This window comes from Cohnella yongneupensis (genome assembly GCF_042655785.1).
Lineage (GTDB): Bacteria > Bacillota > Bacilli > Paenibacillales > Paenibacillaceae > Cohnella > Cohnella yongneupensis.
The window spans coordinates 1-115343 of the sequence record NZ_JBHSNC010000031.1 but is presented as its reverse complement, the minus strand read 5'-3'; the positions used below and the strand labels follow the sequence as shown (position 1 = coordinate 115343).

108 protein-coding genes and 1 pseudogene (1 of these 109 running past the window's edge) are annotated in these 115343 nt (G+C 53.7%); 27 read left to right on the top strand and 82 right to left on the bottom strand.

Going from position 1 to position 115343, the window contains the following annotated elements; translation table 11 throughout:
* The 5 genes from ACFPQ4_RS10710 to hemE all read right to left on the bottom strand — a co-directional run.
* A protein-coding gene (locus ACFPQ4_RS10710) for a molybdopterin molybdotransferase MoeA (RefSeq protein WP_378111841.1) crosses the window boundary here: on the bottom strand, window positions 1-923 show its 5' portion. The gene continues 340 nt to the left of window position 1, outside the view; only the first 923 of its 1263 coding nucleotides appear in the window; the start codon lies at window positions 921-923; its stop codon lies off the left edge, out of view.
* A 2-nt stretch (window positions 924-925) separates the two neighbouring features.
* Window positions 926-1534 carry a molybdenum cofactor guanylyltransferase gene (gene mobA, locus ACFPQ4_RS10705; RefSeq protein WP_378111840.1) on the bottom strand — a complete coding sequence of 203 codons (609 nt, stop codon included), beginning with the start codon at window positions 1532-1534 and terminating at the stop codon, window positions 926-928.
* Between the two features lie 157 nt (window positions 1535-1691).
* Window positions 1692-3143: a protoporphyrinogen oxidase gene (gene hemG, locus ACFPQ4_RS10700; RefSeq protein WP_378111839.1), complete on the bottom strand. Its 1452-nt coding sequence runs from the start codon at window positions 3141-3143 to the stop codon at window positions 1692-1694.
* Entirely contained in the window at window positions 3140-4078 is a 939-nt protein-coding gene (hemH, locus tag ACFPQ4_RS10695; protein WP_378111838.1) for a ferrochelatase, read from the bottom strand. The genes hemG and hemH overlap by 4 nt, the downstream gene beginning before the upstream one ends.
* Complete coding sequence (gene hemE / locus ACFPQ4_RS10690; protein WP_378111837.1) at window positions 4075-5130, bottom strand: uroporphyrinogen decarboxylase; 1056 nt, start codon at window positions 5128-5130, stop codon at window positions 4075-4077. Before hemE ends, hemH begins: the two co-directional genes overlap by 4 nt.
* A gap of 190 nt (window positions 5131-5320) precedes the next feature.
* Here hemE and ACFPQ4_RS10685 point away from each other — a divergent pair, with 190 nt between their 5' ends.
* Window positions 5321-6526 carry an MFS transporter gene (locus tag ACFPQ4_RS10685; protein WP_378111836.1) on the top strand — a complete coding sequence of 402 codons (1206 nt, stop codon included), beginning with the start codon at window positions 5321-5323 and terminating at the stop codon, window positions 6524-6526.
* A 68-nt stretch (window positions 6527-6594) separates the two neighbouring features.
* Here the strand turns inward: ACFPQ4_RS10685 and ACFPQ4_RS10680 are convergent, their stop codons facing one another.
* The 11 genes from ACFPQ4_RS10680 to ACFPQ4_RS10630 all read right to left on the bottom strand — a co-directional run bounded on the left by ACFPQ4_RS10680 (window position 6595) and on the right by ACFPQ4_RS10630 (window position 19672).
* Entirely contained in the window at window positions 6595-7551 is a 957-nt protein-coding gene (locus ACFPQ4_RS10680; RefSeq protein WP_378111835.1) for an ABC transporter ATP-binding protein, read from the bottom strand.
* Window positions 7548-8564 carry an ABC transporter ATP-binding protein gene (locus tag ACFPQ4_RS10675; protein WP_378111834.1) on the bottom strand — a complete coding sequence of 339 codons (1017 nt, stop codon included), beginning with the start codon at window positions 8562-8564 and terminating at the stop codon, window positions 7548-7550. Before ACFPQ4_RS10675 ends, ACFPQ4_RS10680 begins: the two co-directional genes overlap by 4 nt.
* A gap of 33 nt (window positions 8565-8597) precedes the next feature.
* Entirely contained in the window at window positions 8598-9533 is a 936-nt protein-coding gene (locus ACFPQ4_RS10670; RefSeq protein ID WP_378111833.1) for an ABC transporter permease, read from the bottom strand.
* A gap of 3 nt (window positions 9534-9536) precedes the next feature.
* The gene (locus ACFPQ4_RS10665; protein WP_378111832.1) at window positions 9537-10472 is read right to left on the bottom strand and encodes an ABC transporter permease; all 936 of its coding nucleotides are present in this window, start codon (window positions 10470-10472) and stop codon (window positions 9537-9539) included.
* Window positions 10473-10578: 106 nt separating this feature from the next.
* A complete protein-coding gene (locus ACFPQ4_RS10660) occupies window positions 10579-12270 on the bottom strand; it encodes a peptide ABC transporter substrate-binding protein (RefSeq protein ID WP_378111831.1) in 1692 nt (563 codons plus the stop codon).
* A gap of 588 nt (window positions 12271-12858) precedes the next feature.
* Window positions 12859-13815 (bottom strand): ABC transporter ATP-binding protein, encoded by a 957-nt coding sequence (locus ACFPQ4_RS10655; protein ID WP_378111830.1) that lies wholly within the window; start codon window positions 13813-13815, stop codon window positions 12859-12861.
* Complete coding sequence (locus ACFPQ4_RS10650; protein ID WP_378111829.1) at window positions 13808-14839, bottom strand: ABC transporter ATP-binding protein; 1032 nt, start codon at window positions 14837-14839, stop codon at window positions 13808-13810. Before ACFPQ4_RS10650 ends, ACFPQ4_RS10655 begins: the two co-directional genes overlap by 8 nt.
* 13 nt (window positions 14840-14852) lie before the next feature.
* On the bottom strand, window positions 14853-15761 hold the full coding sequence (locus tag ACFPQ4_RS10645) for an ABC transporter permease (protein WP_378111828.1): 909 nt from the start codon (window positions 15759-15761) through the stop codon (window positions 14853-14855).
* Between the two features lie 3 nt (window positions 15762-15764).
* Entirely contained in the window at window positions 15765-16694 is a 930-nt protein-coding gene (locus ACFPQ4_RS10640; RefSeq protein WP_378111827.1) for an ABC transporter permease, read from the bottom strand.
* A gap of 137 nt (window positions 16695-16831) precedes the next feature.
* Entirely contained in the window at window positions 16832-18535 is a 1704-nt protein-coding gene (locus ACFPQ4_RS10635) for a peptide ABC transporter substrate-binding protein (protein WP_378111825.1), read from the bottom strand.
* Between the two features lie 477 nt (window positions 18536-19012).
* Window positions 19013-19672, bottom strand: coding sequence for an O-methyltransferase (locus tag ACFPQ4_RS10630; RefSeq protein ID WP_378111824.1), 660 nt, complete (start codon window positions 19670-19672; stop codon window positions 19013-19015).
* A 119-nt stretch (window positions 19673-19791) separates the two neighbouring features.
* Between ACFPQ4_RS10630 and ACFPQ4_RS10625 the strand changes: the two genes are divergently transcribed.
* Complete coding sequence (locus ACFPQ4_RS10625) at window positions 19792-21771, top strand: LTA synthase family protein (RefSeq protein ID WP_378111823.1); 1980 nt, start codon at window positions 19792-19794, stop codon at window positions 21769-21771.
* Window positions 21772-21822: 51 nt separating this feature from the next.
* On the opposite strand, the gene ACFPQ4_RS10620 is transcribed toward ACFPQ4_RS10625, so the two are convergent.
* The 11 genes from ACFPQ4_RS10620 to ACFPQ4_RS10570 form a co-directional block, all read right to left on the bottom strand.
* Window positions 21823-22080 (bottom strand): YuzB family protein, encoded by a 258-nt coding sequence (locus tag ACFPQ4_RS10620; protein WP_378111822.1) that lies wholly within the window; start codon window positions 22078-22080, stop codon window positions 21823-21825.
* Window positions 22067-22369: an iron-sulfur cluster assembly accessory protein gene (locus tag ACFPQ4_RS10615; protein ID WP_378111820.1), complete on the bottom strand. Its 303-nt coding sequence runs from the start codon at window positions 22367-22369 to the stop codon at window positions 22067-22069. The genes ACFPQ4_RS10620 and ACFPQ4_RS10615 overlap by 14 nt, the downstream gene beginning before the upstream one ends.
* An 86-nt stretch (window positions 22370-22455) precedes the next feature.
* Window positions 22456-22698, bottom strand: a complete 243-nt coding sequence (locus ACFPQ4_RS10610; RefSeq protein ID WP_378111819.1) for a YkvA family protein — start codon at window positions 22696-22698, stop codon at window positions 22456-22458.
* Window positions 22699-22780: 82 nt separating this feature from the next.
* Window positions 22781-23677, bottom strand: a complete 897-nt coding sequence (locus tag ACFPQ4_RS10605) for a M14 family metallopeptidase (protein WP_378111818.1) — start codon at window positions 23675-23677, stop codon at window positions 22781-22783.
* Between the two features lie 131 nt (window positions 23678-23808).
* Window positions 23809-24621 (bottom strand): glutamate racemase, encoded by an 813-nt coding sequence (gene racE, locus ACFPQ4_RS10600; RefSeq protein ID WP_378111817.1) that lies wholly within the window; start codon window positions 24619-24621, stop codon window positions 23809-23811.
* 167 nt (window positions 24622-24788) lie between these two features.
* The gene (locus tag ACFPQ4_RS10595) at window positions 24789-25082 is read right to left on the bottom strand and encodes a YtxH domain-containing protein (protein WP_378111816.1); all 294 of its coding nucleotides are present in this window, start codon (window positions 25080-25082) and stop codon (window positions 24789-24791) included.
* A gap of 13 nt (window positions 25083-25095) precedes the next feature.
* Complete coding sequence (locus tag ACFPQ4_RS10590; protein ID WP_378111815.1) at window positions 25096-25584, bottom strand: DUF948 domain-containing protein; 489 nt, start codon at window positions 25582-25584, stop codon at window positions 25096-25098.
* 496 nt (window positions 25585-26080) lie between these two features.
* Complete coding sequence (locus ACFPQ4_RS10585) at window positions 26081-26722, bottom strand: helix-turn-helix transcriptional regulator (RefSeq protein WP_378111814.1); 642 nt, start codon at window positions 26720-26722, stop codon at window positions 26081-26083.
* Between the two features lie 121 nt (window positions 26723-26843).
* On the bottom strand, window positions 26844-27269 hold the full coding sequence (locus ACFPQ4_RS10580; RefSeq protein ID WP_378111813.1) for a DUF86 domain-containing protein: 426 nt from the start codon (window positions 27267-27269) through the stop codon (window positions 26844-26846).
* Window positions 27270-27286: 17 nt separating this feature from the next.
* Window positions 27287-27412 carry a hypothetical protein gene (locus ACFPQ4_RS10575; protein ID WP_378111811.1) on the bottom strand — a complete coding sequence of 42 codons (126 nt, stop codon included), beginning with the start codon at window positions 27410-27412 and terminating at the stop codon, window positions 27287-27289.
* 13 nt (window positions 27413-27425) lie between these two features.
* On the bottom strand, window positions 27426-27713 hold the full coding sequence (locus ACFPQ4_RS10570; RefSeq protein ID WP_378111810.1) for a Dabb family protein: 288 nt from the start codon (window positions 27711-27713) through the stop codon (window positions 27426-27428).
* Between the two features lie 111 nt (window positions 27714-27824).
* On the opposite strand from ACFPQ4_RS10570, the gene ACFPQ4_RS10565 reads away from it, so the two are divergent.
* Window positions 27825-28076 (top strand): hypothetical protein, encoded by a 252-nt coding sequence (locus ACFPQ4_RS10565; RefSeq protein ID WP_378111808.1) that lies wholly within the window; start codon window positions 27825-27827, stop codon window positions 28074-28076.
* Window positions 28077-28148: 72 nt separating this feature from the next.
* Here the strand turns inward: ACFPQ4_RS10565 and ACFPQ4_RS10560 are convergent, their stop codons facing one another.
* The 9 genes from ACFPQ4_RS10560 to ACFPQ4_RS10520 form a co-directional block, all read right to left on the bottom strand.
* A complete protein-coding gene (locus ACFPQ4_RS10560; protein WP_378111807.1) occupies window positions 28149-28523 on the bottom strand; it encodes a cupredoxin domain-containing protein in 375 nt (124 codons plus the stop codon).
* Between the two features lie 132 nt (window positions 28524-28655).
* Window positions 28656-30080: an NAD-dependent malic enzyme gene (locus ACFPQ4_RS10555; RefSeq protein WP_378111806.1), complete on the bottom strand. Its 1425-nt coding sequence runs from the start codon at window positions 30078-30080 to the stop codon at window positions 28656-28658.
* A gap of 100 nt (window positions 30081-30180) precedes the next feature.
* Window positions 30181-30564: a phage holin family protein gene (locus tag ACFPQ4_RS10550; RefSeq protein ID WP_378111855.1), complete on the bottom strand. Its 384-nt coding sequence runs from the start codon at window positions 30562-30564 to the stop codon at window positions 30181-30183.
* A 183-nt stretch (window positions 30565-30747) separates the two neighbouring features.
* Entirely contained in the window at window positions 30748-33498 is a 2751-nt protein-coding gene (locus ACFPQ4_RS10545; protein ID WP_378111805.1) for a discoidin domain-containing protein, read from the bottom strand.
* 121 nt (window positions 33499-33619) lie between these two features.
* The gene (locus ACFPQ4_RS10540) at window positions 33620-35071 is read right to left on the bottom strand and encodes an extracellular solute-binding protein (protein WP_378111803.1); all 1452 of its coding nucleotides are present in this window, start codon (window positions 35069-35071) and stop codon (window positions 33620-33622) included.
* Window positions 35072-35216: 145 nt separating this feature from the next.
* Window positions 35217-36095 carry a carbohydrate ABC transporter permease gene (locus ACFPQ4_RS10535; RefSeq protein WP_378111802.1) on the bottom strand — a complete coding sequence of 293 codons (879 nt, stop codon included), beginning with the start codon at window positions 36093-36095 and terminating at the stop codon, window positions 35217-35219.
* Window positions 36095-37012, bottom strand: a complete 918-nt coding sequence (locus ACFPQ4_RS10530) for a carbohydrate ABC transporter permease (RefSeq protein WP_378111801.1) — start codon at window positions 37010-37012, stop codon at window positions 36095-36097. The genes ACFPQ4_RS10535 and ACFPQ4_RS10530 overlap by 1 nt, the downstream gene beginning before the upstream one ends.
* Window positions 37013-37105: 93 nt before the next feature.
* Window positions 37106-38434, bottom strand: coding sequence for a response regulator (locus ACFPQ4_RS10525; protein WP_378111800.1), 1329 nt, complete (start codon window positions 38432-38434; stop codon window positions 37106-37108).
* 25 nt (window positions 38435-38459) lie between these two features.
* Window positions 38460-40274, bottom strand: a complete 1815-nt coding sequence (locus ACFPQ4_RS10520; protein ID WP_378111799.1) for a cache domain-containing sensor histidine kinase — start codon at window positions 40272-40274, stop codon at window positions 38460-38462.
* Between the two features lie 184 nt (window positions 40275-40458).
* Here ACFPQ4_RS10520 and ACFPQ4_RS10515 point away from each other — a divergent pair, with 184 nt between their 5' ends.
* Window positions 40459-42441, top strand: a complete 1983-nt coding sequence (locus tag ACFPQ4_RS10515) for a methyl-accepting chemotaxis protein (RefSeq protein ID WP_378111798.1) — start codon at window positions 40459-40461, stop codon at window positions 42439-42441.
* A 67-nt stretch (window positions 42442-42508) separates the two neighbouring features.
* Here ACFPQ4_RS10515 and pgmB read toward each other — a convergent pair whose 3' ends face one another.
* On the bottom strand, window positions 42509-43144 hold the full coding sequence (gene pgmB / locus ACFPQ4_RS10510; RefSeq protein WP_378111797.1) for a beta-phosphoglucomutase: 636 nt from the start codon (window positions 43142-43144) through the stop codon (window positions 42509-42511).
* Window positions 43137-45446, bottom strand: coding sequence for a glycosyl hydrolase family 65 domain-containing protein (locus ACFPQ4_RS10505; protein WP_378111854.1), 2310 nt, complete (start codon window positions 45444-45446; stop codon window positions 43137-43139). The genes pgmB and ACFPQ4_RS10505 overlap by 8 nt, the downstream gene beginning before the upstream one ends.
* A 179-nt stretch (window positions 45447-45625) precedes the next feature.
* On the opposite strand from ACFPQ4_RS10505, the gene ACFPQ4_RS10500 reads away from it, so the two are divergent.
* A complete protein-coding gene (locus tag ACFPQ4_RS10500; RefSeq protein WP_378111796.1) occupies window positions 45626-45964 on the top strand; it encodes a L,D-transpeptidase in 339 nt (112 codons plus the stop codon).
* 18 nt (window positions 45965-45982) lie between these two features.
* Here the strand turns inward: ACFPQ4_RS10500 and ACFPQ4_RS10495 are convergent, their stop codons facing one another.
* Both ACFPQ4_RS10495 and rarD read right to left on the bottom strand, forming a co-directional pair.
* Window positions 45983-47011, bottom strand: coding sequence for a hypothetical protein (locus tag ACFPQ4_RS10495; RefSeq protein ID WP_378111795.1), 1029 nt, complete (start codon window positions 47009-47011; stop codon window positions 45983-45985).
* 107 nt (window positions 47012-47118) lie between these two features.
* A complete protein-coding gene (gene rarD, locus ACFPQ4_RS10490) occupies window positions 47119-47997 on the bottom strand; it encodes an EamA family transporter RarD (RefSeq protein ID WP_378111794.1) in 879 nt (292 codons plus the stop codon).
* Window positions 47998-48206: 209 nt separating this feature from the next.
* On the opposite strand from rarD, the gene ACFPQ4_RS10485 reads away from it, so the two are divergent.
* Window positions 48207-48509 carry a ferritin-like domain-containing protein gene (locus ACFPQ4_RS10485; RefSeq protein ID WP_378111793.1) on the top strand — a complete coding sequence of 101 codons (303 nt, stop codon included), beginning with the start codon at window positions 48207-48209 and terminating at the stop codon, window positions 48507-48509.
* Between the two features lie 13 nt (window positions 48510-48522).
* Window positions 48523-48873 (top strand): spore coat protein, encoded by a 351-nt coding sequence (locus ACFPQ4_RS10480; RefSeq protein WP_378111792.1) that lies wholly within the window; start codon window positions 48523-48525, stop codon window positions 48871-48873.
* A gap of 80 nt (window positions 48874-48953) precedes the next feature.
* Here ACFPQ4_RS10480 and ACFPQ4_RS10475 read toward each other — a convergent pair whose 3' ends face one another.
* From ACFPQ4_RS10475 to ACFPQ4_RS10440, 8 genes are all read right to left on the bottom strand, one after another.
* Entirely contained in the window at window positions 48954-51521 is a 2568-nt protein-coding gene (locus tag ACFPQ4_RS10475; protein WP_378111791.1) for a carbohydrate-binding protein, read from the bottom strand.
* 109 nt (window positions 51522-51630) lie between these two features.
* Window positions 51631-54015, bottom strand: a complete 2385-nt coding sequence (locus ACFPQ4_RS10470; protein WP_378111790.1) for a glycoside hydrolase family 31 protein — start codon at window positions 54013-54015, stop codon at window positions 51631-51633.
* A 7-nt stretch (window positions 54016-54022) separates the two neighbouring features.
* Window positions 54023-54865 carry a carbohydrate ABC transporter permease gene (locus ACFPQ4_RS10465; protein ID WP_378111789.1) on the bottom strand — a complete coding sequence of 281 codons (843 nt, stop codon included), beginning with the start codon at window positions 54863-54865 and terminating at the stop codon, window positions 54023-54025.
* On the bottom strand, window positions 54862-55746 hold the full coding sequence (locus ACFPQ4_RS10460) for a carbohydrate ABC transporter permease (RefSeq protein ID WP_378111787.1): 885 nt from the start codon (window positions 55744-55746) through the stop codon (window positions 54862-54864). The genes ACFPQ4_RS10465 and ACFPQ4_RS10460 overlap by 4 nt, the downstream gene beginning before the upstream one ends.
* Window positions 55747-55816: 70 nt before the next feature.
* The gene (locus ACFPQ4_RS10455) at window positions 55817-57127 is read right to left on the bottom strand and encodes an ABC transporter substrate-binding protein (RefSeq protein ID WP_378111786.1); all 1311 of its coding nucleotides are present in this window, start codon (window positions 57125-57127) and stop codon (window positions 55817-55819) included.
* Window positions 57128-57280: 153 nt separating this feature from the next.
* The gene (locus ACFPQ4_RS10450; RefSeq protein WP_378111785.1) at window positions 57281-58831 is read right to left on the bottom strand and encodes a response regulator; all 1551 of its coding nucleotides are present in this window, start codon (window positions 58829-58831) and stop codon (window positions 57281-57283) included.
* Window positions 58828-60612 carry a cache domain-containing sensor histidine kinase gene (locus ACFPQ4_RS10445; protein WP_378111784.1) on the bottom strand — a complete coding sequence of 595 codons (1785 nt, stop codon included), beginning with the start codon at window positions 60610-60612 and terminating at the stop codon, window positions 58828-58830. Before ACFPQ4_RS10445 ends, ACFPQ4_RS10450 begins: the two co-directional genes overlap by 4 nt.
* Window positions 60613-60778: 166 nt before the next feature.
* The gene (locus tag ACFPQ4_RS10440) at window positions 60779-63685 is read right to left on the bottom strand and encodes a response regulator (RefSeq protein ID WP_378111783.1); all 2907 of its coding nucleotides are present in this window, start codon (window positions 63683-63685) and stop codon (window positions 60779-60781) included.
* 129 nt (window positions 63686-63814) lie between these two features.
* Here ACFPQ4_RS10440 and ACFPQ4_RS10435 point away from each other — a divergent pair, with 129 nt between their 5' ends.
* From ACFPQ4_RS10435 to ACFPQ4_RS10425, 3 genes are all read left to right on the top strand, one after another.
* Window positions 63815-63961 (top strand): hypothetical protein, encoded by a 147-nt coding sequence (locus ACFPQ4_RS10435; protein WP_378111782.1) that lies wholly within the window; start codon window positions 63815-63817, stop codon window positions 63959-63961.
* Between the two features lie 95 nt (window positions 63962-64056).
* A complete protein-coding gene (locus tag ACFPQ4_RS10430) occupies window positions 64057-64950 on the top strand; it encodes an ABC transporter ATP-binding protein (protein WP_465251453.1) in 894 nt (297 codons plus the stop codon).
* A complete protein-coding gene (locus tag ACFPQ4_RS10425; protein WP_378111781.1) occupies window positions 64947-65744 on the top strand; it encodes an ABC transporter permease in 798 nt (265 codons plus the stop codon). The genes ACFPQ4_RS10430 and ACFPQ4_RS10425 overlap by 4 nt, the downstream gene beginning before the upstream one ends.
* A 76-nt stretch (window positions 65745-65820) precedes the next feature.
* Here ACFPQ4_RS10425 and ACFPQ4_RS10420 read toward each other — a convergent pair whose 3' ends face one another.
* Window positions 65821-66621, bottom strand: a complete 801-nt coding sequence (locus tag ACFPQ4_RS10420; RefSeq protein WP_378111780.1) for a TetR/AcrR family transcriptional regulator — start codon at window positions 66619-66621, stop codon at window positions 65821-65823.
* A gap of 262 nt (window positions 66622-66883) precedes the next feature.
* Here ACFPQ4_RS10420 and ACFPQ4_RS10415 point away from each other — a divergent pair, with 262 nt between their 5' ends.
* On the top strand, window positions 66884-67867 hold the full coding sequence (locus ACFPQ4_RS10415; protein WP_378111779.1) for a glycoside hydrolase family 43 protein: 984 nt from the start codon (window positions 66884-66886) through the stop codon (window positions 67865-67867).
* Between the two features lie 241 nt (window positions 67868-68108).
* Here ACFPQ4_RS10415 and ACFPQ4_RS10410 read toward each other — a convergent pair whose 3' ends face one another.
* On the bottom strand, window positions 68109-68606 hold the full coding sequence (locus ACFPQ4_RS10410) for a hypothetical protein (RefSeq protein ID WP_378111777.1): 498 nt from the start codon (window positions 68604-68606) through the stop codon (window positions 68109-68111).
* A 139-nt stretch (window positions 68607-68745) separates the two neighbouring features.
* Here ACFPQ4_RS10410 and ACFPQ4_RS10405 point away from each other — a divergent pair, with 139 nt between their 5' ends.
* Entirely contained in the window at window positions 68746-69615 is an 870-nt protein-coding gene (locus ACFPQ4_RS10405) for a DMT family transporter (RefSeq protein WP_378111776.1), read from the top strand.
* Window positions 69616-69750: 135 nt separating this feature from the next.
* Window positions 69751-70140, top strand: a complete 390-nt coding sequence (locus tag ACFPQ4_RS10400) for a DUF559 domain-containing protein (protein ID WP_378111775.1) — start codon at window positions 69751-69753, stop codon at window positions 70138-70140.
* Between the two features lie 438 nt (window positions 70141-70578).
* On the opposite strand, the gene ACFPQ4_RS10395 is transcribed toward ACFPQ4_RS10400, so the two are convergent.
* Window positions 70579-71508 (bottom strand): NADP-dependent oxidoreductase, encoded by a 930-nt coding sequence (locus ACFPQ4_RS10395; protein WP_378111774.1) that lies wholly within the window; start codon window positions 71506-71508, stop codon window positions 70579-70581.
* A 193-nt stretch (window positions 71509-71701) separates the two neighbouring features.
* Between ACFPQ4_RS10395 and ACFPQ4_RS10390 the strand changes: the two genes are divergently transcribed.
* Window positions 71702-72115, top strand: coding sequence for a MarR family winged helix-turn-helix transcriptional regulator (locus tag ACFPQ4_RS10390; protein ID WP_378111773.1), 414 nt, complete (start codon window positions 71702-71704; stop codon window positions 72113-72115).
* Window positions 72116-72163: 48 nt separating this feature from the next.
* On the opposite strand, the gene ACFPQ4_RS10385 is transcribed toward ACFPQ4_RS10390, so the two are convergent.
* The 7 genes from ACFPQ4_RS10385 to ACFPQ4_RS10355 all read right to left on the bottom strand — a co-directional run bounded on the left by ACFPQ4_RS10385 (window position 72164) and on the right by ACFPQ4_RS10355 (window position 76643).
* Entirely contained in the window at window positions 72164-72568 is a 405-nt protein-coding gene (locus tag ACFPQ4_RS10385; protein ID WP_378111772.1) for a VOC family protein, read from the bottom strand.
* Between the two features lie 101 nt (window positions 72569-72669).
* Window positions 72670-73266, bottom strand: coding sequence for a Gmad2 immunoglobulin-like domain-containing protein (locus ACFPQ4_RS10380; RefSeq protein ID WP_378111771.1), 597 nt, complete (start codon window positions 73264-73266; stop codon window positions 72670-72672).
* A 114-nt stretch (window positions 73267-73380) separates the two neighbouring features.
* On the bottom strand, window positions 73381-73608 hold the full coding sequence (locus tag ACFPQ4_RS10375; RefSeq protein ID WP_378111770.1) for a cold-inducible protein YdjO-related protein: 228 nt from the start codon (window positions 73606-73608) through the stop codon (window positions 73381-73383).
* Window positions 73609-73662: 54 nt separating this feature from the next.
* Window positions 73663-74154, bottom strand: a complete 492-nt coding sequence (locus tag ACFPQ4_RS10370; RefSeq protein WP_378111769.1) for a hypothetical protein — start codon at window positions 74152-74154, stop codon at window positions 73663-73665.
* 176 nt (window positions 74155-74330) lie between these two features.
* Window positions 74331-74882 carry a response regulator gene (locus tag ACFPQ4_RS10365; RefSeq protein WP_378111852.1) on the bottom strand — a complete coding sequence of 184 codons (552 nt, stop codon included), beginning with the start codon at window positions 74880-74882 and terminating at the stop codon, window positions 74331-74333.
* Window positions 74883-74921: 39 nt separating this feature from the next.
* On the bottom strand, window positions 74922-75662 hold the full coding sequence (locus ACFPQ4_RS10360) for a hypothetical protein (RefSeq protein WP_378111768.1): 741 nt from the start codon (window positions 75660-75662) through the stop codon (window positions 74922-74924).
* Between the two features lie 45 nt (window positions 75663-75707).
* Window positions 75708-76643: an aldo/keto reductase gene (locus ACFPQ4_RS10355; protein WP_378111767.1), complete on the bottom strand. Its 936-nt coding sequence runs from the start codon at window positions 76641-76643 to the stop codon at window positions 75708-75710.
* A 109-nt stretch (window positions 76644-76752) separates the two neighbouring features.
* Here ACFPQ4_RS10355 and ACFPQ4_RS10350 point away from each other — a divergent pair, with 109 nt between their 5' ends.
* Window positions 76753-77364 (top strand): polysaccharide deacetylase family protein, encoded by a 612-nt coding sequence (locus tag ACFPQ4_RS10350; protein ID WP_378111766.1) that lies wholly within the window; start codon window positions 76753-76755, stop codon window positions 77362-77364.
* Between the two features lie 228 nt (window positions 77365-77592).
* Here the strand turns inward: ACFPQ4_RS10350 and ACFPQ4_RS10345 are convergent, their stop codons facing one another.
* From ACFPQ4_RS10345 to ACFPQ4_RS10320, 6 genes are all read right to left on the bottom strand, one after another.
* A complete protein-coding gene (locus ACFPQ4_RS10345) occupies window positions 77593-78792 on the bottom strand; it encodes an enolase C-terminal domain-like protein (protein WP_378111765.1) in 1200 nt (399 codons plus the stop codon).
* Window positions 78793-78817: 25 nt separating this feature from the next.
* Window positions 78818-79570: an SDR family NAD(P)-dependent oxidoreductase gene (locus tag ACFPQ4_RS10340; protein WP_378111764.1), complete on the bottom strand. Its 753-nt coding sequence runs from the start codon at window positions 79568-79570 to the stop codon at window positions 78818-78820.
* Between the two features lie 207 nt (window positions 79571-79777).
* On the bottom strand, window positions 79778-81880 hold the full coding sequence (locus ACFPQ4_RS10335; RefSeq protein ID WP_378111763.1) for a penicillin-binding transpeptidase domain-containing protein: 2103 nt from the start codon (window positions 81878-81880) through the stop codon (window positions 79778-79780).
* Between the two features lie 124 nt (window positions 81881-82004).
* On the bottom strand, window positions 82005-83984 hold the full coding sequence (locus ACFPQ4_RS10330) for a methyl-accepting chemotaxis protein (RefSeq protein ID WP_378111762.1): 1980 nt from the start codon (window positions 83982-83984) through the stop codon (window positions 82005-82007).
* Window positions 83985-84284: 300 nt separating this feature from the next.
* Window positions 84285-85121 carry a sugar phosphate isomerase/epimerase family protein gene (locus tag ACFPQ4_RS10325; RefSeq protein ID WP_378111761.1) on the bottom strand — a complete coding sequence of 279 codons (837 nt, stop codon included), beginning with the start codon at window positions 85119-85121 and terminating at the stop codon, window positions 84285-84287.
* Between the two features lie 84 nt (window positions 85122-85205).
* On the bottom strand, window positions 85206-85877 hold the full coding sequence (locus ACFPQ4_RS10320; protein WP_378111760.1) for an O-methyltransferase: 672 nt from the start codon (window positions 85875-85877) through the stop codon (window positions 85206-85208).
* 132 nt (window positions 85878-86009) lie between these two features.
* Between ACFPQ4_RS10320 and ACFPQ4_RS10315 the strand changes: the two genes are divergently transcribed.
* Window positions 86010-86906 (top strand): LysR family transcriptional regulator, encoded by an 897-nt coding sequence (locus ACFPQ4_RS10315; RefSeq protein WP_378111759.1) that lies wholly within the window; start codon window positions 86010-86012, stop codon window positions 86904-86906.
* A gap of 108 nt (window positions 86907-87014) precedes the next feature.
* On the opposite strand, the gene ACFPQ4_RS10310 is transcribed toward ACFPQ4_RS10315, so the two are convergent.
* The 11 genes and pseudogenes from ACFPQ4_RS10310 to ACFPQ4_RS10260 all read right to left on the bottom strand — a co-directional run bounded on the left by ACFPQ4_RS10310 (window position 87015) and on the right by ACFPQ4_RS10260 (window position 99086).
* Window positions 87015-88763 (bottom strand): SGNH/GDSL hydrolase family protein, encoded by a 1749-nt coding sequence (locus ACFPQ4_RS10310; protein WP_378111758.1) that lies wholly within the window; start codon window positions 88761-88763, stop codon window positions 87015-87017.
* A 191-nt stretch (window positions 88764-88954) separates the two neighbouring features.
* On the bottom strand, window positions 88955-89410 hold the full coding sequence (locus ACFPQ4_RS10305; protein ID WP_378111757.1) for a DinB family protein: 456 nt from the start codon (window positions 89408-89410) through the stop codon (window positions 88955-88957).
* An 89-nt stretch (window positions 89411-89499) separates the two neighbouring features.
* A pseudogene (locus ACFPQ4_RS10300) lies at window positions 89500-90054 on the bottom strand (ABC transporter permease); the annotation flags it as partial.
* A gap of 133 nt (window positions 90055-90187) precedes the next feature.
* Window positions 90188-91075, bottom strand: coding sequence for a fructose bisphosphate aldolase (locus ACFPQ4_RS10295; RefSeq protein WP_378111756.1), 888 nt, complete (start codon window positions 91073-91075; stop codon window positions 90188-90190).
* A gap of 132 nt (window positions 91076-91207) precedes the next feature.
* Complete coding sequence (locus ACFPQ4_RS10290) at window positions 91208-94831, bottom strand: glycosyl hydrolase family 18 protein (RefSeq protein ID WP_378111755.1); 3624 nt, start codon at window positions 94829-94831, stop codon at window positions 91208-91210.
* A gap of 447 nt (window positions 94832-95278) precedes the next feature.
* Window positions 95279-96001 carry a DUF4386 domain-containing protein gene (locus tag ACFPQ4_RS10285; protein ID WP_378111753.1) on the bottom strand — a complete coding sequence of 241 codons (723 nt, stop codon included), beginning with the start codon at window positions 95999-96001 and terminating at the stop codon, window positions 95279-95281.
* Entirely contained in the window at window positions 95998-96222 is a 225-nt protein-coding gene (locus ACFPQ4_RS10280) for a helix-turn-helix transcriptional regulator (RefSeq protein ID WP_378111752.1), read from the bottom strand. Before ACFPQ4_RS10280 ends, ACFPQ4_RS10285 begins: the two co-directional genes overlap by 4 nt.
* Before the next feature lie 7 nt (window positions 96223-96229).
* Window positions 96230-96682 carry a hypothetical protein gene (locus ACFPQ4_RS10275; RefSeq protein WP_378111751.1) on the bottom strand — a complete coding sequence of 151 codons (453 nt, stop codon included), beginning with the start codon at window positions 96680-96682 and terminating at the stop codon, window positions 96230-96232.
* Window positions 96683-97182: 500 nt separating this feature from the next.
* Entirely contained in the window at window positions 97183-97872 is a 690-nt protein-coding gene (locus ACFPQ4_RS10270; RefSeq protein ID WP_378111750.1) for a L,D-transpeptidase family protein, read from the bottom strand.
* 99 nt (window positions 97873-97971) lie between these two features.
* Window positions 97972-98340, bottom strand: coding sequence for a DoxX family protein (locus ACFPQ4_RS10265; RefSeq protein WP_378111749.1), 369 nt, complete (start codon window positions 98338-98340; stop codon window positions 97972-97974).
* Window positions 98341-98525: 185 nt separating this feature from the next.
* Window positions 98526-99086 (bottom strand): manganese efflux pump MntP, encoded by a 561-nt coding sequence (locus tag ACFPQ4_RS10260; RefSeq protein WP_378111748.1) that lies wholly within the window; start codon window positions 99084-99086, stop codon window positions 98526-98528.
* Between the two features lie 141 nt (window positions 99087-99227).
* Here ACFPQ4_RS10260 and ACFPQ4_RS10255 point away from each other — a divergent pair, with 141 nt between their 5' ends.
* From ACFPQ4_RS10255 to ACFPQ4_RS10225, 7 genes are all read left to right on the top strand, one after another.
* Window positions 99228-99689: a WGxxGxxG family protein gene (locus tag ACFPQ4_RS10255; protein WP_378111747.1), complete on the top strand. Its 462-nt coding sequence runs from the start codon at window positions 99228-99230 to the stop codon at window positions 99687-99689.
* A gap of 101 nt (window positions 99690-99790) precedes the next feature.
* Window positions 99791-99907, top strand: a complete 117-nt coding sequence (pqqA, locus tag ACFPQ4_RS10250) for a pyrroloquinoline quinone precursor peptide PqqA (RefSeq protein WP_378111746.1) — start codon at window positions 99791-99793, stop codon at window positions 99905-99907.
* A 49-nt stretch (window positions 99908-99956) separates the two neighbouring features.
* Complete coding sequence (gene pqqB / locus ACFPQ4_RS10245; protein WP_378111745.1) at window positions 99957-100877, top strand: pyrroloquinoline quinone biosynthesis protein PqqB; 921 nt, start codon at window positions 99957-99959, stop codon at window positions 100875-100877.
* Complete coding sequence (pqqC, locus tag ACFPQ4_RS10240; RefSeq protein WP_378111851.1) at window positions 100877-101590, top strand: pyrroloquinoline-quinone synthase PqqC; 714 nt, start codon at window positions 100877-100879, stop codon at window positions 101588-101590. The genes pqqB and pqqC overlap by 1 nt, the downstream gene beginning before the upstream one ends.
* Window positions 101587-101865, top strand: a complete 279-nt coding sequence (pqqD, locus tag ACFPQ4_RS10235) for a pyrroloquinoline quinone biosynthesis peptide chaperone PqqD (protein WP_378111744.1) — start codon at window positions 101587-101589, stop codon at window positions 101863-101865. The genes pqqC and pqqD overlap by 4 nt, the downstream gene beginning before the upstream one ends.
* A complete protein-coding gene (gene pqqE, locus ACFPQ4_RS10230) occupies window positions 101856-102938 on the top strand; it encodes a pyrroloquinoline quinone biosynthesis protein PqqE (RefSeq protein WP_378111743.1) in 1083 nt (360 codons plus the stop codon). The genes pqqD and pqqE overlap by 10 nt, the downstream gene beginning before the upstream one ends.
* Before the next feature lie 7 nt (window positions 102939-102945).
* Complete coding sequence (locus ACFPQ4_RS10225; protein ID WP_378111742.1) at window positions 102946-103884, top strand: dipeptidase; 939 nt, start codon at window positions 102946-102948, stop codon at window positions 103882-103884.
* 10 nt (window positions 103885-103894) lie between these two features.
* Here ACFPQ4_RS10225 and ACFPQ4_RS10220 read toward each other — a convergent pair whose 3' ends face one another.
* The 3 genes from ACFPQ4_RS10220 to ACFPQ4_RS10210 form a co-directional block, all read right to left on the bottom strand.
* Window positions 103895-105007 carry a carboxypeptidase-like regulatory domain-containing protein gene (locus ACFPQ4_RS10220; RefSeq protein ID WP_378111741.1) on the bottom strand — a complete coding sequence of 371 codons (1113 nt, stop codon included), beginning with the start codon at window positions 105005-105007 and terminating at the stop codon, window positions 103895-103897.
* 79 nt (window positions 105008-105086) lie between these two features.
* Window positions 105087-106823 carry a pyrroloquinoline quinone-dependent dehydrogenase gene (locus tag ACFPQ4_RS10215; RefSeq protein WP_378111740.1) on the bottom strand — a complete coding sequence of 579 codons (1737 nt, stop codon included), beginning with the start codon at window positions 106821-106823 and terminating at the stop codon, window positions 105087-105089.
* A 218-nt stretch (window positions 106824-107041) separates the two neighbouring features.
* Entirely contained in the window at window positions 107042-107290 is a 249-nt protein-coding gene (locus ACFPQ4_RS10210) for a hypothetical protein (protein WP_378111739.1), read from the bottom strand.
* A 148-nt stretch (window positions 107291-107438) separates the two neighbouring features.
* Here ACFPQ4_RS10210 and ACFPQ4_RS10205 point away from each other — a divergent pair, with 148 nt between their 5' ends.
* The 3 genes from ACFPQ4_RS10205 to ACFPQ4_RS10195 all read left to right on the top strand — a co-directional run bounded on the left by ACFPQ4_RS10205 (window position 107439) and on the right by ACFPQ4_RS10195 (window position 109642).
* Window positions 107439-107849 (top strand): cupredoxin domain-containing protein, encoded by a 411-nt coding sequence (locus ACFPQ4_RS10205; RefSeq protein WP_378111738.1) that lies wholly within the window; start codon window positions 107439-107441, stop codon window positions 107847-107849.
* A 483-nt stretch (window positions 107850-108332) separates the two neighbouring features.
* Window positions 108333-108845, top strand: a complete 513-nt coding sequence (locus ACFPQ4_RS10200; protein ID WP_378111737.1) for a tetratricopeptide repeat protein — start codon at window positions 108333-108335, stop codon at window positions 108843-108845.
* A 35-nt stretch (window positions 108846-108880) separates the two neighbouring features.
* The gene (locus ACFPQ4_RS10195) at window positions 108881-109642 is read left to right on the top strand and encodes a tetratricopeptide repeat protein (RefSeq protein ID WP_378111736.1); all 762 of its coding nucleotides are present in this window, start codon (window positions 108881-108883) and stop codon (window positions 109640-109642) included.
* A 56-nt stretch (window positions 109643-109698) separates the two neighbouring features.
* Here the strand turns inward: ACFPQ4_RS10195 and mtnK are convergent, their stop codons facing one another.
* The 4 genes from mtnK to ACFPQ4_RS10175 form a co-directional block, all read right to left on the bottom strand.
* Window positions 109699-110904, bottom strand: coding sequence for an S-methyl-5-thioribose kinase (mtnK, locus tag ACFPQ4_RS10190; protein ID WP_378111735.1), 1206 nt, complete (start codon window positions 110902-110904; stop codon window positions 109699-109701).
* A 222-nt stretch (window positions 110905-111126) separates the two neighbouring features.
* Window positions 111127-111429, bottom strand: coding sequence for a hypothetical protein (locus ACFPQ4_RS10185; protein ID WP_378111733.1), 303 nt, complete (start codon window positions 111427-111429; stop codon window positions 111127-111129).
* Between the two features lie 162 nt (window positions 111430-111591).
* A complete protein-coding gene (locus tag ACFPQ4_RS10180; RefSeq protein ID WP_378111732.1) occupies window positions 111592-112053 on the bottom strand; it encodes a chemotaxis protein CheX in 462 nt (153 codons plus the stop codon).
* A gap of 188 nt (window positions 112054-112241) precedes the next feature.
* Window positions 112242-113081 carry an AraC family transcriptional regulator gene (locus ACFPQ4_RS10175; RefSeq protein ID WP_378111731.1) on the bottom strand — a complete coding sequence of 280 codons (840 nt, stop codon included), beginning with the start codon at window positions 113079-113081 and terminating at the stop codon, window positions 112242-112244.
* Window positions 113082-113210: 129 nt separating this feature from the next.
* Between ACFPQ4_RS10175 and ACFPQ4_RS10170 the strand changes: the two genes are divergently transcribed.
* Complete coding sequence (locus ACFPQ4_RS10170) at window positions 113211-115268, top strand: beta-galactosidase (RefSeq protein ID WP_378111730.1); 2058 nt, start codon at window positions 113211-113213, stop codon at window positions 115266-115268.
* Window positions 115269-115343: the final 75 nt, after the last annotated feature.

Sequence of the window (115343 nt, the reverse complement as noted above, 5' to 3'; positions counted from 1 at the left end):
TCTTTCCGTAGCGCCGCCGTCGTCGGACTGCCGGGTCGCATCGCGATTTTATTGAAGAGCAGCCGAATATCGGGAGCGGCAAGCACATCGACCATGACATCGTAATCGCCGACCGACACGCCGCCCGTCGTCAACAGAAGGTCGCATCGCGAAAGCCCTTCTGTTACGAGAGCTCCAGCCCGATCGCGATCATCAGGTACTTGTCCGAGCAATATCGGCTCCGCGCCGGCTTCCCGAATCATCGCCGCCAGCATCGGCAAGTTGCTATTGCGGATTTTTGCCGGCGCGAGCGGCTCGCCTACCTCTAGCAACTCGTTCCCGGTTGATAAAATTCCGACGCGCGGACGACGGGCGACCGCAACGGTCGCATACCCGCAAGCCGCGAGCAACGCACTTTCGCCCGCTTGCACGAGCGCTCCGGCCGGAATTAACGTTGCGCCGTTTTGAATTTCGCAACCGATATCGGCGATATTCAATCCCGGCAACACCGGCTTCGATATTTGCACGAAGTGAGGTTCGTCTGCCTTGCCGACGTGTTTCGTCGCTTCAAGCATGACGACGGCATCCGCGCCCTCCGGCACCATACCGCCGGTCATGATTCTCGCCGCCTGGCCTGCGCCGATCGCGCGGGTCGGCTCCACGCCGCTCGGCAACGATTCGACCACTTCGAGCGTAATCGGTCGTTCCGCCGTAGCCGCACCTACATCTGCCGCACGAATCGCGTAACCGTCCATGCCGGACCTGCGGAAAGGCGGAAAAGGATGCGGAGCGACAAGAGGCTCCGCGAGCCTTCTTGCCCATGCCTCAAGCAAGGGAACTCGCTCGATTTCTAGCGGCCGCACGCATTCAAGGATTAGCCGTTGCGCTTCTTCCGGCAGAAGCGCATGCCGGCGAAATCGCTCGGGAAGGGGTTCATGCTGCATCGTTACTGCTCCTTCTCGTGGTTCAATCGTTCATATTGTTCAGGCGTATCTACATCGTTCGCAAAGCGCGCGGTAATGCCGCTCGCTTCGAACTCGTTCTCGTATACGTTAATCCACTTAATCTCATCTAACAGGGACAGCAATCTACGATTTCCCGACACAAGCAATCGACCCGCGATATCGCCGATTTCTTTGCGGTAGACCGCATGCAATGGCTGAGGCCGCTCTTCGATAATCGGAACCGCCGCTTGAAAGTCGCCTCCCAGCAAACTAGTCAGTAGCTTGTCCGCCGCTTTCGCGTCGATAAATGGCATATCGCAGCCTATGACCCACGCAAATGGCGAAGTCATCGCCTCAATTCCCGCGTGTAATCCGGCTAGCGGGCCTTCCCCGGCATACTTGTCCATGACGACGCGGACGTCTTCCGGCAATTTCAGTTCCACGGCTCGCTCATCGCTGCTAACGACGACAATGCGCTCATCCGTCCATCCGGAAGCTACCTGCAATTGGCGGTCGATGAATCGCTGGTCGCCAAGTATCAAGTTCGCTTTATTGACGTACCCCATTCGACGGCCTTGCCCGCCGGCGAGTATAATAGCCGCGATCGTCATTAGCTTGCCCCCTCGAAACCTAGTTTGCATGCCGCGCTGAACGCCTTTTCAACGATATCGCCGTCGCTCAGGGGCGAACGGTATATCGCCGAACAATCAAAAAACACGCTATGAGTCATTGTAGCGCCCATAGCGTATCCGTGACAATATGTCGATCTTACAATTGCTTCCACAACGATTCCGCGGCTAATTTGCCTTGCGCGACGCAATCCGGCAGCCCGACGCCGCCGAACGGTACCCCGCAAGCGATAACGCCCGGCAACGCCGCCGATAGTCCGGCCTGGAAAGCGGCGATCGCTTCCGTGTGGCCGACCGGATACTGCGGCATGGAGTCGCGAAGCCGCGTGATTTCCACGAACTCGGGCTCCGCCGCGACGCCCATTAACTCGCGCAAATCTAGACGCACCGCTTCCGTCATCGCCTCGTCCGACAAGGCCACGCCGGCTTCGTCTCCGGCGCGACCGACGTAACAGCGGATGAGCCGCTTGCCTTCCGGCGCGGTATGAAGCCATTTGGCAGACGTCCATGTGCTTGCGGTAATCGTGCGTCCTTCGCCGCGAGGAACAAGGAAGCCCGAACCGTCCAGCTCGCCATCGAAGCTCGCGGCATCATATCCGAGTACAACGTTAGCTACGGAAACATACCGTATCCGTTCCAAAGCGGATACGTCTGCATGCGGCGCAAGCAGCTCGGCCATCGCGACCGCAGGCAAAGCGATCAGCACTTGATCGGCGTCCAGCGCCGATCCGTCCGACAACAATAGCCGGTGACCTTCGGCCGACTTGTCCAGCGATTGCACGCGCGCGTCTAAGCGGATCTCGCAGCCGTACGCTTTTAACTTCTCTTCCAATGCTTCGATAACAGACGAAAGTCCGTTCTTGAAAGTAAGGAATACGGAGGCGGGCAATGGTGTCGATGCGATAGCCGCTTGCGCTTCCCTAGCCGCCGCGGCTTGCGCTTGCTGTTTCTCCCGCCCGTCGATTGTTCCCGCGATCAAGCTGCCGAAAACGCGCTCCATCTCCTTGAACTGAGGAAACGTCGCTTGCAAGCTTAACCCGTACAAATCGCCGGCATATATACCCGCCAGTAGTGGTTCGAATATGCGCGTCACCATCTCCGCGCCCATGTGCCGCTCCAGAAACGCGCCTACCGACTCGTCGCCCTTCGAAGTACCCGGCACGATCTCCCGATCTTCCAACGCGCGAAGCTTGCCTTCCTCCGATACGAGCCCGGTTCGCATGAACGCGTCGGTGTCCGTCGGCACGCCGAGCACTAACCCTTCCGGCATCGGATGCAGCTGCCCGTTCCGGGAAATATACGTTTTCTTCGCCCCCGGATTCGTACCGGTTAATTCCCCGGTCAAGCCGAGATCCTCGGCGAGACGGATCATCGGCAGCTTGCGGCCGAGAAACGAATCCGGCCCCCGTTCGATGACGAAGCCGTCGCGGCGCAGCGTATGGATCCGTCCTCCTAACCGCCTCGAGCCTTCCAGCACGGTTAGCTCTAGACGTTCGCCGCTCGCCGCGGCCTGCCTGGCCAAATAAAAAGCGGCGCTAAGGCCGGTGATTCCGCCGCCTAGCACCGCCACTTTGTGCGTGCGCCGGGTCACAGCGCACGCTCCGGAGCGGCAGCCAACACCGAGTCGGCCATCGCTCTCATATATTGCGGATCATCGTTCAGCATGCGAATGCGCGCTAGCTTAACGCCGCGTTCCGCAGCGAACTTAGCCGCTTCGATATCGATGTCGTACAGCACTTCCAGATGATCGGATACGAATCCGACAGGCGAGACGAGCATCGCCTTCACGCCCTCTTGGCTGAGTCGCTCGATCGTCTCCAAAATATCGGGGCCGAGCCACGGCTGTCCCGTCTGTCCCGCGCTCTGCCAAGTGAACTGCCACCGTTCCACGCCTGCGGCTTGAGCTACCGCGCGTGAAGTCGCCAGAAGCTGCTCCGGATACGGATCGTTCATCTCTAATATCTTCTCCGGCAAGCTGTGCGCGCTGAACAGCACCATCGCCTCGTCGCTCCCCAGTCGCTCCAAGCCTTCGGTTACCCGCTTGCTAAGCGCATCAATCAACTCCGGATGCAGATGATACTCCTCGATTGCAGCCAAAGCGATTCCATGCTTCGCTGCTTCGTCTTTGGCGCGCTTCATGTAGCCACCGACGCTCATGACCGAATATTGCGGCGTCAGCACGATGCCGACCGCTTCGGTAATGCCGCTAGCTGCCATCGCCGCTACGCCGTCCTCAATATATGGCGCCGCATGCTTCAACCCTTGATAGCAGACGAACTTGCCTTCGCCCGCAAGCTCGTCGAGCGTCCGTTGCAACGCGGCTACTTGGCGATTCGTATTTTCGCGCAGCGGGAAAACCCCGCCTACGATCGCCCGGTAACGGCTCGTCAAATCTTCTAATTGTCCCGCGGTAGGCGGATGCCCTCTGCGAATGTGCGTGTAGTACGCTTCTACTCCGCCCAAGCTCTCCGGCGTGCCGTACGACATGACCAATACGCCGATCGCCTTGCTTACGTTCGCGCTCATATCGACACCCCCGACCGAATTTGCTGTTCGCTGTACGCGTGAATGAACGTAGTCAGCTCGCGCAGCTTATCAAGAGACGCTTCCGGATACAAGCCATGGCCGAGGTTGAAAATATACCCGCGTTCTTTCATCCCCTCGTCCAGCAAACGACGAGCATGCTCGTGGATGACGGACGACGGAGCCTCGAGCACGTACGGATCAAGATTGCCTTGAACGGCAAACTTGCCGCCCAGTCTGCTTCTTCCTTCCGAGATCGGCACCCGCCAATCCAAGCCGATCACGTTAGCGCGCAAACCGGTCAAGTGCGGCAGCAATTCGCCCGAGCTTACGCCAGGGAAGTAAATTTTCGGAATGTCCAAGTCGGACAGCTGATCGAAAATGTTAGTAACGTGAGGAAGCACGAATTCCTTGAAGTCGTGAGGCGCAAGCGAGCCGACCCAGCTGTCGAACAGTTGAACCGCTTTGGCGCCGGATTTCACGTGCGCGCGCAAGTAAGTAGCCGCCATGTCGGACAGCTTGCCCATCAAACGATGCCATACGGCAGGCTCGCTGTACATTAACGACTTCGTGCGGCTGTACGACTTGGAAGGACGACCTTCCACGATATAGCTCGCGAGCGTAAACGGTGCGCCGCCGAACGTAATTAGCGGAACGTCCAGCTCGCGGTCCAAAATCTTGATCGTCTCCAGCACGTGGGACAAGTCGCCTTCCACGTCGATCGGCGTCAAGCGGTCGACGTCGGCGGCCGAACGCACCGGGTTATGGATGACGGGACCGATATCTTTGACGATATCGAAGTCGATGCCGATCGAAGCAACGGGATTCATAATATCGGAATAAAGGATGGCGGCGTCGACGCCCAGCTTATGAATCGGCATCATCGTGACTTCCGCAGCGAGTTCCGGCTGGCGGCAAATTTCGAGCAGCGAATATTTTTCTTTGATTTTACGGTAGTCGGGATCGTAGCGGCCCGCTTGTCGCATGTACCATACCGGTATGCGATCTACGGCTTCTCCCCTGCACGCCCGCAGGAATACGTCGTTGTAGCTCATCAGGACAACCTCGTTTTTTCGTGACATAGAATGGGTTTCTTTGCTTTCATTATGCCCTTTTTGACCCGCTGGAACAACCTCGCGAAGGGGCAGTAGTATGACAATAGTTTGACAAAGGCGTGAATATCGCGAGCGCCCTCCTGTGATATACTAGCAAGAACGCGAAAGTTCGTCTGTGAAGGAGATCATCATGCAGCGTTGGAAAATCAACTTGGCCGTCCTTATGTTCGGCAGCTTCTTGGTCATGGCAGGCATGACGATGATCATCCCGTTTCTCTCGCTTTATTTGAAGCAAGACCTCGGACTGACCGACGAGCACGAAATCGGCGTGTGGGCCGGACTTATATTCGCCGCGAACTTCGTCACCTCGTTTTTGTTCCAGCCGGTATGGGGCAAGCTGTCGGACCGCTACGGACGGAAAATGATGCTGCTGCGTTCCGGATTCGGCATGGCGGTCGTCATGGTGCTGATGGGATTCGCTGCGGCGCCTTGGCACCTGCTCGTGCTTCGGATGATGAACGGCATCATCGCTGGCTTCCAGCCCGCGGCCGTCTCTCTCGTCGCGGCGACGACGCCGAAGGAACGGTCCGGCTTCGCGATGGGTACGCTGCAATCCGGAGGCATCGCCGGTTCGATAATGGGTCCGTTCTTCGGCGGGTTGCTCGCAGACAGCATCGGATTCCGCCCGATCTTCTATATTACGGGAACGCTGCTCTTCCTGGCTTCGATCGTATCCTGGATTCTCGTGAAAGAAAACTTCGACAAGCAAGCAGCCGCCAACCGGCCGCAGGTCGGCGTTATCAAAGGCTTCCGCGAGCTAATGACCATTCGGCAAATGCCGGTGCTGCTGTCCGTGACATTCCTAATCCAGTTCGCGATGTTAAGTCCGATGGCGCTCATCCCTCTATATGTAGAGCGTCTGCACGGTACAACGGACAATCTAGCCTTCTACTCCGGCTTCGTAGGCTCGGTTACCGGACTATCCAATATGATTAGCTCGCCGATCTTAGGCCGGCTCAGCGACCGGATCGGCTCTAAGCGCATCTTGCTCGTCTCGCTCGTCGGCGCGGCGGTGATGCTCCTCCCGCAAGCTTTCGTCGGCTCGGTCGGCCAGTTGCTCGTCTGCCGGTTTCTGCAGGGCTGCTTCATGGGCGGTCTCATCCCGACCGTGAATTCGCTAATCCGCCAATGTACGCCGGACGGAAAGGAAAGCCGCTCCTTCAGCTTCAACAGCAGCGCGCTCGCGCTCGGCAACATGGTCGGACCGATCGTCGGCGGCGCGTTATCCGGGTTTATCGGAATCGAAGGGCTGTTCCTCGTATCGGCAGCGCTGCTCATGCTGACCAGCGTATGGGCATCGCGAGCGTTGCGGGCGGCAAGGCTTGCAGATCGATAGGCTACGCCAAGCATACAAAAAAGAACGGAGCAACTGATCATGCTCCGTTCTTTCTATCTATATGACGCTTATGCGTAATGGCAGGCCGCGATATGGCCCGGACGCGTCTCGCGAAGTACAGGCACTTCCGCCGCGCATCTTTCCGTCGCCGCGGGACACCGCGTGCGGAACGCGCAACCGCTCGGCGGGCTGACCGGGCTTGGCAGGTCGCCCTTCAGGACGATGCGCTCCTTGCCTTCTTCCACGTCCGGATCCGGTACCGGAATCGCCGATAAGAGCGCCTTTGTGTACGGATGCTGCGGATTCGCGTACAAGTCTTCGCTTTTCGCGAGCTCGACGATTTTGCCCAAGTACATGACAGCGACGCGGTCGCTCATGTACTTGATCATCGAAAGGTCGTGCGCGACGAACAAATAGGTTAGCCCCATTTTCTTCTGCAGGTCGATCAGCAGGTTGATAATTTGCGCCTGGATCGACACGTCGAGCGCCGAGATCGGCTCGTCGAGAATCATAAACTGAGGCTGAACCGCAAGCGCGCGGGTAATGCCGATCCGTTGACGTTGTCCGCCGGAAAATTCGTGCGGATAACGGGAAGCGTGCTCGCCGTTCAAGCCGACGATCTCGAGCAGCTCCTCGACGCGGCGTTTCCTTTCCGCTTTGCCGCTCGCGAGGCCGTGAATGTCGAGAGCTTCGCCGATGATGTCGAGAATCGTCATGCGCGGGTTCAAGGACGCGTAAGGGTCCTGGAACACCATTTGCATTTTGCTGCGGTAAGCTTTGAATTTGGATTTGGATACTTTCGTAATATCGGTGCCATCGATCGAAATGCGGCCCGCCGTAGGCTCGTATAGACGGATGATTGTACGTCCTGCGGTCGATTTGCCGCAGCCCGACTCGCCTACCAACCCGAGCGTCTCCCCTTTTTGGAGCGAGAAGCTAATATCGTTAACAGCCTTCAAAATTTGATTGCTACCAAGGTCGAAATGCTTTTTCAGCCCTTCGATTTCAATGAACGGTTTGCTCATACGCTCGCCTCCTTGCCGCCGAGCGCGCCCTGCTGTTTCGCGTAAGGATGCTGCAGCCAGCAACGAACGGCATGGGTGTCGCTGAGTACGGTCCGCTCCGGAATTTCCGTTTCGCATATGTGCATCGCTTCGTCGCACCGTTCGCAGAAGCCGCAACCTTGCGGAGGCTTAATCAGGTCCGGCGGCGTTCCGAAGATCGGAATCAGCGGTTCGTTCTTGTCTTGATCCAAACGTGGCAAAGACTTCAGCAAGCCCTTTGTGTAAGGATGCTTCGGATTGCGGAAAATTTCGCGCTTCGTGCCCGTTTCCACGATTTGACCAGCGTACATGACGATAACGCGATCGCAAATGTCTGCGACGATACCCAAATCGTGCGTGATCAAAATAATCGACGTATTCGTTTCCTTTTGAAGATCCTTCATCAACTGAAGAATTTGCGCTTGAATCGTAACGTCGAGTGCGGTCGTCGGTTCGTCTGCGATCAATAGTGCAGGGTTGCAAGCTAGCGCGATCGCGATCATTACGCGCTGCCGCATACCTCCTGAAAACTGGTGCGGATATTGGCCAATACGCGTCTCCGGGTTCGGAATGCCGACCATCTTAAGCAATTCGATCGCACGAGCTTTCGCCGCTTTGCTGCTAAGACGTTGATGCAAAACCAACCCTTCCATAATTTGCTTGCCGACAGTCATGGTCGGATTCAATGAAGTCATGGGATCTTGGAAAATCATACCAATTTTGTTGCCGCGGACTTTTTGCATCTCTTTTTCGGACAGCTTTAGCAAATCCTGTCCATCCAGCAGCACTTCTCCAGCTTTGATTTTACCCGGCGGAGTTTGGATCAATCGCATGATCGTTTGAGCCGTGACGCTCTTTCCGGAGCCGGATTCGCCAACTATCGCGACGGCTTCCCCTGCCTTCACGTCGAAGCTGACGTCTCTGATGGCTTGCACTTCGCCGCCATAGACGTGAAACGATACGCTTAAGTTTTTAACGTCAAGAATCTTTTTCATGAGGACCAAGACCTCCTTTCCGATAAAATCGAGTTATTTTTTCAATTTCGGATCGAATGCGTCGCGCAAACCGTCTCCGAATATGTTAAAGGCAAACATCGTTAAGCTTAAGAAGAAAGCAGGGAAAAAGAGACGCCATGGGAACAGTTCCATAGATTTAACACCATCGCTGATCATCGTTCCCCAGGAAGCGACGGGAGACTGTACGCCTAAGCCGAGGAAGCTGAGGAATGCCTCTGTGAAAATCGCGCTTGGCACTGTCAAAGTCAACGTAACAAGAATGGGACCCATCGCGTTCGGAATCAGATGACGGAAAATAATGCGCATGGAGCCCGCGCCGAGCGCTTTGGATGCAAGCGCATATTCTTGGTTTTTCAATTGCATGATTTGACCCCGTACGATCCAGGCCATGTTAATCCAACCCGTAATCGACATCGCAACGATAATCGTCGTCATACTCGGTTCCATAACGACGAGCAAAAGTATAACGACGAGCAAATACGGAATCGCGTACAAAATTTCGGCGAAACGGTTCATAACCTCGTCCACCTTGCCGCCGAAATAACCCATAATTCCGCCGTAAATGATTCCGATAAACAAATCAATCATCGCCGCGGCGAAACCTACGAACAGGGAAACTTGCGCACCCTTCCAAGTTCGTTCGAACATATCACGTCCCAAATCGTCCGTTCCGAACCAATGCTGCGCGCTAGGCGCCTTGTTCGTATTCATCAGATCGTTCGTAAAATGATCTTGCGGCGAAATAATCGGAGCGAAGATGGCGAAAAGCAACACGACACCCATCAAATAAAGACCAATCATCGCTAGCTTGTTACCGAGCAAGCGCATCCGGATATCTTGCCAGGCGGTCAGCCTCTTTCTTTCGATTCTTTCCGCGCTCGCTCCATCGCGATTAATCGGCGCAAACAGTTCGGGGCGAATAGTATCCCCTTTTTTCACGTTATTCAAGGTCTACTTCCCTACCTTTCCGCCGGATACTCTCATTCGCGGATCGACTAGAACATAGGCGATATCGGCGAGGAGACGGCATACCATCAGAATGACGGCATAGAAGATTGTAATTCCCATAATTAACGGGTAGTCGCGATCCGAGACACTTTGGACGAAAAACTTGCCTAGACCGGGAATTGCAAAAATTTTCTCGATAACAACGGAGCCGGTAATGACGTTAGCCGTAAGGAAACCGAGAAAGGTAACGACAGGTAACATCGAGTTGCGCAGAGCATGTCGCCAAATGATCAAATATCCAGCAAGGCCTTTAGACTTTGCCGTTTTGATAAAATCGGCATTCAATACTTCTATCATGGTCGATCTGATCAACCGAGCGATAAATGCGATTGGTGCGGCGGAAAGGGCTATGGTCGGTAGTACGTAGTCCATCGGACCATTCAATCCAGCCACCTCAAACGCTCTTATTTTCACAGCCAACAAATACTGCAGTACCGGAGCCATAACGATACTCGGAATGGCCAATCCAATGACTGCTATAATCATCGCAATGTTATCCATCAGCTTGCGGTGGTACATCGCTGCGATAATACCCAGTATGCAACCTACCACTACGGACGTAATAATTGAAGCAATCCCAAGTTTTAAGGAATATTTGAAAGAGTCAGAAATAATATTGTCAACTTCCTGGAATTTCTTCTTCATGGAAATACCAAGGTCGCCATGAACGAGATTTTTCAAATAAATGCCGTATTGCTCGATAAGAGGTTTATCCAATCCATAATACGCTTCTAAATTTTTCTGGACTTGTGCACTCGTTGCTTTCTCAGATTGCAGCGGGCTGCCCGGCACCGCATTCATCAGTACGAATGTTGCCGTTATCAAACAGAACAACGAAACGATCATAAACACGAATTTTTTTAATATATAGCGAATCACACATTCTCACCCGCCCCTTCTTCCTTTATAAGAAACTAAAAAGGGTATATATAGGGATACTATATATACCCTTCTAGTCGTAATTTCCCTACATGTTAGCTAACTATTATTTTTTGCTGCCGAATGCCCATTGCAAGTGACCGGCATAGTCGGATACGACGTTCTCGAAACCGTCTTTCTTCATCGTTACGGTCGTGTAGTAGTAGATCGGCAATACGGCCATGTCGTCAGACAGCGCGATTTTCTCTGCTTGCGCGATCAAATCGAGACGTGCTTTTTCGTCTGGCGCAGCCATGGAATCGTCAAGCAATTTGCCGACTTGCTCGTTGATGTATTTACCATCGTTGTTACCGGATTTCGGGTGAATCAGGTCATACGTGAAGTTGATCGCGTGGTTGAAGTCAGCTCCCCATCCAGCGCGAGCGATACCGAATTGGCCCGCTTTACGCGTTTCGAGGAATGTGCCCCATTCTTGGTTAGCCAGCTTCAAATCAACGTTAAGATTTTTACGCCACATGTCGACGAGCGCTTCCGCAATCGCTTTGTGACCTTCGTTCGTATTGTAAAGCAAAGTAGTTTCTGGGAAGCTGCTGAGTCCTTCTTCAGCAAGACCTTCAGCAAGCAGTTTCTTCGCTTCTTCTACGTTCTCGGAGGAGAACGAAGTGTCCGGATAAAGCTCGCGGTAGCTTTTGCCTTCCATACCTGCGATAGAAGGTGGCACGAGACCGAATGCAGGCGTTTGGTTCGCTTTCGTAACATTGTCGATGATCGATTGACGGTTGATCGACATCGAGAACGCTTTGCGGACTTTCGCGTTGCTGAAAGGCTTTTCCTGCGTATTGAACAGGTAGTAGTACGTCGAAGCGATCGTTTTGATTTCCGCTTTACCGTCTTTAACCAGTCCAGGAACTCGGTCGCTTGGTACGGAGCCCGCTTGAGCGCCAATCCAGTCGATTTTGTCCGTTTCGAATAGGCTGTATACAGTGGAATCTTCTTCGACGAGGGAGATCGTTACTTTGTCGAAGCCGACTTTAGCCGCATCATAGTAGTCTGGGTTTTTGCTCAAGACAAGCTTGTCGCCATGCGCCCATTCGTCCAATTTGAACGGCCCGTTCGTAACGAGCGTGGAAGCTTCCGCAGCCCAGTTCGGTTTGCCGTCTACAGCATTTTTGTCAACAGGCCAGTAGGAGTTATGTGAAATGATGCTTGGGAAGTACGGCGTTGCCGAGTTCAGCTTGACTTCAAGCGTATAGTCGTCAAGCGCTTTTACGCCAACTTGGCTTGCGTCTTTGATTTCGCCGGCGTTGAACTTTTCGGCGTTGACCAAATAGTAAAGCATATACGCGTAATCGGAAGCCGTTTCAGGTGTCAACGTGCGTATCCAGGAGTATTCGAAGTCATGAGCGGTTACAGGATCTCCGTTGCTCCATTTCGCACCTTCGCGCAATTTGAATGTGTACGTTTTACCGTCATCGGATACAGTCCAGTCCGAAGCCAGCGCTTTTTCAGGTTCGCCCGCTGCATTCAGACGAGTAAGTCCTTCAAACAATCCCGATCCAGCGATGAAAGATTGCGCATCAACCATCAAAGCAGGATCTAAGCTTGGAGGATCGCTTGCCAAAGTGAAACGAAATTCTGTCGGTTCTTTGTTTACAGGCGCCGACGCGGTTGCGCTCGGACTTGCGCCTGTATCAGGCGAAGCAGCGTTGTTGCCATTGTTGTTGCTGCTGCATGCAGCCAGCAACGAACCCGCCAGCGCAATTGCCATTGCCGACGAGAAAATCTTTTTGAACTTCATTTTGTAACCTCCCCAAAGTCTATTTAATTCTGTTTCGTTCGTTCCTCGTAAGTTGCCCCTTTTGAGACCATTCACTTTTCACTCAGGGAACGATAACGTTACCATATCTTACTATGCATTCTTCGATTCCCGCAATGATTGATATTAAAAATGTAATAAAATCTAACTCGTTAGGTTAGTAATAGTAACCAACTCATGACGGGTACCGCTTACATTTTGAATTATTTTATGAATATAATGAATAATAATTCATCCATTTTGATTTGTTTGTCAAACCCATAATTTTCTTTGTGAAAATTCGTTCAATTTCCAATAAAATTTTGGTGTGTTCTTCCTATTCTCAACCTTTTAATCGAAAGTTTTTGCACAATCCTAATTAAATTATGTAATTTGTAATGTATTGGATATACATACCTAAAAAAACCCTCTTAAATGACTGAATTAGTCATTGTTGTATGCTTTTTGCGCTAGTGTCATCTCCGGCTTCTCCCCAGCAGCCGTAGCAGCGGGCGGGTAATCAAAAAGAGCTGTATCGCTCGCAGGTCAATGACCCGCGGCGATACAGCCTTCTTTTCTTCTATTATAAGATTACAGCAAGTGGCAAGCTACATAATGATCCGGCTCGACTTCGCGGAATTCCGGCATTTGCTGCGCGCATACGTCCATCGCATGCGGGCAACGCGTGCGGAACGGACATCCGCTCGGCGGATTAAGCGGGCTCGGAATTTCGCCCTGAAGAATAATGCGCTCGCGCTGGCGTTGAACGCTTGGATCCGGAATCGGAATCGCGGACAGCAACGATTGCGTGTACGGATGAAGCGGTTTGGCGTTCAGCTTCTCCGAAGAAGCGACTTCGACGAGCTTGCCGAGGTACATAACGCCGATTCGGTCGGAGATATGCTTAACCATCGCAAGGTCATGTGCGATGAACAAGTACGTCAAGCCGCGCTCGCGTTGCAGCTTCTTGAACAAGTTGACGACCTGCGCTTGAACGGATACGTCCAGCGCGGAGATCGGCTCGTCCGCGATAATGAATTGAGGCTCGATCGCAAGGGCGCGGGCGATGCCGATCCGCTGGCGCTGACCTCCGGAGAACTCGTGCGGGAACCGCTCTGCGTGCTCTTCGCGCAAGCCTACGTCGCGAAGCAACTGGTTCACGCGCGCTTTGCGTTCTTTGCCGTCATACAAGCCGTGGATTTCCATGCCTTCGGCGATGATTTTGCCGACCGTCATACGCGGATTGAGCGAGGCGTACGGATCTTGGAACACCATCTGCATGTCGCGGTTGAACTTCATGCGCTTATCGCCCTTCATCTTCTGCACGTTCTCGCCGTTGAAGAGGATTTCGCCACCCGTCGCTTCGTACAGACGAATGATCGTCCGGCCGGTCGTCGACTTGCCGCAACCAGATTCGCCGACGAGACCGAACGTCTCGCCGCGTTTGATCGCGAAGTTAAGGCCGTCGACTGCTTTAAGCACGCGGTTGTTGCTTAAGTTGAAGTGCTTCTGCAAGTTTCTGACTTCAAGAATATTCTGTTCAGCCATGAGCTCCCCTCCCAATGCCGACAGGCATCTCAACCTTCGGCGCGTCCTGATGGTTGAGCCAGCAAGCCGCAGTATGATCGCCGTGAATGACGAAATGATCCGGATCGATCTCTTGGCAAACCTTCATTGCATAAGGGCAACGTGCAGCGAACGCACAGCCTACCGGCGGCGCGTACAAGTCCGGCGGCGTACCCGGAATCGACTCGAGCTCGACGTTCTTGTCGCTGTCCAGACGAGGGACCGAACGAAGCAATCCCCATGTATACGGATGTCTAGGTTCATAGAAGATCTCGTCCAGCGTGCCTCTCTCAACGACTTTGCCCGCATACATGACGATGACTTTGTGCGCCATCTCGGCAACGACGCCGAGGTCATGCGTGATCAGGATAATAGCCGTATCCGTCTTTTGTTGAATATCGCGCATCAAATCGATGATCTGCGCTTGGATCGTTACGTCAAGCGCCGTCGTCGGCTCATCCGCGATGAGCAGCTTAGGACCGCAAGCAAGCGAAAGTGCGATCATAACCCGCTGGCGCATACCGCCGGAAAGCTCATGTGGATATTGCTGCAGCCGTTCCTTGGCGTTCGACATGCCGACGAGCGTTAACAGCTCTTCGGCACGCGCCATCGCTACCGATTTCTTGACTTTTTGATGCTTCAAAATACCTTCGGTAATTTGCGCTCCAATCGTCATCGTCGGGTTCAGGGACGTCATCGGATCTTGGAAAATCATACCGATTTCGTTACCCCGAATGTGCTGCATTTGCGATTCGGACATCTTCGCGATTTCATGTTCGCCGTCGAACACGATCGAAGAGCCTTCTTTGATAACGCTTGGCGGAGACGGAACAAGGCGCATTAGCGTCTGAGCCGTTACGGACTTGCCGCAGCCGGACTCGCCGACGATCGCCAGCACTTCTCCTTTATCTACCGTGAAGGAGACGCCGCGCACCGCTTGTACCTCGCCGGCGTACATTTTAAAGGACACACGCAAATTTTTGACTTCGAGCAAAGGTTTCGCCATCGGGGACCCCTCCTTATTTTCTCATTTTCGGATCCAGCGCGTCGCGCAGACCGTCGCCTACGACGTTAAAGCTGAGCAAAATCAAGCTGAATACGATCGTCGGATAAATCAGCAAGTACGGATAGTTGCGCATGTTATGCGCGCCTTCGTTGATCAAGCTACCCAAGGACGCCATTGGCGGCCGAATACCTACGCCGATGAAACTTAGGAACGATTCGAAGAAAATCGCCGTCGGCACGATAAACGTGATTTGTACGATCACGAGGCCGATTACGTTCGGAATCAAATGCTTCATAATGATACGCCAAGGCTTAGCGCCGAGCGTACGAGCAGCCAGAACGAATTCCTGCTCCTTAACGAGCAGCAGTTGTCCCCGTACGAGCCGCGCCATCCCGACCCATCCGGTCAACGCGTACGCGATGATGATGGAACTGATACCCGGTCCGAGGAACACGATCAAAATGATCGCGAGCAACAACAGCGGAATCGAGTAGATAACCTCGATGATTCTTTGCATAACCGTATCGACTTTACCGCCGAAGTACGCGGAAATACCGCCGTACAAAACGCCGATAACAAGATCGAGCACAGCCGCTATAAGACCGATAAACAATGAAATCCGCGTGCCGAGCCAGATCCGATACCATTGGTCGCGGCCGAAGTCGTCCGTTCCGAACAAATGAGCCCCGGACGGTTTTTGGTCGATGGCCTCGAGATTGATTTCGTAAATGGTATGCTTGCTCACCCATGGAGCGATAATCGCAAGCAAAATTATACCGATGAGGATGAACAAACCGCCCATCGCCATTTTATTAGTTCTCAAACGCCGCCAAGCGTCCTGCCAATAAGTAAGGGAAGGACGAACGATGGCATCGGCGTTTGTCGTTTTCAGAGCCGGTTGAAACTGTTCTTTCGAAATCATGGTTTACCCCCTCCCCGACATGCGAATTCGTGGATCGATGAAGCCGTAAGCAATATCGGTTAGGAACATAACGACGATCAGAATGGCCGCGTAGAAAATCGTAAGACCCGTAATCATAGTGTAATCCAACGTCGTGATGGAGCTTACGAACTGATAACCGAGACCAGGAATAACAAACACGCTCTCAACGACGAGCGTTCCCGTAATTACGTTTACCGCGATCGGTCCCAGAATGGTCACGACAGGTAAAATCGCATTACGAAGCATGTGGCCGACAACGACCGTACTGGTTGCTAAGCCCTTGGATTTAGCGGTTTTGATATAGTCCAGGCTAGACACTTCGAGCATCGATGCTCTCATCATCCGAGCCAGTATGGCGATGGTACCGAAAGCAAGCGCGATCGCGGGTAAAATGCGGTTTTCAGGACCTTCCCATAAACCCGGTGGCAGAATGCCCCACTTGTTACCGACGTACAAAGACAACAGCGGTGCGATAACGAACGAAGGAACGGAAATGCCGACTAAAGCCAAGAACATGGCGGAATAGTCTTGCCATTTGTTGTGCTTAAGCGCAGCGACGATCCCGAACAGCAGTCCGAAGATAACCGCGATGACGAGCGATTCGATACCAAGCTCCAAGGAAGCCGGGAACGATTGTTTAATGACGCTCGAGACGGTACGCGTAGGGAATTGGTAAGATACGCCCAAGTCGCCTTGCGCGACGTTACCTAGGTATTTCAAATATTGTTGCCACTCCGGTTTATCCAGACCATACTGCGCCTTTAAAATCGCCAGATTCTCCGGAGGCATTTTCGCTGCCGCTTCACCAAAAGGATTTCCGGGCAGCAATTTCATGAGAAAGAAAGTGGCCGTGATGATCACCCACAGGGTAACGATCATGTAGATAAACCGGCGCAGCACGTATTTCAGCACGGGGGATCCTCCTTTCAGGGATGAATTATTTTCCTATACGCGCAATCGACATGAAAGAAGCCGTTGGGTAACGGCCTCTTTCATGGATTGTCGATTTACTGTAACCGATTTAAGCGAGTTAATCGTTCGCTGAATTCTTATTGAATGGAAGTCCATTTCAACTCAAAGTCAGGACCGTACGTTGGCAAGAGCAACCCTTGAACTTTAGGGTTAATCAAGAACGGAGATTGACGGAAGTACAGCGGGAAGATCGCAGCTTCGTCCATCAAGATTTTCTCGGCTTGTTTCAATTCGTCAGCGCGTTTAGCGTTGTCGGTTTCTTTTTGAGCTGCTTTTACGAGCTCGTCGTATTTAGCGTTGGACCAATCTTGCGTGTTGAACGGTCCGCCGGTCAGGAACATGTCGAGCCAAGTCATTGGATCGTCATAGTCAGCGCCCCACAGCGTGGAAACGATTTGGTAGTCTTTTTTCAGCTCTTTGTCCAGACGCGTTGCGTGCGGTTGAGGAGCAGCCACGACTTCGATGCCGAGGTTAGCTTTCCATTGGATAACAAGGTTTTCGAGCAATTTCTTGCCTTTTTCCGTGTCATCGCCGAGGATTTCAAGCTTAGGCAATGCCGTCAAGCCTTCTTCAGCCAAACCTTGAGCGAGCAATTCCTTAGCTTTAGCTACGTCGTACGCAGCTTCGAGGTCGCCTGCGCCAGCACGGAATTCCGCGCCGTTGCCGTCGCTGTTACCGTTAGGTACAAAGCCGGTCGAAGCAACCGAAGGGTTTTTCAATACGAGTTTCGGAATCAAAGTACGATCGATCGCCATGCTAAGCGCTTGACGGATCTTCACGTTTTTGAATGCCGGAACTTTAACTTGTTGGAAGTTCAGGTAGCCCGTTACGAGCTCTTTCTTCGAAACAAGGTCAGCCTTGCCTTCGTATTTCGCCATGTCGTCGCCGCTGATGTCTGCATAATCCGTTTTGCCGGACTCGTACAGGTTAAGACCCGTTGCTTGGTCTTTAACGATGTTCAACGTAACTTTGTCGAGTTTTACGTTAGCCGCATCCCAGTAGTTAGGGTTTTTCTCGAGAACGAGTTGTTGCTCGTGATCCCATTTCGTCAAGACGAATGGACCTGCGCCGAGTACTTTGTCTGCGTCCGCGCCGCTCTTCTCGCCTTGAGCGGTTACGAATTTCTCGTTTTGCGGGTAGTAGTTCAAGAAAGCGAGCTGAGCCGTGAAGTAAGCGCGCGGCTGATCCAGCGTGATTTCAAGCGTTTTGTCGTCGAGCGCTTTAACGCCAAGAGCGTCTTTAGCAGCTTTCAGTTCTTCAGGAGTTTTAGCGTCTTGGACAGCTTGTCCGCCTTTAACCCAAGTCAGGATGAAAGCGTAAGAAGCTTTTGTAGCCGGGTCAAGCGTTCTTTGGTAGGAGTATACGAAGTCTTTAGCAGTCAACGGCTCGCCGTTAGCCCATTTCAGACCGTCGCGCAGCTTGATCGTGTAAGTCAAGCCGTCCGCGGAAATTTGAGGCATCTCTGCAGCAAGTCCCGGTTGCGGTTGCATGTCTTTGTCAAGACGGTACAAGCCTTCGCTGATCGCGCCGAGGATCGTGAACGATGCGGCGCTTTCCGCGATCGATACGTCCAAAGCTGGAGGATCGGCACGGTAGTTCATTACGAGTTCTTGTTTGCTGTTGCTTCCGCCGTTAGAAGCGCTAGCTGTTGGGCTTGCACTTGCACCTGGAGTTGCAGCGGCGTTGTTCCCATTGTTAGTATTGTTGTTGCCGCAAGCGGCTAACAACGTACCAGCCAGGGTGATTGCCATTGCCGAAGATAATACCTTCTTCAACTTCATTTTGTAGCCTCCCCAATATTCTTTGTATGTTCTCTTGTATTTCGTCCCCGTTAAGTTGTCCTTTTTGGAGGCCGTTCACTCCGAGAACGATAACATCACACATCTTACACTGCATCGTTCGAATTTCGCAATGAAAGATATTGCCAATGTAATGTAATATTACATTTAAAGTTATCTAATATGTCTCGTTAGTGACAGGTGACGCTTTCGTTTTGAATGATTTCATGAATGTAGTGAATAAAATTCATTCATTTTGATTCGTATGTTCAACCCATAATTTTTTAGTTGAAATTATGTTCATTTTTACATGAAATTTTGGCATACGTTTCCTATTACCCCCCATTTATCGGAAAACTCTTTGCAAAATCCTAATTAAATTGGATTTTTGTCTATGTATAGGATATACATACCTAAAAAAACCTCCAAAATGACTAAATTAGTCATTGTTGGAGGCTCTTTACGCCCTTTACGTTATGTTTACTTTTGGATAACAGACAGGTCGATCACGCGCGCAAGCGCCAAGCCGTCGTAGGACGGAAGATGAACGCCCTGCAAATTCGGGTCGTTCGCGATCCTTTTATTGAATGCTCGAACGGCTTGCACGGACGGTCCTTGCTTCGCCGGATCGACCGTTCTTCCCCTTAATAACGTATTATCCGCCGCGATAATCGCGCCTGCATTAGCTAGACCGATACAAGCGTCCAGATAATACGGATAGTTGTCTTTGTCCGCATCGATGAAAAAAAAGTCGAACCGCGCGCCTTCATCGGCAAGCTGCGCCAAACTCTCTTTTGCGTCGCCGACGATATACTCCGTACGTTCGCCGTAGCCCGCTTCCGTCACGTTCTTGTGCGCGAACGCGGCATAATCCGCACGCAATTCCAACGAGGTAAGCCGTCCGCTTGCAGGAAGGCCTCTCGCCAAGCAAATGCCGCTATACCCCCCTAACGCGCCGATCTCGAGCACGCGCTTCGCCCCCGACATTGCGACAAGCATCGTCAGCAACCGACCATACCCCGGAGCGACCGAAATTTGCGGCATTCCCGCCGCGGCAATCGCTTCCTTTACTCGCGTTAGCTGTTCATCCGGCGGAAACAAGCCGTCGAAATAATCGTCCGCCGTCTGTAACTGTCCCATCGACTACACCTCCATGATTTAACTATTGTAACGCAGCGTGCAAATGAATTGAAATAACCCCATAAAGAGAGCTATACTAAAACTTATTTCATGATTGTAGAACGAGAGGAAGACGTATCATGGGGGAGCGGTTGAAAGCTACCGCGAAAAAAGTCTGGCCGTTGCTGCTTAACGGACTAACGAGCTGGCCTTATTGGGGATTTATGCTCTTCGTATTATCGATCGTGTACAAGCTTGAATGGTTGGATCACCAGTTCAACGTCGGCGCCATGAACGATTGGAAATGGAAAGTAAACTACGGCGCGGCCATATTGGCAGCCTTCTGGACTTTATTGCTTGGACGTCGCGCGCGTTGGATCACTCTCGTCGTCCTCGACCTGGTCTTATCCGCGCTTCTATTCTCTGATTTGATCTATTTCCGTTACTTCAAAGATTTCATCTCGATTCCCGTGCTGTTCCAAGCCGGCCAAGTCGGAGAGCTTACGGACAGCATTTGGGGCGCGATTACGTTGAAAGACTTCATCTTGTTCGCCGATCTTCCTATCGGACTGGCCGGCATCGGATGGATCGTGTGGCGCCGCTCTCGCGACAAAAAACAGCGTGCCAAGGCATACGTTCCTTCCATTAAACGCCGCTTGTTGCTACGTCTTATTCCGGGAACGATCGCCTTTACGCTTGGGTGGTCGTTGATCTACTATCCCGTCGAGACGCAAAAGGACGGATGGGCGCGCGGACTGTTCGCCGGAGCTTGGTGGAACGTCCCGATCTATAATGTAACCGGCTTGCTCGGGTTCCATGGCTACGACGTCTATCGTTACGCGAAGGAAAACTGGTTCAGCGACAAACTTTCCAAGCAAGAGGAGCAGCAAGCGAGCGAATGGTTCGATGCCCGCAGAAAGCTGCAGCAACAGATGGAATCCGAGCTGATGTTCGGCGAGTATAAAGGTAAGAACGTGCTCGTCGTGCAGATGGAGGCGTTCCAGCAATTCGTAATCGGCCAATCGATCGGCGGAGAAGAAATTACGCCAAACTTGAATAAGCTAATCGGCCAGAGCCTTTACTTCCCTAACTTCTATCATCAGACCGGGCAAGGACATACGTCTGACGCGGACTTCTCGACGAGCTGCTCGATGCATCCGTTGCCGACCGGTTCCGTATTCATTCGGTTCTCCAACAACGAATTCGACTGCGCGCCTTCGATATTGAAGACGCAAGGCTACGATACGACGGTGCACCACGCCTACGACGGCAGCTTCTGGAACCGCAATAATATGTACAACGATATGGAATACGACCAGTTTTACAATTTGAAAAATTACAAGTTCGATGACCCTCTCGGTTGGTCGATCAGCGACAAATCGTTTTTCCGCCAGACGGTTGACCAACTGAAAACGCGCGACTCATCGCCGTTCTACGCGATGGCGATCACGCTTTCCAGCCATCATCCGTTCGACTTGCCGTTATCGACGCAAGAGCTTAACGTTGCTCCGTTCACCGGCACCATATTCGGCGACTATATACAGGCGACGCACTACGTCGACTCGGCCGTCGGCGATCTTATCGAGGATCTGAAGGCAGCCGGACTATACGACAATACGATACTCGTCTTCTACGGCGATCATGACAACTACATTTACGATACGAGCGTCTACGATAAGTTTTACGGACGCCCACTGACGGAGATGGAGAAGGATGCGATCTTGAGGAAAGTCCCTTACATCATCCATCTTCCGAACGACGAGCATGCCGGCGTCATCGACAAAGCCGTCGGGCAAATCGATACGTTACCGACGATCATGCACCTTCTCGGCATCCCCGCGACGGATAACGATTATTTGATGGGCATCAGCGCGTTATCGGAAGCGCCGAAGTCGGTCGTCTTCCGCAACGGCGGCTTCACCGACGGCATGCACTACTTCGTTCCGAGCTCGGATGGCGTTGCCGAACACGGCGCTTGCTACTCGCTCCCTTCGGGCGAAGCAGAACCGGACGTCGCCGCCTGCAAAATGGGCGCGGATGCCGCCAAAAACGATCTGCTCGTCTCCGACCGTGTCGTCGAGCATGATTTGATCGCCAAATTCCGCAAAGCAAAAGAATAGATTGCACGAATTCGAACAAAAGGCTGCCCGATGATGGGCAGCCTCTTTGTTTCATTTTAAGTATTTGCGCGCTTTCTCGATCGCTTCATCCTCGGTAGGCGCGGTAACGTACCGCCCGTTAATGAAAATAAAAGCATAGCGGGAGCAAGGTCCGCAATAAGACTTGCAAGCGACTTTGACGTCCGCCTCCGGATCGAGCTTCTTCAGCTTCGGCAACATCGTCTTAACGCGCGTATGAATACACTTGTCGCAAATGCGAATGTCGTTCGCCGATGCCGAACCCGGCGTTACGTTATCAGTGCTCTCCATGATTGCCTTTGCTAGGATTCGTGATGACAAACCCTTCCTTAGGGAAATACAAATAATCGATTTTCACGCCGTCGAGCAGCTCTTCGCCCTTGGTCAGTAGAACATCGATGCCTTTGTCCGTCGAGACGAGCTCTTCCTTATCCGTCGGCTTGCCAAGATCCATGCCGTAGTGCGCATGGTCTCCGTGACTATGCGTGATGAAAACGCGCAGCTTTTGGTCGGCGTTCTCCGGTTTGTCCAATTCGCGGCGCAGCACGTTGGCGGCATTGCGCGTAATTTTGCAATTCATTCGTCTACCACTCCCGTCTATATCCTCTCTAATATTGTAATGAAACGCTATGGCGCATGCAACATTCGTTTTCCGGCCGTGCCGGTTCATCGCAGCGTTCCATGCCTTTTCTCCATGCGGCCGACGAACCAATTAGCCGCCAGCGCGGTGATCGTCAAGTCGTCGATAGGAAAAAAGGGCAGCAAGTCCGGGAGCACCCAATAGAGCACGACAAGCACGATGAAAAGCAGCTTGTCCCTCGCCGGCACCTGCTTAGAGCGAAATACGCGCCAAAAGCGGACGGGAAGCCGACGCAAACGGTAGAGCCATAGCATTCGCGACCGAAGCATGACGCGCCGCCTTTCGTTCGCTTCGGAAGCGAAGCAAGATTAGGATTGTCATTACAGTATGCCCCGCTTCGTCACTACCTTCTCAACTAGGCGACAGATCCAGCGCCTCGGCCAGCAGCTTCATCACATCGTCGTACGTTTCCTCCATGCCTTCCAACGGAAGAGGATTGTGGCCCCATCCTGCCTCGACCGTGAAGCCTGGGCGACGGAACTTATCGATGAACCAGTCTTTATAACCCGCATCGCTTCCTTCCAGCCATACCGATCGGTATCCAGAAGCTAACGCCAGCCGCTTGGCCCATTCCGCCGATTCGCTAGGCTCATGTCCGCGATAATTCCAATAGATTTCTTCGCCCTGCGTATGAACGGCCAACACCGCATGCAGGTCGGAACGTTCCGTCCATTCGGCCAACGCGATCGCCTCCGGTTCGGTGAGCGGCCCGCTGCCGCCGTAATCGCGCGGCCCCGGCCGTTCTACGCCACGCCTGCCTCGTTCCTCTTCCCAGCAAGCTGGAAACTGGTCGTTGAGGTCCACGCCGCGAATATTCGCCTTCCAGCGATGAAACAGATTGGAGCCTCGGTTCCAAACCATTAGCTCCTTATAATAAGGGTGCTTGGGCGTCACGCCTTGCTGTACGAGCTCTACGCCGTCGGGATTGACCATCGGAACGATCCATAAAGTCGTTCGGTTGTACAAGTCCCTCGCTTGTTTGCCGCCTATTTGCGTTCTGCCGCGGCAAGCTTTCGCATAATCGTCCGCAAATCTCATAAGCAACAGAGAAGTGATCCATTCATTCGCATGGCATGCGCCGTTGAAATGCCAGTTGAACGAGCCGGCGCCGATTCTGATCGCATGGATCGGCTTGCCTAGCACGCTTCGGCCGATCGGACTCGCCGTAACGAAGGGATAACTTCTCGTGAGCTTGCGCACGTCAGCGGCTAACTGAGCGGGGCTGTACTCGAACTTCTGTCGGCTCATATCGTCTCCTCCTTCTTATCGTCGCGACTGTAATTCATGTATGACGAACGGAGCGCTCATATGACCGCAAATAGGAAAAACCATGAATGCCGCAATACGCGGCGATCCATGGTCAAGCGCGTGCCTAACGTTCAAATTTGAATATGGGGGACTTGCCACACGACAGGCGTCAAACGAATCGAATCGCCAAGCCAATCCCGGGCGATATACTGGAACTTCTCCGGATCGCCGCTGCAAAAAAAATGATGCACCGGAGTCGCACATGCATCTGCCAGCTCGTTGCGCGCTCTCAATATGCTTACGATCTCCCTAGCTGTCTCTTCCGCCGAATGAACGAGGGCGACCTCGTTACCCATCGCTTCCGAGATCGGAGCCGCCAAGAACGGATAATGCGTGCAACCGAGAATAAGACAATCGATATCGCTGCTTCGCATCGGCTGCAGTGCCTCCGCAACGGCTCGGTACGCTTCGCGGGAACGGAATATTCCGTTTTCCACTAGCGGAACGAAGGAAGGACATGCCAAGCTGACGACTTGGGCGCGAGGAGAAAGTTGCTTGAGCGCTAGCTCGTAAGCGCCGCTCTTGATCGTGCCCTCCGTGCCAATGACGCCGATTCGATCGACGTTCGTAAGATTGATCGCCGCGCGGGCGCCTGGTTCGATAACGCCGACGACGGGCAAGCTGACGCGGCATCGGATATCCTCGAGCGCAACCGCCGTCGCCGTATTGCACGCTATGACGATCATTTTCGGATCGAATTGGACGAGATAATCTACGATCTCGCGGGTGAACGCGATCACTTCTTCTGCCAGCCTAGGCCCGTATGGCGTACGCGCTGTGTCGCCAAAGTAACAGATTTTTTCCCGGGGGAGCTGTCTCATCAGTTCCTTGACAACGGTCAATCCACCTACGCCGGAGTCTAGAACCGCAATCGCTCGCTGCACGAGAACACCGCTTTCTTCTTCGATGATGAGGTCAATTCAAGATACTCTATGACCGACTTCTGCAAAAGGTACCTCCGGTTCGGCACATCGGGACAAGATGGGGCGCATAGCCAAAGAACCGCCAAGCGGGAGCAGGCGGTTCTTGCTATCGTGACCTCATGTAAAAGTTACTGCTTAACAGAATCCTCTGTTTCGTATACCGGCTCGACTTCAGCTTCTAAGGCAGCCTCGCCGTTCAATTTACGGCGGGAAACGAGGCTAGTCGCGCGTTTAGCGAAAGTTTGCACCGCGGAACCGGCTTGGCGGCTAAGATCGGCCGTTTTGCCTCCTACTTTAACGGCAGTATCGCTAATGTCCTTGCGCAGCTCGCGACCGGATTTCGGCGCCAGCAACAGCGCGGATACGGCTCCCGTAATCGCTCCAGTCAACGCACCCCAGAAAAACGCTTTTTTGTTAGACATCTCATTCACTCTCCTATGCTTGATCCGCACTCGTTCCCGGGTACCGCGAGCCTTCCGCGTCGTCGGCTTCGCAAGACCGGTTTCTCCAAGCTCTCCAGATCTGCTTGAGAACGCTTTGCCAATCCGCCCGAGCGTCCTGCGCGCCGTCGTCATCCGCCGCGGGCTCATTCGCCCTCCGGAAGATCAATCGGTCTCTCCAGAACGCCGATACTTGCGATGCGGCTTCCCCTGCCGCTTGCGCGGCATCGCCTAGCGCTCGCGCCCCCTCCGCGAACGCAGCGATGCTTTCGAACGCTTGCCGGCTACTGCGGGTTATCGCCGTCGCTTCCTCTGCGAGCAGCCTCGCCTGCCTGAGCGAGATTTCCGTCTCGCTGCCGACTCGCGCCAGCGTGCGTTCGGCTCTTCCGAGCGTCCGAACGACTCGGATGACACCGAATATGGCGGCGACCGCGATGGCTAATACGGACAACGCGATTGCATAAGCGGTAATCTCCCATGCCATGCGAATCCCTCCTCGATTCGGCCTGCTCGCGGCCGGCTTGCGGTACCCGGGCGAATGCCCATGCGGTTAAGATAGTATAAGAAGCATGGGCTTGGCTTGACACTGCGGACAGGAAGAAAATCGAAACCTCCGGTTGCGGCGGATTCGCGCGATGAGGCGCTGTACCCTCGCGGGGCAACGCTACAGCTGCGGATTCGCGCGATGAGGCGCTGTTACCTCGCGGGGCAACGCTACAGCCGCGGATTCGCGCGATGAGGCGCTGTTACCTCGCAGGACAACGCTACAGCGGCGGATTCGCGCGAAGAGGCGCTGTTACCTCGCGGGGCAACGCTACAGCCGCGGATTCGCGCGATTAGGCGCTGTTACCTCACAGGACAACGCTACAGCCGCGGATTCGCGTGATTAGGCGCTGTAACCTCGCAGGGCAACGCTACAGCGGCGGATTAGCGTGAACGCAAAAAAACCGCCAGCGACAAGTCGCGGGCGGTTCCATTACCTATAATCGAGGCTTGATCGCGTACGTGCAGCGACCGCCGCCATCGGCCAAACATTCGGTTCGCTCTACGTCGGCCTCGAGCAACTGCGCGAATAACTGTTGCTCGCAATGACACGCTTGACGAAATTGGTTCGCGATATGCGCGATCGGACAATTGTACTCGTGAAGCGCGAATCCGCCGTTCTCTTCCGCCCGTTCCCACGTCGCCATGTAGCCTCCGCCGTTCTGGATGAGCGCCAGCTCGCGCACCCGATCCTCCAGCGGTCTATGCCGCATCCGCTCCTCGTACCGTTGCGCCAGCTTATCTCGCCTGCCCTGAAACATCCGGTCGATAACCGCCGTCCCTTCCGCTTGCTCCTCTAACTCGGCAAGCAGATCGAGCGTTAGCTGCGAGTAGTTTTTCGGAAAATAATCGTCCGCTTGCGCCGTTAACGCATAGCGATAGAGCGGTCTCCCCATCGCTTGGCGAACGGTTGTAACGCCGACGATCCCATCCTTCTCCATCGCATGCAGATGACGTCTTACCGCCATCTCCGTAATCGACAGCGCGATGGACAACTCGCTGACGGTGCACTTGCCTCCCGTTTTCAGCAGATGGAGCAATCGGCGTCTCGTCGAGCTTTCTTCCTTGGGCTGCACCATGCCATTCCACCTCGTCCATCGCGCCATCCTCGTACAGTCGGCCATCGGCGCGGTTCGTATGGCTTAATTGTAACGGAATCGGCATCGGACGTAAATCGCCACGTATTGGCATCAGCCTAGCTTACCCGCGAAGCTCCTTCTCCAAATAAGCCTCGACTTGCTCGGCGAAATCGCGAAGCAATGCAGGAAGCTCCGGCGTCAAAGGATGGAGCTCGCGACGCGGCCATTGCACGAAGTCCTGCACGAGCGCCTTGCGAAGCAATACAAGCTCCCGCAATCGCGCGGCGATCCGTTGTTCGATGACGTTCTCTTCCGCGATTATATCGACGATATCCTCGTAGCTGCTGGCATCGCGCATGATGAAACCGTCGATTAGCGCATGTCCGATATCCGTCACGATTTCCGCGCCCAGATGAAGAGCGCGCTCTTGCACGAATCCTTCGGTCAACTTACCGCTCCACGACCGGATAGTCTCGTTCAATACGTCGGCAATCTCCGGAATGCAAGCGAGACGTTCTTGAATCAATGTTTCGTTCACGTTGTACATGGGCGAACAAGCCCCTTTCATTTCCGCTTGCGCTTTGCGCGGCGTTTCAACCAAATAACCATAACGACGGAACTGATAATGATGACGAGCAAGTACGTCATCATCTCGAATACGTCGCCCATATTTTGCGGATCCTTCTCCACGTCTTTCTTCCTCTCAGCTCTCGTAGTCGACGCTGACCGACGATTCGCGGACGGACAGCATGTGCTCGATGACGAGCTTGTGTACAGGGTGAACTTGATAGGCCTGTAGCGCGTCCATCGAGTCGAACTTCGTATAGAGCGCGATATCGTACGACCGCTCGGAATGAAGCACGTCCGTCCCGACTTCGAGATGGCGGAGGACGTCGATTTTGCCTTCCATGTCGCGAAGCACGGCCGCCGTGCGGGCAATGCTCTCCGGGCTGCGATCCTTAAGCTTGAACAGAACGATGTGCGTAATCATAATAACGGTTCATCCTCTCGGTTATCGGATTGCCTTGCCGCGCCGCCGCGCGCATGAGATCGAGGAACGCCGCGCATACTACGGGCACTATGAGGCGGAAGGGAGTAAAGCATGCGTTATCCCATTACCTTGGCGTGTACGTTAATCGGCGTTGCGCTATGCCTGTTCAACGTCAGCGGCTACGATCCTCACAACTTGTTCCTCTTCATGTTCAGCGTCCCGGCTTGGCTAGTGGAGCTGTTCGTGGACATCCATCAAGTCAACGTATGGTTTATGTACTTACTTACCGTGCTTAGCTGGATGCTGATCGGCTATCTAGGCGATCTAGGCGTCGCCCGCATTCGTACGTGGCGCCATCTTTAATCGACACTCTATACGCAACATCGTCCACATGGTAAAAAAGGAGCCGATCGGCTCCTTTGTTGTTTATATCTCTTACTCGACGATAATCTTCGAAACCATCGTGCCGTGACCTTGACCGCACATGATTTCGCAATGGATCTCGTATTCCCCAGGCGTATCGAACGTGATGTCTGCCTCCGGGTTGTCTTTGGAGAAGTCGACATTGTTGATTTTCACGCCGTGGTTGCCGAGCTTGTTCGAGAATTTGACCTTATAGAGCGTTCCCGCTTTAACGTGATATTCCGCCTTGTCGAACTGGAAGTTGCTCGCGGTAATCTTAAGAAGCTCTTGTCCTTCCGCAAGACCGGCCGTCTCGCTCTTCGGCTTCTCCGGCATTCCGGTCGCCATCAAGTATACGCCCATTGCGCATGCGATCACAACTAACGTGGACATCAGCCATTTGTGCATTGTATGCTCCCCTGCTTCCTACAATTGTCTACCTCATATAATACCTAAAATCCGCATTTGAACTCAAGTGCTTCTAAAGCGGTTACGGACAACTTTATTAAACTTATGACAAAATGATGAACTCTTGCGCGTTCAATCGCGGAACCTGAAATCCCCCGGCACTTTGCGCGCGGTTCCGGTGCGGATCGCCTCCTGGATAACCGCTTTGCGCACGGCCGGAACGACCTTGTCATTGAATACGCTCGGAATAATATAGAACTCGTTCAGCTCCTGCTCCGACACGATGGACGCGATCGCCCGCGCAGCCGCCAGCTTCATGTCTTCGTTGATCGTATGGGCTCTCGCATCGAGCGCACCGCGGAAAATACCGGGGAACACAAGCACGTTGTTAAGTTGATTCGGATAGTCGGATCGGCCGGTCGCAAAGACGCGAACGTGTGGCATGGCGTCTTCCGGCGAAATTTCCGGCTCGGGATTCGCCATGGCGAATACGATCGGATCGGCATTCATCTGCATAATGTCGTCTACGGACAGCACTTTAGGCCTGGAAAGCCCGATGAAAACGTCCGCTCCCTTGATGACGTCCGACAGTCTGCCGGTTTCGTTATTCGGATTCGTACGCTTCGCGTATTCGTTCCACACTTCGTTCGCATAGTTTTCGCCGCGGTGGATGGCACCATCCTTATCGACGCCGATTAAATTCGTCACCCCTGCGTTTAGCAGCATGCGAGAGCAAGCAATACCCGCGGCGCCGATGCCGCAGACAACGACTTTAATCCGGTCGATCGGCTTATCTACGATTTTGAGCGCGTTGAACAAGCCGGCCAGCAGCACGACGGCCGTCCCGTGCTGGTCGTCATGAAACACGGGGATGTCGAGCATTTCCTTCAAGCGGTTCTCGATCTCGAAGCAACGGGGCGAGGAAATGTCCTCCAAATTAATGCCGCCGAACGTTGGCGCGAGCGCCTTGACGATCGCGATGATTTCCTCCGTATCCTTCGTGTCGAGACAGATCGGAAAGGCGTCCACGCCCGCCAATTCCTTGAACAGCATTGCCTTTCCTTCCATAACCGGCATCGCGGCGTGCGGACCGATATCGCCTAGTCCCAACACCGCAGTGCCGTCCGAGACGACGGCTACCGTGTTCCGCCGAATCGTGAGCGAGAACGCCTTGGAGACGTCGTCGCGGATTGCGAGGCATACGTTCGCTACGCCCGGCGTATAGACGCGCGACAGATCGTCCCGGTTTTTGATCGGAACTTTGGAGTGGACTTGGATTTTGCCCCCGAGATGGAGCAGAAACGTACGGTCCGATACGTTGATGAGCGTAATGCCCTTCAACTTGCTAACCGCTTCAGCCAACCGTTCCACGATCGAGGGCTCTTGCACGCTTACCGTTAAATCCCGCGTTTCGAGCCGTTTGCCTGGCCCGATGACGTCGATCGCCACGATGTCCCCGCCGTGGCTTCCGATGACCGACACGAGCTCCCCGAACGTTACCGCTTGCTTGTCCATTTCTACGCGTATAATGACGCTTGTACCGCCTTCTAGGCGCATGCCTAACCCTCCACCTTTCCTTGCTATGTATCAGCTTATCCATTGCGCAAGCATCACAACCCCGACCGAGTAGCCCAATCGGGGGTGCTGCTTGCCGTCGTTATTTTTGGTCGGATGAATTGGTGTCGTCGTTCTTCGTGCTCGCTGTTCGATTCCGCAACGCTTTAACGATATCGAGCAACTGCGGCGGCAGGGGAAGCCCCATGCGACCGAAATTCTCGATAACCGATAACAGCTCGTTCACGATATAAAAAGCGATAGCCCCGCCCATCGCGATATCGTATCCCAAGAGCAGATCGATCCGGTGGGAGAGTATAATTACGAGCAGCATGAATCCTTTTTTCAGCAGCCCCCAGAAGCCGACTCTGCTGTCTAGTCCGCTCCCGTCGCGAACCGCCGCGGTTATGCCGGTAATATAGTCTATTGCCATAACGACCAATAAGAACGTCAACGGCTCCGACCACGTCCCGAACGCAAACGAGATTATCGAACCTATCGCAATACTAATAGAAGCTAAATAGAAGTTTATCGCGTCCCACCTCCTTTCTCCCTATATCCTATGTAAGGAGGACAAGTCGTGACTGTGCTAGATTCGCCTTATAGTCAACAAGAAAGGCCCCTGCCGATTGGCAAGGACCTTCTCTAAACGACTGTAACGGAAATTCCGCTATTCGTACACCTCTAACTCGGATACTTGAGCGGCAGGCCAAGCCGTATTCGACTTGATCGTGACGCGCACGTAGCGTTCGTTCGCGGCCGTGCCGAGCGGTATTTCGACTACGTTGTCTTTCTTAGGATCGAACGTATAAGCTTTCGACGGAAGCAAAGTCGTGAAATTGTTCCCGTCCGCGCTGCCGAGTACCTCGATCTCCTGATCGCGCGCTTCCCATGCGTCTTGAGGAGGGAGTCGCAGCTTAAGCTTCGTAATCTTCTTATCTTCCCCAAGATCCAGCGTGAGCGATTGCGGGAACTTCTTCGCCGTGCTTTCCCAATACGTGAACGGATCTCCGTCGACCGTAAGCTTGGAATCGAACGCTTCGGCGGTCAAGGAAGTAGCCGTCGTCGTGGCGCCGACCGCGATGTTCACCTCGAGCTTCACTTTCTGGAACGTTTCCGTCACTGCGCTTGCAGCTGTGGCGCTAGTTAACTCTACGTAGGCGACCTTCTGGTCTTTGATCGTCGCGACGTAATCGAAGACGGCGTAATCACCTTCTTCTTTCACCGCGAGATCGGCGATCTTCGTTCCGTTCGCCAAGTAAGCCGATGCGGCAACGTGCGGCCACTTGTCTCCCTTCTTGATCTTAAGCGTAGTATCGGAGCCTATCGGTTGATAGACGCGAATGGAACCTTCGCCGCGAACCTCTACCAGATCGTGATCGCCTTTATCCAGATCAAAACCATTATAGCGCGTGTAGTTGCCCGCTCTAACGGTGCCGTCCGTCGACAAGATATCGAAGCCGCCAGGGGACAGCGTCACGTCTTGATCAAGCACGTAAGCTTGCTTCGTATCCCAGTTAGCCGTTACTTTGCGCGTACCGAAATCCGTTCTCGTCACGGTAGGCGTAACTTGCTCGAACCCTTGCACGAGCGCGTCGGCATAACCGGATAGCACGTATTTCTGGAAGACGCCGATCGCGTCTACCCATGGGCTGCTCACGCCGTTGTAGAAATCGGCGCTAAGGTTATAGCCCATAGCCACGTTCCAACGAAGCATATCCTGATCGTCGGTCATCGTCTCTCCGGCTAAGTTGTGCTGATAGAACATGACTTTATCCCGCATGAGCATGCCCGACAGCGGATAATATTCGGTGTAGGAAGCGGTGTTCTTCCGGTACCCGAGCAAATCCCACAAATACGTCGCGCCCATGAAGCCGACCGAATCGTCCGCCAGCACGTCGGTTCCGTCTTCCATGTACATATGGATATTCAAGCCGTTGAAGTAATCGCGTACGCCTTGGAAGTAGGCCGTGGACGGGTCGGTTCCCACAGGCTTGTTCGCGTTGTACACGTACGGCGAGTTCCTAATGCCCCACTGGTCTTCGAACACGCCGTCGAAGCCTGCTACGTCGATCAGCTTCGCATGCTCCTCCGTCGTCCGCTTCACGAAGAACGGATCACCCGGATTGACGACATACCCTTCGTGCATGCCGTACGATTCGGATTGAATCGTATTGTTCTCCTTCTGCACGACAAGACTGTCTAGCGTCGTGCCCGACGGTAAGTTCGCGAGCGTCGGAGAGCTTTTGCCCCACCATGACATGTTCGTGTACGGGACGATCTTATTGCCTTTGTCCTTAGCGTGCTTGACGAACTGCTGGAACGTCGCGTCCGTCCCCCACTTCGGATCCGGAGGGATGAAGTCCGGGTAGTTCTCGTCATGGCCGCCGGTCTGGAAGCCGACGAGGTGGATAATGCCGTTGTAATTCATTTTGTCGATGAAATTAGATGTCAAGTTGCTCCAATTGGCATCCTTGATCGCCGAGATATCCGTCTTGTAAAGCGGCAATTGATAATAAGCTTCGGCGTCTTTGCCGAGCTTGTCGTCCAGGGAACGATACTTGTCGATGCCGTTAAGGTGACGGTAGCTTACCATCGAATTCGAGTAATCTCCGCCTACCTCGAGAACGACGGTCGGGCTCTTCCATTCCTTTTTCGGATCGATCCAAGTGCGATAGTTGTGCACGAACGACGTTTTGCCGGGAGCGTTAATCTGGTTTTTGTAACCGATCTCGGTCATAACCGTCGTTTCGCCGCCTACATCGTAAATGGCTAAGTTGCCGGTATTGGTGCGCATCGCCAAATATGAAGCGAACATGACGCCCGGATATTGGTCGGAGAACGAGTTGCTTTCTTTGAAGAACGTGTCTTTCAGCTTAGCGCCCGGCAACATCGGGAGAATCGCGTCCTTCACGCCTGAACCTTCGATTTTGAGCTCGTACGGGAACCGGAAAGACTTGATCGTCTGCTCCGAGCCGTTAACGAGCGCCGCCGACATATAAATGCGATGATCGTCGCCGAATGTAGTCGTAATGTCGACTTTAACCAATCCGCCGTAATGGAACGTCAGCTCGCTCTTCTTTTTGTTCCATTCATAAGTGAAATCGGTCGTCTTTGCGCTATTGACCGAAGTATCGTCTTTCATGATCGCCCACCAGAGCGCGCCTTCGCGGTTGCCTAGCGTCAGGTCTCCCGTCGACTTCTTGTCCTTTAAGTAAGAAACGCCGCCGTGACTTGCATCGAATGCGATCTCGTAATCGGCATTGCTAAGGACAAGCAATCCCTCTTGCTTTGTCAACTTTGCGCTGGCTTTCCCACCGCCGAATAGATCAGCGAATAGAAGCAACACGCCGACGGTCACGACGATCACCACGCTAGCGCTAATCCATAACCATTTGTTATGCAGCATACGCTTGTACACATGCTCACCGCCTTTACATTATGCTTACTTAGCTGCGAAGCCCTTGTAAGACGAGGAAGAGGGTTGCCCCCTGTAGATGTCAGCATCTACGAGTGGGCAACCCTCCCTCATCCGTTCTCTATTAAAGCTTGATCGAATCGTAGAATTTCGATTGAACCGTGGCAGCTGCAGCATCCAGCTGGGCTTTCAGGTCTACGCCTTTTTTGGAGAATACTTCTTGGATGACGTTCGTCATAGCAGCGTAGTAGTCTTGCGTGTTGTACTGCGCTTCAGGTCTTGCGTCAAGCATATCGAGAACTTCTTGTTTGTACTGGTATACGTTGTCGTATTTGTCGTATACGGCTTTAACTTTTTGGCCGTATTCGGAAGCCATATCGAAGTATTCGATGACTGGCGGGATGTAGAATTTGTTCTCGCCTTTACGAGCCTGGATGTTCGCGTCAAGCGATGCAAGGCCTTTGTCGGAGAAGTAGTCGAATACTGCGTATTGGAACGCGATTTGTTGCTCGTCTTTCGAAGCGTTCGGGTTGATGACGAGGAAGTCGCCGCCGAGAACGCCCGTATGTTTGCCGCCGGCTTGCGCTGCAGGCATCGGGTACACTTCGAGGTCGCCAGGTTGCATGCCGCCTTGGTTCAAGCCTTGGTCAACCGGGCCGTCAGGACCAGCGATAACCATTGCCGTTCTGCCTTGAGCGAATGCGCCTACAGCATCGCCCCAGCCTAGAGCGAAGTCTTGCGGGATCGCGTTAGCTTCCCATTTCAGCTTGTTGTAGAAGTCGAGCGCTTTGAGACCGGCTTCGGAGTTGAACGCTGCCGTTACTTTGCCGTCGACCGTTTGGATTTCGCCGCCTGCTTCGAACAGGAAGTTGGTCCAGTTCCAGCCTGCTTCGTTGCCTTTACCCATCGGAGCGATACCGGAAATACCGGCGCCTGCATCCGTAGCTGCTTTAGCGGTGTTCAGCATGTCGTCCCAAGTCCAGTCGAACGAAGGAGGCGTAATGCCTTTGTCTTTCAACATTTTCGTGTTAACGACCGTGCCTACTACATAACCGCGTTGCGGGATACCGAACACTTTGTCGTTGAGGATGAATTGGCTCGCAAGAAGTTTGTTGAATTGATCCTTCTTGTCGTAGGCGTTCCACAGATCCGTGATGTCGGCAGCCCAACCTTTTTCAGCTAGGAACTTGCCTTCCGTCGCGTAAGTGTTGAACAGCGTCGGCGCTTCGTTCGCACCCATCTTGATACCGATTTCTTGCGGGTTGTATTGCCAGTCGCTCTTAACGATTTCAACGTTAGGGTACACTTGGTTGAAGCGAGCGATCTTGTCGTCTTCGAGCTTACGATCTTCTACGCGGTCCGGCGTAGGATAGTAGATGCTGATCGTGACTTTCTTCTGCGTAATGTCTTCGGATGGAGCCGCGCTGCTCGCAGCCGGCGTGTCCGACGCGGCAGGCGTCGTTGCCGCTGGAGCATTGCTGGACGCTGCGTTGTTATTATTGTTGTTGCTTCCGCATGCAGCCAGTACCAAGCTTGAGGCCATGAGCACTGAGATGACACTCGTAATCTTACGCATTGTAAATCCCCTTTTCGTTTAAGATTTAGCTTACACGCTCATCATAATGGAGGCGCATTCATTAGGGCGATGTGTATTCCTATTTCGATTGTGTGCAGTTTTACGCTCTGTCGAATTCCATCATTAAATTACACCTGTACCTAAATTAGCCTTTAACGCCACCCAAATACAAACCTCTTAGGATGAATCTTTGGAAGAATAGGAACAAAATTACTGGCGGGAACATGACCATCGTCAAGATCGCGAACTTAATATTCAAGTCTAGTCTTCTAGCATCGATAACGAATGTCTTGATCGCCGCCGACAACGGTTTGTGATCTTGGCTGAGTATAAAGTTCGGCCAGAACCAGTCGTTCCATGCCGTAGCGAACACGAAGATCGATAGCGTGGCGAAGATCGGAATCGAGAGCGGGAACGCGATCTGGAAAAAGCTTCGCAGCTCAGATGCCCCGTCAATCCGTGCGGATTCGAACGTCTCGATGTTAATACCGTCCATGAACGTCTTGAGCAAGAGCAAGAAGAAAGCATTTGCGCCCGCAGGCAGCCAGATAGCCGCGAACGAACCCATAAGACCAAGATCCTTCAAGTTGACGAAGTTCGGGATGATGTAAGTTGTGGCCGGCACGAACAACGTCAGCAAGAAGAAGTAGTAGATAACGGATTGGAACGGGAACTTCATCCGCGATAACGCATAAGCGGCGAACCCAAGTACGATGATCGTAACGAGCATGTTGCCGCCGAAGATGAGCAACGTGTTCTTAAGGTACTTTGGCAGGTCGATATACTCCCATGCCTTCTTGTAATTCTCGAAGTGCCATCCATCCCTCGGCAGGAACGTCGGCGGGAATGTATTGACTTCCTTGTTCAGCTTCAAGCCGTTGAACAGTGATATTGCGAGCGGATAGACCATGCAGCACATCATGACGAGGATGATCAAGTTCATGAAATAATAACCTAGCTTGGTCGAAAGTTTCTTGTGATCGTATACGGATAAGATGCCGCGCTCGAATGCTTTCGCCTTCATTACTTGATCCCTCCCCTGTTGTTGATGCGATATTGGATGATGGCGAGGATGCTAAGCGCGAAGAACATGAGAACGCCCATTGCGGAAGCGACGCCGTAGTCTTGGCGAACGAACGCGTATTTGACGATCAGCAAGGCGTATGTCAACGTCGCATTGTTCGGTCCGCCGTCCAGCATCGCGTATTGCGTCTGGAAGCCTTGCGACGTTGCGATCAATTGCAGCATAAGCAGCAGCAAAATCTGATTCTTGATCGCGGGCAGCGTGATATGCCGAATGCGTTGCCAAATACCTGCGCCGTCGATCTCAGCTGCTTCGTACCAATCTCGCGGAATACTTAGCACGGCTGCCAAGTAGATCAACATCGCGGAGCCGAAGCTCTGCCAAGTTTCCATGATGACGATCGAAGCCATCGACCATGATTTGTCCGTCATGAACAAGACGTGGTCGAAGCCTAGCTTGCCGAGCGCCGCGTTGATCGGACCAACCGGATCGTACAACCATCGCCAAACGCCGTATAAGACAACGAACGGAACGACGTAAGGCAAATACGCGGCAACGCGCGCAAAGCCTTGGAATTTGCGCATCTCGGAGATCATGATGGCGAACAGGAGCGGCACCCAGAAACCGATGATAATACCGAGCCCCATATATTGTAGTGTGTTTTTCACCGAGGTCATGACGTCGGGATCTTTGAAGATCGTCCGATAATTATCGAACCCGACGTAAGAATCGCCTTTTACAAAATCGATTTTGTAAAAGCTGTCCACGACCCCTTTGCCGATAGGCAACCAAAGGAATAACGCGAACGTGATGATCGCTGGCAGCACGAAGAGATAGCCCCAGATGTGCCGTCTAAACTTCCGCTGCGGTTGCCTATGCAGTTGCAACTGGATTGGAACGGCCGTTGTTTGCTCCATTAGATGTCCCTCATTCCTTTTTCTATCTGACATAATTGTAGAAAAAGAGGCCGCTCCTGAACATGTGCAGTTCTATTCGGATGATAGGCGATCTTACTTCTTCATTTCGCTAGGGCTGATGCCGAAGTATTTCTTGAATATTTTGCTGAAATGCTCCGGCGATTCGTACCCTACCCGCTCCGCGATCTCGTACCGCCGCAAATCCGAGTTTTGAATGAGCCTCTTGCTCTCTTCCATCCGCAATTTAATTACGTATTCCCATAAATTAAAGCCCGTGTTTTTCTTGAATAGATAGCTAAGATAGTTGGGGCTGACGTGGTTTTTTTGCGCCACTTCGTTCAGTGTCAGTCCTTTTTGCGCATAGTTCTGATGAATATATTCGCTCGCGCGCTCGACGATCAAGTTGTTCTGCGCGGCCATCTCTTCATCGGTCGGTTCTTCTTCCGACAGCACGCCCCACTTGAAGTCCCCGTAATAAAACACATGATGGTCCTTATGCTCGCGATGCCATAGCATCGCCTTGTTCGCTTGCTTGCTCAGCTCGCCTAGGAAGGCATGTCCTTTAAGAATATGGCTGATGCCTACGACGCATTGGAATCCTAGGAACTTGTGGATATTGAAATGCAGGCTCCTGCCGATCATTTCGAGCTGGTTGATTTTGTCGACGCTCGAGTCGCCATACCGGGTCTCGTCCCATTGAATGACGATGCTGACTTCCTGCTCCGTGGAATAGAACGCTTGATGGTCCCATTCGCGGTCGAGCAGCTCGTTCGCGATGTTAAGCACCGCGTATTGGAGCAGTATGCCGTCCTTGTCCGTAACGTGTCGTCCTCCCGATGCGAGATCGAGGCGGATCTTAACGATGGCATAGTAAGGACCGGCGAACGAGACGTTGTGCAGCAAGGACAATTCGGACACGATGGATTCCCGATTTTCCGTATTCTCGGCCAGCAACCGATTCATTAGTTCGGTTCGTTTCTGATTCGGCACCGCCATATGGAAATGTTCCTGCAGATCGGACATCAATTGATCTTGATCGCGGACCGGCCTGTCCATATGGAGCAACACGTGTCTGACAGAGCCGAGAAATTGTTCGCTGTTGAGCGGCTTGATGAGGTAGTCTTTGGCGCCTAGACGGATGGCAAGCTGCGCATATTGGAACGTCTCGTGGGCGGAAATGATAATGACCTGCACCCAAGGCTTAATGATTTTCGCTTGCTGCATCAATTCGATTCCGCTCATCGACCCCATCTGGATGTCCGTAACGAGCAAGTCGATATTTTCCATGCGCAAATAATCCAATGCTTCGTATCCGTTGTGCGCGGTATAAATATGTTCGATATTCAATCCGGAGGCATTAAGCAAGCTGGCTAAACCTCGGCAAATGAGCGGTTCGTCGTCGACGATTAGAATGTTGTACATGTATGTTAGCCTCCTTGGACGCGATCTATTGTTTGTCTGGCTCTACTTCCGCGAATAAGGGCAAGAGCACGATAACCCGCGTACCTTCTTGTTCCCTCGGCTCGTAAGTCAAGCCGTACGGAGCCCCGAAATGAAGCCGGATGCGTTGCTGCACGTTGCGAACGCCGTAACCGGTAGTAGAGTCGGCATCGTGGAGCACCCGGTTAATCGCCTCGTAATCTACTTCCTTATAGCCGTTATCCTCTACCGTAAGCTCGATCGAATCTTCTAGCTTCTTGGCTGATACGATAATCTCTCCGTCTTCGCCCATGTTCATGACGCCGTGAATGATCGCGTTCTCGATGAGCGGCTGAAGCGTTATTTTCGGAATTTCGTACGACAATACTTCATCATCGATGTTCCACTCGACTCGGAAACCGTACTCGTAGCGTTTTTGCTGCAAACTAACATAAGCGCTCGCGTGTTCAAGCTCTTCCTTGATCGTAATCAATTCGCGCCCCCTGCTTAAGCTGATCCTCATCAGCTTGGACAGTTCCTTGATCATCTCCGCCGAGCCGGTATTTCCTTCGAGCGAGCTCTTCCAATAGATGCTCTCCAGCGTATTGTACAGAAGGTGCGGATTAATTTGCTGGTATAGCAATTGCAGCTGGGATTCTTTTTGCTTGATCTCCATCAAAAATTGGTCGTGAATCATGTCGTTAAGCCTACGGGTCATGTTATGGACGGAATAGATGAGCACGCCAACTTCGTCATTCCGCTCTCCGAGCGGCGCCTTAGGTAACGCTCGGCCCGGCTCGTAGGAACGCGCGAACGTCGCCAGCTTCTGCAGCGGATTCATGAGCGATCGCCAGAAGTACATCATGACGACGAGCGCGAACAGCGAATAGACGATGGAGATAAGCTGGATGACCCGCTTCAGTTCGTCCTGTTGCTTCAGCATCGATTTTGCGGGGATTTTATAAATTAATTTCTGTTGCAGCGCGTACTTCGAATGAATGACGTAAATATACCCGTCCGATATGATGCTCGTCGTTCTCTCGAAGCCCGGTTCCGCGCTGATCTCGTCAGGTAGCGAGATCGTTCTGCCCATCATGCCGTTCGTGGACGACAGGACCATGTTGTTCCAATCGGTCAGCATCATCTCGCCGCCTTCCGGAAGCGACACCGTGCTGAACGATTCCTCGATCTTCTTCTCCATCTTCGTGGCGACGAGTATGCCGATGACGCTGTTGCCTTGCGAGATGTTGTTGACTACCCGCATATAGGCAAGCGTCTCTTGGTCCGATTTGGGACCGAGATTATTGATATAAGTAAGCACGCCTTTGCCCTTCTGTTGAAGCGCCAGATCCATCCAAGGCTGCTTAGTGCTGTCATTATAGTAAAATACGTTCGCTTCGGACACTTGCCGATCGATGTTAGGGATTTCGGGAGAGAAGTCGATTCTTTTCTTCGGGTCATAGACGAACAATAAATAGTAGACCGCTTCGCCGCCGAAAATTCCCATCGAGTTATTGCGAAGCAGCAGCGTCATGTCCGCGTCTTTGCGAACGAGCTTGACCCGTTCCTCTTGGTCACCGACGATCATTTTTTGCGTGACCGGGTTCTGGATAATCGTGGACATGATCCGATTGATCGTATCCATGTCCCGGTTAATCAGGAAGTGGTTCTGCTTGTTCAGTTCCTCATAGGCGCTAGTGACTTGGGACGTCAAGATCCGCTCGGCATTCATGTTCGCGTACCAGTTCAAGATGAATACGGGACTGACCAAGATCAGGAACAGCAAAATGAGCTGCTGTCTGACGTTCATCTTCGTCAAGGGATTACGGATGGAAGATTTCATTAGGTGCCCCCAGTCGAATGATCTCTGATTCTAGTATCTATGGAATCGATACGATTGTGGAGCTTTCGAGCGCATTCGCGTACAAGCGCACACAACTTACGTAGAACGACACATTATCTCAAAATGATAAGCGATTACAATGAGAAATAGTAGACTGTACATACATACAAGGGGAGTGTTCCGCATGACCATGTTACGTTCGGTTGGAACAAAGCTTTTCATTCTGTTCTTTGTTTCTACATTCGTATCCGTACTCCTCGTAGGCATGATCTCTTACAACAAGTCCCAGTCGATCATCGCGAGTAAAATGGAAGCGGTTTCTCAGCAAACCGTAAAAGAAGCAACCGAGAAAATCAGCCTGATGCTCAAGCAATTCGAAGACATGTCGCTTCAATTTTCAACGAGTAGAGACCTGAATGACAGCGTATCCGCCATCTTCGATCCGAACGCGGATCCGGCGGGCAAAGTTCGCGGCAAATCGGATATTCAGGATACGCTTAACCAGTTGGCTCGAACGAACTCGTTCATAAAGTCGATTACGCTGCTCGATACGGTCAACGAGAACGAGACGATAAACTCGCTGTCCACCGGTCTCATTCAAATCGACCGCAAGGCCGAGTGGTTCGCGCAGACCAAGGAACTGAAAGGCAAAGCATTATGGCTCCCGACCAAAGATAACGGCTATACGGGAATGGCCAAAGGCAATCTGTTCGCGCTCGCCCGTATGATCGGCAAATCGATGATCGTATTCGAGATCGACGCGACGCTGCTCTCTCAGACGCTGGACGCGATTCATTTTAGCGACAGCTCCAAAATGCTTCTGACCGACGCGCAAGGAAACGTGCTGCTCTCATCGGTCGCCGAGGATATTGGACAAGCATTCGCCGCCGACCGCTTGAAGAAAGATAATCTCGTCGTCTCCGAGCCGCTTCAACGCACGTCTTGGACGTTGACCGGAGTCGCTCCCCTAAGCGAGCTTGTCGCCGATACGAAAGTGATACGAAATCTAACCATAGTCATGTGTGTTATTGCCGCCGCAGTCGCAATCGGTGTAGGTTACTTAATCATTCTGCACGTAGGCAAGCCTCTCCTGCATATCCGCGGCATGTTGAACGAAGCCACGCGCGGGAATCTGAACGTAAGAACTAAACTCAAGCGGCGCGACGAGATCGGCGAAGTGTCGGATAGCTTTAATCAGATGATGGAGCAGATGACGCGGTTGATCGATCAAACTCGCCAATCGGCTCACCAAGTACTCCAAACGTCTTCCGTGTTGCTTGGCGTTTCCCAGCATACGGCGTCCGCAGCAGGGGAAATTTCCATCGCTACGACGGAAATCGCCAACGGCTCGACGCAATTGGCCGCCGAGGCCGAAACCGTCTATCATATCGTCGACTCCATGAACGGAGATTTGAAAAGCGTCATACAAGCGACGAATCGGATCAATGAATCGTCTCTCGAGGTGAAGGCGGCTTCCGCGGAAGGCAAGCAGTTCATGCAGGACATCGTCGTTGGCACGATCGAATCGGAAAAATCGATCGATCTGCTCGTCAAACGCGTCGGTCAGCTCGAAGTAAGCACGGATGCGATGCAGCGAATTCTCGGCATACTGAATAAGATCACGAAGGATTCCAAAATTTTGTCGTTGAACGCGGGCATCGAAGCCGCCCGTTCCGGTCAAGCGAGCGGCGGCTTCAAGGTCATCGCCTCCGAGATGGGACATCTATCCGATCAGACGAACGAGTCGATCTCGACCGTCCACCAAATGACCGACGTCATTCAAGAAGAAATCGTTCAAACGGTTAAGGCGCTTAAGACGGCGCTGCCGCTGTTGCAATCCCAGATCGAATCGGTCAAAACCGCCAACGCGCTCTTCGCCTCCGTCTACGAGAAATCCGAAGCGTTCACGGAGCAAGTCGCGCTGATCAAGCAAGACGTCGGAACGCTCGGGGCGAAGCAGCAACAGCTGAACTCTTCCATCTCCAGCGTGAGCAGCTTCTCGGAGGAAGCGTCCGCGACGTCCGAGGAAGTCGCCGCGCTAAGCACCGGACAGATGCACTCCAGCCAAGAGGTCGTCGGCATCGCCAAAGAGCTCGAAAGCTTGTCGGGGGCGTTACAGCAGACGCTGATGGGATTCAGTTCGGGGAAAGAGAACGAGTCGAAATAAGAAGCAAACAATAAAAAGGGGCTGTGCGATTGTCATCTCTCGATGACGCTCGTACAGCCCCTTCTCTTTAAGACACTAGCTCGTGCAGTCCCGCTACGATCTCATCCGCATCGCCAAGCACGTCGGTGGAGCCGATGCCGATAACGTAGATGCCGGCTGCCTTCGCCGCTTCTACGCCGGCTGCCGCATCCTCGAACACCGCGCAATCCTCCGGCGACAAATCGAGCGACTCGCATGCGACGAGGAACACCTCGGGATCCGGCTTCGCCTTGGACACCTTCGTGCCGTCGATGATAGCGTCGAACAACTCGCTTAAGCCTACGCGCTCCAGAATGAACACCGCGTTTTTGCTCGCGGAGCCGAGCGCGATCCGTACGCCCTTGTCTCTCAGAGTGAGGATATATTCCTTGGCACCCGGTAAAATCTCCGACTCGTCCATTCGCCGAATATACTCGAGATAAAGCTCGTTTTTCCGCGTGGCCATCTCTTCCTTCTCCTCGTCGGACAACGTCAGCCCGCCGATCTCGAGAATGATGTCTAGCGACCGCATTCGGCTTACGCCCTTCAACCGCTCGTTATCGTGCTCGGTGAACGGAATGCCCCGCTGATCGGCGAGCCATTTCCACGCCAAATAATGATATTTGGCCGTATCGACGATGACGCCGTCCAGGTCGAAGATCGCCCCTTTGATCCGATTAAGCATGAAGCGCACCTCTCTTTGCACTATCGTAAATCCACGAATGACTGGCGCCCGGCGCAAGCGAGACCGACTCGCTCCCCGATTGGAACGATTGCGCCGTCTTGTTGCCGCCGTCCGCGCTGACGACGATCTCCGACTTCGACACCGCAATGCGATAACGTTCGCCTTGATACACGATGCCGAATTGGATCGATTTCCACTGATCCGGCAGCGCAGGCTGCAATCGAATAACGCCTTCGCCCGCATCGATGCCCGCAAAGCCTAGAATCGCCGCCATCCACGCCCCGCCGTTAGCCGCAGGATGCGTGCCGCCGATGTACAGCGTGCCTACGTACTGCTTCGAATCTCCCGTCAAATCGATCGTCGCCGTCCGGAGGAAATAACGGTACGCCCAATCCGGATTGCCGATGTCGGAAGCGACGAGCGCATAGATGCAAGCGCTAAGGCTCGATCCATGCTCCGTCCGGGGCTCGTAATACTCCCAGTTGGCGCGCTTCACCTTCTGTGAATATTGCTGCTTGAACAGGTGCAGCATGAGCACGACGTCAGCTTGCTTCAGTATCCGGGTCGTCGTCGCAATGCCGCTGCCTCCGCCCAAATACTCGTTTTTGTTCAGCATTCGACTTTTCAGTTGTTTAAGCTCTACATCCTCCAACTGCCCGTAGCCGTCGAACTGCTCGATTACCGAAGTTACCGGATCGGGCTGAGGCATGTACAGTTGCAGGAGCATATGCCTCAGATTACCGGCATCTTGGCCGTAATCGAGCTTCGCGATCAACGCTTCCCGGAATGCCGGATGGCGCTCCTCGAGCAACGCAAGCGTCTGCAGCGCGATATCGAGCGTCTTGTTTACTAAAGCGTTCGTGAACGCATTGTTATTGACGCGCTCATGGTATTCGTCGGGTCCCGTGACGTCGAGCACTTCGAAGCGCTGCTTGTCATGCTTGTAATAGGCGTATGAATAGAAGAAACGCGCGCATTCCAGTATGACTTCGGCTCCGCCTTCGAGCAGGACGCTCTCGTCGCCGGTGAACGCGTAATATTGCCAAATCCCGAACGCGGCGTCCGCGCTAATGTGAACTTGCTTGTCTCGGAAATAAGTGCGCATTGGACGATTCGTGAACACGTCCGTAATGTTGAACAACGTGCAAGCATCGTCGCCGGTGTCTTGGCTTTCCCAAGCGTAGAACGCGCCCCGGTAACCGTACTCGGCCGCTTTGCGTCTCGCGCCGTCTAGCGTATGCACGCGGTACATAACGAGATTTCGCGCGACTTCCGGCTGGGTGTAGAGGAAGAACGGAAGCATGAACATTTCCGTATCCCAGAACACGGCGCCTTTGTACACCTGACCGGACAATCCCCTCGCGGGAATCGATACGCGCTCCGACTGCGTTGGCGCGATTATGTGCAACTGATAGAGGCTATAACGAAGCGCGAATTGCGCTTCATCGTCGCCTTCGATGAGCACGTCGGACGCTTCCCACTTGCGCGCCCAGTGCACGAGGTGCTCTTGTAGGTGCGTCTCGTAAGTAAGCTGAAGCGCCGCTTTGGCAATCGACAACGCCGTTGCCGACGACGATTGGCCTTCCGTCTCTCCGTAGCAGATCAATACGTATTTCACGAATCCATAGGTGACGCCCGGCTCGCAGCGAAGCTTGAACTGCCTAATCGCAGAGCCTGGTTGCCTGCTCTCCTCCGGTCTCGAAAGTCCGCCGATCCAAGTGACGCTCTCGGCGACCGTAACTTCCACGCGCAGCTCGTGCGTCGTAGCCGTCAATCCGACGATCCCGTCCTCCGACCATACGGACTTGTTTTCCAAATGCGGTCCGTTAATGTCCCATACGTCGCCGTCGATGCCGGTATCCAAGACGATCTCGCAAGCTTGCGCGACGCTGAACTCGTATTTCATCGCTATCAAATTCAATTGCTCCATGCTTACGAATCGTTCCGAGCTGATCTCGATCCGATTGCCGCCGGACGTTCTGAATACCGTGTTCCGGTGAAAGCTCGCTTGGGCGATATCCAGCGCTTGCGCATGCCGATCGAACTCCGTATCTAGCACGCTAAGCGGCTGCCCGTCGCAAGTCAGGCGGGTATACACCCCGTTAGGAGCATTGATAGGCTCGCGCCACTGTTCACCTACCTTGTCGTATAGACCCGCAAGCGTGCTCGCGGTTAACTGATCCTTCGTAAACTCCTCCAACGTGCCTCTGTAGCCGATCGCTCCGTTGCCGATCATGAATTTGTTGCCGTTCATCGCGATTTTCTCCCGATCGAACGACTGCTCTTCGACTTTCCAGCTCAGGTGGGTCCCCCCGCTTTCTCTCCGTAATATAGCTTCATTATGAAGAACAACGCCTTCCCGCCCAATGCGCGATATTACCGAAATAAGGTCAGATTCCATTGTTTTGCGGGGCATTCATGGAGACTACGGGCGGAACTCGATCTAGCTGAATACGCTGATGGCAAAAGGAGAGTGAGCATATGCCGAACTATCGGATAATCGTCGATCTTTCGGATCGGCACTTGTATTTGCTCGATGGCGATACGGTCGTGCGCGCCTTTCCGATCGGTATAGGCAAAATGCTGACGAAAACGCCTACGGGGGAATATACGATCATAAACAAACAAGCCCAACCAGGCGGCCCTTACGGGGCTTTCTGGATGGGCTTATCTAGACCTCACTACGGCATTCACGGCACGGACGACCCCGCCTCGATCGGCAGGGAAGTCAGCCATGGCTGTATCCGAATGTATAACGAGGATGTATTGCAGCTCGCGGCGCTCGTGCCAATTCGTACTAGAGTGACTATTCGCTTGTGACGCGGAACCGACCTACTCCTATTTAATCCAATGCTTGTATACGAATAAGCCAACTAGCGCGACAGCAGCCGTTATTAGCAACGAAGACGTCAATTTTCTCCAATGCTTAGTCATGAACCTCGTTACAGCACCGGAATGTTCCAATCTGATCTCTTGAATAAGCGCGTTGAACTCCGGATTGTTCGAGGTCAGCAAAATTTTACGGATTTTTGTGTCGCTGAGCGTTCCTCTGCCTTCGAATTCGAAATAATAGATGATCGCTTGCTGGAAGCTCGGAGTCAGCTGAATCGGATTCGTCGCTTTCCATGCCATGAATTCATAGGTAACGTTGTTCTGATGGCCGAAATCGTATACGTACGACAGCATTTCCGAGTATTCGAAATCTCCGTATCCAAGCTTGGTTTGTTTGGAGCTTAGCCGGATATAGAAAGCATAGACGACTCTTCTGAACTGCGAGTATTCGATTTGGTCCCACAGCAACCTGCGCAGCAACTGCTGCGTGAGATCGAACTGAGGAACTTGCATCCTGTCCATCTTGGCGAAAATATCTTTCTCGTTATGTATGCGACTATCCATGATCAGGCAAAGCGCTTCTACAACCTGCCACTTCTCGCGCTCTTGCGCCGTCAAAGCGATAGACAAACGAGTGACAGGCTCCACGACGACGCGTCTCAAGCTTTCGATTTCCGAAGCCGTGACGTGTTTAAGCTGTAGATTGCCCAGGATACCTTGGACGATAATCGTTTCTATCCGGCTTTCTATACTCGCAAAGCTTGGACTTGTCTCCGCCAAGCTCCTGACCTTCATATGCAAAAATTTGCCGCTATGGATCTGATCCCGCTCTTCGTCTAACAGCGTTCTTGTTTTGTAAAGGAACTGATTCAACCTTTCGTTATCGAGCTCCGAACCCGACATCTCCAGATGCCAATTGTCCAATTCCTCGATGAGAGCTTTAAGCATATCGACTTCTTCCAGCCGTTGGCGCCAAACACCCGACTTGTCGGAATCATCCGAGGCTTGCTGTTGCGTGCGGTATGCGCCGCTCATTCCTAGTTCTCCCTTCCCGCCTACTATCATCGCGCGACTATTAATATAGTTAATAATACCTTCATAATGAAGAAAATTCCATAGCGACTGTACCCATCACTTTATGTTCACGCCGTCCGTAATGTTCTCGCGGATTGGATGGAAGCGATGGCGTAGACGATCAAAGCCGTCCAGATGAGCGAGAAGCTGATCAGCAGCACCGGCGTAATCGTCTCTTTGAAGACGAACACGCTTAGCCCGAGCGTAAGCGTAGGTCCGATATACTGAATGAACCCGAGCATCGAGAGCGGAAGACGGGAAGCCGCGTTAGCGAACAACAACAGCGGAATGGCGGTTGCCGCCCCGGAACAGAATAGCGCGATAAAGGTACCCGTCGGCAACGACCACGCTTGCGCTTCGTGCGAAGCGCCGATCGAGATCCAGTAAATCAGAGCGACGGGCACGACGATGGCGGTCTCGACCATCAGGCCGTCCGTCGCGTCGATGCGCATGCGTTTCTTCACTAATCCGTACAGACCGAAGCTGATCGCGAGCGAAAGCGAGATCCAAGGGAAGCTGCCGTAATCGATCGCCACGAGCAACACGCCGGAGCCGGCAAGCGCGATCGCCAGCCACTGGCCGGTCGTCGGCTTTTCGCGCAAAAACACGATCGCGAGCACGACGTTGATGAGAGGGGTCAAGTAATAGCCGAGACTCGTCTCGATGACGTGACCGTTATTGACCGCCCATATGAATATTAACCAGTTAGAAGTAATAAGCAAACTGCTGGCCGTTAACTTAAGCAGCGAAGACCGATTGCCTAGCAGGGCGCGTATGTTTTTCCCTCTGCGTTGAATCGCGATGAGCGCAATGACGAAGAAGAACGACCATACGATCCGGTGGGACAAAATTTCTCCGGCCGATATTTGGTCGAACCATCTCCAATACGCCGGAAGCAAACCCCAAATCGTATAGGCCATAACCGCGAATATAAGTCCTTTTTTCATGCTGTCGACACTTCCCGTCCTGCCCTAAAGCGATATGAAGGGAATTATACCACCTCGGGTCACCTACACCTATGAAAAATGTTAAGGAAAATCGAACCTTCCCGGTAATCGCCCGCATTCGCATCCGCAACCAAGACCCGATCGGATAACTTAGCCTGAATTGGTAAATTCTAATTCCGCCAACCATACCGATCAAAGGAGGCTTCTCCATGTCACCGAACACGAATGCTACGGCCGGACAAGCCGGCGTGCCGATCCCTTTTCCGCCTAGGGTGATCACGACCAAAGATTTGTCCTACTTGAAGGACGCCCTGTCTTGGGAGCTTAACGCCTTCAAAAAAATGCATTTTTTCGCCGGACAAGCGACCGATCCGCAAATCAAACAAGCGCTCGATAGCGCGGGGCAAATGCATCAAGCCCATTACGAGCAGTTGCTCAAGCACCTTCAGGTAGACAATAACGCCGCAATGGCCGGCTTGCCGAAGCAACAAGGGCAATCCTTATCGCATTAAGGAGGTAGAACCTATGCAAAGCCAAAATCAGAACCAAATTGCCAATCCACAGTCGGGACAATTGCCGACGGTCAAGGGACCGCAGATCAACGATCGCGATCTGATCAACGATGCGCTCAGCACGAGCAAATATTTGACCGACAGCTTCAACATCGCGGTCAAAGAAGCAAGCCATAACGAGCTGCACGACGATTTCAACCGGATTTTGAACGAGACGCATAAGAGCGCGCGGGAGCTGTACAATCTCATGTTCCAAAAAGGCTGGTACAAGATCGAAGCCGAGGAGCAGCAAAAGCTTCAGCAAGCTTATCAGCAGTTCAGCGGTTACTCGTCGCAATACCCTTATCCGGCCGGGGCGCAATGAAACCGATGAAAGTGCAGTCGAATGAGAAAAACACTGACGGATTTTCCGCCAGTGTTTTTTGTTGCGCGAATGCGCCGTATTCAGGGGCCGGTTAGCGTTATTTTATCAAGGTTGACGAGTCCGTTATCGCCCGCATCGAACTTGTAGGCGATCGTATTGTTGCCGGATTGCAGGCTAAGCGTCTCCGTCTTCAAGCCCCACGTATCCCAATTCGCCGTAGACGCGAGCGTCGTCTGCTTGATTTTGGTTCCGTTTACGTAGATGCTCAGTGTTCGCGCCGTGCCCGAGCCGTTGGCGTAGCGCAATTCCACGGCGTAATTGCCTTGGGCCGACGCATTCACGGCGAACTGAGTGGACGCGCCCTGCGGCTCGTAACCGGCAACGAAGCCGGTCCCCGTGTATCCGCTATGATCGTTCATCGCTTTCGCGCCTCCGGATAGCGTCGCGGTCTCCGCCTGATAGACGAACGTCGGCGGCGCCGTGCTTGCCGCGTAGTCGACCCAGTTCACGTTGAAACCGCCGGTAACGACGTACAACCTAAGAATTTGATTGCCTGCAGGCAGGCTGATCGTCGCGTTCACGGTCGTCCATGTCTGCCAGCCGCCCGTATTCGGGACGGTGATCGTCGCCAGCGCGGATCCCGTGCTGTCGCGAAGCTGCAATTGTCCGCCGCTGTTCGGGCTAGCGACGCGGAACGAGGCGGTGTAAGCGCCCGTTGCCTGCACGTTGACACCGTAATCCATCCAATCGTTCGCGTCGATCCAACCGACGTTCATTCCGCCGCCGGTATCCGAGGTCGTCTCCGTCTGGATACCGAACATGCCGCTATAGCTCTCGGCCTCGATCTTGCCCGGAATGGCCGAGCTCGTAGGCGTCTGAGGCGCGTAAAGCGTAATTTTGTCCAAGTTGACGGGGCCGCTGTCGCCCGATTCGAACTTATAGGCGATCGTGTTGCCGCCGGACTGCAGGCTGAGCGTCTCCGTCTTCGTTCCCCACGTATCCCAGTTCGCGGTAGCCGGAACACTCGTCTGCTTGATTTTGACTCCGTTCACGTAGACGCTTAGCGCCTTGGCCGCTCCCGAGCCGTTCGCGTAACGAAGCTCTACGCCATAATTGCCGCCGCTGGCCGCGCTAACCGCGAATTGCGTGGACGGTCCTTGGAACTCGTAACCCGCGACGAAGCCCGTTCCCGTATAACCGGTATGATCCGTCATCACTTTCGCGCCGCCGGACAACGTAGCGTTCTCCGCTTCGTAGACGCTGCTCGTCGGTTGCTGCGAGCCGTCCGACGGCGTAATGGCGATCGAATAGGCGTCGAGCGAATAGTTCCATGGGATCGTCACCTTGATCGCGTTGTTCACGACCGTCGCGTCGAACGTTTGCGTGACGGTCGGCGCGGACACCGGATCGAGGTTGTTGATCCAAGTAACGACGACGTGCGCTTTTCCGTTGCTTCCTATAAGGTAAGAAGCCGTATCGAACCGATTAACGTTCACGTCGATATCGCCGGTCACGCCGCCTTTATTGCCTAGTAATATAAGCGCCGAATGCTTCGTCGCGTCTTTACTCGCGACGCCGTCGATATTGGCGGACGGCGTCGTGGCGACGAGCGATCCCGACATGTCGGCATAACTCTTGTACGTCCACCATTGCCCCTTCTTCTGCCCGTTCGTCGTCAGGATATCGTCCAGCATCCCTTGATCGCAGCAGTGATCCCAGATCGCGTGGTTGGCGCCAAGCACGCCGGACTTCTCCAGACGGGCTATATACCAAGCCGTGTAGCCGGCGTTCTGTTCCGCCGACCAGATATACTCTCCGATCGTCATGCCGGATATCGACGTGATGTTCCTGGCGGCCAGTAGCCCTTGCGCCGTCTGAACGTCCGCGACCGGATCGGCGCTAAAGTGCCAATCCAAAATGTCCGGAAGCACGTTGTTCGTCTTGGCGTAATCGAGCCAATTGCCAAGCTGCGTCGCGTTAAAGCCGCCGTAACCCGGTCCGACGATGACCGCGTTCGGATCGAGCGAACGGATCGTCTGCACGCTGCGCTTCCACATCTCGGAATATTGCGCGTCCGAGCGAGGCCAGAAATAGTCGCCGTCCGGCTCGTTCCAAATATCGTATCTAGCGTTCGTCATGTTGTTCGCTTTTTTGTCGTTCACGAGCTGCGTCAAGAAGTTCGTCCACGAAGTCCAGCTGCCGTTGTCCCCCGGAAAAATCGGCTGATTGTTGTCCGGAATCGTTCTGCCGTCGGAGCCCCATACGTCGCTGACGAGAATCTGATATTTGGCCCCGATCGCATTCGCCCGATTGTACTGGGCAAGCACCGAATTGAAGCGCGGCAAGTAACCGTTATAACCGCCGACCGCCCAAGCGCCTCCGCTTAGACCGGCGCCTCCCCCGCGAAACAGCTTCGGCTTAATGTCCGTGAGCAAGGCTCCCGCGGGAGCGGTTCCGTTCTCGCTCAAGCCATAAAGAAAACCGGTAGCCCGATTGGTAGGAGCGCCTAGCGTCTGGCTTAGATCAACGGTTACGCTCTGGACGGCCGCATACGTGGTGCTCGGCATGACGACCGCGGGAAGAGCTGTTCCTACCGCGCACAACAATGACAAACCTAATGTGAGAGCTAATCTGGATGCTTTGATCATTACTTCTTCAACTCCCTCGAATAAAGTAATTGCTCTAAGCATGCTACACGCCATGCCATGGCCGATCCAGCGTAGATCACCCCCACATTATTGAAGCTTCAGGCGCGAATCAATGGCGCGGCATGGCGGCCGGCAGCACGGACCAACCGCTCTTCGCCGCGACGACGCGCCGGCCGTTCGCGGTCACGCTGGCTATCCGGTCTCCCGCTAACCTGATGTCGTACAAGGTACGATCGACAGGATCGAATACCTGGCTGGCATCCTCGACCTCTTTCGGATCCGCATGCCCGTTCGCGGTTGCGGGATTCCCGGATGCCGCCCCGAACCGAACAAACCGGATTTGCGACCAATCCAAGTGTGCGGTCGAGCGTGCCGCCTCCATGTGCGGAATGACCGCGCCACCCCGAACGAGGATGACGATCGGCAGCTCGTCCGCCGCGATCCGGTGCCAACGTCCGCCGGCATAGCCGATGCCAGTCTGGTAGTCGATCCATTCGCCCGGCGGCAAGTAGACGTTGCGCGCATCCGTCTCCTGCATGAACGGTGCGACCAGCAGCTCGTCGCCGAACATATATTGGTCCTCGACGAGCCAACTGCCGGGATCTTCGGGATATTCGAAGAAGAGCGCGCGAAGCATCGGGTAGCCCCGTTCGGAGCTAAGCATCGCTTGCGTATAGATGTAAGGCATCAGCTCGTATTTCAATGAGGCTACCTTGCGGAACAAGTCCATGAACGACTCGCCGTATGTCCAAGGCTCGGTCGGAGGCGCGCCATGGCAGCGACTGTGCGAAGTCAATAGCCCGAACGGCAACCAGCGGCGATATAACGGTTCCGGGTTGCTGTTCACGAACCCGCCGATGTCGTGGCTCCAGAACGAGAAGCCGCTCAATCCTAGCGATAAACCCGCCCTAAGCGATGCGGCCATCGCGCCGTCCGTATTCTCGGCGTCCCCGCCCCAATGGATCGGGTAGCGTTGGCTTCCCGCCCATGCGCTGCGCGCCCAGATGATCGACTCTCCGCTAACCGCTTCGGTCGCTTCCATCGCTGCGCGGTTATATCTGAGCGGGTACAAGTTATGCTCATGGAAACCGCTTTTCCCCGAAGCGTACCATCCGTTAACCGGCGCGGCTTCGCCGAAGTCGACCTTGATCGCGCCTACGCCCAAGCTCAGCAATTCGGCTAGCCGCTCCTTGTACCAATTCGCTGCCTCGGGATTGCTGAAGTCGAGAATGGCGTCGTCGGTCGGCAACGCGCCGTCAGCCGTCCGCACGGCGTAACCGCGTTCTACGATTTCCTTATATAACGAATTGTTCGGCGTGAAGTATGGCAATTGCCAGAGCGATATTCTGTACCCTTGTTCGCGAAGATCTGCAATCATGCGCGCGGGGTCATCGAATCGTTCCTTCGAAAATTCGTAGTTGCAGCGCCAATCCGTCTCGAACCAACCGGTGTCCAAATGGATGACGTCGCAAGGAATGTTATGCTCCTGCAGCCGCGCCGCCACTTCGCGCACTTCCCCCTCCGAGCTGTAAGTGATGCGGCTCATCCATAGCCCGAACGACCAAAGCGGCGGCAGCGGGCTGCGCCCGGTCAACCGCGTGTATTCGGACAACGCTTCCTTCGGCGTACCGAGGAAGACGAACAGATCGAGCGACTCCTCTCCGGTGAACAACGTCGCCGTATCATCGTAAGACGCCCCGAAGTCAAACGTTAGCGGCGCGGACGTATGCACGAACATGCCATAGCCTTCGCTGCTTAAGAAAAACGGGATCGGCTTGTACATTTTCCCCGTCTGCGCGCTAAGCGCGTCCGTCGCGAACAGGTTCAGCTTCTGTCCCCGCTTGTTCAGCCGCGTGAACGATTCCCCCGCGCCGAACAGCTTCTCGTCCGGTTGCAGCAGGAAACTCGCCGCGATGCGATTGTCCCTTGCCCTTGCACCCTGCTTGAACGAGAAAGGCTGACCGTTCGAATTGAGCAACGACCGGCTGTCGCCGAAGTGCCGCGTCTGCGTAACAATGCGACCGCTTGCATCGCGGAAGATCAGCTTCCACGGATCGAGTTGGACGGTAACGGAGCCTGCTGCGCTTCGGTATACGACCCCGTCATCCCGTCTCTCCGCCTCCCAATGCTCCGTCGTGCTCGCCGCATTTTCATCCACCATAATCGATGGTTTGATCGGTTGATTAGCTTTGTGCCTCGAATGCAATCTCACCCTTATCGTGCGATCCGTCAGGAACGACAGCTCGAACGCGGCTTCGGGCTTATCCGCGTATTCGTCGGGGAACTCCCATGACGGGGACTCCTCGAACGGAAAATCGATCTGGTTAAACGATAGTCTCGGTTTGCGCAAGTAGCGCCGCCATTGCAACGTGCCTTGGGCGTTCGCTTCATTGAAAGCGGTAAGACGCGACGCGAAGAAGTACGTATCGCCGGCGTTCTCGAAGCCTTCGCTCATGTCGATCGGTTGATTTAACCACGTTTCTTGTTGACCCATCCGTAACCTATCCTTTCACGGCGCCGTTCGTCAGTCCGCTGACGATATAACGCTGTACGAAAATGAATAGCAACGCCACCGGAAGCATGCTGACCGTGCCGAACGCCATCGTATTGTTCCATGAAGTGCTCTGGAAGCCGAGGAAATTGTAGATGCCGGCCGTAATCGGACGCATCGATTCTTTGCCGATGAACGTCATGCCGTAGATGAGGTCGCCCCATGCGAATAGGAACGAGAACACCATCGCGACGACGATGCCGGGAACCGCGATCGGAAGCATGATGCGGGTAAACGTGGAAAACGTGCCGCAGCCGTCGATTTTCGCCGACTCTTCCAGCTCCTTCGGCAGCGTGATGAAGTAAGTCCGCAGGATGACGACGGAGAACGGAATGCCTGCCGTCGCGTTGGCAAGAATCGTGCTCCAGTAATTCGGACCGATGAGTCCGAGGTGCTTGAATAGAATGAATAGCGGCGTCAGCAACAGCGATGCCGGGAGCATCTGCGTGACCAGAAACATCAGGACGATGACATGCCTGCCCGCGAAGCGGAACCGGGCTACCCCGTAAGCGGCCGGAATCGCTAGCACCGTCGAGATCGCGAGCGCGCCGAGAGCGATGTACAAGCTATTGCGGAAGCCCTCGAGAATGTCGAAGGACGAGCCCGATAACTGATCGGTGTACGACTCCAAGTGAATGACGCTCGGGAACCAAGTTTGCGGCGTCTGAAAAATTTCCGCCTCGGATTTAAAGGAAGTTACGATTAGCCAATAAAGCGGGAACAAGAACGCAGCCACGATTACAAGACTGACGAGGGGCAACGCCCAAGGCGCTTGCCGGCGCAATGTGCTCATGACCGTTCCTCCTTGCTAAGCAACCGCATATAGACAAGACCGACGACGAGCAGCACGACGAACATGACGTTGGCCGCGGCCGCGCCTTGACTGTACTTAAACAAGTCGAACGATAGCTTGTAGGCGTAAGTGGACATCATCTGCGTCGCGTTGACCGGACCTCCGTGCGTGACGATAAGCACGAGATCAAATACTTTGAACGTATAAATAAAGCCGAGTACGAGCAACGACATAATGGCGGGTTTCAAAAGCGGGAGCGTAATCCGGAAAAACCGCTGCGTCGCCCGAGCGCCGTCGATTGCCGCGCTCTCGTAAATATCTCTCGGAATAGTCGTCAGTGCCGTCGTCAGCAAAATCATGTTGAACGGGATGCCGACCCACGTATTGGCGAGCACGATCGTGAACATCGCGGTCCCCGAGTTGACCAGCCACTCGATCGGACTGTCGATAAAATGCAGCCGGAGCAGCGTGTCGTTAATGATGCCTCCCGAGCTGAACATGAACTTGAACATCATCGCCGTAATCGTCGCCGGCAGCAGCCAGCTGATCATGACGATACCCCGGAAGCGTCTCGCCATGCGGAATTTGAGGTTGAACAGCATCGCGAAAGCGAGCCCGATAACGAATTGAAGCGCAAGGCAGGCGACCGTGAATACGAGCGTATTGTAGAGCGCCGTCTTGATCGTCCCTTCGCGGAACAATTCTTTATAATTGTCCAAGCCGACGAAAGGCTGGCCGCCCTTGGACAAATTCATGACGTTAACGTCGAATAGACTTAATCGGATGTTGTCGACGATCGGATAGCCGACGAATAGAAGCATGAATGCGAGCGCCGGCAGCACGAACGCATACCCGGCCCATCGTTCCTTCACTTTAGTCATGATGCCACCACCTTAATAAAAATGGAGTACATGGAATCAACACATGTACTCCCTTCTTTGCCTCGATTATTTACTTGTTTGCCATGATCGCGTCGATCTTCGTTTGCGCTTCGGCGGCGGCTTGTTCAGGAGCCACGCCTAACGTCAACGACTTGCTGAGCGCTTCGGAAATCGCGTTCGAAATTTCCGGCCATTTCGGATGCGGACCGCGAGGCTGCGCGTTCGCCATGTTTTCCGCGAACACTTTAAGCTGCGGGTTGTTCGACCAATAAGCATCGCTAGCGACGTCTTTACGAGCCGGGAAGTAACCGAAATCTTGCGCGAATTTCTTGTTCACGTCCGGGGAGGCGACGTACTTGATGAATTCGACCGCTTCCTTCACGTTGTCGCCAGCGACGACGCCCAGGTTCTCGCCGCCGAGCACGGAAGCGAACTGTTTATCCTTAGGTACGAACGCCAGTCCGAACTTCAGGTCTGGTGCCGTTTTCGCGAGCTCAGGCAATTGCCATGGCCCATTGACCATCATCGCCAGCTTGCCTGCCGCGAATTGCTTCATCACGTCGGACTGCGTCCAGTTGATGACTTCCTTGCTCATGGAGCCGTCTTTGATCAGATCGGCCAAGATGCCGTAAGCTTTTGCTCCATCGCCAGCGACTTTATCGAAATTAGCACCGGTCGAGAGAAGCCAAGGCAAGAATTGGAACGTGCCTTCTTCGTTTTGCGGAGCGCTGATGCCGAGTCCCTTGACGCCGTCTTTGGTCAGCTTCTTCGCGACGTCGCGAAGCTCATCCCAAGTTTGCGGAGGCGTTACGCCTGCATCGGCAAGCATCTTCTCGTTGTAGTAGAGCGCAAGGTTGTTGCTGCCGAGCGGGATGCCGTATTGCTTGCCGTCGTAAGAAGCGGATTTCCACGGCCCTTCGAAAAATTGATCTTTGTCCGTCCAGTCCGCGATCTGATCCGTAATGTCCGCGAACAATCCCATCGCGGCGTAAGCGGCATGATCGGGGTTATCGATGATAACGATGTCCGGCAAGTCCGCGGCGGCCAAGCCTACCGACAAACGTTTTTTGAAGTCCGCGAACGGAATGTACACCGGCTCGACTTCGATATTCGGGTTTTTCGCGGTAAAGCCGTCCGTTAGGCCCTTGATGATGTCGAATTGCGATTTGCCCTCGAAGTAGAACCAGAGCGTCAGCTTCTTCTTCTCTTGCGCGGCATCGCCGCTCGCTGCCGTCGTCTCGCTCGGCGATGCGGCAGGCGATGCGACGCTGTCGCTTGCGTTGCTCGCTTTGTTGCCGTTATCGTTGTTCGACCCGCATCCGGCCAGCGCCAGCATCGCGACCAACAGGACTGCCAACACCCATAAACTCGTTCGTTTCACTGTGGTGCCCCCTTGAGGTTTGTTTAGTACGACTTCAGTTTATTGGAATGTAAGCGTTTCAGAAATTTGAAATAGCTAATAAAGGTGGACATATCTAAGCTTGGTTTGCGACGCGCGGACGATAAGCGTTATGCGGTGCCGCTAACGTCCTCGCTACCCTGTCACGTTCAGCTTCTGGTATTCGGCGGGCGTAAGCCCGGTCATCTCCTTGAATACGCGTGAGAAATATTTGGGATCGGGATAGCCGACCATTCGTGCGATCTCGAACATCCGCAGCTCGGGGTTGCGAAGCAGCGTCTTTGCTTTGCGGATGCGGTAATCTTTGACGTACGCCGAGAAATTGCTTTTCACTTCCTTGGTGAACAACCCGCTCAAATACTCTGGCGTAATGTGCAACAGCGACGCGATTTCCTCCAAAGTAATGCCGTCTTGGTACCTATCGTGGATAAGTCGTACCGTTTTTTGCACAATGAGGCTATAGGGCGCGGACAGGGACGCTTGTCCGATGTCGGCGATTTGATTCGAGATAACGGAGAACGCTTCGGCAAGCTCGGCGCGCGTCTGCGTCGCCATGATCGGATTCAGCCATACTTGCTGGTAGTGGAAAACCCACTCTTCGCCATACAGCTCCCCGATCGTCTGCAAGACGGACGTGACGAGCCGTACCGATACGTCGATCGTATGCCGAGGCTCGAACCGGCCCGTAAAGCAGGTTCGCAGCCAATCTTCGAATAACCGCTTCGCTTCCGCCGGCTTGCGTTCGGTAATCGCGATCTTCAGCTTGCTTTCCAGCGTATGCGGAAAAGGCAACGGCTCGCACGCATGGGCTTTGACCGCCGCTTCCGTCAGTACTAGCTTGGATCCGTCGATGACGATAAACCAGCTGCGCAACGCCCGAAGCGCGTCGAAGCCTTCCTTCAGTCCGGAAAGATCCGCGACGTCCGAGCAGCTGATGACCGCCTCGCGCCAGACGAATCTCGCCGCAGGAAGTAACTCTCGCTGCGCGTAACCCGCAAAATCCGCTCCCGAATCCGCCAGCTGCACGATCGCCACGAGCGTCTGCTCCTGCGGCACGGCGAAGACGACATATCGTCCGACGCGGCTTAGCCACTCCCCAAGGCGCTTTTGCATGACGGCGGCATTCGCCTCGTAGCCGTCGCCCAAATAAACGCACGCCAAATGCAGCGGAGCGGACTCAAACAAAGAAGCCGCCTGCTCCGCAAGCGTCGGCAACAGCGCGGGATCGATAGCGTCCTGCTGCGCTACGAGTCGCGATAGCAGGTGCTCCAGCCGCGCGGACGCGTCGCCTCCGGGAATGCCGGCGATCTGCTGCAAGGCCAGATCCTGCTTCGCCTTTTCTAATGTCGCCCTCAGGTCTCCCGCGGTGATCGGTTTCTCCAAAAACTCGAACACGCCTAGCTGCAACGCTTTTTTCGCGTATTCGTACTCCGAGAAGCCCGTCAGGATAACCGTCTTATGGCGGTGTCCTTTCGACTTCAGCGCTTCCAGCATTTCGATTCCGCTCAGCTGCGGCATCTTGATGTCCGCGAATACGAGATCCGGCCGCGTCCGCTCGATGAGCCGCATGCCGTCTTCCCCGTTGTCCGCCTCTCCGACGACTTCGTAAGATTCCGAAAGCTTGCGGATTAAGTTGATGATGCCGATTCTCGTGTTATCTTCGTCCTCGATGACGACGATTCTCATGATGCCAGCTCCCCTTCGCGAATCATTGGCACGATAATGCGTACGGTCGTTCCTTGTCCCGGCCGGCTATGAATATGGCATGAGGCGGCGTCCCCGTAATACATCCGAAGTCGGTCTATGACGTTGCGGATGCCGATGCCCGTACCGCCTCCGGCACCTCCGTCCGCGACGCTTCCGGCTTGTAGTCCGGCCAGCTTAGCCTCGTCCATGCCGTTGCCGTTGTCTTCGATCGTAATCTCGATCGCGCGTTCGTGCTCCGTCAGCATCCTTATGCCGATGTGCAGCCTGCCCCCTTGCTTCACGCCGGAGAAGCCGTGGATGATCGCGTTCTCGATGAACGGCTGCAAGATTAGCTTAGGCATAACGCAATCGAGCGCTTGTTCGTCCTTGTCCACCGTGCAGACGAACGAGGAACGGAACCGGTGCAATTGCAAGAACACGTACCGGTCCATCCACTCCAGCTCCTCCCGCACGCTCACCGGCTTGTTGCTGTCCTTGATGCTATATCTGAGAATTTGCGCAAGCCCTTTCAGCATTTCGCTGATCTGGTGCTCGTCTTTTTCGATCGCGAGCCAGTTGATGGAATCTAGCGAATTGTATAGAAAATGCGGATTGATCTGCGCTTCGAGCGCGCGGATTTCGGCTTCTTTGCGTTTCTCGCCCGTATCCTTAACTTCCGCCATCAGGTCGTTCACCGTAGTCATCATTTTATTGAAATTGAACGCGATCGCCGATATTTCGTCCTTGGACGCATGTTCGACTTGCACCGTCAGCGCGCCCTGGCTGGCGATTCGCATCGCCTTGACGACTTTGCGAATCGACGCGGACAGCTTGCCGGAGAAGTAATAGATTAAAATAGCCGCCAATACGAGCGCGGCGATTCCGACGATGATCGTGAGCCGGCGCATCGTGTACATTTCGCTGAACAGCTCGTTCTGATCGATCAAGTTATAGATCGTCATCCCGCTGCGCGGGTTCACGAACGTATTGCTGATCGTCGTTCCGGAGCGGATATCGGCGACGTTCTTGCCGATGCTGCTCTTGTCGGGAGATGAAATGATCAATCCGTTCGCGTCCGTAAGGAAGTTACGGTTATCGATTCGTGCCGCGATTCCGTCTTCGGGCTCGTTCAGATTGATTGCCTTCGCCAGCACCGACTCGTAGACGGTAATAACGACGACGCCGATTCCGTCCAGGCTGGCCGCGTTCAAGTCCGTCAGCTTTCTCGCCAAGTGGAAACCGTACTGTTCGCTCTCCCTGAGCGAGTCGATTTTCTCCGGGACGGTAATGATGCTTCCGGAAGGATGAGCGTCGGCCATCTTGTATAGCGGAAGACCGGTTAAATTCGGAGTACCCGACCAGAGATTGTCGTACGGCGACCCCGTCTGTTGATCGTAGCAGACGAGCGCGCCGCTCTTCGTGAAAATCGCGACGCTGCGGATCCCGTATTTGGCATAGGAGTAGGAGGATAACATATTGATCAGCTTTCGTTTGCTTAGCTCGACGTCTTCGCCCGGCACGTTAACTTCTTTCACTAGCCTGATCACGTCGTCGTTCGTAATGATTTGGAACAATAGATCGTCGTAGGCGAGCAGGGAAGTATCCAGGTTTTTGGACGTCTGAAGCAGATTGGCATGCACGAGCACGTCGATCTTGCGTTTCATCGCGTCCGAGGACACGTAATACGACACCATCTGCACGACAAGCACCGGCAACAGACTGACGAGCATGAACGATACGATAAGCTTATTGCGATAACTGAAGCGCCATTTTGCCCGCATCCGGCGTACCTCCCGTGCTGCGCGATTGCCCTCGTTGCCTTGATGGTGTCCCGCGCGCCTTTTTCTGTTCCTCATCGTAGAGGATAGCGACTGGAAATGTAAAGGCTTTAACGCAAAATAAAAAACAGCCTCCGAGTCACGATTAATGACTCGGAGGCTGCGCTTGCTAGCTAAGCCCGATCGGTTGTTCCGCGAAAGAACGGTGTTCCGATAGCGCCTCGTTCGTCGCGCGGATCGTCGCTTCGAGTTCATTGTCCGCTTGCGAGAGAAGCTCGCTAAGTCTCTCCGGAGTTCCGCACTGCGCGGCGGCTTGCACTTCCGCCATCGTCGCCGCCAAAGCAATCGCGCCGATATTGGAAGCTAAGCGTTTGAGCGAATGAGCGTGCAAGACCGCGCTATCGTAGTCTCCAGTGGCAATCGCTTCGCGAACGTTCGAGACATCTCGCGCGTGAACGTCCACGAACATTTTCAGGATCCGTACGTACAATTGCCCGTTGCCTCCCAACCGCTTCAACGCGCCTTCCCGATCCAGCCTCCCGCTACCCTGTTCGGGTTGAACGCTCAACGACCGGATTGCGGTCGTATCCGGCGTTGCCGTCTTCCGGACGAATCGTTGAAGCATATTGTACAACTCGATCGGATCGAAAGGCTTCGTAATATAGGCGTTCATTCCTACCGCGAGCACTTGCTCTTCAACGCCCTTCATCGCGTCCGCCGTCATCGCGATAATCGGTACTTCTTTCCCTTCTTCCAGCTGTCGTATGCACCTCGTCGCTTCGTATCCGTCCATGACCGGCATTTGCAAATCCATCAATATCGCGTCGTAACGCGATCGGCTCGCGAGCGAGACCGCCTCGCTCCCATCGCGCGCGACATCGACGCGGGCGACGACTTCCCTGAGCAGCTCTTGGGCGACGATCTGATTAATTTCGTTATCTTCGACAAGAAGCACTACGGCTTCCTTAAGCGCGGTATATTGCAGCGGGCGGTTCGCTGAATCGCTTGGCGCGCTCGGCTTGTACGCGGGTTGCAACGCGACCAGCTCGACGATTTCGTTATAGAGCTGCGATTGGCTGATCGGATACAGAACAGCCTTGGCGATATGGGGCGATTGCGTTGCCGCCTGCAATTCCGTCTCGTGATACGCGCTAATGACCATGACGATGGGCTGTCCGGGAGATTTGAACTTACCGATTTTGTGGGCGAATCGCAGGGGATCGTCGCCCTGCAGCTTCCAATCCAACAACACGATCACGTAAGGACCCGTTCGTTCCAGCATGTCCATGGCGTCGGCCGCATCGGCAGCGACGTTCACGCTGCACTTGAGTTGTTCCAGCTGCCGGCGGAGCACCCATTGCATTTCGAAATCCGCGCACACGAACAGCACGCGCACGACCCGCGTATCCTGCTCGTATTCATGCGAAGCTTCGGACTTGCCGACTGGCGTCATAGGTACCGAGATCGTAAAAGTGCTTCCTCTGCCCAATTCGCTTTCGACGCCGATCGTTCCGCCCATCATCTCGACGAATTTTTGGCTGATCACGAGTCCAAGTCCCGTTCCCCCGTATTTACGCGTCGTTGTCATATCCGCCTGCGTGAATTCATGGAATAACCGATCTATCTGATCCGCCGACATTCCGATCCCCGTATCGCGTATGGAGAATGTGATGCTCGCCTGCGATTGCCGTTGCGATTCAAGGCCGACGGAAATCGCCAATTCACCCTCGGAGGTGAACTTCACCGCGTTATTCATTACGTTAAGCAGCACTTGCTGTAACCGGATAGGGTCGCCTACGAGCATCTGCGGTACTTCGTGATGAATGGAGAAGCGGAATTTCAACCCCTTCTCGTAAGCCTTGAAGCTTACGAGATTCGATAGATTATGCAGCACTTCGTAAAGATCGAACTCAATTTGCTCCAGTTGAACTTTCCCCGCTTCGATCTTCGAGAAGTCGAGCACGTCGTTAACGATCGCCAGCAGGCTCTTTGCAGCCGTAATCGACTTATCCGCGTAGTCTCGTTGCCTTTCGTCCAAATTAGTATGTTGTAAAATATAGTTAAGCCCGATGATCGCGTTAATCGGAGTACGAATCTCATGGCTCATTTGAGCGAGAAACCGGCTCTTTGCCATATTCGACTCGTCGGCTTCCTTGCGCTTCTTGACATCGGAAATGTCTACTCCAGTACCGACGACGTCCGATACGGTTCCGTCTTGCAAGACGGGATGAAGCGTAACGAGAAGCGTCATGTCCAAAAGCTGCATTTCGTAGGAGAACTGTTCGCCTTGCCAGGCGCGCTCGTAATGCTCGGTGAGCAATTTCTTATAATTTTCGCTGAATAGAGTAACTTCCTCGAGAGACTTGCCGATGAAGTCGGAAGGCTCTGCGCCCATCCGCTTTAGAAATTGCCCTTCGATTAGCGTGTAATAAAATTTGCCCTGTCTCTTCTGAAAGCGGAACGTATATCCCGGTTGCATCCTCAGCAGGTAGATCATTTCTTGCTCTGCTTGATCGATCAACTTCTTGCTGTCATGGTTCTTGATCAGATAGTACAACAGCCCCGCGATAAGCACGGAGTAGCCTGCCTGATACATAATGTAGTTTTTTGCCAAGTCGATGGGGATTTGTCCGGCAAGCCACAAGCCGAAATAGTAGTAGTTCAAGAGGAATAGCGTGCCTGCGACCCACTTCGCCGAGAAACGCTTGATCCGCGAGAAAATAATTCCCGTACCCAGTGCCGCCGTAACGCCGATCGCCATCTGAACCGCGTCAAGAGAGCCTTCCTTAAACCACCGTGCGACATAGACGACGAATAGCTCGAATAGCGCTCCGACCGGTCCGCCAAAAAACGCGGCCAGTATCAAGGCGGGACCTCGCATATTTAGATGCGTATGAGCATTGACATTAATACTAAAGAATAACAAGATAACGCCCAGCATGCCGAACGTCGCGCCGGCACTCAGCCTGAACATAAGCGAGCGAGGAGATTGCTGATATTTCCTAATGAACCACGACGAGACGAGGAATAGGTACACGCTCAATATCGCGAAGTTGAGCATTAGTTCTTTGAGCAAGACCATCACCGCCTTCAGCAGCCTTTTCTTACTAATTTACAGCATAACGGGATAATCTGGATAGCACATTTTGTCGAAAACTAGTAAAAAAGAACGTAAAAAGAGGGTGCTGAGGATGCTTAATCGCCATTGCCGATCGCCAAGGAAGCCGCGAAGCTATGGCAGGAATCGGAGCCCGGCGCCGAATACGAGGTCGTCCTAGGCGCGGGTCGCTGCGCGAACGCGGACATGCCCGTTGCGTTCAACGACGTTGCGGCGAAATTCATCAGCCGATAAGCGCGTGCGGAAAATTTCCTCTCTATGGTAGTAGTCAAATAACTGTATATGATATATACTGTTTATATAATATACAATTAGGAGGACTACCGACTATGCTGAAAAACTTAGCGATCGAAACGGTTGGTTTACGCAAACGTTACGGCTCCAATACCGTGCTTGACGGCATCGATCTCGCCGTGCCGGCCGGCACCGTATTCGCGTTGCTTGGGCCGAACGGCGCCGGCAAGACGACGCTCATTCACATTCTCTCGACATTAACGGCCGCGGATGAGGGTACGGTTCAAGTAAATGGATATAATCTTGCTGCTGATCCGAACGGCGTCAGAAGCTCGATCAGCCTTACCGGTCAATTCGCTGCCGTGGACGGATCGCTTACGGGCAAAGAAAACTTGCGCATGCTTTGCAGGCTATGCGGGTTGACCGCAGCGCAATCGCGCGCCCGCGCGGACGAATTGCTGGCGGCATTCGACCTGACGGCCTCGGCGAACAAATACGTCAGGACGTATTCGGGGGGCATGCAGAGACGGCTGGATCTAGCCCTCAGCCTCGTCACGCCGCGGCCGGTGCTGTTCTTGGACGAACCGACGACGGGTCTCGACGCCGTGAGCAGACGCGCCCTTTGGTCGATTATCGAGCAGCTTCGCCTGCAAGGCATCACGATCTTATTAACGACGCAATACTTGGAGGAAGCGGATGAGCTCGCCGATCAGATCGCCGTACTGGCGGATGGCCGGATCGTTGCGACCGGCACGGCCGAAGCGCTTAAGTCTCGCGTCGGCGGCGAAGTTATCGAGCTTCGCGACGAGAGCGACGACGTTCTTCATGCAATCGCGACGGACGGGACGATCGTCGACGTCAACCGCGCTTTGCATGAGGCGTTGACGATGCGCGGCATGCCGGCTAACGCGAAAGTAAGCATTCGCAAGCCGAGCATGGAAGACGTATTCCTCGCGCTGACGAACAAAGCAACGGAGGTGGCTGTATGAACGCACCGTCGGCTACTTCGCAGCCCGTTCAAAAATTCGCGTCGTTCGGCGTCACCAACGCCGTCTTCATTGTCCGCAGCTTAAGGCTAAGCCTTCGCAATACGGAAGCGCTCATCATGGCGATCGTGCTTCCGGTCATGCTCATGCTTCTTTTCACCTACGTCATGGGCGGCGCGATCGACCCTAGCGGCAACTTTGTCGATTACGTCGTGCCGGGAATTATTCTGCTATGCGCGGGCTTCGGCTCCTCGAGCACCGCGGTCGACGTAGCGCAAGACATGTCGAACGGCATTATCGACCGGTTCCGTACGATGCCGATCAGCAGCATTAGCGTAGTGATGGGGCACGTTGTCGCCGGCGTAGCCCGTAACTTGCTGGCTACGGGCGTCGTCATTAGCGTCGCGTTTGCGGTCGGCTTCCGCCCCACGGCCTCCGCTTGGGAATGGCTTGGCGCGATCGGCGTCGTCGCGTTGTTCATCTTGGCGTTCACCTGGCTGTTCGCCGCGATCGGACTCGTGACTAGCAGCCCAGCCGCTGCTAGCGCCTACGGCTTCGCTCTGCTATTCCTTCCCTACTTGTCGAGCGCTTTCGTACCGACGTCCACGATGCCGAGCTGGCTGCAAGGGGTCGCGAACCATCAGCCGATTACGCCGATCATCGAGACGATAAGAGGACTGCTCACCGGAAACGCGCAACAGAACGCTTGGGTTGCCATAGGCTGGTGCTTGGCCATCCTATCCGTCGCCGTCGCATGGAGCCTGTTTGCCTTCCGCCGCAAAACCGGCCGCCGTTAATCGGCGAGTATGGCTATAAGCCCAAAAAAAGTCCGCGCATCGCTGCATACTCGCAGCCTGCGCGGACTTTTGCGTCTTAACCGATTTTGCCCTTGCTCTCCAAGTAGACGGCTATTCCGTCCAATATTCGCTCCAAGCCGAAGTCGAAATCGTTGCCGATCGGATTGTCTTGCTCGCGTTCTCCCGTATAGACGCCCGAAGCGATCACCGGATACAGATCCGGATAACGTTCCGGCGTGACAAGCTGCCTGAGCGCCGGACCGAAGCTCATTCCGCTGAAGCTTTCCGCCGATGCGCCGGCTTCAATCGCCCGCATCATATCCCGATGGATGATGCCGCAAGACCGCGCGTAGGAGCTGATCAGGAGCAGAAACGACATTTTCTCGAAGTCGTTAATCGGAAAATCCCGCATCGAGCGCATCACCCAATCGATATATCGAAGCGTGTTCGGCGCGATCGGAATGCCGCTAATCGGAATGTCGCCGTACCAGGGGTGCTGCTCGAACACTTCGATGCACGCCCGCACGTACCCTCGCATATCCTCGCGCCAATTTCCGTCGGTACGCTCCGGGGGAATATTCCTGTCGCATACCGCGTCTTGCATCAGAAGGAGAAGCTCTTCTTTGCTTGTCACGTATCTATATAGGGACATCGTCGTAAAGCCGAGCGAGCTTGCGACCCGGTTCATCGATACGGCGGCTAGCCCGTCCCGGTCCGCGAGCTCGATGGCTGCTTCAACAATCTTCGCGATGCTTAGCTCGCCCTTCGGTCCCCTCCGCGATTGCTTGACGATTCCCCAGCTCAGCTTCGCGCCGTTCGGCAAACGATTCAGCGCTTCTTCATCTAATAAGTTGTCGTCGTTATGCAAATCCGTCATAGCGTTCTCCCTCGAAGCCGGCATTCTTTCTCGCACGATTGCCGCAATAAGTGTATATGTAATAAACAGTATATCATAACGAACGGCGGGATAACCCGGCTAAGATTTGCGCATAAACGCCGTCTCGGTCGCGTTTGCAAAACATCTAAACATTATAGGTATTATTCCTAACTTTATTGGGGTTCCTTAAAGTAGCTTGTTTGATAAAATAGTGGGGCAATGCATGGCACTTCGTAAGGGCACTTACTAAGGAGGAATAAAGTTGGCAGACGCGACCAAACGCAACGAACCGATAGTTAAGCACATCTATACCGCGGATCCATCCGCTCACGTATTTGAAGGTAAAATTTATATTTACCCTTCCCACGACCTCGATCACGAGCAAGTTTCGAACGATAACGGCGACCAATACGATATGGAAGATTACCACGTCCTTTCCATGGAAGACGAAGGCGCGCCTTGCGTCGACCACGGCGAAGCGCTTCACTTGCGCGATATTCCTTGGGCGAGCCAGCAACTGTGGGCTCCGGACGCCGCTTACAAGAACAACACGTACTATTTGTTTTTCCCTGCCAGGGACAAAGACGGCATTTTCCGCATCGGCGTCGCCACTAGCGCTTCCCCTGCCGGACCGTTCGATCCGCAGCCTGATTACATTCCGGGCAGCTTCAGCATCGATCCGGCCGTGTTCGTCGACGACGACGGCAGATCGTACATGTACTTCGGCGGGCTGTGGGGCGGACAATTGGAAAAATGGCAAACCGGCACGTTCAATCCCGACGCTAAAGGACCTTCCGGCAACGAGCCGTCGTTAGGACCAAGAGTCGCCGAGTTGAACGACGATATGCTAACGTTCAAGGAAACTCCGTTCGAAATCTCTATCGTGGACGGCAACGGCGATCCGATTCCGGCAGGCGACGAAGAGCGCAGATACTTCGAAGGCCCTTGGGTTCACAAGTACAACGGCTATTACTATTTGTCGTACTCCACCGGTTCGACGCACAAGCTCGTGTACGCGATCAGCAAAAACCCGCAAGGCCCGTACGTATACCAAGGTACGATTTTGACCCCGGTCATCGGATGGACGACTCACCACTCTATCGTTCAATTCAAGGACAAGTGGTATTTGTTCTATCATGACAGCTCGTTATCCGGAGGCGCGGACAACAAGCGCTCCGTGAAATATACGGAGCTTAAGTATAACGAGGACGGCACCATTCAGACGATCGATCCTTACAACAACTAAAAATTTTGAAGCAAACAAGCCCCCGCCGCTAAACCGGCGGGGGCTTGTTTAATGGGCGAAACGTTATTAGCCGCTCCCTACTCGTCCAGCGCGTCCCAATCGACCTCAAGCGGCTTGATCTCTACTTTGTTAGCTTCCGATTAGAACGCCTTAGTCCATTCGGGCTGCGCCGGCAGCTTATCGGAAGGCTCTTTCATTTCCAAATAAGTGCCGTAATCCTCTTCGACTTTATGAAGACCGTTCAACTTTCCGCCAATAACGCGAATCCGAAGTCGAGCCAATAATAAATCGCGATTCGTTCCCCTTGATCGGCCATCCGCTCGATAAACATCAACTCGTCTCCGGGAATAGACAGCAAATTGCCGGCGTAGTTTTTGGCTTGCTCGTCGAAATGGGTCGTTTTGTTGACCGCGATTATGATTTCGTTCCGCCGATCCCCGTCAACGTCCGCGACTTCTATTTTCCACGGCTTCAAATCTTTAAAATCGTTCTCGTAAACTCGCTGCCGGCGTCCGTCTTGCTCTACCCGTTCTACGACTAACCGGTCTCCGTACGCATCCATTCCCTTCTCGTTCACCAACGCATAACGAAGACCGTCCGCTTCATATTCGTCGACGGTAACCGGTTCGTTCCGCGTTTGCGCAAAGAAGTCACCGTAACCGTACGCATATGCCGTAATCCCTATCGTTAGCCCGCCGTACAGCATGACTCGATTGAAGCGCCAGCTTATCTTGATCATCCCAACACCTTTTCCGCCGACCGAATTCACGTCTCTCAAATAAAAAAACCAGCGACATTACCGTCGTTGGTAAAGCGGCTTCATGGAGTATAATGAGTGCATGACATAATGACAGGCTATGACACCTAGGAGATCCTTCATGAACAAACCCGCAATCCTTCAACTGACGACGGCGATGGCGATTTTCGGCTCCGTCGGCTTTTTCTCGCAGCACTCCGGACTGCCGGCGATCGAGCTTGTCTTCGTCCGTTGCGTCTGCGCCGTACTATTCCTATTCTCCGCTTGGATCGTAACGGGGAGCTTCAAGAAAGAGCGATGGCGAGCCAAAGAGACGATGCTGATCGCGGCGTGCGGGGTTACGAACTTATTGAATTGGGTGTTTCTATTCCAATCGTTCAGAATGATTTCCGTGACGATCGCGATCTCGCTGTATCATCTTGCGCCTATCATCGTGTTGATCGCCGGCAGCTTTTTGTTTCGGGATAAATTAAGCTTCGCTTCGATCGCGGGCATTACGGGATGCTTCGTCGGAACGATACTCATTATGGGAACGGACGGGTTTCGCACGGCTTCGCCGGACTGGGAGGGCATGCTGTACGGCGTTATCGCCGCCTTCTTCTATGCCGCGACAATGCTGTTAGGCAAAAGCATCCGGCATGCTAGCGTATACGCGACGACGCTGTTGCAGATGGTGATCGGGGCTTTGCTGTTACTGCCTTTCGTTCATTTCGGGGCTTACGCAAGCTTGAACTCGGAACAATGGACATACGCCATCGTCACCGGCATTCTCCATACCGGAATCGTGTACCTGCTGTTCTTCCACAGCATTCGGCACTTGCCGTCGACCGCCGTCTCGCTGCTCGTGTTCGTAGATCCGGCGGTCGCCATCCTTCTCGATATCGTCGTTACGGGGTTCCTTCCGAACGGACTGCAGCTAGCGGGAATCGTATTGCTGTTCGGAAGCTTGTTCGCGGCTTTGGCTACTCCGGTGCTCAGGAAGAAGGGGTGACGGAGCGATAATTGATAGAACCATCTCGCCAGTCAGCGTTATTCGGGCTATAATAACGTCATCGAGACGAAGAACGTCCCGCTCCTGTTTCTTATGGGAGACGGGGCGTTCTATTTTTATGGGGGATTCGGAAAAATGTCATTCGATCAAGCGCACGAAGCATTCATTCAGTCTCATCTGAAGCAGCGTACGGGAGAACGGAGAGGTCGCTTGGAACGCGGACATAGGGATGCGGAGAAATTGTTTTGCGGTAACGTATGGTGGCCGCTGATCGGGCATTACGAAAACTTGCATCCGGAGTACGAAGTGCTCGATTGGCGCGGCTTATCTTATTTTTGCGATTTCGCTTGGCTGACGCCTTCTGTAAAACTGATCATCGAAATTAAGGGCTTCGGACCGCACGTGCGCGACATGGACAGGCAAAAGTATTGCAACGAATTGAACAGAGAAACTTTCTTGACCGCAATGGGATTCCAAGTTGTTTCGTTCGCGTACGATGATGTAGCCCATCGGCCGGAGCTCTGAACCACTTTGTTACGCATGGTGATCAGCCGATATCAGACGCAACTCGCGCATACCGGTCCTGTAACGATGTCGCTCACGGAAAAAGAACTCATTCGCCTTGCCTGCCAGCTAGCCCGACCTCTTCGTCCGATCGATGTAACCTCTCGATTACATGTCAATCATCGTACTGCCGTGCGGGCGCTGCAATCTCTTTGCGCGAAGGGATTATTATCACCGGTTACCGGATCCTCGGGCATAAATGTCGTGAGATACGAGCTCCAGCCCCCTGCCATTAAATACTTGTGAGCAAAAGCTTGCAAAAGTGCATTTATTTTCGCCGCTACCAAAAGCCTGTACTTTTGCATGCTTTGCACGGTTATGCGGTCAGACGATTGTCGCTCGGTGAACACGTTTGGCGATTACGTCTAGCGATTGTGGCTTGGCGATTACGAATCCGAGTTACAACTCGGAAACCTGAAGAACGATTCTCCCTCGGCCGTGCCCGCTCTCACTCAGTCGATGCGCCTGCTGGACTTCGCCGAGAGGAAACACGCGCTGAACGAACGGTTTGACATGGCCCTCGCCGATCAGCTTGGCGATGTCGGCCAAGTCTTGGCTGGTCGCGAGACCCGAAGGGTACACGCGAATGCCGAGCTCTAGTCCTTTGTCTATCGGTGGTTGTCCGGCGATGGTGATGAGGGCTCCGCCTCGTTTAATAACGGACCAAGATCGCTCCAACGTCTCGCCACCGATCGTGTCCAGCACGAAGTCGACGTCTGATGCCGCTTGCTCGAACGGCGTCCGCGTATAATCGATCGCCTCGTCCACGCCGATTGACCGAATGAAATCGAGGTTGCCGGGTCCGGACGTACCGATAACGCGAGCACCTTTCCATTTGGCGAATTGAACCGCGAATAAACCCACTCCCCCCGCCGCGCCATGAATGAGCACGCTATCGCCTGCCTTGACTCCCGCGTTCTCGATCGCCTTCCAAGCGGTCGTCGCGCCGCCGGACAACGACGCCGCTCCTTCAAAGCTAAGCGACGCAGGCTTAAGCGCGATGGATTCGACGGGAGCCGTCGTATATTCCGCATACGTTCCGCCCGCGCTTCTGCCGAAAACCTCTTGTCCTTTGCGGAAAGCGGTAACTCCGGGACCGGTCGCTTCTACGACACCGGCTAACGCGGTTCCCGGTATAACCGGGAATTGGACGGGAAAGCGGAACAACCCTTTGCGGATTTTCCAATCGACGGGCAACACGCCGGCGGCGACGATGCGGATGAGCACCTCTCCGTTTTGCGGAACCGGTCGCGGCATTTGAATCTCACGCATGACTTCCGGTCCGCCGAACTGATCGTATTGGATCGCTTGCATCAGTGGTACATCCATCTCTCTAACGCCTCCTTTTCATTCGGCTTCTTGTCGGTTAGAATAACTTGTAACCACTCATACTGAGTATACACAATAAATGTTCAGATAGTGAGTATACACAACATAATTTCGACCGTCAAGAAAGGACTCGACCCTCCTTATGAAAGATAATGTTTCTTCTCCCTCTTCGATTCCGATGACTGGACACGTCATGGAAAAACTATTTAGCACGTCCCATCGGCTGCACCTGCAATTCGAGACGCTTCTTGCCGCCTATGATTTGCCGGACTCCATTACAGGGCCCAGGTTGCGTTTCCTTGTGACCGTCGAAGCCGCAGGCCAAATCCGAATGGGCGATATGGCGGTCAAATGCGGCATCGCTCCGCGCACCGTCACGCAATTCGTCGACGCGCTCGAGCAAGCCGATCTGCTCGTACGGCTACCCGATCCGGACGACCGCCGAGCGACGCTGCTTGAGCTAACTGAAACCGCGAAGCCTTTGATCTCCAAAGCGAGAAAAGCGATGCAGGAGTCGGCGGAGAAGGTGCTTGCTCCGCTAACCCCGGAGAAGCTCACCGAGCTGTTCGAAATATTGAATAGGCTGACCGAGCCGCGCCAATCCTAGCCATCCGCAAACAAAAAACACGCCGAACCGGCGTATTTAGTTTTCTATTTAGGATGGGTGCGGAAGATTAAGCTGCCACGAAACGCCGAACTTATCGGCAATCCAACCGAATTTACGGCTGAAGCCATAATCGCCGAGCGCCATCATGACGCCTCCTCCTGCGGATAGCTGCTCGTAAAGACGCGTGAGCTCTTCCTCCGTTTCGCAATCGATGAACAAAGAGAACGAGGGAGTAAACGTAAACGCATGCTTGATGTTGCTGTCGATGCACATATACTCCTGCCCTTTTAAAGTGAAGGTCGCCCGCATAACGCTCCCTTCCGCGCCCGGTCCATTCGCCCCGTAACGAGTTATGCTCGTAATCTCCGAACCCTCGATCAAAGACGTGTACAGCTTCATCGCTTCTTCCGCGTTGTTTTCCTGGAACATAAGGAACGGCGTAACCTTGTGCATGGCGATTGCTCCTCTTCATTGATTTTCTTGAAAGCTTGTACCCTGATTATATACGAAAAGCAGCCTTGAAGGCTGCTTTTCCGACCTATAGCGGCCACAGTTTAAGGTGCGAACGTCTCCAGCGGCACGCTCAAAATGTTAATTTTGGTGCCGTCCTTCGCGCTGTATTCGAACAATTCGAGCATTAACGTGCCGTTGCTGGGGATATGCTTAGCTGGTATGACGATATTGAGCTGGAACGGCGACCAAGCTGGCGCGCCCTCGTCCAGCTGTACGTTCTGCTCCAGCAAATAGTTATGCCCATCCTCGACCGCGTAACTCATGACGGCTTCGAATACTCGGCCTTCGCCAGTTACGGTGTAATGACCGCCTTGCCCGCTTACTTTGATGTTGCGATAAGCATTGTTCTGAACCGACGAGCCGTCGCCGCGAATTTCCACCTTCTTGAGCGCCGCGCTCCACTCTACCGATGCCCCGAGCAAATCGCCGACTGCCCGAAGCGGAACATAGGTGCTTCCTTTGTAATTCAGAATAGGCAACTGCGCATTCGCATACTTCAAACCGTTCACTTCGATCGGATAATCCGCTTCCGTCAACGTATACGTCTTTTTCTTCACCGTCGCGGCCATCGTAGGCATGGCCAACATGAGCGCGCACCCCGCAAGCAGTCCGATCGTGAAACCTTTGATATTGTTCACGCTGCTTCACCTCTCCGGCATTAAGCCATAATGGGCTCACTAACATTGTATGCACTTGGGAAAATAACAAACCACGCCGGGACGGCGTGGTTTGGTTGTAGTTGGAGAGTGGCCTTACTGCAGCCATGTATCCGCGGCGTCCTTGTTTTTCTTCGCGGATTTGTGCTTCTTGATCAATTTCGGCAAGTGCTTGATCCCGCGAACCATGGCGCCTTTACACATCGGACATTCCGGAGTAGATGATTCCGCGAGCTCCTCCCGGATCCATACCTTGCACTCTTGATCTCGGCAGCGCCAGATCGGAACCGGCGTCATCTCGGGTTTGGCGACTTCCGACTGCATGCGTGATCCACCTCCGCTGAAGTAAGATTCCCGCATCAGGCCGCTTCCATTCGTTCACTGCTCGTCTTCCGTAAACCGGAAGTCTGATAAGCTGAACTTACCATCCATATACCTCACATTCGCGTACAGGTTTCCGAAAAACACCGGAGAGACGAAGTTAGCGCACGTGTATCCAACTCCGAAATTCGCTATCATTGTCCCGTTCTCCGTAGAAAACCTGACGATGTTACCTAATACCAAGTTTTCGTTGATCGACCCGAATTCGCTTAACGAATAATCAGGCAAGCTTACGGGGTAAACTTCCGAACCGACCGTTAGTTCGCCGCTCGCTTTATCGCCGTCGGGTATTACTTTAAACTGGACTGCCTGATCGACTTGGTCTAAATAATCGGTTTCTTTTAATTCATTATCTCGGTAAGGAGCCTCCTCCTTACCGATTTCAAGCATATGCAGCTGCTCGACGGAATATCCCGTACCCGAACCTACGTACAGGACGATCGATAATTCGTCTTTCCCGTCGCCATCGTAATCATGGACTTTCATCACTGGCGGGATTTGCCTCGGCGTCATATAGACCCAGTCGAAGGCTTGCACATTGTCAGAATAATAATCGCGATACGCCCGGCTTTCGATCTACTTGCACGAACCACGCTTGATCCCTCTCTCCGCTGCGTTCATAACTTATCATTTGACGATTGGAGTCGAGTAAAGTTGCAATCGCTCTAGAGCATCACGGTCATAATAATCCCATCGACATTGTTGCCCGAAATCTCGTAGCGATGATCCTTCGGCACCCGAATCGTCGTCTTACTGTTAATAGGAACATAAGCAATCTTGTAACGTTTGCCGTCCATCACGTAGCGAAAATGCCAAGGCTCGTACTGAATGCCCGTTATCGCGGTTTTGTCCTTCGGATAGCGCAAAATAAAGCCGTATTTCGAGGCGTGCTTTTTCAACCACTTTCCCTCGGGAGCCTTGGTCATGTAATCGTCGGCTCCGATAACGAGTCCCGTGATTTTATCGAGATCCGAAGCTTTGGCGCTTACGAAAATGATCGGCATCCGGTGCTGCTCCCGAATTTGTCGGGTCACTTCAAGGCCATCAAGCTTAGGCATCATAATGTCCAAAATAGCCAAATCGATCTGCTGGGTCTGAATGGCCCGGAGCGCCTCGGCCCCGTCTGCCGCAACAATCGGATAGTAACCTTCCTTCTCCAAGTGCATCGCTATCAGATCCGCGATTTCCGCTTCGTCGTCCGCGATCAAGATGTTCATACGTTTCATGCTAATCCAACTCCCGTAACCTGTTCGACTCTATTCGTCCGCAAGCAGCGACTTGATCTCTTCGTTCCCGACCGCCCCGAAATTAAACGCCAAAGACTTCCGCGCGAACACGAATCGGTATGAAGTCCCATCCGTCAAATGAATCCTGAAAAACTTCACGTCCTCGTTGCCGCCTAATGCAAGCGTGGCAGGGTCAACGTAATCGAGCATTAGCACCTGATTTACGAATGCCTCGGCTTTCGCAGGATCGACTTCCCGTATGAAGCTTCCATCCTCCGTGCTCTCTTCGGTGATGGAACCGACTTTGCCGGCGATATCGAGCACGTCTTGGACGTTCTTCGCGTTCGGATTGTCGTTCGATTGATAGATTCGCCCGCCCGCGATCAGTCGAAAATAGGGTTTGTATCCCTTCATCTCGTAGATGATCGTTCCGATCGGCAGGAAAGCGGCGTCTCCGTTCGCCGGCTGGTGCCCGGGACAAGCTTGAGTTTGCATCGTGAAGCCCACCTCGCCGACCGGAGCGCCGGTAAGCGCGTCTACATCGACTTTATCGCCGTCCATCGGTTCGCTATAGAACATGATGTCGTTGAATTTCAGAAAATCGATATAGTCGATTATGACGCCGGACATGCAATCGTACGATACTGTACTGCTTGCCGCGACCGTGGAAGCCGTGGGTCCCGCGGATGCCTGTTGTTCCTTGGCCCCGCACCCGACTAGAACTATCCCTATTATGGCCGCCATGCCGATTAGCCCGACCCGCTTATTCATGACAATCACCTCGTCTTGTTAGACGCGGCGCGGAACCGATTGGTTTCACCAACCGAGATTAAGATGCTTGATTTCGTTGTCCCACAGCTCCTGAAGCTTGCGCACGTGTTCTTCCGGCATCGGACGATCGCCTGCAGCGGCGTTCTCGATCAATTGAGCGGTGTTCCGAACGCCCGGAATGACCGTGGAAACTTCGGGATACGCCAAAATGAACCGCAGTGCGGCCATCGTCATCGTCGTCTCGGCGTCCGTGACGAACTTAATCCGCTCGACAAGCTCGCCGCGCTTGCGAATGACATCGGGGGACCAGCGTTTGCGCACGCCCTCGAACGTACTCTCCGCGTTATATTTGCCGGAGAGCCAGCCGGAATCGAGCGGGATTTTGACGATGAGGGCGATGTTCCGCTCGGCTGCGCGCTTGAAGGCGGTTGCCGTCTCTTGATAGAAGACGTTGAACATCGTTTCGATCGTTCCTACGTTCGTTTTCTCAATGAGCTCAAGCATTTCTTTGCTCGAGTCGACCGATGCCCCGTACGAAATGATTTTCCCCTCTTGCCTCAATGCCTCCAGCGCTTCGAAATGTCCATGCTTGCCGTCCAAATCGTCGAACGGAGGATTGTGCAGCAGAATGGAATCGAGATAGTCGGTGTTCAGTCGCTTTAAGCTCTGTTCCACAGACTCCCGGATTCGGTTCGCCGAATAATCCGTCTTGCCGTCCGCCCAATGTCCGAACTTCGTGTTGATGACCGCTTCGCTCCGTTTACCGGCGAGCGCTCTGCCTAGCAGCTCCTCGCTTTTTCCGCGTCCGTAGCCCGGTGCCGTATCGAAGAAGTTAACTCCTTTGTCCAACGCTTCGCGCACGAGGGTGATCGCCTCATCGTCCTTCATCCCTTCCCAATCGTACCCGTTGCCGAGCTGCCAAGCGCCGAATCCGATCTCGGATACCGTTTTGCCCGTATTGCCGAATTTTCTATGCTTCATTAAGCTCATCCTTTCAAATTTAGCGGGTTGATGCGGAGCTACTCGAAGTTTACTATAAGGATTAAGTTGTCCTTTTACAATTTACCGAGCCCCACGAAGGAGAATCCAAATGATCTTTAACGAAGTAATTACCGAACGGAAGCTCATTGCGTTCACGTTCGACGACGGCCCCCGTCCGGAGTGGACGCCCCTCTTCTTGGACGTATTCCGGAAGCACGATGCCAAGGCTACTTTCTTCGTTATGGGATCGCATATCGAGCAATATCCTGATATCGCGAAGCGCATTTACGAAGAAGGACATGAGCTCGGCAATCATACTTACTCTCATCCCAGCCTTCCCGAACTTGGGAAAGAACAACAAATCGAAGAACTGGAGCGTACGGACCGGCTCATCTCGGAAGTGACCGGAAGTCGTCCTAGCACGTTTCGACCTCCGTATTTGGCCGTCAATGACGATCTGTTAGAAGTATCCGCTCAATTCGGATATTCCGTCATTCATGCGGTGAATCTGGATTCGCGGGATTGGGATACGGTCGACGCCGACCATATCGTGACCACGTCGCGCGCGCATGTACATAACGGGAGCATCCTTATTTACCATGACGGATTCGGCGATCGATCCCAAACGCTCGCGGCCATATCGATTCTGGTTCCGGAATTGATAGCGGCAGGGTACGAGCTCGTGACGGTGAGCGAGTTGCTGGCTTCCGCCTCGCGATAAATTGTCGCATTCTCGATTCGCAACTCAAAAAGCAGTCCATTCGGACTGCTTTTTGCTTTTAGGCGCTTCCTCAATCTTTATTAGCTTGGATCATAAGAAGGTCGTACGTTGCGGCGACGCCGCCAGGCACGCCGAACTTCTCGTTATACGCGCGAAACATGTTGGAGAACAGGGTCCGCGAAGCGATGCCGCCCGAAGCCGTTGCTTCCGATGCATTGGCGCTTTACCCTAGGGTCTGCCCGGTCCACCGTCCGGCAACCGGACGAGCGTCCATTCCGGCAATTCGTTCTTGCACGGATACTTAGCCGCGAGCTTCTCGTCGATGTCGATGCCAAGACCGGGAGCCTCGTTTACATACGCATAACCGTTACGTACGGTAGGACAGCCCGGGAACACTTCTTGGATGCGATCGGAGAACGAATACCACTCCTGAATGCCGAAATTGACCGCGTTCAAATCCAAATGCAAGTTCGCCGCATGCCCGACGGGCGACACGTCGCCCGGTCCGTGCCAAGCCGTGCGTACATTAAAAGCTTCGCTGAGCACGGCGAGCTTCTTCGCCGGCGTGATGCCCCCAATGGCGCTAATATGAACGCGGATATAATCGATTAAGCCTCCCGCGATAAGCGGAACCCACTCGCGGGGATGAACGAACAGCTCGCCCATCGCGATCGGCGTCGCGCTCTGCATGCGCAGCATTTTAAAGCCGTCCAGCTGTTCGGGCGCCAGCGGATCTTCCAGGAAAAATAGCCGGTAGGGTTCTAGCTGCTTCGCAAGTCGAACCGCCTCGATCGTCGATAGCCGCTCGTGCACGTCGTGCATCAGCTCGACGCCGAAGCCGAACTTCTCGCGCATGCGCTCGAACAATTGCGGAACGCTGCGCGCATAGGCATCCGGATTAAAGTAGGCACCGGGAAGGGAGTTGTCGGGAGTCACGTAATCGTTACGACCGCCGTACCCGCCCCATTGGCAACGAATATGACGGACGCCTTGCTCCATGAACCGGGCGACGTTATCGACGATTTCTTCCAAGTCGCGTCCGTCCGCATGCCGATAGATCGCAACTCCTTCACGACACTTTCCGCCAAGCAACTGGTACAACGGTTGATTCATGATTTTCCCTTTAATATCCCATAACGCCATATCGACGCCGGACAACGCATTGTTCAATACCGGACCGTTGCGCCAATACGAACTTACCATAGCCGACTGCCAAATATCCTCGATGCGTTGCACGTCTTTGCCGATCAGGAAAGGCTTCAAATACTCGTCGATCGCCGTCGCAACCGCCAAATACCGTTGGGTAAACGTCGCGCACCCGAGTCCGTACAAACCGGGCTCTGACGTCTCGACCTTCACGACAACTAGATTGATGCCTTCCGGCGCCGTCAATATCGTCTTCACGTCGCGTATTACGATTGCACTCATCCGAACACTGCCCCTCGCATCTAATTTAAGTTTCCGGCGTACCGGGAAGAATGAGTCCGCCGTCGATCCGCAACTGGATGCCGGTCGTGTAGGAAGCTTGCTCGGACGCCAGCCATACGGCGGCTTGCCCGATATCCGCGGGCATCGCCATGCGACCTAGCGGGATTCTCGGTCCCAGCCGTTCTTGCACCGCGCGGTTCGCGCGCACGAGCGTTGCGCCGGGAGCAATGCAATTGACGCGGATACCGTGCGGCGCAAGATCTAGCGCAACGGATTCGCTCGCTCTTTTCAACCCTGCCTTTAATCCCCCGTATACGGCGTCCTTCGGATAGGCGCGTTCCGCGCGGGAGGATGTAATGTTAAGCAAGCTGCCGCGGATGCCTGTCCCGATCATCAGCCTCGCTACTTCACGCATGAGCAAGAGCGGCGCTCGAAAGTTAACCCGAAAGAGCTTATCCGTCTCCGGAACCGTCAGGTCGACCGTATCTTGGAAGATGCATATTCCCGCATTGTTGACTATCACGTCTATGTGCCCCATCCGCGCCCAAGCTTTGACGACGATGGGCACCGCCGCATCCGCTTCCGCCAAATCTGCGGACAGCACGAAACATTCGCGCCCCCACTCTTCGCGGATTTGGCGTGCGCACTCCTTGGCGTTGTCCTCATCGTTCCAATGGCAGATCGTCAAGTCGTATCCCGCTTCGGCGAACGCTAAAGCGATGCCTTTCCCGATCCCCCTGCTCGCGCCGGTCACGAGCGCCTTCTTCCGAATATCCACGCGATGCACCTCCGCCTAAAACTAAGAAAGCCTTCCTGAATCCGTTGCGTCAACCCGATGCATATACTCTGTCTCCATAATAAAACCAATTTTTGGCGATTAGAATGTGCGATCTTATTCATCAAGCAGTCGATTTCTCTGTATATCGCTCAAAATAAAAAAACACGCCGTTTCGGCGTGTCAGGGATACAGATTAGGGAGAACCGTTTATTCCGTCTTCATAGACCCTTCAAAAATCCGTTTGGCGATCGGCGCGACGTATGCGCTGCCCCCGCGCTCTCCGACGTCTTCGACCATGATGGAGAGCAGCAGCTTCGGATCGTTCGCATCAAACCCGACGAACCAGCCGTTCTCCAGTCCGACGGCGTCTTTGCTAGCTTTAAGCTCCGCGGTCCCCGTCTTCCCCGTAATGGCGGCGCTCTCAATATAGGCGCCGTGCCCGACGCCTTCCGGACTTTCGACGGCTTTGCGAAGATCGTCTTTCAACAGGGCGGCCGCATCCGGCGACATCGCATGTTCTTTCCACGTTTTCGGCGCATTCGTGCCGGGCGCTGCCGTTAGCTGCGGGTAGACGATATTGCCGTCGTTCACGAGCGCGGAATACATGAGCGCGATTTGAAGCGTCGTCATCGCCACCTGCCCTTGCCCGTAGCCGGAATCCGCAAGCTGGATTTCGCTGCCGATGGCGCCTTTGGCAAGCTGCGATCCGCTAAGCGGATAGAGGAGCGGAATCTGCTCCCCGATTCCGAACTTGGTTGCTTCCTCGGCGAACTTCTTCTTGCCGATCTGCAGAGCCGCTTGGGCGAAATAAATGTTGTCCGAATAGATAAGCGCTTTGGATAGATCGACCGGGTTAACGACGTGCACCCGCGTGACGTAATAATTGCCCCAGGACTTGTCTTTGGCCCATGTTTTCCCGGCAATCGGCTTCGCTTCGTTCGGATCGAGCGTCTGGCTATCCAATCCGATCGCGGTCGTAACGAGCTTGAACGTCGAGCCCGGCGCGTAAGCTTTCGAGAACCGATTAAGAAAAGGATGGCGAGGATCGTTATTCCACGTGTCATATTCCTTGCTGGATAGGCCGCGCACGAACGCGTTCGGATCGTACGACGGGGAGCTGAGCAGCGCCAGCACGTCGCCCGTCTTCGGGTCGATCGCCGAGACGGACGAAGCATCTGCCTTTACTTCGTTATAGATCGCTGACTGCAGCTCCGCGTCGATGGAAAGCTGGAACGTCTTCCCCGGCACGGCGGGCTTCTCCGCCAGCACCGACTTCTTGAAGCCTTTGTCGTCCGTGAGCGTCGCGACGATGCCGTCCTTGCCCCGAAGCTCGTCTTCTAGAATTTGCTCCAGCCCGGCTTTGCCAACGAGATCGCCGACCTCGTAACCAAGATCTTTTCGCTTCTTCAATTCGTCCGCGTTGATCTCTCCGACGTAACCGGTCAAATGCGCCGCGGCTTCCCCTAACGGGTATACGCGAACGTGCTTATCTTGAATGACGACGCCGGGAATAGCCGATAGAGCGTCCATATCCGCTTCCGCCACGAAGCCGATCGGGACGAACAAATCGGGTTTTACCCAAGAAGCGCCGAGCTTGCGGTCGATTTCTTTGATGGAGATGCCTAGCTTCTCCGAGATCGTAGCCTTCGCGCTATCCGCGGTATCCCCGAGTTGGCCCGGAACGATGCCGAGCTGCGGCGCGCTGCCGTTGACGGCCAAGCCGTTGCCCGAGCGGTCCACGATCTCACCCCGCTCGCCGGATACGGCCTGCACCTTCACCTTATCCCCTTCTTCCATGCCCGGGAAAATAAGCGACGGCTTCCAATCGATCAGCCAGCTCGTATCGCTCCCTTCCTCCGTCTTGCGTATTCTTCCATGCTGCTCGAAGGCGATCGGACCGGCAATCGTATCCATTCGAACGCGATAATCGAACCCGAGCACGCTTGCATTCGAGGTCGATTCCTGCGAGCTCTGCGCCTTCTCGGGCAACGCCTCGATGCTGAGATTCGATGCTTCGAGTCCTTCGTATATTTTCTCGTAGCGCTCGGTAAATTGCTGTTCGGTCATACCGGTTTTGACCGCCGGAATCAACAAGGCATACATGCCCGCGTAATCGCGTTGCTGCCAGTCGGACAAGTAGGCTTGCACCGCGTCCTCGGGCGTCTGCACCGTTAGCGCCGTCTCCTTCGGCGTTGGAACGGGAGTAGACGTCGTCGGTTCGGGAGTCGCTGTCCCTTTCGAGTCGAAGCACCCGCTTAACACCAATACGATTATTCCGCAAAGCAGCAATCCGAAGCGCTTGAGCATCATTTTCACCTCATAAGCTAGGGTCGGTAGAAATTCGCTATAAAGTTGTTATATTCGCTTCTCATCGGCTATCGCCTGCTTGGCAACAAATAAAACCCTTGATTTCTCAAGGGTTTTTGGCGGACGCTTATACGCGGAACTTGGATACCGACCGGCTCAATTCCTCCGACAGATCGGTTAGCGATTGCGACGAGCCGGCCGTCTCCTCGGCGGCCGCCGCGGCTTCTTCGCTTACCGAGGCGATATTCTCGATCTGAGTCAATACTTCGGCGGTCTGAGCCGATTGTTCCTCGCTCGCCGCCGCGATTTCGCCGACTTGACTCGCAGTTTGGGCGGCCATGCGGACGATGCCTTCAAGCGCTTGTCCGGTTTGTCTGGACAGCTCGGACGTCTCGTGCACCGCTTCTACGCTCAGTTGCGTACTCTTCTGCATGCCTTTGATAATCGTCGTAATTTGCTTCGTCGCCTCGCCGCTTCGTTCCGCGAGTTTGCGGACTTCATCGGCTACGACCGCGAAGCCGCGTCCTTGCTCGCCCGCTCTCGCCGCTTCGATGGCGGCATTAAGCGCAAGCAAGTTCGTCTGTTCCGAAATCTCGTCGATGACCGCGATAATGTTTCCGATTTGACGCGAATCATCCTCCAATCGCGCCATATTGTTCGACAACCGCCCCATGCTGTCGATCGACGCGTTGACCGCCTTGCCGCCTTCCAGCGCGCCTTGGTGCGTCTTCTGCGCGAGTTCCGCCGCGTCTCCCGCGCTGCGGGCAACCGTATCGACCGCGCGATTCAGGTCATAGAACAGGTCGGTGACTTTCTGCGCGGATTCGGCCTGCGCCGAGCTCCCTCTGGCAATCTCTTCGGTCGTTACCGAAATATCGCCGGAAGCCTCGGCCAAGCTCCTTGCGGATACGACGGTATGCCCGATCAACGTCCTCAAACTTTCGATCATCTGGTTGAAGAGGCCGGCTAACCTTCCGAATTCGTCCCGGCTATTGACGGGAAGCATCTCCGTCAAATCGCCATCGGCAACTTTTCGGGAAGCCTGTATGACCTTATCGATATTACGAACGATCATCGCGCGAACGAGAACGATCAGCAGCAAGACCACTACGAGTAGCGAACCGACCGCAACCGCGATGGAGCTGACCTTATTGCTGTTATAGGTCGACAATACGGTATCGACCGTCAGCACCGTCTCAACGTACCATTGGTCCGCGCTGCCCTTGATCCGAATCGGCTCGAAGCTGCTCAATACCGATTGCCCACTGCTATTCTTCCGATAAGCTTCCAGATCGCCGTCTTTCAACGCGTTCCAAATTTGCCCTTTTTCCGGCGTGTCCACATAAGGCTTCGTAATGAACGCCGCGTTGCTCCCGTGAGCGATATACGCCCCTTTAGCGGAAATAATGGTTACGTATCCGCCTTCAATGTTCGCGGTTTTAACTAAGCTCTGAAAGGAATCAAGCGTGAAATCAGCTCCGACGACGCCTAGAACCTTGCCGCTCTCATCTTTAATCGGCACAACGAGCGAGGTCATCAGAGTATCTACGCCGTCGATCGCATAGCGATAAGGCTCCATGATCGACGTCTGTCCGGTTCGCTGCGGAACGAGATAGAAGTCTCCCGTGCCTTCCTTCTCGTAATCCGCGATGGCCGATACCGTAATCTCGCCTCCGCTGCGTACGACATAAGGAACGAACCGTCCCGAACTGTCGTCGTGCGCCGTTAGGCCAACGTTGGCTTGATCGTTGTTATCGAATGCGTTCGGCTCCCAGATCGTCCAGACGCCGAGCAAGTTGTCATGGTTCTCCAATTGACCGGTTAACATGCGGATGGCGGCTTCCCTGTTCAACGATTGATGCATGCTAGCGTCCAACAACGTTCCCGACATCGTAGCGAGCATCGACTGTATATCGGTCATCGACGCTTGGAACTGTCCCGCGAACGCTTTGGCGGTATTACTCGCCTCTACTTCGCCTTTGCCTAGACTGACGGATCTAAGCTGGCTTAAATTCGTCGTAATCATAATGGCGAAAACGATCACCAGTACGAGACTAACCGTTCCTCCGAACTTCCAAGACAACTTCATATGACGAAAAAAGTACATTACCGCTTCCCCCTCGTTAGGTTCGAAATCTATAAATACTCGCCGTTCTTCTTGGTTGTACGGATCTATGATCGTTATCTCCATATAACCATTTAATTGTTAGAACTTTGCGTTGCCAATTATTTGTTTTTTGCAAGCGTTTCCGATCATTTCTATTGTTGTTCCTCATATCCGCTTAACAAAAAAGCACGCCATGTCGGCGTGCTTGGCGCGCTAGCGCACTGCTGTTCCATCTATATGCGCTTGAGGCGCCAAACGAAGCTCTAGAACAAGGCTGCCGATACTACGGCAGCCTTGCGGTTATCTTTGTACCTCTCTTCTGGCCCTTTCCCGTCCTTCTTTGACGAAAAGACCGGCCGAACCCGCCTGCTCCTCCGAAACGCCTTCCAACGTAACGAAACCATGCGGCTTTTCGCCTTCCAATAAACGCCATATCGCAGAGTAGTCGATCTGCCCTTGTCCTGCCGCCACCGCCGTAACTCCCCCGTCTTGCTCGCGCGCATCCTTGGCATGGACGCTAACGATTCGTGGCCCCAAAAGACGAATCGCTTCACTAATAACCCGATCCCTATCTTTGAAGTTGGTTCTATTCAGCAGGTTGCAAGCATCGAATACGACCCAGACGCTCGAAGACGGATGCCTCTCGATCGTGCGAGCCAACGACTCGGCGGAATCGATGGCATGGCCTTGCGCGGCCTCTAAGCCGATAGTGACGCCCCACCGCTCCGCTTCCTCCACCAATTCCTCGAGCGCGCGATCTAACCGTCTCCAATGTTCCGACTCATTTGCCGAATTCACCGGACTCCCGACCTCTGTCGCTACGATCGTCGCTCCGAAGTGACGCGCATTTCGCAGATGCTCCTTGAATCGGTTCACGTTATGGCGATATTCTTCATCATCCAACGTAATGAGGCTGGCATAACACCCCATAACCGCGATAGTGACTCCCTGATCGGCGAATGCTCCGCCTATTTCGTTGCCGAGTCCCGGACTCAGCTTCCCTAGCGAAAAATCCACATCTGAGATCGCCTTGGATAGCGCCAATTGTACGTAAGGGAAATCATGACGCGCGACTTTCTCGGCCAATTGTCGATAAGGCAGCTTTCCGAGCAGATGAGCGAGTATTCCAACCGACATATTCCCAATCCTTTCGCTAATCGATGCGCCATTGCGTTATAATACTTCACTCTAGCCCATTAAACCTCCTCTTGCTAGCGAATCTCAGCTATTCACGATGCCGATCGCAAAGCCGTCATATCCTTTGCTCCCGACCGTCTGAATCGCGGTAGCCGTTATTCTCGGTTCCTGAGCTAACAGGTCGTACGTCTGTTTGACGCCTATAACGCGAGCGTCAACGCTTTGGTCGTTAATGACCTCGCCGTCGCGGACGACGTTGTCGCAGACGATGACCGTGCCGGGACGAGAGAACCGCAGCGCCCATTGCAAGTAGCCGGGGTTGTTAGGTTTATCCGCATCGATAAAAATAAAATCGAACGCCTCTTGCTTCTCAGCTTCCAACGCTGCCAGTTGATCCAACGCTTCGCCTACTCGGATTTCCACGACGGCATCCAAACCGGCTAGAGCGACGTTGGACCGTGCCACTTGGGCATGGTGCGGATCCAGTTCAAGCGTAATCAATCGTCCGCCCGCCGGAAGCGCTCGCGCAAGCCAGATCGTGCTGTATCCGCCTAACGTGCCGATTTCCAAAATGCGTTTCGCTCCGTGCATGCGTGCCCAAATGTGCAATAGCTTCCCTTGATTCGGCGACACGTCGATGGCGGGAAGCCCCGCTTTCTTATTGGCTGCCAGCACTTCGTCCAATACAGCATCCTGCGATAAGAGGCGTTCCGTAATATAAGCGTCGACTTTGCTCCACGTTTGCGTTTGGGTCATCTCGATCACTTCTCCCTTAAGATGATTTAACTTCTAACTGAAGTGTAAATGATTTAAAATCATAAATATAATATATCTTTAACCTAAACTCATATATATCATATATGAATAATGAAATGGGGAGACCCGCCTATGAATTTGCACGCGCTGCGTTTGTTCCACGTCATCGCCACGACCGGAAGCGTAACGCGGGCGTCGGAACTGCTGATGATCAGCCAGCCCGCCATCACGGCTCAAATTAAGAAGTTCGAGAAGGAGCTCTCCCTGACTTTGCTTAAGCCGCAAGGTCGGGGCATCGCCTTAACGACCGAGGGAGAGACGATCGCCGCTATGGCCAAGCGCCTCTTCGCCGTGGAGCAGCAGATCGAACAATACGCCCAGGACATGGCCGAGGGCTCGAGAGGACACGTTCAAATCGCCGCTACGTATTTGCCTGCCCAATTCCTAATGCCTACGTGGATCGCCAAGTTTAAACAACAATACGAACACGTCGAAATGGACATCACGACGACGAACTCCAGCGATGCGCTGAAAAAGCTGCTGCAAGCGGAAGTCGATATGGCGATATATGGCGGATTGCCCGAATCTTATCCGGACACGATCGCGACGGAGCACCTATTTCAAGACGAGCTGTGGTTCGTCGTCGCGCCGAGCCATCGGTACGCGAACCAAGTTATCTCGTTGGACGAAATGATGAAGGAGCCTTTCGTCATGCGCGAGGAAGGCAGCTCGACGCGCGAGCGGTTGCTGGCCTTATGCCGAACGTACAACGCGCCTTCGCCCAGAATTACTTTGCAATTCAACGGCTTGCATGAAGCAATCCAAGCCGTCGTCGCCGGATACGGCGCGAACTTCGTTTCCTCGCTCGTCGTGCGGGAATACGTAGAACGCGGGGGGCTATGTCGCGTGCACGTTCGGGACGTTCAATTGCACAATACGATAGCTATTTGCACGCGCAAGAACGAACCGCTATCCGCGGCGGCCAACCATTTTAGAGAGATGATCCGTCAAAATCCATTTATGAGATAAAGCTCGCCTCCGGACGCATACAGCAAAGAAACCACTTCTCGTCGAAGTGGTTTCTTTGTTGTAACTATGGAGCATGGTCAGAGGTTACTCCTTCCAAACGGGCTGTTATCACGGCACGTAACTAAAACCCAAAATCGTAAACCGCTTATCCTCGTGACCGGAAACCATTTTGATTTCCACAGAATGCTCCTTCGAGACTTGCTCGTTACACAAAATCACCGCGTTGCAATGCGTCCAATTATTCTCATGCGGGTCTGCTATCTTCGCATGCTGTCCATCCACCCAAATGTCCGCGCTTCCGAAGTCGCTGCTTCCGGAATCCTTAAAGACCAGGATGAGACGCTTGCACCGGATCGTCATCTTGAAGCTATCGCTTCCGGATTCGGCCGTATGCATCCAGTTATTAGGGAATTGCGGCGATCCGTACGGATGATCGTCCATTTCCACCATCTGTAGATCGGCATCCGTGTCAATGAAGCTACCCGCGTCTATTGTGGCTATGCCTTCGACCTTACTACTACGATCTAGCAAATACGTATCGATGAAGTCATTCCCTATAGCCGGCGGCTTGTCGGTGACGATATCCTCAAGATCCGGAGCGGATCGCTCGGTTTCGGCAAATAAGTAGCCAAGACAATCCGCCATGACCGTATGCCCCGCGTTGGTCGGATGATAGATATCGTAGAAAAATTGCCGCTTGGAAATGATGTTTCCCTCCGCTTTGGTCAAACGGAACTGCTCCACCACGGCATCCTTTACGCTGACCATGGGGAGATCATAATGCCTGCCTACGGGAGCAAGCCGCTCCTGAAGATTCCAGTCGTTCACGAACACGCTAAATAGCAAAATCACGGCAGGCTCGTTTTCGGCGGCGAGTGCTTTCAATACTAGACTCTCATAACAGTTGCCTTTCGTTTCGTCTCCTTCGTCATTGACCGCAAACTCCACGATGACGATATCCGGCGCCGCGGTCCCGTCTCTGAGGACATCCCGTTCATAACGAACGATCCCCAATTCCGACGGCGTGCCGCCCACTCCCGCTTTGATCAATTGAATAGCGTCGCCGCCTTCTTTGCCGAACCTATGCTTGAAGTTGGAATAAGACTGATAAGCGTAACATTCCGTATGGATCGGTTTGGCTCCTGCGCCCTGTGTGATGGAACCGCCGATATAGGCGATCGTAACCCTCTCGCCTCTCTTTGCTTTGTCGATAGCTGCTTTCAACCTCTTGTTATTGCCTCTGTTTAAGAGGGATTTGGCGACCATCTCGCGGTAGGCTTGAGAGCCGAAATCAACCGGAGGCTCGATCGTAAACTCGGGAACTTGATAACCTTCATGCAGGTACAAAATAATACTGACCGTTGCCAGCGCGCCCGCACGCTCGAATTCGACGGCGAATTTTCCGGGTACGTCGTCATCCGGCGACCAATCGTAATCTTCCAGCGTCAAGATCATCTCCGAGCCATCGGCCGGACAGGGGATTCTCAACCTCGTGCCCGTCTCGTATTTGCTCGTTTTCCCCCAATTTTCAATCGCAAAAAAGAGGGACGAGACTTCTTGGTCATGCGCCTTTACGGAAACTCCGATACTGTGAACCAACCGACGAAACCCGCTGCAGCTCGTCAGAAATCCCAGGATTTCCTCATCCTCGACGCCGCCGGAAAACTTAGCTTTGTCGATGAGCCGTTGCCCCTCCAAGTATATCTCTTGCGAGAACTTCCCGTCCGGGCGGGTAGTCGCTTCGATAATCGATTCGAACATAATAAAGAATCCGCTGCGTTGTTCGACCGGATCTTTCGGAGCCGCAGGACCTCCGTTACCGGATTCGTCGACATTTGTTTTGTTGTAGTCGGCCATTGGGAATCAGCCCTCTCGTACTTATTCGCTTATCCTCTTAATTATAAAAAAAGATCCCGCGTATCCAGACATTAAAAAGTATAGATTTTATATCAAATAATAAATCAAAACTAAAAAGCATGAGTCCGGTAAAGTACCGAACCCACGCCTTAAGGTTGCTTAACTACCTATTGTCTAACTTTAACTAGCTCTTAGCGACTTACGAAAAACGGAAGATTCTCGATGCCCGCCATGCGCAAATAGACGAACATTTGGCCTTTATGGTGAATTTCGTGGTCTTTGGCGTTCTGAAGCAATACGGCGCCGGTTATCGGATGACCGAAGAAATCGATCGATTGCTCAAGCTGCTCCGGCGTGATCGAAGTTAGAATCGCCTCGGATTGCTCGGTGTCCGCCGCGATCTTCGCTTTAAGCTCTTCAATCGTCGAAGGCGGCGTTGCTTTCTGTCCCGGCGTATATGCACCGTTCTTGACCGTGGAAACGAACATGTTCATCGCTCCGGCAATGTGCAAAGCTAGCTCCGACACTGACATGCCTTTCTCCCAAGGACGGTAGGACAACTGTTCGGTCGTTACGACGTCCAGCATCGCTTGAAGGACTTTGCGGTGGGATTGCCAGTCTTTAATGAATGCATTAATGTTCGTCATGTTGGTTGATCTCCTTAGGTATACGATGAGGTTGACCGGCTTGTTCAGCCGGCATCATTCATTATATACAAGCCGCGGACGGATTTCACCTATGTCCGGCGCATATAAGCACGTACCGTAATCGGCGCGAATATCGCCACGATGACGGCTGCTCCGATCAGGGAGATGCCCAGATCCCATCCGACGGTTCCGTTGTTGGTCAATTCCCGGACGGCGGAGATGAGATGCGACACCGGATTGATTTTGGCGAACCATTGCAGCCAGTTCGGCATCGTATCGACCGGCACGAACGCGTTGGACAAGAAAGTCAGGGGGAACAGGACGAGCATCGAAATCCCTTGCACGCTCGAGGCCGTGCGAGCGATTACACCGAAGAAGGCAAAAATCCAGCTGATGGCCCAAGAGCAGAAGATGACGAGAAGAGCGGCGAGAACGACGTTACCGAACCCGCCATCGGGTCGATAACCCATAATGAAACCCATCGAGAAGGTAAGCACCGTCGCTATCGTGTACCGGATCGTATCCGCGAGCAACGCCCCCGCAAGCGGCGCGATTCGAGCGATCGGCAGCGACTTGAACCGGTCGAACACGCCTTTATCCATATCCTCGCGCAATTGCACGCCGGTAACTATGGAAGTCGTAAGCCGAACGTTTTGACGAGACCGTGTGCATCGACGGCAACGATTATCGTGCCCTACAAACAAAAAACACGCCGAATACACGGCGTGTCCCAAGGCTGATATAGCTAGTTTCGTGCGAGAAGTTCGGATTACGTAATTACGTAAGGGAAGCTTCATATATGGACCGAATGGAACGCGACAACATCCCGTTGAATGCCTCTTCCGATTGCTGAGCCGTCAACCCTTCCGACAAAGCGCGCGAAAAGCTGGCGATCAACCCGTGATTGCGGGCAAGCCTTTCGTTAGCTTCCCGTTGCTCGTATCCGCCCGACAACGCCACGACTCTTAGCACATGCGGCTCGTCGATCAAGTCGCGGTAAAAGTCGTCCTCCGTCGGTATAGATAACTTGAGCATAACTTTCGCGTCTTTGTCCAAGGCGGACAGCTGCTCGAATAGCTCGTTTTTCAGCAATTGCTCGGACTTCGACTTATCCGCGCTATGGATATCGACCTCGGGTTCGATAATCGGCACGAGCCCCATCGATAGGATTTGCCGGCCGATTTCGAACTGTTGCTCCACCACGGACCTAATCCCGCCCGGATTCGCTTCTTTAATGACCGAACGCATCTTCGTCCCGAAAATATGTCTATCGTTCGCCCGCTTCAATAGACCGTTCAAATCGGGGATCGGCTTCAGAAGCTGTACGCCGTTATCGAGCGGTGCGAGCCCTTGGTCGACTTTCAGAAAAGGCACGATGCCTTTGTTCTCCCATAAGTAATCGGCCGTATAACGCTCGCCGATCTTACGATCCATCGTGTTCTCGAACAGAATGGCTCCCAGTATGTAAGCCGAATCGAATGCGGGACTCGTAATGATCCGCGTTCTCATCTCGTGCACCAACCCGAACATCTCGTCTTCGTTCGAAAAACGGTCTCCCTTGATTCCGTACTGCTCGAGCGCTTTCGGAGTGCTTCCGCCGCTCTGGTCCAACGCCGCGATAAATCCTTTGCCCGTATGGATACGGTCCATCTGCTGCTTGTTCAACGGTAGGGCTCCTTCCCTTACTAGGAATTGTTGGCTTCCATAATTATACAACATTTTAACGGCGCTTTGCTGTCATAAAAAAATCGGCGACCCCTCCCCGATTCAAGTATCGGGTAAAGATCGCCGATTCATTCAATTAATCAACGATGCGGAACGCAGCATCTTCATGAAGAGCACCGTCGCTTGTTCTTTGGTGACGTTCGCTAGCGGCGCCAGTCTGTCCGCGGACACGCCGTTCATAATTCCGCGCTCCACGAGCAGCGCGAGCGACGATTGTGCGTACGCGGATGCAACGGCTATATCCGAGAAGCGATCCAGCGCCGCGGAATCGGCGGCTTTCGTCACACCGGCGTAAGCCAACGCTCTCGCGAGGATGACCGCGATCTCTTCGCGGGTAACGGCGGCGGACGGATCGAATCGGCCGTCGCCTTTGCCGTTCACTAGACCTGCCTTCTTCGCGGCGGCGATGTCGGCAGCATGCTCGGAATCGGCGGCGACGTCTTCGAATGCGGAGCCGGCAGCCGATTGTTCCGGCAAGATGCCTAGCGCTCTTACGATCAGAGAAGCGACTTCCGCGCGGGTCAGCTCGCGCGAACCGCCGAACGTATCGGCCGTATCGCCTGTGACGATCAGTCTCGCCAAAGCAAGCTCGACTTCCGATTTAGCCCAGCTTGGTAAGTCGTCGGTGACGGCGACGCTAGTATTCACCAATCCGTATACGCTGTTTCCCTTCCGCATCATCACGACGGTCACCGTTCCGTCGGCGTTGTTAATGAAGAAGACCGGCACGGAATGCAGTTCGTTCGATCCCGGCTCGAAGACTAAGGCTGCGAGACGGTTCTTATCGACGTCCGACGCTTTGAGTTGGAACGAACGCTTGAGGAACAGATTTCCGAAATCTTTAATTTCCGCGTATTCTCCTGCCGCGTTCTCGCTCTCGATCTTAAAGGCGATCGGAGGGACGACGGACGAGAGGTCGCCTTGCTCGAGCAGCTTCGTCCACGCAACCGCGCTCTGTTGGTCCGGCGCACCGATGGAGATCCGAATATCGACGCCGGTTGGAAGAGCCGAGATCGGGATTTCGTACGTTATGCCGTTCCAACTGACGACCAGACTAGCAAGGTTGCCTTTGGCTGCGATCGCGGCGACGATTTCCTTCGGAACGCCGATCTCGGCTTGTTTGGCTTCACCCTCTATGATGACTTTGATTTCCGGCGATGTAGACGCGCCGATCGCTAAGATTCCGGTGTCCGTAGGCAAACTTACGATCAACCGGTCGCCTTCTTTGACGATCCGCGTCTCTACCCCCTCTTTCTTAGGCGGGGTCGTAGGCCCGGATGATACGACCGGCACGGGAGCCGTCTTAACGGCAACCGCGTTACTGAACGCCGACACGTTGCGAAGCGCATCCCCTTCCCGTTCGACCGCGAGCACTTCGACGACATAGTTCGTATCCGCCGCAAGTCCGGTTAGAGAGAACCGCGTATTCGTCGTTGTTCCGGCCAACGTCTTGCCGACGTAAACCTCGTACGCCGTCGCCCTAGCCGGCGCATTCCATTTCACTTGAATCGTATTGCTTCCGACGTATTCAGCTTGGAGTGCCGTCGGCGCGGCAAGCGCCGTCGCATCGGGCACCCCGCCGGCCGGCAAATCTTTCGCCAGGCGCGTCGTCAGCGTCCGATTCCGGTCGCCGCTAATTTCCCAGCTCATGACGCCCGGCAGATCGAGCGATTTGACGAGGGAGGCGATGTACATCATCGAACGTTCGTCATTGTAGGTCATGAATACGCCGTTGTCCGGATTGTACAAATAGGCTGCTTTGGACGCCTCGTTCCAATACGAGCCGTAACCGTCGTGATTCAAGTAATGTTCCTGGATGTCGGCAAAATCGAAAACCCCGTTCTCCCACGTACCGAATGGAGTCGCCCCCGTGCACGTCTCATACTGACCGTCCGGCGGACAGCCGATCCAGCCTTTGCCGTAGAACGGAATGCCGGGCTGTAATTTGTAGCTCGGCACGCCGCCGGTAAGATGACCCAGTATGCCTCCGAGCACGTTATTCCGCGGCGCGGTGTCTTGCGGATGGTTTTTGTCGTAATAGAGCGGGGAGTTATGATGGGCGAGCAAATCCCAGCTTCCACTGTAGTCGTAGGTCATAATGTTGACGAAGTCCAAATAGCGAGAAGATTCGGCCATCTTCGCGTTCGCCACGAAGTTATCGCCTTGCGCCGCCGCGATCGTCTGCAAATAATATTTGCCATCGACCGAGCCGGCGGCGTCAAGCGCATCCCGCACAGTCTGTACCATCAGTACGTAGTTGTCCCTATCTTCGGTTGCCCGCGAATTATCGTCCTCGCCGCCTTCCACCGGGTATTCCCAGTCGATATCCAGTCCGTCCAGCTTGTAGGCTCGAAGGAATTCGACCACCGATTTAGCGAAGGCGCGACGCGTCTCTTCAGTGCGGGCCATATTCGAGAAGTTGTTCGACCAGGACCAGCCGCCGACGGAAATAAGCAGCTTCAAGTCGGGATTCGCGTCCCGAATCGCGGCCCACTGCGAGAAGAGCGCCAAGTCTGTCGTCGGGTCGCCGACGATCATCTCGCCGTCATAGACGTAATCTTGCTGCAGCGGAACCGTCGGGTTTTGGCATGCAGCCGCGCCCGATCCGAAGCCTCTCCAGCAAAGATCCGAAAACGCGAGATTGACATGGGTTAGCTGCGAGGCGTCCACGTCCGAAGGCTTGAAGTTGCGTCCCGTCTCGCTAACGGACCATAGCGCATAGTAGGATACGAAGTTGTAATCTGCGCCGGGCACGACTGTCGTCGAATCGCTATCCGGCGAGCGCCACAGCCCGTTTTTGGCCACGACTTTGAACGCGTAGGAGTGACCTTCCTGCAGCCCCGTCGCGACGTACCGGCTCTCCATGCTCGAACCGATCAGCGCGCCGTCCGCATAGATGTCATAGCCCGTCGCGCCCGGCGTCTCCGCCCATCCGAGCGACACGGTCGATCGGTTAACCGTCAAGGCTTGCACGGCTCGCGGCGCGGCAAGCTCGCCCCACTTTATCGTAACGGCGTTGCTGTTCGCCGAAACCTTAGGCAACAGCTGGGCGCCGACCTCGAAGGTGTAGACGGAACCGGCTACGCTTGCTCCTTCCGGGAACGAATAAGTAACCGTGTTCGAGCCGTCCCATACGCCTTGCTTCCATGCTCCGTTCACGTAGACGTCGTAACCGTTCGCGCCGGGACTTCCCGTCCATTGGAGCGTTATGCTGGAATCGGTAACTGCCGTCGTGTGCAGATGCCCAGGAGGAGCTAACGGCGGCTCGGGATATGCGCTAGTATCCGGCGCCGTCGTGAATTCAATCACGTTGCTTTTATACGCCAGCGACGGCCGGTCGGCGAACCAAGTGATGTAGACGCGATACGTCGTCGCCGGCGACAATCCGCCGATCGTCTGCTTGCCTCGGTCTCCCCAGGTCATCCAAGCATTCGTATCCGCGTTCCAAATGTCGATATCGTTGTTGTTCGTCTCGTCCCCTATTAAATCCCAAGCGATTTTGGCCGTATTGTGCGTAATCAGATCTTTGCCGTCGTCGTCTTTCGCGATGTGAAGGTTTGCCGGACCCGTCTTGACGGGATCTTCCGCGCTTGCGCCCTGCGCAAAAGCCAGCAATCCGGCGAGAATGACGAGCGCAAGGTAAAGCGGGAAGGATAACAAGTATTTTTTCGTTAACGATAAGTTCAATAGGTTCACCTCTATCGGAAGAAGTAGGTAGCGAACTAAGTACGACTACGTGATGAAAGATAGATGCGGCGTAAAATCAGACAAAGGCATGGCAAAAAAAACGTTGATCTCCCTTCGATCACCTCCATAAGTTTTGATGTAATTAATACCATTAATGTAATTTTTATGTTTATATCACTATCATGGGTCATAAACGATAAAGTGGTAAGGTGGACATTTCCATTATCGGGGGATAATTTCACTGAACGTACGGGGATTATGCGGTAAGTTACAAGGGAATTTGCTGTTTATACCTTCCATTCGTCGCCTCTCTCCTATTCTCCTTTGGCGAAGAATGAGAGATTCGGTCGAGTGGAACGCGCAGAATTTTAGACGAAGATAGGGCTGTCCCTAAGTCGTCTTATTAAGACTTTTTTGGGACAGCCCTTCCATCCGCTTTCACCTATTCGCTAGCTACTACACCGCCAGCTCTCTATTATCCATTTTCGCGGACAACGCGGCTACGGACGATGTATTGAATCCTTTAACGATGAGCCATGTCGCGAACGTCATCTCGTAGGCGAACACCGGCAAAGCCAGAATGGCTCCCCACGACGAAAGCTGATCGATGACGCCGAACATTTCGAGCAAAGCCGCGACGAATACGAGCGTTGCGCCGGTTAAGCCCATGTAGGCGATAAACCGTGGAACGAATCGGGACTTGTAGAGCAAATACGCGCACATCATCGTATTGACGCCTAGCAAGAAGTTCGGCCCGAGCAGGAAGGTCCAGTCATGTACGGCGATTAAAACCGTACCCACGGGCTCGAAAGTATCGGTGCCTGGAAACGCCGTATCTACGTAATGCTGACTTAGCGTCAACAGAGACAGCATGCTGATAACGCCTACGACGACGACAACCGCTTCAAAAAGCCTGAAACAGACGTATCCGAGCGCTAAACTTTCGTTTTGCTTTTTCAACAACGGATACAACAAAATCGAGATCCCGACGACCGACACGGCTAGAATCAATTCGTTAATCGCGCCAAGCACGATCTCGTTAGCATGCTTCGAACCTTGAATCAGGTAATCGGACTCGTTAAGCAGCGGATTGTATAAAAGTAGCCCGATGATGGACGTAACCGCCGCCAGTATAAAAAGAATTCCCGCGATTCTCGCGTTATGCTTGTAAGCATTCATGGTTTGCTCTCCTCCTCGTAAGTGAAGACGTCCTCGAGCGATTGGCCGAAGACGCGCGCAATGCGAAAAGCCAATTCCAGCGAAGGCGAATATTTACCCTTCTCGATCGCTACGATGGTTTGCCGTGTCACCCCTACTTGGTCCGCGAGCTGCTGTTGGGTCATTTCGTTATGGTTGAACCGTAAGTTACGGATATTGTTGCTAATGTGACATAGGACCATCTTGAATTTAGACTCCTTTCCGGTAGAGATACAAGCGCCAAACGATTCCGACGGCTTCGGACAAAAATCCCGACAGGAACAAAATAACGAACATCGCGGACGGCTTCATATCCATCACGAGCGAGCCCATGGCTAGCAGGAATCCGATAATAAACGCGAAGTAGGACACCCTCATCGCTTTCAGCTCGATTAATTTGTCGAGTTCGTCGGCGAAGGTCGGTTCTTTCTCTTTGGTCGCGATCCGGTTACCGATGACGAACGCGATCTCTATGATGATTCTCGCCACCATCGAAATCGGAATGAGGATTAGGATAATGGCCCCCCAGGTGCGCATTAGCTCCGTGCCCTCTAGATTCGCATCGTTGTAACGTAAATACACGATCCAGCTGTAGATTCCGAAAATTACGAACGAACTGATAAGCGATACCGTATGCTTCTTCTCTTGATAGGACACGAGCATCTCCTCCGATGATCATATTTACTTTAACCACAAGTAAAGTTTTCCATACACAATGTAATATTTAGCATTCACGATGTCAAATATATTTTACATTAAAATTTGGGCAAAAAAAAAGATCCAACCCGCCGGTGAGCAAGGTTGAACCTTTCTCCTCGTCCGCAATCGGAACTCATCTCCTCATCCTACTCCCTTGATTCCAACCCTTTTCTCTCTTCTCTCTTGCGTGCTGAACGGCCCCATCCTCTCCTTTATACGCTCGCCATCTTGGCTATATGTAAGCTCGAAAAAGATACACAGCGATCCGAAGTTGATACAAAACGTATAACTCCCCATTCGTCGCCAGCAGAACCTTCTCCTTTCGCGATAATTGAGAGGTTTGGTCGAACGGAGAGTGAAACGCAAAAAGAGCTGCCCAAAGGTCAATTAATGACCTTCGAACAGCTCTTTACATGGTCTATTCAAACGCTAATGGCTATTAAATAACGTTGATGAACTCAACGCTATTCGATCAATCCGAGATTCTCGTATACTTCGATATCGGCAACCCCGTCAGGCTCCAATTGATGGTCCCGCTGAAAATGTTTAAGGGCCGCGGTCGTATCCGATCGGAATTTACCGTCGCAAGCTCCATTGAAATATCCGGCGCTCTTCAGCCGAGATTGGATCAGCTGAACGTCCCCTCCGACGTCGTTTTCCGCTAATACTCTAGGATTTTCGTTCGGACTTCCCAACACATGCCCGACGATCGTCACTCTAGTTCCGACCGGAACGATATCGAACAATTCGATAACGTCTCTATTCCGCATGCGGATGCATCCATGACTTTGGTGCTTCCCTATGGAGTCGGGCCTGTTCGTGCCATGAATCCCGTAAAATCCCCAAGGAACGTCCAAGCCGATCCACCGCGGGCCATAAGAGGGACCCCAATTGCGCCCTTTGTATGTGACCAGATAATCTCCGACTGGCGTAGGGGTGGATGGGTTTCCGACGGCGACCGGGTAAGTTTTAAGCGGTTTGCCGAGCATGTATAACACGAGCTTATGATTTAGAGGGTAAATCTCGATCGCATAGATTCCCTGATTCGATACGATCGGCAGGGAGGGATTCGCATGCGCGAACGGGACACTCGTCAACGTAAATAACAAGATGACTATTAATGCGATTCGCTTACAAAAATGCAACTTATTCATCGAGTACTACCGCCTCAAGTTCATAAAATGTAACCAAGACAGCTTAAGTATTGCTGGAAATGAACACCTCTATGCACGCGGGCATCTGCCTAAATGTTCTTATCCAAATGGATGGGCTAGTTCATCTGCAAATAACAATGCGACTGCAATAGCAATCGCGAGATTCAAGACAGCCGGAAACATTGTTCCGAAAGAATGTTTGACCTTGATATGCGAGAGGCATGCCAGCAACATCATAATGCAGATCCCTACTCCGGTCCAAGCGGCAATCCCCGGATACCAGTAACCGATAATGAGTCCGATGGAACCGATAAGTTGAATGATGCCCGTAATGACGCGGAACCCCTGAGGAAGCTTAATCGAATTGAACAGATCGACCTGATGCTTGGCTCCCGTAAGCTTGCTTACGCTAAAAAAGGCCATAGAGAACAGCAGCCAGCTTTGAATAACGATGGATAGGATGTGCATTTTAACCCTCTTCCTTATAATTTGATAATAAGACACCATTTGGTGTCTAATCAAATCATATTACATCCGTTGCTTATCTGTAAAGCCCCACGCCAAAAGAAAAAAATCCCCTGCGCCGCAAGGGATTTTCGGAACGTTCCCTATTTGTCAAGTCATAATCGCACATCTTACGCTCTCCTTCCGACTCAGCCATACAGCAAGGCAAAGTTCTCGATAAGCATCCAAACGCCCATGAGCCCCAACACGACGCCCGACGCTTTTTCGGCCCATTCGCCAAGGTAAGGCTTGAGTTTGGCGCCGAAAGTGACGCCGATGATGGAGAACGTGAACGATTGGACAGCAATCAGCATTATCGTGAGCGCGATCGGCGCTTGCATCAATCCGGCAGTAAAACCTACCGCGAGCTCGTCCAGACTGATGCCGATCGCAACCGCCAATAACGGCCACCCGGCGAGCGACCGTCCCAGCTCCTTTTTATCATCCTCATCCCGGTCGAAAAAAAGAAAATAGATCGCCACTCCGATCAATAACAGAGCGCCGATCGCCGATATCGCGCCTTTGAAATAATGACCGAGCGCTCCTCCGATGATCATGCCGGCAATCGGCATAAGGGATTCGGCCGTAGCGAACGCAAGCGCGATATTTAATTTGTTCTTCGGCTCTTTTCTTAGTCCCAACGAGGCGGAAATGACTAATGCATCGAACCCCAGCGACAGGGTTAAGATCCAAGCGAACAACGTTTCCATAGCCCTGCTCCTTCAACCGTCCTTAATTACCAATAAATATATACGATAGGATATTTCCGTAGTACAAGCATGGTATAGGATCGCCGCAATCATGAGACCCTAACCGAAGGATAAGATCACCCTTCAAAGGCAGGTAGGTCCATGAGAAAAACAATCTTATGCGGTTTATGGGCTGCGGTCGTATGTCTAATGTTTGCGGTTCCGGTCTATGCCTATTCCGGGACGGCAAACGGAGGAAACGGCGGGCTTGGCAACGGAATGGGAACCGGTACTCACGGCACTCACGACGGGATCTCCGCGAATCGCTACGATACTAGGATGTACGTCCAGTCGACCGACGGCGCGACAAGAACGAAAGCAACGCCTAATTACCACGTCAGCGTATACGGGACGGGAACGGGCAGTCAGTTCTTGAACGTAAACGCGAACGTTCCCGGCACGATGGTTCGCCACCCGGGGTATCATACGCAATCGTACGAAAACGGCGGATATCGCGCGCTGGAGACGACTTCTTCCAAAGGCATGGGATGGGGTTGGCTCGGGTTGCTCGGATTGATCGGGCTTTTCGGGATTTTCAGCCGTAATCCGCAACGCAACCGCTAAGACAATAAGCCTACGTATAACGATGCGGGTCACGCTCCGGCGAACGGACGGGACCTTGCATCGTTATTTGTGCTTCTTGGACATTCTTAGGCCGACATACAATGAATCAGGTTACGCGTCGCGATTCATGGAAGGGAGGTGTAACCATGTGGGTTAAGCCGGCTTTCAAGATCGTCGAGATTTGCGCCGAAGTGACGGCCTATGCGTATCGGAAATAACCGTACATGCCGGAGAAATCCGGCATCTCTTCTATAAAGGGGAGAGGCCATGATCATTAAAGTGTTAGGATCCGCCGCGGGAGGAGGATACCCGCAATGGAATTGCGCTTGTCGGAACTGCAGACGCGCGAGATCCGGCGATCCGTCCGCGCGCGCTAGACGGAATGATTCGCTGGCCGTGAGCCCGGACGGCAACCATTGGGTTCTGCTGAACGCAAGTCCGGACGTCTGCGTTCAGACGGAAGCGCACGCCTGCCTCCACCCGGGTCCTTCCTTGCGCGGCTCCCCCATTCAAGCCGTACTGCTTACCGACGCGGAATTGGACCATACGACCGGACTGCTTCAGCTCCGGCAAGGCTCGTCCCTCGACGTGTACGCGACGCCGCCCGTTCTCGGCGCGCTTGCGTACGACTTTCCCGTCAGGAGAATTGTCGAACCGTTCGCGAGCTTTCGATGGCACGAGACGAGGTTGGAGGAATCTTTTCCACTATTTGGGGGAAAATTGTCGGTATGTCCGTTTGATTTGGGCGACAAGCCCCCACGGTACGTCAGCACGAATCCGCTTCGGGAAGCTATCCGAGGGCAGGAACCTTGGAGCGTCGGCTATCGCCTGACGGACCGAAGGACGGGCGGGGTCGCGGTCTACGCGCCGGGAATCGAGGCATGGTCGCGAACGCTGGAGCGACAACTGGAAGGCGCCGATTGCGTCTTCCTGGACGGAACCTTCTGGCAGGACGACGAGCTTCGCCGGCTTGGCGTATCCGAGCTGAACGCGTCCGATATGGGCCATCTTCCCGTTGCCGGAGCTGACGGAAGCGCCGAGAGGCTAGCGCGTTTGCCGGCTCGCCGCAAAGTGTATGTTCACATCAATAACACGAATCCGATGCTGGTCGAAGACTCCCCGGAACGGCGAAAGTTGACCGACCTAGGCATTGAAATCGGATTTGACGGGATGGAGATGGAAGTTTGATGTTGGAATCGTATTTGCTGTCGAACGAACAGTTCACGTCGCGCCTGCGGCAAGTGGGAGAGGAGCGTTATCACGACAAGCATCCCTATCATATCGCGATGCATGAAGGGAAGCTTAACCCCGCTCAGCTGCGAGCTTGGATCGCCAACCGTTTCTATTATCAGAAAAATATCCCGGTCAAAGACGCGCTGATCTTGTCCAAGCTGCCCTCCCGCGAAGAACGCCGCGAATGGATTAAGCGGATCATCGACCATGACGGTCGGGAAGGCAACGAAGGCGGAATCGAAGCGTGGATTCGTCTGGGCGAAGCCGCGGGCATTCCGAGAGAGGAAATGCTGGATGAGCGCCACGTGCTTCCGGCCGTCCGGTTCGCCGTCGACGCCTACGTAAACTTTTGTCGCCTGGAGCCTTGGCCTATCGCCGTCGCCTCCTCCTTGACGGAATTGTTCGCGCCTACGCTCGTTTCCAAGCGGATCGGCGTATTCGAGCAGCTGTATCCCTGGATTCGTCCGGAAGGACTCGCCTACTTCCAAGCCCGGCTGACCCAGGCTCCGCGCGATGCGGATCACGGCTTGAGCCTCGTCTTGCGCGAATGCAGGGATCGCAGGGAACAGGAACAGGCGATCGCCGCTTTGCGGTTCAAGTGCGACGTCCTCTGGGCGCTCCTGGACGCGTTAAGCTTGGCATTCCCCGGCGGAGAGAACGGCCGATGAGCGCCTTGGCGATGTCGGATCGGCCGCGATTGCGCAGTCCGGGCCGGATGAAATACGACAAAGCCCGGCAGTCGGATTTATTGCTGCTGCCTGAGCGGGTCGTCGAGCTGAACGAAGCGGCGGGAGCGATTCTCTGGCTCTGCGACGGGCAGCGAACGATCGCGCAAATGATCGGGGAACTCGAGGCGAAATACGGTCAGGCCGGCCTCGGGGACGATATACTCGAATTCATCGCTTCCGCCGCGGAGAGGGGGTGGTTGGAGCTATGCGGGTAAGTTTACCGTATGCCTTGACCGCGGAGGTCACGCATCGTTGTCCGCTTCATTGTCCCTATTGTTCGAATCCGATCGAGCTTCAGAAGAGAGAAAACGAACTGTCGACCGATGCGTGGCTGAGCGTGCTGGAACAAGCCGGCGATCTTGGGGTCGCGCAGGTTCATTTCACGGGCGGAGAACCGCTGCTGCGCCCGGATTTGGAACGGCTCGTCCTTCGAGCCAGGGAAATCGGACTGTACGTTAATCTCATCACGAGCGGTGTAGGATTGACGGAAGAGCGCATCCGGCAGCTCGCGGAAGCCGGAGTCGACAGCATTCAGCTGAGCGTACAAGCTTCGTCCGCGGAGCTGGCCGATTCGATCGCCGGCTTCCGATCACACGAGCTGAAACGGCAAGCCGCGCATCGGATTCGCGAGAGCGGCCTTCCCCTTCATATGAACGTCGTACTCCACCGAGCCAACCTTCACCAGATCGAAGAAATCATCGAGCTCTGCGCGGAATGGGGAGCACAGCGTCTGGAATTGGCTAATGCCCAATATTACGGCTGGGCTTTGCGTAACGTAGATCAATTGCTTCCGCGACGGGAGCAGCTTCAAGAAGCAGAAGCCGCCTATTTACGGGCGCGCGAGCGCTTCGGCTATCATCTCGAACTTTTATGGATCCTCCCTGATTATTATGAAGATTTCCCGAAGCCCTGCATGGGCGGCTGGGGCAAACTTTCGCTTACGGTAGCGCCCGACGGGCGGGTACTGCCCTGCACGGCGTCGTCGGAAATTCGGAGCTTGTCTTTCGAGAACGTGAAGGAACGCGATCTGGCCTGGATATGGAATGATTCTCCCTCTTTTAACGCTTTTCGAGGCTACGATTGGATGCCGGAACCTTGCAAGAGCTGCGATCGTCGCGAGCTGGATTATGGCGGATGCCGTTGCCAGGCTTTCCTGTTGACCGGCGACGCGCGGGCGGCGGATCCGGTATGCAAGTGGTCTCCGAATCGCAGCGCGATCACGGATCGGATCGGCTCGATCGAGAACGGCGAATTCGGAACTCCTAACTATGCTTACCGAGGCAGGTGATCGGCGCATGAAAATATTCGACGCCCATTGCGACGTGCTAAGCAAGCTGCTGGAAAACCCCGAGCTGGATTTTGCCCATGGCCAAGACGGTCTGGACGTTACACTGGAGAGAATGCTGGAATCGGGCATTCGTGTGCAAAATTTTGCCGTGTATTTGCCGGAACGATGGTCCGGCGAATTTAAGCATGTCCTGGAAAGCGTCGATTTGTTCCACGAGCGCATTCTCGCCCTTCCGCAAATGCGGTTTATTCGCACGAAGTCCGATTTGCGGCTCGCGCGCGACGAAGATCGGATCGGAGCGCTGCTGTCCTTGGAAGGAGTAGATTCGCTTCACGGGAACTTGGTCTATCTTCGCATCCTGTATCACCTTGGCGTGAGGACCGTCGGCATCACTTGGAACCGCGCCAACTGGGCGGCGGACGGTGTCCTGGAGAAGAGAAACGGCGGATTCACCGCGGCGGGAACGGACTTGATCCGGGAATGCAACCGGTTGGGCCTGATCATGGACGTCTCCCATCTATCCGAGAAAGGCTTCTGGGAGCTCGTCGAGACTTCCCGAAAACCCGTCATCGCTACCCATTCCAACGCCAAATCGATCAGCCCCCGCCTAAGGAATCTGTCTGATGCCCAGATCGCCTCCCTCGTTCAAACCGGGGGCGTCATCGGAATAACGTTCGTTCCCCCGTTCGTGAGCGTGGAAGAACCGGTCCCTATGGATCGCATTCTGCTTCACATCGATCACGTGTGCGCGTTGGGTGGCAAGCGCCATATCGGGTTCGGTTCCGACTTCGACGGGATTCGGGAATGGATCGTCGGTTTGGAACACGCTGGACAATACGATCGATTGGTGAATCTTCTGCTGAAGCATTACCGGGAGGAAGACGTCGAGCTCTTCGTATACGGCAACTGGTTCCGATTCTACATGGAACATTTGCCGGACGAATAGACGTTAGTGCTCAAGGCGTTGCAGCAGCCAGTCTCGGATCATGATCGCCCGGTTGCACAAAACCGACGGGCAGCTCGTCCCCGGCCTTCAGCACCTTGCCCTGCGCGACGAACTTCGTCAGCCGGGTCTCGAAAAAAAGCGGGCGTTTCTCCCATGCGTCCTTCGGTACCGTCATAACAAACCGGCCATGCCGGTCAGGTATAGTCACGGAATACGGGGTCCCGGGCGGGACGTCGAGTCCGGCCAACAGACCGGTGTAAGTAGCTCCCCGCGAGGTCGTACAAACCAGCGTAGGAGGCTTATCGTCGATCACCGAGCCCTCCCTGGGCAGGCGGATCCGGATGTCTACGCTCGTATTACGAGGAAGGTTGAAGACTTTGCCGTCCGGCAACGTGTATCTTCTCGTGCCGACAATCACCGTAAGGTTCGTTTCCTCTTCCTCCGGCAAATAATACATCTCGTATCTTCCGTCCCGATCGGTCGGGGTCGACTTGGCGAAGCCTTCTCCGCCATCCCTATCCATCCATACGATCGCGTCCTTCACCGGGTTTCCGTCGGCATTGCCCACTTGGCCCGAGATCCGATACTTGTCTACCTGGAAGAAGGAAATTTTGTCGCCTGTCTCGATCATGAACCGAGCGTGCACCTTGACCCGGCTCGCATCCGTATCGGAAGGCTCTACCTGGGTCACCTCAATCGGATGGTAGACGCTAATCGTGGAGGAGGCCGACAGGATAGGATCGGCCACTTCGTTCCCGATCGGCTTGCCGGCGATCTTCGCCTCCTGGACCGACACTACGCTAACGGGCTTGCGGGCGATCAGACTACGGTCGACGAGCAATTCGAAAGAACCATCCTCCCGGGTCCGGATGGTTCTTCCTTGTGCGTCCGCTTGCAGGAGGGCATTCGCGACCGGCCGTTCGCCGAAAGTCAGCTTTCCCTTGACGGCAGTCAGGTGGGCGCCGTCGCTTTGCCACGACTTGGCCACGAATGACGTCCGTTCAAGCTCGATTCGGCCTAGAGGGACTTCCCTCCGCGCGATAACGACCGAACTAGAGACCATCCATAACGCCGTCGTAACGGCTAACAGAACGAACAATCGCACCTTGGATATTTTTATCATGCAGGGTTCTCCTTTAAATAAAGCGGCCAAGACAAGACGATTGCGCGTCCTGTCTTGACCGCCGGGGGTCAAATCTAATCTATTGCGCGGCATGTCCTCCGCCCGTCTCGGCTGTGCCTCCTGGACCTTGCGTCTTGTTGCCTCCTAAACCGAACACATGCACTTTCGGCTTCGTTCCGCCCGTGGTGAAGACGATGTATTCCTTGCCGTCGACCGTAAAGATCGATGGGGCTGCCTGCACGTTATCCCCGGACGTCTGGAACGTCCAGATCACTTTGCCCGCCTTAATATCGAGCGCATTGATCTTGCCGTCCAGCTCGCCGAAGAACGCCAGTCCCGAATCCGTGCTCGTCAAGCCGCCGCGCTGTGCATCCGTCGTCTTGATCTGGTAAGCTTGCTTGCCGGTATCCACGTTGATCGCGGTGACCGTACCGTATCCCTTGACGCCGGGCACCTCTCCCATCGATGTGCCGAAAGCTGCCGCACCGGGGACATCCGGGGTATCCGCTTCCGCCTCGGTCTTCGCCGATGTGTAGAGGGTAGGCGACTCGATGCCCGGAATCAAGACGTAATTCGTTGCGGGATCGTAAGATTCCGGCGCATAGTTTTCCCCTCCGAGCACGCCGGGATAGCTGATCGTGCCTTCGGTTGTAACTTCCTTCCTATCGATCTTGGCGAAAGGAACGCCGTCCCAGACGGTATCCCCCGTAGCTGCATCCCAAGCAAACCATAATCCCGACTTGCCGCCTTGCACGACAAGCTTCTTCTGCTGTCCCTTCACCGTGGCGTTGATAATCATCGGGGAGGCCGCCGCATCATAGTCCCACATATCATGGCTGACTTCCTGCTTGGCCCAAATCATCTTGCCGGTCATCGCGTTAACGGCCACGACCGAGTCGGTGTGCGGGTTCGCTCCCGGGCGATTGGCACCGAAGAAATCCGGAGCCGGATTGCCCGTCGCGAAGTACATAATGTCAGTCTCTTCGTCGATCGCAACGGGATTCCACACCGCTCCGCCTCCTTGGAACTTGCTGTTCGCCAGCCAATCCTGGCCTTTGGGCGGCACGATCCAGAACGGAGTATCCCAAGCCGGCGTCAAATCGCTCGCCTTGAACGCCGCAACGAAGCCTCTTACGCCGTTGTCGCTGCCGCTGCTTCCGATATAGACGTTGCCTTTGTAGTATTGGGGAGCGGTCGTCTCATAGTACCCGTTCTCGAGCGTAACCCCGTCGATAGAGTCGCCAAGCTTGACCATCTTCACCAGCGCGCCGGTCTTCTGATCCAAAGAGATCAGTGAATTGTCGACCGCCAGCATAAACACTTTGCCTTCTCCTACCGCTACGCCGCGATTCGCGATAATCCCCGCTTTCGAGAAGCCGGCAGCCTGCTCGGCCGACGGTTTCCAATGCCAAATTACATTGCCGGTCACGGCGTCTAACGCGAACACCTGATTCCCCGACGTCGTAAGGAAGATGACCCCGTCGACGACGACCGGATACGACTGATTCCCGTTTTTGACATCCGCGTCGAGCGTTTTCAAATCCGCGGACCAGATTACGCCCAGATCCTTGACGTTATCGATGGTGATCTCCTTGAAGGGGACGTGCCGGTTATTGGTCAGCGTATACCCATAGGAGCCCCAGTTATCGAAGCTGGTGCCGGTAACGCCTGCTCCGGACGTTGCGGACGGCGAAGTTGTGGTCTCCCCTGGCGTTGGGGAGGGTGACACATTGTTGTTATTGTTGTTTCCGGTACAAGCACTGAGCACCAACAATAAAGCAAGCGCCGCTCCGAATTTTGCATGCGGTTTTTTCACGGTTGTAACCCCCAAGATGAGTATGCGGTTTCGTGGTTCATGGAAGATCCAGCTTCATGCAGTTTCCGCTGAGTATGGTATTTCCAAACTAACGTAAATTATGTCAAAGGATACCCAGGACATAAATAAAGCCCTTCCGATTCCCTAATTGGGAAGCGAAAAGGCTGAATAACATACCTTCTGGCGTCAGGAGAGTAACGGGGCTAGCCTCCGCCCTTCTATGAACGGAATTCATAGTTGGCCGCGCTGTTCGCATCGAAGGCACCGACCGTCTCCTTGTTATCCTGCTTGTCGTAAAGCTTCCCGAGTTTCCAGCCGATCCCGATATTCACCACCGCCATCGCCGCATATAAGACAACGTCTCCCCAAGGCTCCGGCAGCAAGAGATCGGCCAGGAGCCAACCGCCGGTCATCGATACTCCCATCAACGCGCCCTTCATGGGCGATTTCAAGAAAGCTCTAGCCATTCGCACACCCTCCTGTTTATTCGCTTCACAAGTTCACGGTTCCCCTAAACCGATTGTATGTCGGGGACAAGAGCGATTATGCCGCGACTAAGCTCAGTATTCAACGAGCATAATAGCAAGGAAAAACTCTAGGAGGAATCTACGCTTCATGAAACTAAAATCCGTCAAGTTAGGTATGGTTCTCGCGCTAATCACCCTATTTGCGCTTAGCGCATGCGGTAAATCGAACAACAACAGCTCGAATTCGCAGTCTCCTTCGGCGCCGGCCTCGTCTCCGGCAGCAGCGGGAGGCGGAGCTACTAAGGAAGTCACGGAGCACGCCGTAAACTGGTCGTTCAGCGAACCCGAGATCAAAGCCAACGTAGGCGATACGCTTAAGCTCACCTTGAACAACGATAAAGGGGCTCACGGGCTGCAGATAGAGGATCTGGGCGTGGCGCTTAAGAACGGCGAAACCGCGACGATCAAATTGGACAAAGCCGGGACATACGATTTCCATTGCAATATTCAGTGCGGACAAGGCCATGACAATATGGTGGGGCAGATTATAGTCCAATAACTGAACTAGGATACAACCTAATCTTGATGCCTCGTTTGGCGAAACAAAAAAGCGGAATCCAATTGGAATATTGGAATTCCGCTTTTCAATGTGGAGTTCTTGTCACAGTCAGGGCTCTAAGCCTTTCACAAGCGTCAGCAGTAATTGTCTCACGAATTGAACTCTCGCTTCTTCCGGTTCATCTTCGCCTTGAAACTGCGTGTGAAATGCATGCTGAAAACATGCCCCGAGCATCAAATCCGCAACGCTGCGAGGATTCACGTCGGCATTCACTCTTCCGAGCTTTTGTTCGGCGCGGAATGCCCTCTATTGTTTCGATCGGCTTAAGTTCAATCCAAATAAAACGCAGTGACAAGCGTACATTTTAAGTAAACATAGTATTTCATCCAACCGTGATATGGGAGTCTCACATATCGTAACAAGTAGATAGTAGTACACCAGATTCGACATTTCGCCGGACTTGTCATTGGGAGGTCGATAGGAATGCCATCTCAAAGCGACCCTATGAACCCATTCGAGGAAGCCAAAGCACTCCATAATAAAGGGGTGGACGGAGACAAAAAAGCGGTAATACAAGCAAACGAGTTGCTTTTTAAGCTTCGTGCGACAGAGCCCGATGATGCGCGAATCGAAGCCTATTACGGCAGTACTCTCGTTCTATTAGGTCGGGATGCCGTTAAAATCCTGGAAAAGGCGGATAAGGCGGAAGAGGGATTAGACGCATTGAACCGGGCGATTTCTTTAGACGCCAACATTAAAGAAATTCGGTTTTTACGCGGGAACATTTGCCTGAGGCTGCCGGAGTCCTTTTTCCATTGCTCGAAAACGGCGATCGAGGACTTCACCTTCTTGCTTGACCGCTATAAAGAGAATTCCAGCTATCTTACTCAACAGCAAGTACGCGAAGTACTGCAGAATCTAAGTATAGCTTACCAAAATGCAGGACAACCCGACCAAGCGGATCTAGTTCTACAGCGTCTCAATCAAATGGATTGAAAGAATATAACAAATGAAAGAGAGGGGTGCGACCCTTGACGTTCGATGAGAGACTAGACAAGATTAAATCGTTGTATATAGAAGGCGCGAAAGGCAGCGCAACTGCGGTTCAAGAAGCAAATCAGCTTTCGGAACGGCTGCGACTCGATTACCCGGACAACCCTCATGTGAAAGCTTACCATGGCAGCATCATGATATTAATCGCTCGGGATAAAAAGAACCCGCTCGAAAAGTTGAGATGGTCGAAGAACGGCTTAAAGCTTCTCGACAAGGCGGTAGCTGCCGCTCCGAACGATAGTCAAGTCCGATATCTCCGCGGCAGGTCCGCATTCAAGCTGCCAGAGAAGCATTTTCAACGTACGAAGACGGCAATTGAAGATTATTCCTTCCTGATCGATCAGGAGTTGCACCAAGAAGGCCGTCTCGGCGCCATGGGCATCGACTACTCGAAACTAACCTACGAGCTTGGCGAGGCGTATAGCAGAATCGGTCGGAACGAGGACGCGGCCAAAGTCTGGACAAAGCTGGAGCAACAAACGGAGGATCTGGAACTCCGGCAGCTTCTTAGAGAACAGCTGCAATCCTTGGAAGGCAAACCCGCGGTCGAACAAATCCAAGCCAACACCGGCTTCGTATCGATCCTGATAGGAATAGCAGCTCTGACCACCGGCAATTTACTCGTCAATATTGCTGGAAAAGGGCTGAAAAAAACAGGGCTCTTTCAGGCTCCCAATAAGAAAAATAATATAAACAAAGAAGCTAGAGGTAAACCTCGCAATAACAAAAAACGGCACTAGAGTACTGCACAGAAAGGCGCTAGCCGTCAATCGGCCTAGCGCCTTTCTCTTTCTACTTAGCTCACGGCATCTAAAGCGATTTGCAGCACTTCCTCGATTGAGCGGGCGGAGCGGTTCCGTTTGATCAGCGCCGCACCGATCTTCAGCGCAATCCGCTGTGCTTGTTCACGGGCAACAGCATCCTCAATGCGCTCGATGTCCGCGACGTGGATAAAACCATGGACGCGACACACCATTTTCACACCGGCAAAGCCGATTGTGTCCTGCAGAAGTTTGGCCACGTACAAATCCTGATATCCTCGGGTCTTCGCCATCCGGTCGACAGGATGTCCGTTCCAAAGCGCTCGGAACTGTAGCTCGAATTGACTCCATAATTCGCGAACGCTATCCAGCAGGTAGCGGCGGTAATCGTCGCGCTCCTGCGCATCCTTGCTCCAACCCTCTTGGCCTGAATAGTTCAGCAACAAATTGGCGATGACTGTCCCGATATCGAAGCCCATCGGACCATAATAAGCAAATTCGGGATCGATGACCTTCATCGAATCCGGCTTGATGAAAATATTATCCGTATGCAAATCGCCATGCAACAGAGCTTGCGCTTTCGTCAGAAAGCTCTCCCGCAGTAGCGCGACCTCGAGATGAAGCTCCGTATCTGCCCAAATGCGCTCAACGGCATCTCGAATAGGAGGCTCGAATATATTCATCCGGGACTTCTTATAGGGAGCATCAAAGACGAGATCTTCGGTAATATTGCAAAGCTCCGGATTGATGAACGCTTTCACCCGCTGTTTCTTCTCTTGCAGGTCCATGGCCAAGTCCGATGTGAACAATAACGTTCGCGCCAAAAATGTTCCAATTTGCCCGCCGAACGACGGATAACGGCCCCGCTCCATCAGTCCGCGTCGCATGGGGACGTGATCGCTCAAATCTTCCATGACGATCAACGCCAAATCCGGCTCGTACGCGTATACTTTTGGCGTCAGATCAGGACAAAGCTCCCGTTGAATGCGCAAAGCTTCGCTTTCAATGCGTACTCTGTCCAGCGTCAAGGGAACCGATTCGCCGATCACCTTGATGTAAGGCAACGCCTGTTTCAGGATTAAGCCCCGCCCGGATGCCGAGTCCGTAATTTGAAACACGCGGTTGAGATTCCCATTGCCGATCTCCCGTGAACTCAGCTGCACGCCAGCCGGGAATAATCCTTCGATGCCGCGCGCATATTCGACCGCTTCCGCTTGTTCTAAGATGTGAAAGTTGCCCAATCTCGCATCCCTCCGATTATCGATACCTATCTTGTCTATATATTCAAATGGATACTTGATTACCTCAACGCTTGCGTAAAAAGCATATTCGACTCCGGCTCCCTGTGCGCGGAACGCCCCCGTTTAGTTCGATCTCAGTCAGGTAACCAATAAAAAAAGCAACCCAGAAGGTTGCTCGATCGTTCTGCTTGCGGTTCGACCAAATCGGATCTCTGAATCGAATCAGATAACCTTTCCGACATCATGCTGACCGACGATAAGCTTCACCGGCTCCAAAAAAACTCGGGTAATCGCCGGCTGCGTGATCAGATCAATCTCAATATCTTCGACTTTATAACGGGCCGGATAGTCTTGCCTTTTATCGTAAACCACTTCAAACTCATTCAATCCTAGATGATGTATAAGAACGGAGGAACCGATCGACAACGCTCCGCTTGCATACTCCCCGTGCTCGAACAACACTTCGGATATAATTTCCTCATTCATATCCACGATCGTCACCTTTTGACAAAATAGATAACGCATTTAATAACCTCTCCCTCTGCTCTTTGGTGTTGATCGACTTGTGCGAATCGTTCGCGCCATTCATCCTTATTATCGGATAATGATGGCAAATCTGTATAGAAAGATCGACAAAAAACGCAGTCCCATTGGACTGCGTGCGTTGTACTGTTTTGTAGACTTTTTTTATTCTAATGTTACAGCCATTTCAAGTTTATAGGTGACATCCAAAATGATCGGCGCGCACAAGATCACGGAGCCAACCGGGGATATTTCCATACCGGTCCCCATAAATAAGCTCGGTGGCGTAATGTTGATTCCGATTCCACGCGAAGCAAATATGGTCGCCGTATTCCCAATAATCATATTCATTAGCTCTTTAATGGCGCTCTTCGCCAAATCATCGAGAACCTTTAACTTACTCATATGCATCATGCTGCCTGCGATATGCAGCGCATCCTCAATAGACAATATTAAGTATACGGAACCGCGCATTTCCCCCGTTACTCCAACGCTTACAACAACGGAGTCTTGCACTTGAATTTCACGTTTAAGGTATGGCTTCCCTAGCTTTGCTGTCATATTTACGACTTTATCGCAAATATCCGCAGTCGTTTCAATGAAAGGATTGATATAGTTTACGTTCATCTTTACATGGCTCCCAAGTAAATCTCCAGTATTGTTGTTAGTTATCTATCGATGTACGCACCAACTGATGAAATTATTGGGCTTTGAACCACTGTTTATCTTACCATTTTATGATCGGTTAGTGAATAGTAGAGTTGTATCTCATTACTTTGCGGGGATCCCGGGTATTCTGCCTCCTGGCCTAGCGTTCATCTCCGTTTATTCCACGCCTTTGGCGTCTCCCCGTATGTCCGTTTGAACATGCGAATGAAGTAGCTGGGTTCCATTCCGAGCTGTTGCGCGACTTTGTCGACCATGATGCCGGAACCTTCTTCGAACAATTCCTTCGCCTTGCGCATGCGCAGTTGCAAAATATACTTCTGCGGCGTGACGCCGTAGCTGGCGACGAACAGTCGGTGAAAATGCTGCACCGAATAACCGACAGCCCTGGCGACGTTAGTCAGAAGCAGCCGTTCTTCGAAATGGTTGTGGATCAGCTTTACGGCGGCATCCAGATTGGCGTTGGGCTGGGCGACTTTGGAGTTTACCTTGTCGAACCTCCCGGCTGGTGCCGCTTCCTCCAGCAGGAACAAGAGCATATCGTAAACCCGCTTTGACGTTTCCCAGTAGGCATTTCCTCTGTTTAAGTCGATCAAGTGCCAGAGCGATGTCAGCTTATCCCAAAGGGGTTCAAATCGCGATATGCCGAACGGGGACAAGATCCTCTCCCCCAACATTTCGAGAATCGCTCCAGAAGCCTTTCCGTTAAAGGCGACGAAACCAAGCTCCCATCCTTCGCTTTCGTCGAGCGCCGAATACGAGTGACTTACACCCGCCGGGAGCACGTACGCCATTCCCGGCGTCAACAGCGCTTCTTTTTTTCCTTCCGCCTTAAACACGCCGCTCCCCTTATTACATAGAAACAATTGATGTTCCGAGTAGCCGTTTGGGCGGTCGATCGGCTTCTGGTCGTGGCTGCCAACGCAGATCGCGTAGAGCGGTACGTTGTTCTCCTTGTGCGCGATTTCCGCGAGAAGAAAAGGTAACATATATAAAATTCAACTCCATGTTAGGATCGTACGACTTTTGGAGAATAATCTTCTACCAGTATAAACGTCCGATCGCCTAACATGAAGATAGAAGCGAGAATAAGTCGATTATCTAAGGAGATAGAACAAATGAACCTCAAGCACCCGCCCGTCAGTCCCAAACTGCCCGTCCTGATGCACGGAGCCGACTACAATCCAGACCAATGGCTGCACGATCCCGCGATTTTAAAAGAAGATCTTCGGCTGATGAAGCTGTCCGGGTGCAACGTCATGGCCGTCGGCATTTTTTCTTGGGCAGCGCTCGAACCGTCGGAAGGCCGATTCGAGTTCGAATGGCTGGACGACGTGCTCGATTCGTTCGCGGCTAACGGCGTCTACGCCTGGTTAGCGACGCCGACCGGCGCACGTCCGGCATGGATGTCCGAGAAATATCCCGAAGTACTTCGCGTAGAGCCGAACCGGGTTCGCAACCTGCACGGCATGCGGCATAACCATTGTTACACCTCCCCGGTCTACCGTGAGAAAACCGCAATAATCAACGGAAAATTGGCCGAGCGATACGGTAACCACCCGGCAGTCGTCGGCTGGCATATCTCCAACGAATATCTCGGCGAATGCCACTGCGACCTGTGCCAGGAAGCGTTCAGACAATGGCTGCAGAACAAATACGGCACGCTCGAAGCGCTCAATTTCTCCTGGTGGACGTCGTTTTGGGCGCACACGTATACTTCTTGGGAGCAAGTCGTTTCGCCTGCGCCGCACGGTGAATTCGGCGTGCACGGCCACAATCTCGATTGGCGCCGATTCGTCACGGACCAGACCGCAGACTTCTGCCGGTTCGAAGTCGCGTCCGTGCGCAGCGCGAATCCGGCGCTGCCGATTACGACGAACTTCCATATGATCGAAAGCCTCGATTACCGCAAGCTGGCCGAAGAGATCGACGTCGTCTCTTGGGACGCGTACCCAACTTGGCACGACAAGAAGGACGACGCTGCGCTCGGTTCCCATTTCGCCTTTTACCACGACTTGTTCCGCTCGCTCAAGCGCAAGCCGTTCCTGCTTATGGAGAGCACGCCAAGCGCGACGAACTGGCAACCGGTCAGCAAGCTGAAGCGACCGGGCATGCACAAGCTTTCGTCGCTTCAAGCCGTCGCGCACGGCGCCGATTCGGTCCAATATTTCCAATGGCGCAAAAGCCGCGGTTCAAGTGAGAAATTCCACGGCGCCGTCGTCGACCACGTCGGGCACGAAAACACGCGCGTCTTTCGAGACGTGGCCGACTTGGGACGAACGCTAGCCGACCTATCAGAGGTCGTCGGCACTACGACGCCCTCGGAGACGGCGATCCTGTTCGATTGGGATAACCGCTGGGCGGTGAAAGACGCTCAAGGCCCTCGCAATTCCGGCATCCATTACGAGGAAACGGTCATGGCGCATTATCAGGCGTTCTGGAAGCAAGGCGTTCCGGTCGACATCGTTGGCTCGAATGAGGATCTTTCCTCTTATAAGTTGATCATTGCGCCGATGCTGTATTTGTGCCGCGAAGAAACGGGAAGGACATTGGAGTCGTTCGTGGAAAACGGCGGCACGCTCGTGACGACTTACTGGTCCGGCGTCGTCGACGAACGCGATTTATGCCACTTAGGCGGATTTCCGGGTCCGCTGCGGAAAACGCTCGGCGTATGGGCGGAGGAAATCGACGGTCTGCACGACCATGACGTCAATGGCGTGGTCTTGCCGGAAGGCAATGCTCTCGGCCTTACAGGCACCTTCGAGTCACGCGAGTTATGCGAGATTGTCCATTTGGAAACGGCTGAAGCGCTTGGTTATTACGCGGACGACTTCTACGCGGGGCAACCCGCTCTGACGGTCAACAAATTGGGCCGAGGACGGGCCTATCATATGGCGACCCGTCTGGGCGACGATTTCCTCTCCGCATTTTATCGGCAAATCGTGTTGGAGGCAGACATCTCTCGCGCGCTCGACACCGATTTGCCGGAAGGGATTACGGCGCAAGTGCGGACGGACGGGAGTTCTGATTACGTGTTCGTCATGAACTTCGGCGGCAAGCCCTACCGCGTGGAATTGGACGAGCGGACATACATCGATATGGAAACCGGAGAACCGACGGGCAGGCATCTCGATTTGCCTGTATATGAGGTGCGGGTGTTAAAGCGTGCAAATTGAAATCTAACCAATCGAGTAGATAGGGGCGGCAAGCCCCTGACCTCTCACACCACCGTACATGCGGGTCCGCATACG

What these genes read in the sequence shown, in the direction of transcription:
- ACFPQ4_RS10205 (WP_378111738.1), top strand. Translation starts at nt 107,439, where the DNA reads ATGAAACTAAAATCCGTCAAGTTAGGTATGGTTCTCGCGCTAATCACC.
- rarD (WP_378111794.1), bottom strand. Translation starts at nt 47,997, where the DNA reads ATGAAAAAAGGACTTATATTCGCGGTTATGGCCTATACGATTTGGGGT.
- ACFPQ4_RS10275 (WP_378111751.1), bottom strand. Translation starts at nt 96,682, where the DNA reads ATGCTCGTGTCCTATCAAGAGAAGAAGCATACGGTATCGCTTATCAGT.
- ACFPQ4_RS10605 (WP_378111818.1), bottom strand. Translation starts at nt 23,677, where the DNA reads ATGAGCCGACAGAAGTTCGAGTACAGCCCCGCTCAGTTAGCCGCTGAC.
- ACFPQ4_RS10200 (WP_378111737.1), top strand. Translation starts at nt 108,333, where the DNA reads ATGCCATCTCAAAGCGACCCTATGAACCCATTCGAGGAAGCCAAAGCA.
- ACFPQ4_RS10660 (WP_378111831.1), bottom strand. Translation starts at nt 12,270, where the DNA reads ATGAAGTTCAAAAAGATTTTCTCGTCGGCAATGGCAATTGCGCTGGCG.
- ACFPQ4_RS10610 (WP_378111819.1), bottom strand. Translation starts at nt 22,698, where the DNA reads ATGCTTCGGTCGCGAATGCTATGGCTCTACCGTTTGCGTCGGCTTCCC.
- ACFPQ4_RS10355 (WP_378111767.1), bottom strand. Translation starts at nt 76,643, where the DNA reads ATGAAGCATAGAAAATTCGGCAATACGGGCAAAACGGTATCCGAGATC.
- ACFPQ4_RS10595 (WP_378111816.1), bottom strand. Translation starts at nt 25,082, where the DNA reads ATGTCTAACAAAAAAGCGTTTTTCTGGGGTGCGTTGACTGGAGCGATT.
- ACFPQ4_RS10675 (WP_378111834.1), bottom strand. Translation starts at nt 8,564, where the DNA reads ATGAAAAAGATTCTTGACGTTAAAAACTTAAGCGTATCGTTTCACGTC.
- ACFPQ4_RS10475 (WP_378111791.1), bottom strand. Translation starts at nt 51,521, where the DNA reads ATGATCAAAGCATCCAGATTAGCTCTCACATTAGGTTTGTCATTGTTG.
- ACFPQ4_RS10570 (WP_378111810.1), bottom strand. Translation starts at nt 27,713, where the DNA reads ATGATTACGCACATCGTTCTGTTCAAGCTTAAGGATCGCAGCCCGGAG.
- ACFPQ4_RS10465 (WP_378111789.1), bottom strand. Translation starts at nt 54,865, where the DNA reads ATGAGCACATTGCGCCGGCAAGCGCCTTGGGCGTTGCCCCTCGTCAGT.
- ACFPQ4_RS10460 (WP_378111787.1), bottom strand. Translation starts at nt 55,746, where the DNA reads ATGACTAAAGTGAAGGAACGATGGGCCGGGTATGCGTTCGTGCTGCCG.
- pqqA (WP_378111746.1), top strand. Translation starts at nt 99,791, where the DNA reads ATGAATCAGGTTACGCGTCGCGATTCATGGAAGGGAGGTGTAACCATG.
- ACFPQ4_RS10485 (WP_378111793.1), top strand. Translation starts at nt 48,207, where the DNA reads ATGTCACCGAACACGAATGCTACGGCCGGACAAGCCGGCGTGCCGATC.
- ACFPQ4_RS10630 (WP_378111824.1), bottom strand. Translation starts at nt 19,672, where the DNA reads ATGGGACAGTTACAGACGGCGGACGATTATTTCGACGGCTTGTTTCCG.
- ACFPQ4_RS10305 (WP_378111757.1), bottom strand. Translation starts at nt 89,410, where the DNA reads ATGACGAACATTAATGCATTCATTAAAGACTGGCAATCCCACCGCAAA.
- ACFPQ4_RS10320 (WP_378111760.1), bottom strand. Translation starts at nt 85,877, where the DNA reads ATGACCCAAACGCAAACGTGGAGCAAAGTCGACGCTTATATTACGGAA.
- ACFPQ4_RS10175 (WP_378111731.1), bottom strand. Translation starts at nt 113,081, where the DNA reads ATGTTACCTTTTCTTCTCGCGGAAATCGCGCACAAGGAGAACAACGTA.
- ACFPQ4_RS10425 (WP_378111781.1), top strand. Translation starts at nt 64,947, where the DNA reads ATGAACGCACCGTCGGCTACTTCGCAGCCCGTTCAAAAATTCGCGTCG.
- ACFPQ4_RS10560 (WP_378111807.1), bottom strand. Translation starts at nt 28,523, where the DNA reads ATGCACAAATGGCTGATGTCCACGTTAGTTGTGATCGCATGCGCAATG.
- ACFPQ4_RS10535 (WP_378111802.1), bottom strand. Translation starts at nt 36,095, where the DNA reads ATGAAGGCGAAAGCATTCGAGCGCGGCATCTTATCCGTATACGATCAC.
- ACFPQ4_RS10520 (WP_378111799.1), bottom strand. Translation starts at nt 40,274, where the DNA reads ATGAAATCTTCCATCCGTAATCCCTTGACGAAGATGAACGTCAGACAG.
- ACFPQ4_RS10625 (WP_378111823.1), top strand. Translation starts at nt 19,792, where the DNA reads ATGGGGGAGCGGTTGAAAGCTACCGCGAAAAAAGTCTGGCCGTTGCTG.
- ACFPQ4_RS10470 (WP_378111790.1), bottom strand. Translation starts at nt 54,015, where the DNA reads ATGGGTCAACAAGAAACGTGGTTAAATCAACCGATCGACATGAGCGAA.
- ACFPQ4_RS10495 (WP_378111795.1), bottom strand. Translation starts at nt 47,011, where the DNA reads ATGAGCGGCGCATACCGCACGCAACAGCAAGCCTCGGATGATTCCGAC.
- ACFPQ4_RS10525 (WP_378111800.1), bottom strand. Translation starts at nt 38,434, where the DNA reads ATGTACAACATTCTAATCGTCGACGACGAACCGCTCATTTGCCGAGGT.
- ACFPQ4_RS10315 (WP_378111759.1), top strand. Translation starts at nt 86,010, where the DNA reads ATGAATTTGCACGCGCTGCGTTTGTTCCACGTCATCGCCACGACCGGA.
- ACFPQ4_RS10255 (WP_378111747.1), top strand. Translation starts at nt 99,228, where the DNA reads ATGAGAAAAACAATCTTATGCGGTTTATGGGCTGCGGTCGTATGTCTA.
- ACFPQ4_RS10185 (WP_378111733.1), bottom strand. Translation starts at nt 111,429, where the DNA reads ATGCGTTATCTATTTTGTCAAAAGGTGACGATCGTGGATATGAATGAG.
- ACFPQ4_RS10330 (WP_378111762.1), bottom strand. Translation starts at nt 83,984, where the DNA reads ATGTACTTTTTTCGTCATATGAAGTTGTCTTGGAAGTTCGGAGGAACG.
- ACFPQ4_RS10445 (WP_378111784.1), bottom strand. Translation starts at nt 60,612, where the DNA reads ATGCGGGCAAAATGGCGCTTCAGTTATCGCAATAAGCTTATCGTATCG.
- ACFPQ4_RS10450 (WP_378111785.1), bottom strand. Translation starts at nt 58,831, where the DNA reads ATGAGAATCGTCGTCATCGAGGACGAAGATAACACGAGAATCGGCATC.
- ACFPQ4_RS10430 (WP_465251453.1), top strand. Translation starts at nt 64,057, where the DNA reads ATGCTGAAAAACTTAGCGATCGAAACGGTTGGTTTACGCAAACGTTAC.
- pqqD (WP_378111744.1), top strand. Translation starts at nt 101,587, where the DNA reads ATGAGCGCCTTGGCGATGTCGGATCGGCCGCGATTGCGCAGTCCGGGC.
- ACFPQ4_RS10650 (WP_378111829.1), bottom strand. Translation starts at nt 14,839, where the DNA reads ATGGCGAAACCTTTGCTCGAAGTCAAAAATTTGCGTGTGTCCTTTAAA.
- ACFPQ4_RS10530 (WP_378111801.1), bottom strand. Translation starts at nt 37,012, where the DNA reads ATGGAGCAAACAACGGCCGTTCCAATCCAGTTGCAACTGCATAGGCAA.
- ACFPQ4_RS10620 (WP_378111822.1), bottom strand. Translation starts at nt 22,080, where the DNA reads ATGGAGAGCACTGATAACGTAACGCCGGGTTCGGCATCGGCGAACGAC.
- ACFPQ4_RS10555 (WP_378111806.1), bottom strand. Translation starts at nt 30,080, where the DNA reads ATGCGCCTAGAAGGCGGTACAAGCGTCATTATACGCGTAGAAATGGAC.
- ACFPQ4_RS10350 (WP_378111766.1), top strand. Translation starts at nt 76,753, where the DNA reads ATGATCTTTAACGAAGTAATTACCGAACGGAAGCTCATTGCGTTCACG.
- ACFPQ4_RS10405 (WP_378111776.1), top strand. Translation starts at nt 68,746, where the DNA reads ATGAACAAACCCGCAATCCTTCAACTGACGACGGCGATGGCGATTTTC.
- ACFPQ4_RS10635 (WP_378111825.1), bottom strand. Translation starts at nt 18,535, where the DNA reads ATGAAGTTGAAGAAGGTATTATCTTCGGCAATGGCAATCACCCTGGCT.
- pgmB (WP_378111797.1), bottom strand. Translation starts at nt 43,144, where the DNA reads ATGCTTAATCGGATCAAAGGGGCGATCTTCGACCTGGACGGCGTCATC.
- ACFPQ4_RS10615 (WP_378111820.1), bottom strand. Translation starts at nt 22,369, where the DNA reads ATGAATTGCAAAATTACGCGCAATGCCGCCAACGTGCTGCGCCGCGAA.
- ACFPQ4_RS10280 (WP_378111752.1), bottom strand. Translation starts at nt 96,222, where the DNA reads ATGGTCCTATGTCACATTAGCAACAATATCCGTAACTTACGGTTCAAC.
- hemH (WP_378111838.1), bottom strand. Translation starts at nt 4,078, where the DNA reads ATGAGCGCGAACGTAAGCAAGGCGATCGGCGTATTGGTCATGTCGTAC.
- ACFPQ4_RS10585 (WP_378111814.1), bottom strand. Translation starts at nt 26,722, where the DNA reads ATGGTGCAGCCCAAGGAAGAAAGCTCGACGAGACGCCGATTGCTCCAT.
- ACFPQ4_RS10180 (WP_378111732.1), bottom strand. Translation starts at nt 112,053, where the DNA reads ATGAACGTAAACTATATCAATCCTTTCATTGAAACGACTGCGGATATT.
- ACFPQ4_RS10685 (WP_378111836.1), top strand. Translation starts at nt 5,321, where the DNA reads ATGCAGCGTTGGAAAATCAACTTGGCCGTCCTTATGTTCGGCAGCTTC.
- ACFPQ4_RS10310 (WP_378111758.1), bottom strand. Translation starts at nt 88,763, where the DNA reads ATGGCCGACTACAACAAAACAAATGTCGACGAATCCGGTAACGGAGGT.
- pqqE (WP_378111743.1), top strand. Translation starts at nt 101,856, where the DNA reads ATGCGGGTAAGTTTACCGTATGCCTTGACCGCGGAGGTCACGCATCGT.
- ACFPQ4_RS10270 (WP_378111750.1), bottom strand. Translation starts at nt 97,872, where the DNA reads ATGAATAAGTTGCATTTTTGTAAGCGAATCGCATTAATAGTCATCTTG.
- pqqB (WP_378111745.1), top strand. Translation starts at nt 99,957, where the DNA reads ATGATCATTAAAGTGTTAGGATCCGCCGCGGGAGGAGGATACCCGCAA.
- ACFPQ4_RS10390 (WP_378111773.1), top strand. Translation starts at nt 71,702, where the DNA reads ATGGAAAAACTATTTAGCACGTCCCATCGGCTGCACCTGCAATTCGAG.
- ACFPQ4_RS10515 (WP_378111798.1), top strand. Translation starts at nt 40,459, where the DNA reads ATGACCATGTTACGTTCGGTTGGAACAAAGCTTTTCATTCTGTTCTTT.
- ACFPQ4_RS10395 (WP_378111774.1), bottom strand. Translation starts at nt 71,508, where the DNA reads ATGGATGTACCACTGATGCAAGCGATCCAATACGATCAGTTCGGCGGA.
- ACFPQ4_RS10265 (WP_378111749.1), bottom strand. Translation starts at nt 98,340, where the DNA reads ATGCACATCCTATCCATCGTTATTCAAAGCTGGCTGCTGTTCTCTATG.
- ACFPQ4_RS10365 (WP_378111852.1), bottom strand. Translation starts at nt 74,882, where the DNA reads ATGAACATCTTGATCGCGGACGACGAAGCGGAAATCGCGGATCTGATA.
- ACFPQ4_RS10220 (WP_378111741.1), bottom strand. Translation starts at nt 105,007, where the DNA reads ATGATAAAAATATCCAAGGTGCGATTGTTCGTTCTGTTAGCCGTTACG.
- ACFPQ4_RS10655 (WP_378111830.1), bottom strand. Translation starts at nt 13,815, where the DNA reads ATGGCTGAACAGAATATTCTTGAAGTCAGAAACTTGCAGAAGCACTTC.
- ACFPQ4_RS10345 (WP_378111765.1), bottom strand. Translation starts at nt 78,792, where the DNA reads ATGAGTGCAATCGTAATACGCGACGTGAAGACGATATTGACGGCGCCG.
- ACFPQ4_RS10540 (WP_378111803.1), bottom strand. Translation starts at nt 35,071, where the DNA reads ATGCGTAAGATTACGAGTGTCATCTCAGTGCTCATGGCCTCAAGCTTG.
- ACFPQ4_RS10480 (WP_378111792.1), top strand. Translation starts at nt 48,523, where the DNA reads ATGCAAAGCCAAAATCAGAACCAAATTGCCAATCCACAGTCGGGACAA.
- pqqC (WP_378111851.1), top strand. Translation starts at nt 100,877, where the DNA reads ATGTTGGAATCGTATTTGCTGTCGAACGAACAGTTCACGTCGCGCCTG.
- ACFPQ4_RS10260 (WP_378111748.1), bottom strand. Translation starts at nt 99,086, where the DNA reads ATGGAAACGTTGTTCGCTTGGATCTTAACCCTGTCGCTGGGGTTCGAT.
- ACFPQ4_RS10420 (WP_378111780.1), bottom strand. Translation starts at nt 66,621, where the DNA reads ATGACGGATTTGCATAACGACGACAACTTATTAGATGAAGAAGCGCTG.
- ACFPQ4_RS10170 (WP_378111730.1), top strand. Translation starts at nt 113,211, where the DNA reads ATGAACCTCAAGCACCCGCCCGTCAGTCCCAAACTGCCCGTCCTGATG.
- ACFPQ4_RS10680 (WP_378111835.1), bottom strand. Translation starts at nt 7,551, where the DNA reads ATGAGCAAACCGTTCATTGAAATCGAAGGGCTGAAAAAGCATTTCGAC.
- ACFPQ4_RS10225 (WP_378111742.1), top strand. Translation starts at nt 102,946, where the DNA reads ATGAAAATATTCGACGCCCATTGCGACGTGCTAAGCAAGCTGCTGGAA.
- ACFPQ4_RS10285 (WP_378111753.1), bottom strand. Translation starts at nt 96,001, where the DNA reads ATGAATGCTTACAAGCATAACGCGAGAATCGCGGGAATTCTTTTTATA.
- ACFPQ4_RS10500 (WP_378111796.1), top strand. Translation starts at nt 45,626, where the DNA reads ATGCCGAACTATCGGATAATCGTCGATCTTTCGGATCGGCACTTGTAT.
- ACFPQ4_RS10375 (WP_378111770.1), bottom strand. Translation starts at nt 73,608, where the DNA reads ATGCAGTCGGAAGTCGCCAAACCCGAGATGACGCCGGTTCCGATCTGG.
- ACFPQ4_RS10210 (WP_378111739.1), bottom strand. Translation starts at nt 107,290, where the DNA reads ATGGCTAGAGCTTTCTTGAAATCGCCCATGAAGGGCGCGTTGATGGGA.
- ACFPQ4_RS10335 (WP_378111763.1), bottom strand. Translation starts at nt 81,880, where the DNA reads ATGATGCTCAAGCGCTTCGGATTGCTGCTTTGCGGAATAATCGTATTG.
- mobA (WP_378111840.1), bottom strand. Translation starts at nt 1,534, where the DNA reads ATGACGATCGCGGCTATTATACTCGCCGGCGGGCAAGGCCGTCGAATG.
- ACFPQ4_RS10590 (WP_378111815.1), bottom strand. Translation starts at nt 25,584, where the DNA reads ATGGCATGGGAGATTACCGCTTATGCAATCGCGTTGTCCGTATTAGCC.
- ACFPQ4_RS10385 (WP_378111772.1), bottom strand. Translation starts at nt 72,568, where the DNA reads ATGCACAAGGTTACGCCGTTCCTTATGTTCCAGGAAAACAACGCGGAA.
- ACFPQ4_RS10325 (WP_378111761.1), bottom strand. Translation starts at nt 85,121, where the DNA reads ATGTCGGTTGGAATACTCGCTCATCTGCTCGGAAAGCTGCCTTATCGA.
- ACFPQ4_RS10360 (WP_378111768.1), bottom strand. Translation starts at nt 75,662, where the DNA reads ATGAATAAGCGGGTCGGGCTAATCGGCATGGCGGCCATAATAGGGATA.
- ACFPQ4_RS10580 (WP_378111813.1), bottom strand. Translation starts at nt 27,269, where the DNA reads ATGTACAACGTGAACGAAACATTGATTCAAGAACGTCTCGCTTGCATT.
- ACFPQ4_RS10410 (WP_378111777.1), bottom strand. Translation starts at nt 68,606, where the DNA reads ATGATCAAGATAAGCTGGCGCTTCAATCGAGTCATGCTGTACGGCGGG.
- ACFPQ4_RS10400 (WP_378111775.1), top strand. Translation starts at nt 69,751, where the DNA reads ATGTCATTCGATCAAGCGCACGAAGCATTCATTCAGTCTCATCTGAAG.
- hemE (WP_378111837.1), bottom strand. Translation starts at nt 5,130, where the DNA reads ATGAGCTACAACGACGTATTCCTGCGGGCGTGCAGGGGAGAAGCCGTA.
- ACFPQ4_RS10565 (WP_378111808.1), top strand. Translation starts at nt 27,825, where the DNA reads ATGCGTTATCCCATTACCTTGGCGTGTACGTTAATCGGCGTTGCGCTA.
- ACFPQ4_RS10645 (WP_378111828.1), bottom strand. Translation starts at nt 15,761, where the DNA reads ATGATTTCGAAAGAACAGTTTCAACCGGCTCTGAAAACGACAAACGCC.